Origin of the sequence: Novacetimonas maltaceti (genome assembly GCF_002906255.1) — a bacterium.
Classification (GTDB): Bacteria; Pseudomonadota; Alphaproteobacteria; order Acetobacterales; family Acetobacteraceae; genus Novacetimonas; species Novacetimonas maltaceti.
The window spans coordinates 1-96,931 of record NZ_POTC01000010.1 but is presented as its reverse complement, the minus strand read 5'-3'; the positions used below and the strand labels follow the sequence as shown (position 1 = coordinate 96,931).

Sequence of the window (96,931 nt, the reverse complement as noted above, 5' to 3'; positions counted from 1 at the left end):
CAACCGGGAAAGCCGCTCTTCAACATCAAAAAAACCAGGCTGCTTCATATCGCCATTCCCTCAATCAACGCAGAAGAAATAGAATCATACAGAAGACCTCAAAACCAGGGGGTTTTTAGAACCCTCCAGATGATGTTGAACGCCAGGTCCCCCGCCCCGAACGCCAGCAGTTCACGCGCGCCAAACGCGGGCGTTCGCGCCGTATCCACCATGGCAGGGGAAGGGGGAAGGATCTGCACCGCACTGTCTCTGCTTCAGCAAGGCCTCAGCATGGCATGCTTCCCCCCACCCGTCGATCCTTCCTCAGCCACGGGTTCCAAAGCACTGCGCGTCGGTGGGGAAGCGGCGGTTGCGCACGTCATCGGCATAGCGGGCGGCAGCGTCCTCCACCGTTGCCCCCACCTCGGCATAGCGGCGGACGAAACGGGGGGTGAAATCGCCGAATGCACCGATCAGGTCGTCAACCACCAGAACCTGCCCGTCGCAGGCCACCGATGCGCCGATGCCGATGGTCGGCACCGCAAGTTCCTGCGTGATGGCGCGCGCCACCGGTTCGACCGTGCCCTCGATCACGATGGCGAACGCCCCGGCATCGGCAATGGCGTGGGCGTCGGCCGTGACCTTCGCCGCCTGTGTCGCATCACGCCCCTGCGTGCGGAAACCGCCCGTCGCGTTGACCGCCTGCGGCATCAGGCCCACATGCCCGCACACCGGCACCCCGCGCTGCGTCAGGAAGCGCACCGTCTCGGCCATCTCCGCCCCGCCTTCAAGCTTGACGGCGGCGCATCCCGTCTCCGCCATGATGCGCGCGGCATTGCGGAAGGCCTGCGCCGGGGATTCCTGGTATGACCCGAACGGCATGTCCACCACCACCAGCGCCCGGCGCGACCCGCGCATGACCGCAGCACCATGGGCGATCATCATGTCCACCGTGACGCCAACCGTGCTGGGCAGGCCATAGACCACCATGCCGAGGGAATCCCCCACCAGCATGACATCCACATGCGCATCAAGCCGCTGCGCCATCGGCGCGGTATAGGCCGTCAGCCATACGCCCGGCACCTCGCCCTTGGCCACGTCACGGATGGTGCGGCGACGTGTCTGTGTGGTGGTACTCAATCAAGCCTCCTGCCAATGGGGCGCAGGCCCCGCAAGGAGGCCCGCGCCGCTGTGCAACCGGATATCGCAGCACGAACGCCATTGTAAATACACGGGCCCGACAGGGGCGTTCAGCCCCATGGGTAAAAATAAAACATGACAGGTTTCATGGTATCCCGGCACGTTACGGAAACAATAAAAAGCGCCATTGCACCCAGTTCTATGTTCCATTATGTTACACAGGCGGCATGGAAATAAAATTATTGGAAAATACCATAAATTCCCGGTTTTCTTCCATACAGTTTCGCCGGCAAAGGGACATTTACCCCATGAAACCCGATACCCCCGGCGCAACTACCGTCATGCACCGACCCTCATCGTGCAAACCCCCATATTCAAGGCAGCCTGTATTATGAAGACACCAGTATTTTTTGTATTGTGCGCCTGCATTTCAATGTCCCCCGCCCTTGCCCGCGCCGCCACATTCGGGGAAGAAAAAGCAGCGATCGCCGCCCAGATGCCAGAGGCGACAAATGTCACGCTGGCGAAAAACAGGGGGTGCCAGGTAAAGCTGCTGCAACCCCCGAAAGTCACGAACCTCAACTGCGATGAAACATTGTACACCCAGTTCGTGGACAATGAGACGGCCCTCATCTTCATGGATGATACAAGGAAATCCATGATAACGGTCGCACTGAGGCCCAAGCAGGACCTTGGGAGCACAAAGATGTTTTCCATCGATTCCGTTGTCGTCGATGGCAATGAGGATGCGGCGGAGACGAACGTGCACGGCTTCTGCGAGGTCTTTTTCCCCCAGGTCGACACGCAATGCATGATCTATCTCGACAATGCCATGATTACCGCCGCCAGCAACGGCAATGGCAGGCCCAACAGGTTCAAGTGACACGGGCATGGCCGGCAGGCCGGCGGGACCGCCCGAAAAACCGTCCCGGCCGTCCCTGATGTTACCGCCTGCGGGCCACCGTGCGAAAAGGGTGCCCAACCGTGCCGCCACCCCCTAGCATGGGGGCACCCCATGAACCGGACACAGGGCAATGACCATGACACTTCCCTGCACGCAGGCCGAACTGCGCGCCCTTGCCGCGCGCTTCGCCACCCGTGCCCCCGCACATGACCGCAGCGGGGAGATCGCGACCGAAAACCTTGCCGAGTTGCAGCAGGCCGGGCTGCTGGGGCTGAGCGTCCCGCGCGCCTTTGGCGGGCAGGCGGCCCCGCTGCGCGATATCGTCACCGTCGTTGCGACGCTGGCGCAGGGGGACCCGTCCACGGCGCTGATCGTGGGGATGCAGTACCTGCAGCATGCCGCCATCGCCGCGTCGGACACATGGCCCGAGGCGCTGCGCCGCAGGGTGGGCGAAAGCGCGGTGCGCGAGGGCGCGCTGCTCAATGCGCTGCGGGTGGAGCCGGACCTTGGCACGCCGTCACGCGGGGGGCGGCCGGCGACCCGCATCCGCCGTGATGCACAGGGATGGCGGCTGGACGGGACCAAGATCTATTCCACCGGGTCAACCGCCCTGCGCTGGGGGCTGGTCTGGGTCAGCACGGAGGAGGAGCCGTTCCGCACCGGGCAGGTGCTGGTGGACATGCGCGCGCCGGGCATCCATATCGAGAGGACATGGCACCAGATGGGCATGCGCGCGACCGGCAGCAACACGGTCGTCTTTGACAACGTGCGCCTGCCTGATGACGCGATCGCGGACCTGCGCGCGCCGGAGGACTGGCGTGAAAAGGACAGCTTTGTCGCCATCTGGCATGCCATCGTGATTGCGGCGCTGTATGACGCGGTGGCGCGTTCGGGGCGGGACTGGCTGGTGTCGTTCCTGCATGGGCGCGTGCCCTCCGGCCTGGGAAAGCCGCTGGCGACGCTGCCGCGCTTCGAGGTGCTGCTGGGCGAGATCGAGGCCCTGCTGCTGCCGAACACGGCGCTGCTGTCGCACGCGCTGGCGCGGGAGGAGGACGGGACGCTGACCCTTGCCGATGCGAACATGGTGAAATATGTCATGACGGAAAATGCGATCCGCGCCACCGAACGCGCCATCGCGGCAATCGGCAATCCGGCACTGTCGCAGGACAACCCGCTTGAACGCCATTACCGCGATGTCCTGTGCGGGCGCATCCATACCCCGCAATCCGACACCGCGCTGATGCTGTCGGGACGCACGGCGCTGGCGCGTGCGCACCACCCATGAAAGGACACGACATTGGGACTGGGACGGACCGATATCTGGCGCACGGGCCTCATTGATGCCCCCATGGCGCAGGTGCTGCGCGATGGCGTGGGCGCGCACCCGGTCACATGGATCGACAATCCCGGCCCGTTCCGCTTCATCGCCGACCCGTTCGGCGTCTGGCACGACGGGCGCCTGCATGTCTTTGCCGAGGCGTATGATTACCGGGTGAAAATCGGGCGCATCGACGTGTTCGTGTTCGACCGCGCCCTGAACATGCTTGAACACTGCCCCGTCCTGGTTGAGCCGTGGCACCTGTCCTATCCCGTGATCGTGCGTGATACCGACGGCACGCTCTATATGATGCCCGAATCCGGCCGGTCGGGGCGGCAGAACCTGTATCGCGCCACCGACTTCCCCTATCGCTGGGAACCGGTGCGCGAATTCGCATTTCCCGGCGCCGCCGTCGATGCCTCCCCCATTTTTTACGAGGGGCGGTGGTGGATGTTCTATGCCCCGTGGGGACACTCCGCGACCGACCGCATCAGCCTGCTGCATGTCGCATGGGCGGACCGACTGATGGGACCATGGCACCCGCATCCGGGCAATCCCGTGCGCCGCGACATCCGCAGCACGCGCCCCGGCGGCACGCCCATCGTGACCGGGGACGGCCTTGTGCTGCCGACGCAGGACTGCGCCCGGACCTATGGCGGGGCGATCACGCCGCTGCATGTCACCACCCTGACGCCGCAGCATTTCGAAGCGCGCACTGGCGAACCCCTGCATGCGCCCGCCGCCTTCGCCCCGTTCACGGACGGGATGCACACCCTGTCGGCCGCCGGCGACGTGACGCTGCTGGACGCCAAGCATACCGACCCGTCCATCGTCGGGCGCGCACTGGTGGAAGTTGACCGACTGGTCCTGCGCCGCCTGCGGCGGCAGGGAACGGCGTAACAAACGGATGAAGGTTTCCTGCCGCCGCCTTCTGGCCTGAAAAGGCGGCGTCTTTCAAGGCTTTCTGATAAAAAAGCGTCACCACAAGCCCCTGCAGGAGTGCCTGCCGCACGCGGGGGCGGAACTTTTCCAGACCCGAAGTAGAAAACACCAAGAACACGGGCTTTTCCTGAAAACCGGCATCATGCCAATGGTATAACCATTGCCCTGCCAACAAGAAGGCAACGGTCCCGGATCGTATATACTACGCCAGGGGGCCTCGGAACACTCCATTGCCGCCCACTCCGCCTGCCACGCATAGGCGAACGTGAGGCATGACATCACGAAAGATCGTGCTGCCCGCATGGATATCCGGCAGGCAGGCCCGGACCATCCATTGGCCACATGGATGCAGGAAAGTGCGACCTGTCCTATTTTTAACTTGATGTTAAGAATGGTTATCAATAAACCTGAACTGGCATCAGGCTTTACGCGGGCGCCCGCCCGACCGATGCTGGCCGCGACGCCATCCGTCGCGCACACATGACCCCGGTCCCCCCGCGGCAGGCGCACCTGCGCGCGGGACACCACCACCTGCCACATCCCCCACCATCGCGACCATGCGAAACCCGGCATATCGCCTCCACCCGGCTACCGACCCTCCCTGCCCACCGGATCAGACCCCACCAGACAGAACCTCTGGGCCAAGAAGGATCTTACGATGCGCGAAACCCACTGCACCCGGGCCATCTGGCACCTGACCCATTCCCGCCCGGAAGTCCTGGTTGACTATTTCAACCCGTGGACGCCGATGTCACGGCAGGTCAGCATGCTGACACACCGTTTCAGCGTGGTCTCGGCCCTGTGTGAACAGGTCGGCGTGGACGAGGGGCTGGTGACGTTGCGCAACGCTCTGGCCTTTCACCTGCTGCGCGCGGCGACTTGGTGGCGGATGGATTTTGCCGCCCCGCGTGTCGCGGGCATGCCCACCACGCGCTTCATGGCCCATATCCACGCCCATATCGACCGCGTGGCGGAGGATGAAAGCCTGTTCGACGTGCTGACGTGGCAGCACCACATGCGTCGTGGCGACCCATCGCACATCATGGTGCTGGGGACCGACCCGCTGTGCCGGGGGGGTACGTCCATCCTGTATGGCATCGACGGGCAGCGGCGCTTCCGCTTCGCCCTGCACGAAGGCCGCGCGGCAAAGGCCCTGGCATGGGATGCGACGGCGCATGGGGATTTCGTGTCCACCTGCCTTGACGCCCGCGCGCAGCACAGCATGGTCGAAACGGGGAACGAGGTGCTGGGTGAATGGGAGGATGCGCGCATCGAACATGCCCGCGCGGCGAAATACCACACCCTGCATTTCCGCCACGACACCACGCGCCCGGTGATCGACCGCTATATCGAGGTGCTGGGCGAGATGACGCGCTGCCGGTCGCGCTTTGGCCGCTTCGAATTCGGCAACATCCTGAACCACATCGCCTTCCTGCTGGTACGCACGGCCCATGAACGCCAGGTCTCCGTCGCGGCCGTCCTGCGCGAGGGCACGGCACAGCCGATCAACCTGCGCGTGGCCAACAGCATCAAGAAACGCGCCCGCGCCCATGTCGCCCACGGCGTGGACCCGCTGCTGCGCGATGGACTTGATACGATGCTGGATGGCGTGGTGTCGGGCTATTCCCTGTCCGGGCAGGTCTAGACCTTATCTTTCCGAACAAAAGTTTTTGGTGAAGCTTTTTCAAAAAGCTTCAGAAGACGTCGCCTTTTTAAAAAAGGCGACACCCAAAAACCTTTATACTTTTCATCAACTGCTTGCATTCAAACAGCCGCCTGACAAAAAAACGGCCCCTCCCGCCAACCGGAAGGGGCCGTCCATCATTCCCGCACCCCTCAGTGCGCCTGCTGCGGGGCGGTCTGTCCGGGGGCCTGCTGCACGGTGGCGGATGGGGCGATGACACGGTTCATCACCTCGAACGACACGGCATCGGTCACGGTGACATCGACGGTGTCGCCCACCTTCACGGTATTCAGGAAATCCTGCATCGCCTTTTCCTGCACGACCTCGGTGCGGGTGATCTGGTCCGCATCGTCAAAGGTGATCAGGTGCTGCGCCGGGTCAACCGCCAGCACATGGACGCGTTCGCGGCGGTTGGACACCAGCATGCCATGCGGGTGCAGCCCGGCATATCCCCTGGCCGAGGTAACGGTCGATTCCGGCGGCTGCGTACCGGGCGGGACGATGGAGACGGCCATCGTCTTGAAGAAACGGATATTGATCTTGTCACCGGCCTGCAGGTGCGGGACATTGCGGGCCTCCGGCGGGATGCGCACGGTCACGAGGTCGCCGGTATGGTCGCGCAGCAGCACCGTTCCCGCCTCATGATCCACGGTTTCCACCGTGGCGGAGGACACCTGGTTCCCCACGATGATCGACGGGTCGGCCCGCGCGTCGCGCGGGGCCGCAACCAGCGCCATCACGCCAAGCGACAGCGCCGCAAGGCCGGGAACAAAGGCAGACGGCATGTAACGCAGGGCCGCCGGGGTCTTGATTTTCATATAGGTCTTTTCCATCCGCAATTCAGGTTCTTGTAAATGCCTGCCTTTCCCACCGTGGCGGGCAAGGACTTGATCCAGTATCGTATCGTGCCGACATAAGGGTTAAGACAAACCATGTCGGACGCGGTTTTCTCCTCTCCTGCGTCAAAAACGCCACGCAGGGCGCGCGGTTCGGTGCGCAGGCCGCAGGCCAGCCCTGACGGGACGCGGGGGCTGCCTTTTCGCACGACATTTGTCGCCATGGTCCGTATATTCCTTCCCAACAGCAGGAGACCCGACCCGATGCCGCTTGCCAAAAGCAGACGCCCGGCCCATCGCCGCGTGACCACCGCGCGTCCGTCGCGGGTAAAGGGGGACATGCGCCGTCTGCTGGACATGCTGTGCGCGCTGCATGGTGCGATCCACCGTGGCGCGCGCGACGCGGGATCGCTGGTGCGCTGCGCGGTGCAGGCGCAGCCCGACCTCGCCCTGCCGGACAAGGCCCTGCCCGCCATGGTCCGCCGCGATGGCGACACGCCCCCCACCGCCGCCGAATGGAAACGCCTTGGCCATGCGCTGGAAGAGGCGCGCGGCACGCAGGGCGGCCAGGGCGGCTACCTTGACGCATGGCTGTCGGAACTGCGCCGCGCGACGGGGCTGGATGACGTGGCGACCGACATCCTCGGCCTTGCGATGTGCTACCGCCTCAATGGCCATTTCGAGCAGCTGTGGGATGACCTGTGCGAAAACCGCTCCCGCGGGCCATTCCTGTGCGAGGACATCTCGCTCCTGCACATGCTGCTCAACCGGCCGGAAACGGAAATCGCCACCGCGCTTGCCCCCGAAGGGCAGCTGCGCATGAGCGGGCTGATGAGCGTGGACGAGGATGGCGACATCACGCTGCTGCCGCGCCTGATGGCGCTGATGAACCGGCGCGCGCGCGTGGTGGGCGATATCCGCTCCCTCCTGCTCGGGCAGCCACGGGCGGCCACCCTGCCGTGGGAGGCCTTCGCCCATCTTGGCGATCAGGCCGAAATCGCGGCAAAGGTGCTGGCCGCCGCCGTGCGCGACCATGCGCCGGGCATCAACATCCTGCTGTATGGCCCGCCGGGCACGGGCAAGACCGAATTCGCCGCAACCCTTGCCGCCCATGTGGGGGCCACGCTCTACCCGGTGGGGGAGGCCGACAGCAGCGGCGACGAACCCTCCCGCCATGAACGGCTGGCGGACCTGCGCTGCAGCACCCGCCTTTTGCGCAACACATCGTCCGTCCTGCTGTTTGACGAGGCGGAGGACCTGTTCACCACCGGCCTGTTCGAGGCGCCGCAATCCTACAGCCGCGTCTTTTTCCACCGCCTGCTGGAACAGGGCGGCACCCCGGTGATCTGGACGGCCAACGACGTGGAGATGCTTGGCCCCGCCATCGCGCGGCGCATGGCCCTGTGCATCGAGATGCGACAGCCCGGCGTCGCGGTGCGCACCCGCCTGTGGCAGGACATGGCGCACGAGGAGCAGGTGCCCCTGACGCCCGAGGCCGCCGCCCTGCTGGCGCGCGCCATTCCCGCGCCGCCGGCGATCCTGCGCAATGCACTGCGTTCGACCCGGCTGGCGGATGGGGATTCGACCATGGTCTGCGCCATCGCCACCGGCATCACGCAGGCCGCGTCGGCAGGGCGCGTCGTCATGCCGCCACCCGGCGGCGACGGCCCGTATGACGCATCGCTGGTCAATGCCGACTGCGACCTTGCGGCACTGGCCGTGCGGCTGTCGCGGCCGGGGGCGCCGCGTGCGGTCTCGCTCCTGCTGTCGGGGCCGCCGGGGACGGGCAAAAGCGCCTATGCCCGGCATCTTGCGGACATGATGGAACTGCCGGTGCTGCAGAAACGCGCCTCCGACCTGCTGGACAAATATGTGGGCCAGAGCGAGCAGAAGATCGCCGCCGCCTTTGCCGAGGCACGCGATACCGGGTCCTTCCTGATTTTCGACGAGGTGGACAGCCTGCTGGGCGACCGCCGCTCGGCGGAGCGCAACTGGGAAGTCAGCCAGGTGAACGAAATGCTGACATGGATGGAAAGCCACCCGCTGCCATTCGTATGCACCACCAACCTCGCCTCACGCCTTGACCCCGCCAGCATGCGCCGCTTCCTGCTGCGCGCGCGCTTCGACTACCTCACGCCCCAGCAGGCGCGCCACGCGTTCGAACGCTTCTTCGAACTGCCCGCGCCCGACGGACTGGACCGGTTGCGCACGCTTACGCCGTCGGACTTCTCCCTCGTGGTGCGCAGGCAGGCGCTACTCGACACACCCGCCACGCCACAGGCGATGCTTGACCTGCTGGCGGCGGAAATAAAGGGACGCGAAGGCAGCCAGACAATCGGGTTTTCAATGTAGGCCACGGCATCGGCCATTCAGGGGCTTCGCCCCCGAACCCCCACCAAAGGGCATCGCCCTTTGGAAACCATGACCTCATCAACGGATCAGGGTGCAGGGAGCGTGCTTCCTGCCGGGGCCGGAACACGCCGCCCGGATGTCCCATGCGCCAACGGCGACCCGTCACTGGGGCGTATGGGCGGCGGCGTCTTCTTCCTCGGCGCATTCATTGGCATCGGGAGGAAGCAGGTGGGCGGGCGGATGATCGCGCAGGGCCTCGATTTCCGCGCGTGCGGCGTCGAGGTCACGGGCAAAGTCGGCCTCCCCCCGCATGGCGGTGTACAGGACCGCCCCGTTCATCCACCCTGCCGTGATATCGCTGTGCCAGTGCACGCCGCAGATCACGCGGCTTTCGCCATAGACCCGTGCGCGTCGCATGATCTGGGCCGTGCGCGTGGGCAGCAGGTCGGACAGCACCGCCCCCGTCATCCAGCCCAGCGTGGCATAGGTGGAGGGGTAGGACGGCGTGCGCGCCACTTCCCCCCGGTCCGCCACGCACAGCGGCAGTTCGATTTCGGAATAGGGACGCGGGCGGTTCCACTGCGCCTTTTCCTGCGCGACCACGGGTTCGACCCGCTCTTCCAGTCGGGTCAGCAGCGCCTCCAGTCGGGGCAGGTGGGTGGGCGACAGCGTGAAGCCCGCGGCACAGGAAAAGGCCGACAGCATGTGCCCCACGCCATGGCGGGCATCACGCTGCGCCAGTTTCCACCGCCCGCTGCCTTCCTGCACGCGCGTATCGGCAAAGATGCTGGCGTCGGAGGCATTGCTGGCGGTTTCGGCGGCCGGCGGCGGCGGCAGGAAAATCCGCCCGTCCGGCAATGCCGGCCCGGGCGGCGGCGGGGCCGCGCGGTGCGCATGGGCCGATGACACCCCCATGCCCCCCGCCAGCATGCAGGCCAACACCGTGGCGCGCAGGCCGCATGTTCCCCGGCGCCGTGACAAAAATCCCCTGTCCATGCTGTTCCATCATTCCTTCAGAATCGACGAACGGGCTTTATTTCATATTCCCAATAACAGGTCGCATGAAATCCGCCCTGCCGCACGCACACATGCGGCCATGTCATCCCGAACGGTTCAAAATGGGGAATTTATGTGCCATGATGGCCCGATACCTGCCAATGGACACGACATGAACCGCAAACCATCGCTGCTGCCGGGGAACATCAGCCCCCTTCGTATCGCACTGTGCGTCGGTGGCGCGATTCTGGTGGTGGTGCAGTTCGTACGCTCCGCCCACATGGACCCACTGGTCGCGATGCCGGGCGACGTGATGTTCCACATCGTCATGATGGCGCTGGGCGCGATCCTGTTCGTGCTGGGCATGTGGGGACCCTCGATGTAGTCCCCACCGAACGCTCAGCGGCGTTCGGAATCGGCCCCGCTGCCGTTATCGGTAATCCCGGCGCGTGACGGCGCATCGGAACCGGGATGCACTTCGCGCCCCGCGCGGGCAACCGCCGCGTCATCGCCAAATCCCCGGCCGGAGACGCGCCTGCGTGGGGCGGGATTTTCCATCAGCACGTTTTCCAGCGCTTCGGGATCGGTGCGCTCGGCCTCGTCAAACAGTTCGTCGGCGCGCGCCTGATCGCCCGCCTGCTCCGCGCGGATGCCGGCTTCGGCCAGGCGGCGGGCGGTTGCGTGCTTGTCCCCGCCCCTGTCGCCGGGACGGTCGGTATCATCGGTGAAACGCGGCATTGCGGCCTCCTGATCGGTCATGGCGGCCCGCGACGGGCGCGGTGCCATCCGCGCGCGCCCTGCATCGCTGGCCCTGCATCACAAACCACCGCCACGCCGCGCGGTTCAATGACGTGGGTCACTTTCGCACGCAACGCGCCTATGCGCTGATGGTGTCAAACAGCGGTACGCCACAGGCCCGTGACATCGTGCGGCAGTACTGCGCCACTTCCTCCGGCCAGGTCAGTCCCGCGACGATGGTCAGGCTGCGCAGGAAGGCGAACAGGTGGATGTCGTCGTCCGACAGTTCGCCATTGACCGCATGCGGCGCGCGCACCAGCGGGGCCAGCGCACGCAGGCGCTCATCAACCTGCGCGATCATCCCCGCGCTGTCGTCGAGCAGCGCGCCGAACGGGCCGACCATCTTTTCCTTGTTGCGGATGAAATAGGCCCGCGCCGCCGTGGTCGCGAATTCCTCCAGCGGGGCGGCGGCGTCACGCGGCAGGATCAGGCGGAAGGCGACGGCATTCGTGGCCTGTATCCACTCCCCCACCTGCGGATTGATCGGCCCCGTCAGGACACGGTGGCCGTCCATGGCGTCCACATGACCGACAATGTCCATGCTTTCACCCATGAACCGCCCGTCCTGTTCCAGGATCGGCAGCATCTTCGTCCCGATCATGCGCGTGGGCGTTGCCACATAGTCATTGAGCAGGGTCACGACATCCACCGCGATGCCCTTCAGTCCAAAGATCATCCGCGCCTTCACGCAGAAAGGACAGTGATCGTAGCTATAGAGTCGCATCCTAACCCTTCATATCCTGCCGGTCCGTGCCTGACCGGATCGGCGGCCCCTTGCCTAAGGCCGCCCGTGAAACTGCCCGGCAGGCCGTCCGGAAGGTCCGGGTGCAGCCTTTGGCCGGAAAGCGTCCGGAGAACGCCGCCTTTGTGGAAAAAACCGGCTTCCGGAAACTTTTATCAATATCCAGCAATATGTTACGATAACGCCGTTTGAACCCGACTGGTGGCGAAACACGACCTGCACTATGCAGGCGGCCTGCGCGGTACGCAATCACCCATCCCTATGGAAATCCCTCGTCCACCGGGCCGGTCCCTCCCGTGTGGCCGTGGCACGCGCCTTGACCGGAAGGTGGCCGGGGGTGTAATGTGGAAACGTTATAATATAACAATAAACGCGGACCGTCTCCCACCGCGCGGAATGACAAGACCATGGCCACAGACCCAGGGGCAAAGCCTGCCCTCCCTCCCACACACACGCTACGGACCTGGATGGCCAGGTCATGGGCATGGCGACTGGCGTGGATGGGCGTGCCCATCATGCTGCTGTGGATGGCCATCGCATGGGCGGCGCGCCTGCCATGACCCACGCCAGTTCCCCCGCCACGGCGGGCGCGATCACGCTGCATGACATTGCCGCGGGGTATGGGCGCGCGCCAGTCTGGCAACATGTCCGCGGCACGTTCGCGCCCGGCAGCCTGACGGCCATTGCCGGGGCCAACGGGGCGGGAAAATCGACGCTGGTGCGCGCGCTGCTGGGCGAGATCCCGCTGCGGGCGGGGCGCATCGATTATGGCGGGCAGCATCCGCGCGACTTCGGCTACCTGCCGCAGGCCCGCGACATCGACCGGACATTCCCGCTGTGCGTGGCGGACCTCGTGCTGTCGGGCGCATGGCGGGTGACGGGGGCGTTTGGCGCGGTCAGCACCAGCCTGCGCGAACGCGCGGCGCACTGCCTGCGCCATGTCCGCCTGTCGGGGATGGAGGAGCGCGGCATCGGCGACCTGTCGGCGGGACAGTTCCAGCGCCTTCTGTTCGCGCGACTGCTGATGCAGGACGCACGGGTCATCATCCTTGACGAACCCTTCACCGCGCTGGACGCGCCGACGACGCGCGACCTGCTGCACCTTGTCGATCACTGGCGCGACGAAGGGCGGACCGTGATCGCGGTCCTGCACGACCTGCGCCAGATCACGCGGCATTTCCCCAATGTCGTCCTGCTGGCGCAGGGCAACGCCCACTGGGGTCCGACGGATGCGGTCCTGACGCCCGCCCTGCTGGAGCGCGCCTATGGCGGCAACGCGGTCTTCGCCTGCCCCGTGGGCGATGGCGGCACACCCGATGCCGAAGCGACGGAGGAGATGGTGCCACGGAACGTCACATCGGGGGACCTGTGGGCATGACCCTGCATGACCTGTTCATCGCCCCGTTCGCGGATTTCGGGTTCATGCGGCGCGCGCTGGTCGCATCCCTCGCCCTCGGGCTTGGGGCCGGGCCGGTGGGCGTGCTGCTGCAACTGCGCCGCATGAGCCTGGTGGGCGACGCGATGAGCCATGCGATCCTGCCCGGCGCCGCCATCGGCTTCCTGCTGGCGGGTGGGCTGTCGATGACGGCGATGGGGCTGGGCGGGATTGTCGCGGGCCTGGGGGTCGCGCTGCTGTCCGGACTGGTCAGTCGCCATACCCGCCTGTCGGAGGACGCAAGCTTCGCAAGCTTCTACCTCACCTCCCTTGCGCTGGGCGTGCTGATCGTCTCGGCCCACGGGTCGAACATCGACCTGCTGCATGTGCTGTTCGGCACCATCCTGGCCATCGACACGCCGACGCTGTGCCTGATGGGCGGGGTGTCCACGGTGACGCTGTGCATGCTGGCCGTGGTGTGGCGGCCGCTGGTGATGGAATGTGTCGATCCGGGCTTCATGCGGCTGGTGGGCGGCGGTGGCGGCGCGTGCCACATGCTGTTCCTGTTCCTCGTGGTGCTCAACCTCGTCTCCGGGTTCGAGGCGCTGGGCACGCTGATGGCGGTGGGGATGATGATGCTGCCCGCCGCCAGCGCCCGGCTGTGGACACGCAGGCTGTGGGCGATGATGATGCTGTCCGCAGCCCTGGCCGCGCTGTCGGGGCTGGGCGGGCTGCTGGTGTCGTTTCACTGCCGCATGGCCTCGGGGCCGACCATCATCCTGACATGCAGCCTGTTTTATGGCGTCTCGCTCCTGCTGGCGCCCATGGGGCTGGCCTCGCGTCTTTTCACCCCGCGCCTGACACGCGACTGAAAAAGGCTTCCTGACATGAAATTCCGCTTTCTGCCGCTTGCCTGCGCCGCCCTTGTGGCAGGGCTGGCGCCGGTGCACGCAGCCATGGCCGGCACGGTCCATGCCGTCGCCAGTTTCACCGTGCTGGCCGATGTGGTGCGGCAGGTGGGTGGCACGCATGCCACCGTCACCTCGCTGGTGCCGCCCGACGGGGACCCGCACGAATTCGAACCCTCCCCCGCCGATGCGCGGAAACTCCAGCAGGCGGACGTGATCTTCCTCAGCGGCGAGGGGCTGGAGACATGGTTCGTCCGCCTTGCCCGCGCGGCGGGCTACCACGGGACGCCCGTCATCGTGTCCGATGGCGTTCCCCTGCACGCCATGGTGGAGGACGGGCACGACGTGACCGACCCGCATGTGTGGAACAGCGTGCCGAACGTGGAAATCTGGACGCGCAACATCTGCGATGCCCTGATCCGCGCCGACCCGGAGGATGCCGATGCCTTTCGCGCGAACGCGCAGGCCTACCTCGTGCGGTTGCGTGATCTGGACCATTACATCCGCGAACGTATCGCGACCGTCCCCGCCGAACGCCGCCGCGTGCTGACGGGGCATGACGCCTTTGGCTATTTCGGGCGTGAATATGGCGTAACCCTGATGGCGCCGCAGGGCCTGTCAACCGAGACCGAGGCCTCCGCCGCCGATGTCGCCGGCCTGATCCGCCAGATCCGCACGCTGGGCGTCAGCACCTATTTCATGGAAAATGCCGCCGACCCGCGACTGGTGAAACAGGTCGCCACCGCCACGGGCGCGCATCCGGGCGGCACGCTGTATGTGGAGGCCCTGTCGCCGCCCGGCGGCCCTGCGGCGGACTATATTTCCATGATCCGCCATGACGTGGACCTGATGGTCCCGGCCATGCAGCCGCCGCCCTGACGCCCTTCCGCTTCAGCCCGCGGCGGCGGCCCTGCGACGCACCTGGTCGCACAGGTCCCGCCGCTGCGCGATGTCGAGGTCCGTGATGCGCGCGCCCTTTGGATTCGCGGGCTGCAGGACCCCGGCCGTGCCATAGGCATATTCCATGTCGCCCCGATGGTCGTTGAAGACCGCGTTCGTCCGGGCGATCATGTGGTCAAGCAGCGGCGTCGTCTCCCCATGCGGGAGCAGGCCATTGCCGATGCAGAAATTGAGGTACCCCGCCAGCCGCGCCCCCGGCGCGCCCTCCACCGCCCCCTGTGCCACCGACTGCGGCGACGATGCGGGGGCGGCCGTGTTACGCGGCTGCGCCAGTGCGGGGCCAAAGGCAAGTGCAAACGTCACGACCATGGGCCACGCCAGCCCGGGCGGGGAATAACGCATCGCTTTTCACCCTTCTTGCGGGATGTAAACCATCCGGGACCGGAAGGACGGAACCTGCCGGATGCAGCCCTAAACGCCCATAGGGGCCGGAGTTCCACACAGGCCATATCAAAAGCGGTCCCATGAAAACGTCGCAGGAATAATCCGGAAGTTTTTGGTGAAGCTTTTTTCAAAAAGCTTCAGAAAGACGGCACCCGGAAACTTTTACAAGCCTGTCGGTTCGCCGACGCATCAGGTCAATGACGTGCTGAACATCTTCGTCTACTGCATGACGGGAAATGCCCGTATCCGTGGAAGGGCAAAGGAGGGATTGAGAACGGCGATCTTTTGCAGTTGAGCAAGACTGATTGCTCTTTGGCGTCCATGACCGGCCTTGTGACGGATCTGTGCCCAAACCGGTGCTCCTGAACCGTTATAAACCTCCGAGAATCCTTTATGACGGTCCAGATGCAGGACAAGGAGATGGTCGCAGGCATAACTGATGGCAACAGAACTGCCCTGTGTCAGCTTGATCTGGACGTGGAGGTCTGCGTCACCGATCGCGTCGTACTGCCTGAATGAAGCAGGCAGTAACGTCAGGCCAGAGTTCTCCATATCCACCCACGCCACGAAACGCTCCGGGGCCGGATTGGCAAACTTCCGATTAACCAACTGATATAACTATACTTTATCCGGAAATGGCGGACTCGAAATCCGCCTAACCCACGTCCCAGAGTGTTTCAGGACGTACCAAAAACATAAGGTTTTCTAAGGTTTTACTGGCGTGAGTGTCCCAGAGTGTCCCAGAGTGACCCACACAATCCCCGATTCTAAGAGGGGTAATAAGAGGGGTAAACTGGATTGAGCAGACTCGGACCCAATCAACTGACGGCCCTTCAGGTGTCACGTCACAGGGCTGGCAGCATATGCGACGGTGGCGGGCTATGGCTGGTGGCGTCTGGTGGATCGCGCTTGTGGGAGATGCGCTATACGTCGCCCGCCACCGGCAAGCGCAGGCAGATGGGCCTTGGCAGCTATCCCGGCCTTTCGTTGGCCGGTGCGCGTGACAGGGCTGTGGACCTCCGCCGCATGATTAAGGAGGGCACTGACCCCTTGGTGGAGCGGGCAAAGGAAAAAGCCGCTCGGAAGATGGAACAGGGCGGCACCTTTGCGGAGGTGGCGCAGGCATACATCACCGAACAGGCACCGGCATGGAAGGATCGCAAGGCCGCCGCCACATGGGCCGGATCGCTTGCCAACCATGTTTTCCCTGTCTTTGGGGACAAGCCTATCAAAGACGTTGATACCGATGCCGTGCTGTCTGCCCTCCGTCCAATCTGGACAGACAGGACAGAGACAGCCGGACGACTCAGGGGGCGTGTGGAGCGTATCCTTGATTATGCCCGTGTGCGTGGCTGGCGGGAGGGCGAGAACCCGGCCCGATGGAAAGGGCACCTGTCCGCATTGCTTCCAGCCCCATCCAAGGTGGCGAAGGTCCAGCATCACAAGGCTATCCCGTGGAAGGATATTGCATCGGTCATGGCGGCCCTGAGCATGTCTGACGGACTGGCGGCCAAGGCTGTCCGCTTTGCCTGCCTGACAGCGGCGCGGTCTGGTGAGGTCCGCTCCTGCCTGTGGCCTGAAATTGATATGACCACCCGTGTGTGGACGATACCGGCGGAGAGGATGAAGGCAGGGCGGTTGCACCGTGTTCCCCTGTCCATGCCCGCCACCGATATTCTGGACGGCCTGCGCCAGCCGACGAACGGGACCGGCTTTGCCTTCCCCGGATACAGGCCATCACGCCCCCTGACTGACGTGGCGCTGTCCAAGGCTTTGCATCTGGCAGCGGGCACGAAGGATGCAACCGTGCATGGTCTGCGATCCACGTTCCGGGACTGGGCAGCGGAAGCGACAGACTACCCGAATGAGGTTGTGGAGATGGCGCTTGCCCATGCGGTCGGCAACAAGGTTGAAGCCGCTTATCGAAGGGGAGACCTGTTTGAGAAGCGTCGTGCCCTGATGGATGAATGGGCTGCCTATTGCTGCGGGTCACACCGGAACCGCCCATGACGCGACAGGTCACACCCTCGATTGCCATTCGGGGTCTGTGTTTTTGGGTGTGACCGGTGTGACTGGTGTGACCAAGCAAAAGAATGGCGGAATACAGTCATTTTTCAGGGATGGATTTGGTCACACCTGCCTGTAATGGGTGTGTGACCGGTGTGACTGGCAGCGGATTGGGGTGCTGATAACAGCGGGCCTGAGCGCCGTTCCCCCTGTTTTGCGGGTAAAGGGTAAAACCCCCACACCCCGCCAACACGTCCCGTCGATGTGTTATCAAAACCCAACGCCTTTACCATGTCCCCCGGCGGCATGTTCAACTTGTACACCTTCCGCCCGTCCTGTAATGTTCAATTTGAACAGGGCGAGGGCAGGCAATGGCGCAATCCGGTATCAATCTTGAGCGTCTGGCGAAGGTCTGGGCACTGGCGGAGGGCGGTAAAGAAGGCGAGACAGACGCCGCCCGGACCCGCGCCGCCGCAATGATCGAGCCGTATGGCTATGTGCTGGATGACATTCCGGGCCTGCTGGCGGATGGCGGGTTCGGTGATGACCTGCCCCAGCCGGGACCGGGGGGTCTCAGGTTCTATGACATGGGCAACCCGGCTCATATGCGGGCGTGGCAGAGAGAGCGTGATGCCGAGCGACGGCGCTGGATGCGCGACAATGCAGACCGGATTGCGGAGGTGATCGCCCGCTATGGGTCAGAGGAAGCCGTGTTCGCACCCACGGCGGAAGAAAAGGCGCTGGATGCTGCCATTGAGCCATTCCGCGAGGTTCACCCAGGCGACCAGGCGGATACGTTTGACGGTTCGCACTTCAGCCCTTCCGAGCGTGTGGTGGCGGCGATGGGTCAATCTATCCCGTGGCCCGACACCATCCCGGCGGCTCTGGCTGAATATGAGGCGTGGGACAGGCTATGCGATGACCGCAACGTAGCGGACGGGAACAACCAGTATGACTACCTGAGCAAAGGTGCCGAGAAACGGCGGTGGCACCTGTGCGACATGGTGGAGAAGCTCATCCCGGCCCGTGACCTGTCCGACGTGATTGTGCGCCTGCGCTTTCAGTTGGACGGACAGGGGAGCCGCGATAGCCCCCAGGCCGTTCTTGATGACCTTGAGCGGCTACAGGCGGCGGGCTTTGGAGCATCGGAAACACGGGAGTCTCCCGGTTTATCACCCGCTGCCGATATTCCCGGCAATGCGGATTATAACATGGGAAATCCCCATGTTTGGGCCGGTCCAAATCTGGACACCCCCCCTCCGTTCAAATTGAACACGGCAGGACAGCGACGGGCGGAGGTGGAGCGGATACTTGCCACCCCGGAAGGCAGGCATATGCCATTGCGCGAGATTGCCGCCCGTGCGGGTGTTTCCCCTTCGACCGTGCTGAACATCAGGCGGCGTATGGCAGCATGACGGAGGTATGTTCAGATTGAACAGGGGTAGGGACCGCTTACTGTGCGGACCCTTTGGTTTATCTCTGCGGCCCAAACCGTACGCGAGTTACACAGGTGTGGCCGTTACAAATGGGACAGACCCTACGCGCGATGCGCGCGAGGCGACTGACGACGAATTTCGTCGGCACAAACCGCACAAATCGCACAGGTCCAACGCGCGATGCACGCGCGCGAGACACGGATGACACACACCCTACGCGCAATGCGCACGAGGGACGGCACGACACAATGTACACAGGGTCTACGCGCGATGCGCGCGAACGGGAATTAGCTGGATGGTCGGAGGTTTCCGCACCAAGTGCGCGCGCGTGCGCGAGGCCTGAATATCTGGTTTTGTCAGGTTTTCATGGCTTAAATATTATCCGTGCGCGCGCGTGCGCGATGCTGCCCCACCTACTTAGGGGGTGCAGCGTCTTTGTGGCCCAATAGCCGGTCCACGGCCTGCTGATCCTTCTGGATCATCGCCAGCAAGGTGCGGGCTGCTGGATCAGGCTTCCGGCGTCCCTGTTCCCAGTCCGCCACGGCAGAAGCGGTAAAGCCATACCGCCTGGCAAATGCGGCCTGCGACATTGGCCAATAACGCCTTTGTGGGTTTCGTGCGCCTCGCCTGATGCTGAACACGTCCACCACCTCCGGCGGCGTCCATTCGGATATGGGTTTTGTGGCTGTCATGCCGCATCATATTACGGGCTGAACTACCCCGGCAATGCCGGGATTAATAGAGCAGTACGCGCGCGCGCGCGAGGGAGCATTGATTGTCCCGTTTTGGATAATCAAGTCGGACGCAGTACGCGCGCGCGCGCGAGGGAGCATGTTATTTTTGGCTGTATTCCGCCATTCCTGTGCAAAGTTCCTGTTATCAAATGTTAACATTGAGACGCTGGAATCCGTCACTCGGGGAATACCCCGACTGGAGGCATTCGGCGGCGGCAATGATACACATGAGACAGGTCCACGCGCGCAATAGCGCAGCACGGCCATGACCCGCTGACTGCCTCTACTCCGCCGCGACATCAACCGGCGCAGGAACCAGAAGGTCAGCCGGTATTTTCCATGCAGCACGGATGGCGGTAATCATCGCCAGACTGAGTGAGCGTCGCCCCGTCATGATCTCGCTGGCGCGGGAGCGTGAGCCGATCACGCGCGCAAGGTCTGCCTGCGTCAATCCATTCTGATCCATGTGGAAGCGCAGCACGTCCAGGGGGGAAGGGTCAGGAATAGGATAGACCCGTTCTTCATACGCGCCGATCAGGGCAGCCAGCACCTCAAAACGGTCCGCTTCCGGCGTCCCGCGCACGGGTTCATGGTCAAAATACTGTTCAATTTCCTTGAGCGCCCATTCGTAATCCGCATCATCGCGGATCGGTCGGATATCCATCAGCATCATACTGTCTCCGGGTTGATCTTGTCATATTCGCGGTGCGTTCCGATGAACTTGACCAGGACGCGCTTATATTCATAGGAAACACGAACAATCAGGCGGTATTTGTTGCCGCCAATGTTGAAGATCACGCGGTTGTCAGCCACGAAATCAGCAGAGCGGGCCATTTCACGAATGTCTGCCGTCCCCACCCACTCCGCCTTGGAAACTACGCGGTGCCATGCCCGGAGCGGGGCCTCGGCCTGCGGGTGCTTTTCCCAGAAGGCGCGGAGCGTTTTGAGGGCAATGACTTGCATGTCATTATGTAACACGTTCCCGTTTTGGGATCAATGGATATATTCCATTTTCGGGAACATTCACGGATGCTGTTGGGTGGCTTCATTGCCGTCAACCCCACGTTCGGGCGCGTCTAAAGTAGACGAAAATAGACCGTGGCCGAGGGTCGAATGGGCCGCATATCATAGCAAGGTCGTACAGGTATCGGAGCATGACCCACTGACCGGCTTTGCAGCGAGTTGCACAATACGCGCGTGCGCGCGAGAGAGAATGTGACAGGCAGCGTTTGATTGTTTTTTCAAAGAAAATCAAATCGGCAGGCCATATTATTTTCGGCAGCTATATAGGAAATCAGCAGGTCGTTTTGATTTTTTTTCAAATGATTGTTTTTCAAACGATGGCTGTTTTCTGCCGGTTTTAGCGCGATTAAATCAAAACGGCTCCCCCGCAACCTGCTCCAATGCGTCTCAACAACTGAAAACCATTGAGTGCGGAGCGCGAATAAGCCCGGTGCCCTAGCTAGGGTCACACATCTTGCCGATCCGTTTTCTGTCCTATTCGGCCTCAAATGGCCCGACTTGGCCCGAAGGAAAGAAACAGCCTGTCCGGGCCGTTTAGGGCCATCTCGGGCCGAGTTGGAACAAATCAGGGAAGGCAAGATATGTTGCCCCATACGGGGCACCGGCCTGACTTGCATTCCATGCTCGACGTTGATGCGGGTGATCTGCTGGTGCGCCGCAATGTTTCGTGACCTATGGAGGGTTGACGGATATCTCTCTGATCGCAATGTATGGGGGGTCCGGTGAGGTGAGAACGGCTACCTCACGCACCTGCTAGCCGCAGGTAACTAACCTGGCACCTCTTATGCGGCAGAGAGGGCCAAGCCAAGAGATCGGGGATTGCGTCCCGCCCGGACAAGAAAAAAGACCGGTTCGCCGGTCTTTTTTTATGAGCGAACAGGAAGGCAGAGTCGGCCAGCGGCTCGTCTGGTGGTAATGGTCCGTTCTGGCACACGGTAGGCGGTCTTCACGCGATAAAGCCCGTCTCGGTCCCGTTCCAGCCCTACGGCAATCAGGACATATTCGCCTTCCTGCTGGCTTGATCGAAAGCGTATCACAAGTTCAAAATTGTCCGCATGTTTGGGGGCTTGCCCTATCAATCCGGGCGATTGGCCAACGCGCCGAAGGGCGGACATGCACATGGCATAGTCTTCTGGATGGTCCTTGGCGATATGCCAATGGGCCTGCCGACTGAGGTAAAGTTCCCCCGGTTCCAGGTCTGTCTTCAATGTGCGGTTAATAAGCTGAACGTCGAGAGGGCCTAATCGGAGCGCAACGCATTGAGCTTTGCTTGTGGGTGCCTCCACTTATTCGCTCTTCCTCAACCGCACCCCAGCCCCACCGCCATTCTCTGCAATGAACTCGACCCCGGCGTCTTCCAGGGCGGCACGGATGGCTTCGACCGTACGGGGATAAAGCGATTCCCCACGCTCAAGGCGGGTAATCGTGTTGGTGGAGACCTGAGCAAGCTCGGCCAATTCCCGCACGCCTAGGTTAAGACCCGCTCGGGCCATCTTGCATTGTTCTGGGGTCATATAAACTTCGCTACACTGTGTCGATCTTGGGTTGACCAAGGGGTAAAACTTGTGGACAGTGTAGCGACCTTGCGCTCTTTGGCAAGGCAGCCGGACGGGAAGGTGGAAGCTCCCGCGCCCGGCCTAACCACAACCGAAGGATGAATTCGGCAATGGCTAACCGTACTTATAGCACGCCCAGACCCACATGGGCATGTTCCCGGCTGGGTACAAGCGTACTCGGCTCCATTTTTCCCAAAGCTGGGAAAGCCCTCTTACTCACATCCGAGCATCTGGCAGCCGGGCTGATCTTCCCCGCGCTGCTCCTGCTCGCCCTGGCCGGGTTCGCCCAGCCGGAGGTTTTGCATCACACCAGTGCAAAAGTGCAGGCGATGGAGGCGGCCCGATGACCAGCCCCATCCGCAAGGCCACCATGGCCGCCCTTGGTGCTGATCGCCGCTGCTACAAAGAACCGGCCACGGCCAATGCGCAGGCCCAATCCGACCGTTTCCGGGCCGCCTACCGCAAGGTAATCCAGACCCCCGCCCGGTCCTTTGCCGACCTGCAGGACAAGGCCCGGCTGGTGATGCTGTTCGACCCGGACCCCAAGCAGATCGAGGGCAGCCTGGCACGCGACATTCTGGCGATGAAAGGGGGTGCGAAATGAGCAGATCCTTTGACAACGGCGAACTGATCGTAACCACGCACAATAACTGCGACGACCTGGACAGGCTCGTGCAGGCGCTTCGACTGATGGGCAGCCAGATGATGGACGCAGCCGACATCCCTGCACCTGAACCCACCAAAGAGGACGTTGGAGGGTGGGCAGATGGGCCGTATTGGGCCGCTCACACCTTGGAAAAAATTATCGCCAATCTGCGGAGGGCCGCAAAATGAGCAGTATCCCAAGTTTCCCAGCGATAGGGGAATATGCCCTCAACTGGCAGCAGAACACAGCCCAGCACTTGCGGAATACCCTTCACACGCTCGCGCATGACATGGACATGACCGATGAGGTCACCATGGAAATCAAGAGCCAGTGGATGGGCGTGGTGTTCTGGCTGGCTGACTTCACCGCGAAAATGGAGGCCACCGCACAGGAGGACGCCGAGGCGGTGAAAGCCGGAGGGTATGCAAAATGAAACGCATCCTGATCCACACAGCCCTGTGGTTTCTCATCCTGCTATCGGCCTGGACGATCCGGGCTGGCAACGCGCTGGGTATCCTGACGATGCGCCTGTGGGCGGAGATAAAGCCATGACGCCGGATGAAGCATACGCCACCCTGTTCGGGGTGCCGGACCCGATCCAGCGCGGGAAGCAATGGGCCGATGCTGTATGGGGCGTGGACGGTCTGCCCTTACAGGAGGCGCAAAGGCTGATGCGGGCGGAGGTCGAGGACATGCGGCACAGGCTGAAAGATGCCCCATGCGCCAGATATGAGCATGAGGGCATCCCCTTAGTGGATCGGCATGTGGACTACTTCACCGTCGCAGCCAAAGCGCGTCTGTATGACCTCTACATGGCCCATCAGCACTACAGGGGGCACGCATGAGCCGCCCCGCACGCACCTGGTCTGCCCGCGACCTGCGCCGGATTGAACACCTCCGCAAAGAGGGCCTGTCATGGCGCGAGGTAGGCGAGGCGATGGGCAGCAGTTCCGCGTCCTGCCACCGGGCATGGCGCGCGCATACAGCGCCGCCCAGCATCGCAACGCCCGACCGGCTGGCGGCCATACAGGCTGCCACCACGGAAATCAGTGTCATGGCCGGGATACTGGCCCGTATGGCGGAGGGGGACAAACAGACCGGCACTGAGCTGGCATGGCTAGCCGATGGGATCGGTCGATATGTCCACGCCATCGAGGACTGCATTTCATGAGAGACGATGTAGGGCTTAACCGTGGGGTGCCAGCGCCCCGAAGCCGGTTCCCCAAGGTCAATCCTGTTCCATGTTTGTCCGTGGTTGTCCCCTCCTGTCCGCAACTGTCACCTTAGGTGACACATCAGGATGCCCCTTAGAGGTCCACAGAAGCCCGTGGAGGGGTGTTTATGAGACAAACGGTGTGGGACCAGCCCCACGACGGTCATTGTGCCGTGTGGAGACATAGGAGACTTCCTACGGCATTTCGTATTGGAACCGCTTCGTTTGGGGTGTATAGAGAATCAGTGGCGCGTGACTCGCTTCTTCGGGAGCGTGTCGCCAAAAGAAAAGCCGCCCGGTGTTGGCGCACCGAAAGCGGCTTCTCGTTGGTAGTGTCATTGCTATCAGGACGGCGGAAAACCGCCAATCCGGCTAGAAAACACAGGTTCCGTTGGTGATGGTTCCTAAACATTCTTTAGGCGGACTCCGGTTTGGTTGACAAGGGAAAATCTGTGCATCTTTGCACAGGCCCTTGTGCTTCCCGACGCCCTGATAGCACCCTGAAACCCTTGGTTTACGGTGCTTTATGACCGAAGAAAACGACGACCTGATCCCTTTTGCCGATGCGATTGCGGAACTGAACAGCCAGCGTGCGACTCGGGGCGCTGGCGATAGCTTCCATGCGATGACGACCGCGTATTCCTACGCGGCAAGCGGGATGATCCCCACAATCAAGCGGGGCCGCTTCCGCTTCGTGCGCCGGTCTGACCTGCCCGTCATTGCCGCCCGCCTGCCTGTTGGCCGTACTGGCTGCACAACCTCCCACGCTATGGCCTGAGGGGGTGCGCATGATCGCTGGCGGCAATGAGAAGGCACCTCCGCATTATGTATCGGTGGTTGAGTGGGTGGCGCGGACGGGCATGTCCCGCACGGAAACATATCGCAAGCTGAATGACGGCAAGCTGATCGCAAAGAAGCTGGGACGTCGGACGGTGATTGATTTCCGGGCGGGACTGGCATGGCTCGCGTCCCTTCCCAGCGCAACATTCATCCCAAAAAGCAACGGCCCCCGTCATTAACTGAGGGAGCCGCGCCGGTGATGTATGGTGTCCTGAGGTCAGAGCCACCATACATCACCAAGGCGGAATTTCCCAAGTAAAATGACGGGCGGCACCTTAATAAGGTGGCAAGCCTGACATGGCAGAAACACATGCACACCCGGACTCCGTACACACGAATCCGGGGGATAAAATAGACTTCCAGGCAGTCAACAGCGCAGCCCTTGGCGTGCTGACGGCTCTACTCCTGCGCTGGCTGCCAGACGGCAGGCGTGAGGGGCACGAATGGGTATCACGCAACCCGCGCCGGGGGGACCGTAACCCCGGTTCGTTCAAAGTGAACATGAACACGGGCCGATGGTCTGATTTCGCTACGGGCGACCGGGGCGGTGATCCCGTATCCCTTGCGGCCTATCTGTTCGGGCTGTCCCAGATCGAGGCGGCACGGCAGTTATCCCTTATGCTTGGCGTGGGGGTGCAGCCATGACCGGCATTACCTCCGAAGCGAGCAGCCTTCCCGCAATGGCGTGCCTGTCTGGTGCGGCTCCGCTTGCGCCCCTGACAGATGAGGAAAAGGCGAAAGCCCAGACCATTGGCGGCCCGTCTGGCGAACAGTGGGAGCCGATCACACCCGCCCCCTGTGAACCTGAATTGCCGCGTGGCGCATCGTCCCTATGGGTTTACCGGGATGCGGAGGGCCGCCCCCTGTGTGCCCGGTTCCGCAAGGAACGCGAGGACGGTGGTAAGGATATTCTTCCCCTGTCCTATGGCCGCCGTGTGTGGACGGACAGTAAGGGCAACCGTCATGACGGCACCGGCTGGCACTGGAAGCAGGGACGCAAGCCGTTGCCGCTTTATGGACTGGATAAGTTGGCGGCCTCCACTGACGTGCCCGTGCTGCTGGTGGAAGGCGAAAAGACCGCGGACGCGGCGGGCCGCCTGTTCCCTGATTATGTGGTCATGACCTCCCAGGGTGGCAGCAAGGCGGCAGCAAATAATGACTGGTCACCTCTGGCGGGACGTAGCGTGACCATCTGGCCGGATAATGACGACGCTGGCAGCGGGTATGCCGATGCGGTCATTGCCGCCCTTGAGGATGCCGGGGCTGCGGTGGTGCGTACGGTGGCGGTGCCAGACAACCTGCCTCCCGGCTGGGATTTGGCCGATGACGTGCCGGATGACCTGACAGGCGGAGGGGAAACCTCCGATGTGGATTTCCTGCGCCCTTATCTGGATCAGGCCACGCCAGCCGTCGCAAACGTCAGGATGCCGCACGGTTACAGCATGGAGCGCGGGGGGCTGTATTTCACCGAGGAACAGGGTGGCGACCTGCCCCCGAAGAAGTTTTGGATATGCATCCCCTTCAACGTGATTGCCGAAACGCGGGACGTGGATGGCAACGGATGGGGCGTCCTGATTAGCTGGCTGGACCCGGACGGAAGGCCTCACCAATGGGCATTACCAAGGCGCATGGTGCATGGGGACGGCAAGGACATTGCCGGTGAACTTGAGGATGCGGGTTTCGGGTGCGCCGTCTCTGGGACGCGATTCCTTCGCCAGTTCTTTTCCTCCGTCCATACCGTGCGCCGCCTGCGCTGTGTCGATAAGTCGGGGTGGTATCATGACAATGGCAACGCCACCTTTGTCCTGCCCAATGGGGTGACGGTTGGCGCGGGGCGGCGTGATGTGGTGTTCCAGACAACCCGCATGGCACGGGGCGCGGAATACGGGACAGGCGGGACGTTGGCGGACTGGCAGCGCGATATTGCCGCCTATGCCGTGGGCAACAGCCGCCTTGCCTTTTCCCTGTCTGTCGCCTTCTGCGGCCCGCTGCTGGACCTGATGGGCGAACAGTCCGGTGGGTTCCACATCGTGGGCAAGAGCCAGTCCGGCAAGTCCACGTCCCTGTTCGCGGCGGGTTCGGTATGGGGCAAGGGCGACCGTGACGGACAGGTGCGGTCATGGCGCGGCACGTCCAACGGGACGGAGGGTATCGCGTCCGAGACCTCCGACACCCTGCTTGTCCTTGATGAGATGGGGCAGGCTAACAGCCGCGAAGTCGGTGAAATCACCTATATGCTGGCGAACAACAGCGGCAAGCAGCGTGCCGGGCGCAATGGCGAAGCCCGTGCCCGCAAGAGCTGGCGCGTGCTGTTCCTGTCCACCGGCGAAATCACGCTGGCGACCAAGATGGGGGAGGCCGGACAGCGCCCGATGGCGGGGCAGGAGGTCCGGCTTGTGAACGTGCAGGCCGATGCCGGTGCCGGGATGGGCCTGTTTGAAAACCTGCATGACATGGCCTCACCGGGCGACCTTGCCGATCATATCCGCCGTGCGGCCCGGACAAGCTACGGCACCGCAAGCCGTGCCTGGTTGCAGGCCCTTGTGCTGGATCGCAATGAGGATGAGGCTGCCCTTACCGATACCATCAAGCAGATCGTGGCACGATTTGAGGAACAGGCGTTGCCTGATGCTGCCCCTGTCGATGGGCAGGTGCGTTCCGTGGTGCGACGGTTTGGACTGGTGGCTGCTGCGGGTGAAATGGCAACCGCGTATGGCGTTCTGCCGTGGCAGCGCGGGGAGGCTACGCGGGCGGCTCTGGTATGCTTCCGTTCATGGCTTGATGAGCGTGGCGGCACCCAAGCAGCGGAGGACAGGACCGCAATCGAACAGGTCCGTCTTTTCATTGAGGAACACGGAGAGAGCCGTTTCACCCTGCTGGGTGGTCCCGATGGCGACGGCGATGATAGCCGCTCCCGCACGAGAGACCGTGCCGGATACCGCCGCAAGGTGACGACAGAAGGCGGTGCGGAGAAATGGGAATACCTGATCTTCCCCGCCGTGTGGCGTGAGGTCGTGTGTAAGGGGCTGGATGCAAAGCGGGCCGCGCAAAGCCTGATCGCCGCCGGGTATCTTAATTCTGGCAGGGGCGGCAAGGCATCATCATTCCTCAAAGACCCCGAACACGGCAAGTCCGTGCGCGTCTACACAATCACTGACGACATTATGGGTGGGGACAAATGATGGCCCATCCGGTCCCGGTCACACCGGTCACACCGCGTGTTTTTGCAGGTGTGACCGAAAGTGACCCTGAAAAACGGCGGAAAACAGCCAATCTGGACGCTGGTCACACCGGTCACACCGGTCACACCGCATTTTACAGACCCCGAACCGGGTTGGCGCTGTTTTCACCTGATAGCAGGCGGTCTGAGGTGCTGCCCGCCGCAGATAACAGCGCGGGGTATCTGTTGAGAACAACGGGCCTGAACAGGACGCACATTCACATCGGAGGTGGGCATCATGGTTAGTGCCGCCCTTGCCGGACTGATGGAGTGGGCAAAGTCGGATTGCGCCCCAGCGATCCCGGACCCCTCCGCCCTGCTGGCGCATCTGGATGATCTTGGGTGTCGTGTCGTGCTGGTGGATGGGCAACCGGCCATAAGGGGCAATACCGCCGCCATCACCCCCGACCTTATCAGGATGATGAAGCACAGCCGGGACGCCATCATCCAGATGCTGGAAGCAGCCGGACCATCCACAGCGCAGCCCCAACCGGATGAAAACCGTTCGGGCATCCGGCTCGACCCAAAGACCGGCAAGCTGCACCTGTTCGGCTCACCAGACCCGCAATGGCTGAAAGGTCAGGGATGGAAATGGGATCAGAACCGCCGCCGTTATATGGCTTCCTATCCACATGACCGGGAGGACGCCACGCCTAAGTACATGATCGGCGGCGGCCCGCGCCTGCCTGATGACTACCCCGAAATTATCTATGCCCCTGACAACAATGAGGACGCCTGACATGAGCAATCCCAAATATGCAACGGCCCGCGCTGTGCCGACCGTGATGGCTGATCCCACAACACTCGACCCGAAGGCCGTGCGGTGTTTGTGGACGCGGCCTGTCCCGGCAGGGATGGGGGATGCAACCTATCTGCCATCTGTGGTGTTCGTGGACGGCACGGAATGCCCGCTTGCCTGTGCGATGGACGGGCTGGCGGCTCGCCAGTTCTGCCAGAAGATTGCCGCTGTCCATGACTGGCCCGTGAAGGATGGCCGCGCACTGGATGAAAGCCGGGAAGTCGCACAGGCCCGCATCATGGCGTCACTGGATGATAACGACCGCAAGACCGTTGATGGCGTGGGTATGGTGAACATGCCTGGCACAGGCAGGATCGCGGCCATGTTCGCGCATGATGCCGGACTGCCCTACGGATTCGCTATGGAGGCCGTAACGCGACGGCTTACGGCGTTGTTTCGCCAGATGGTCATACCGGGGCAGGACACGGACGAGCACAGGCAGGCGGCAATGGATGCAGCCACAGACAAGATGGCTGAACTCTACCGGGGCGAGAAGCCGCAACCGGGCCTGTCTGAACTGGGTACGCACGGCGCTGGCGTGGTGATTGCCGATTACTGCCATGACCGGAACCGGACAGACGATGACTACCAGCGTGCCTTGACGGCAACCCTTGAGGCATTGGGTGATTTGTGGACGGAGCGCGGCATCGGGGAAGTGGAGCGCAACCGCATGACCGATGAGGTGATGGATACCAGCCTGCGCCGCTGGTTTGCCCTTACAGGAAGGGTTGTGGCGGGGTGACGGCAGGCGGGCCGATAACAGGACGACCCACAAAGGAATATGGATCAGACAGACAGGCAGGGGGCTTCCAGAAATGGAGGCCCTTTTTTTATGTGTGTGGGTAACACCCGTACACCGACCTTCTTACTTTGTAGGTCAACCTTTTTCATTACGATATCAAAACAAACATACACCCCATCCTGCCTGCCAAAGCCATCCAAGCGGCAGTTTTAAGAGGGGTATTAAGGGGGGTAAGCCAAAAGGCGACCCCTGAAAAACGGCTATATTCTGCGATTTTCTGAAAATGAATGGCGGACTCGAAAGGATTCGAACCTTCGACCTTCGCCTTCGGAGGGCGACGCTCTATCCAGCTGAGCTACGAGTCCACTGCCGCCCTGCATACCCTGTCGGGGCCGCGAACGCCAGCCCTGAAATGGTGCAATTTCACTTCCGCACCAGCCCGTCCATCTGCGCGGGCAGGAAGAAGGGCGGCTGCGCGTGGCCTGCCTGCGCGTCGTTCCATGTGCTGGCCGCGATGTCGCCGCCCGATGGCAGGAAATCGTCGGGCCGTTCGACCCATGACACGATGTCGCGCATGACCTTGTCCCCCTGCCGCCCGCGCAGCAGCAGGTGATAGCCCGCCGGGATGAAATCGCGCCGCGCGCCCGGCGGCAGGCGCGCCCATGCCCGCGTCATCGCCGCAAGCGGCACCAGCTGGTCCCGCCCGCCATAGATTGCCAGCACCGGGCCACGCATGCGCCCCACGTCATGGGCCGCGCGGTGCATCAGCATCGCAAGCCCCGCAAGCGCGGTCGTGCGCGTCGTGCGCAGCGTCAGCGGGTCGTAATACAGCCGCGCCAGCGCCAGCATGTCGTCGGACGCCGTGACATGCACCGGCAGTTCGCGTCCCGTCAGCCGCCATTGCGGCGCAAGGGTGGCCATCGCCCACAACGTCGCGTCCGTCCCCGCGCCAAGGTCCCACACCGCGGGCGCCAGCAGGATATAGCCCGCGATGGGCGGCCCGTCCGCCGGCACAGTCGCATGCGTACCAGCGGGTGCGCCCGCCTGCGCCGACATGCACACCGCAACCGCGCCGCCCATGCTTTCGCCCATCACATAAAGCGGCAGGCCGGGATTTTCATGCGCGATGGCTGCGGCCTCCGCCCGGGCGGCGGCAACCATCGCGTCCGTTCCCGCCCATCCGCCCCGGTCCGGCATCGCGCCGAATCCCGGCTGGTCCGGGGCATAGAGCGTGATCCCCTGCCGCGCGAGGACCGGGCCGGGACGTTCCCACGCATCGCGGCTGTCGTTGAAGCCATGCAGCGCAAGGACCACCGCGCGTGGCGTCCCCGTCGCACGCCATACGCGCATCGGCACCCGCCCCGTGCCGGGCACGTCCATCACCCGGTCGGGCGGCACGAGGCGGCCAAGATCCGCATGGCGCGCCGGCGGGACGGGTGTGGGGACATCATGCGTCGCGCATCCGGCCAGAAGGAAAAGGAACGCCGGATAAAGCAGGCGTGACAGGCGAAGGTTTGAAAGCACGGCAATCCTGCGTATCATCGTCATCGACGCCACGGGTCTGCCGGGGCATCGCACTCCATGTCCGGACAACAAGCCCGAGGTTCATCGAAATGCAAGACCTGACCAAACACCAGCCCAACCCGACGCCCCATCCCGTCCTGGGCCTGGTCGAGACGATCGTGGTCGATTCGCGCGTCCTGTCGTGCGATGGCGGCCTTGGCGCGCTGGGCCATCCGCGCGTGTTCCTGCGCATCGCGGACCACCAGACCTTCTGCCCCTACTGCTCGCGCCTGTTCGTGCTCAACCCCGGGGCAACCAGCGGCGATACGCACTGAAAACCCCTGATCCGATGCACACTGACGCGCAGGTCCGCCTGATCCTTGTGGATGGTTCCGGTTTCATTTTCCGCGCCTTCCACGCCTTGCCCCCCATGACCAGCCCGGACGGAACGCCCGTCAATGCGGTATTCGGATTCACCAACATGCTCGCACGGCTGCTGCGTGAGCATGCGGGAACACATCTGGCGGTCATCTTCGATGCGGGACGCCACACGTTCCGCAACGACCTGTATGACCAGTACAAGGCCCATCGCCCCGAACCGCCGGAGGACCTGCGCCCGCAGTTCGCGCTGGTGCGCGACGCCACCGCCGCCTTCAGCGTGCCCGCGATCGAGGAGGCGGGATGGGAAGCCGACGACCTGATCGCGGCCTATGCGCGCAAGGCGACGGATGCGGGGGGCACGTGCACCATCATCTCCTCCGACAAGGACCTGATGCAGCTTGTGCGCCCCGGCGTGCAGATGATGGACCCGATCAAGCAGAAACCCATTGGCGAGGCCGAGGTCCGCGCCAAGTTCGGCGTCGCCCCCGCGCAGGTCATCGACGTGCAGGCCTTGATCGGCGATCCGGTGGACAACGTGCCCGGCGTGCCGGGAATCGGGCCGAAGACGGCAGCAACGCTGATGGAGGAGTACGGCTCGCTCGACGCCATCCTTGACGCGGCGGCGGGGATGAAGGCGTCAAAGCGGCGCGACAACCTGATCGCGCATGCGGACATGGCCCGCCTGTCACGCCAGCTTGTCACCCTGCGCGAGGACGCGCCCTGCCCCGTCCCGCTGTCGGATCTGGCCTGCTGCGACGTGGACCAGGCGCGACTCGGCCCCTGGCTGGAGGAGATGGGCTTCCGCTCCCTGATGCAGCGCATCGGCCTGCCCGCCACCGGGACCGCGGCGAAAAGGCGCGCGCCCACCGCCCCGGCCCCTGCGGCGGTTTCGGGCGAACCCGTGACCGCCCCCCTCGCAGCACCCGATGCGCCCTATGGCGAGTATGAAACCGTCACCGACGCCGACACGCTGCGCGCATGGGTGGCGGAGGCGCAGGCCGCGGGCGTGTGCGCGGTGGATACGGAAACCGATGGCCTCGACCCGCTGCGCGCGGGGCTGGTGGGGATCTCGCTGGCCACGCGGCCGGGGCGTGCGTGCTACATCCCGCTGGCGCATGAGGGCGACCTGATGGACAGCGCATCGATCACGCAGATGGATGTCGCCGTCGTGCTGGAGTGCCTGTCGGGCCTGCTGGTGGACCCCTCGGTGCTCAAGGTGTTCCAGAACGCCAAGTTCGACCTGGAGGTGCTGGTCCGCGCGGGCGCCCCGCAGCCCACGCCCATCGACGACACGATGCTGATTTCCTATGCCCAGTTCGCGGGCAAGCATACGCAGGGCATGGACGAACTGTCGCGGCTGTACCTTGACCACACGCCCATCCCCTATGACGAGGTGACGGGCACCGGGCGCAACCGCATCCCCTTCGCCCGTGTCGATATCGCGCGCGCCACCACCTACGCCGCCGAGGACGCGGACGTGACGCTGCGCCTGTGGCAGGTGCTGCGCCCGCTGCTGCGCCCCAACAAGGCGCTGGCGCTGTATGAGGAGCTGGAACGCCCGCTGGTGGAGATACTGGCGGACATGGAGCGGGTGGGCATCGCGGTCGATGCCAACGACCTGCGCGCCATGTCGGTCGAATTCGCAGGCCGCATGGCCACGATTGAGGCGCGCATCCACACCCTTGCCGGGCGGGAGTTCAATGTCGGCTCCCCCAAGCAGCTGGGCGAGATCCTGTTTGACGAGATGGGACTTGCCGGCGGCAAGCGCATGAAGTCCGGCGCGTGGGGGACGGATTCGTCCGTGCTGCAGGACCTTGCGGACAAGGGGCACGACCTGCCGGCCGAAGTGCTGGCATGGCGGCAGCTGGCCAAGCTCAAGAGCACCTATGCCGATGCGCTGGTCAACCAGGTCGATCCCGAAACCGGGCGGGTGCATACCTCCTTCCAGATGGCGGTGACGACGACGGGACGGCTGTCGTCAAACGATCCCAACCTGCAGAACATCCCCGTACGCACCGAAGAAGGCGGGCGCATCCGCCGCGCCTTCATCGCGCCTGCGGGCCATGTGCTGCTGTCGGCGGATTATTCGCAGATCGAACTGCGGCTGCTGGCGCACGTGGCGGACATCCCCGCCCTGAAGGAAGCCTTTGCGCTGGGGCAGGACATCCATGCCCGCACCGCGTCCGAAGTGTTCAACATCCCCATCGAGGGGATGGACCCGCTGACGCGCCGCCGGGCGAAGGCGATCAATTTCGGCATCATCTATGGCATCAGCGCCTTCGGCCTCGGGCGGCAGCTTGGCATCCCGCCGGGGGAGGCACGGGGTTATATCGACGCCTATTTCGCGCGCTATCCCGGCATCCGCGACTACATGGAGCGCACGCGCGACGAGGCCCGCGCCAACGGGTACGTGGTCACGCCGTTCGGGCGGCGCTGCTGGGTGCCCGAAATCAACGGGCGCAACGCCGCACGGCGCAATTATGCCGAACGCCAGGCCATCAACGCCCCGCTGCAGGGGGGGGCGGCCGACATCATAAAACGCGCGATGGTGCGGATTCCTCACGAAATGCGTGAGGCAGGGCTTGACGGACGCATGCTGCTTCAGGTCCATGACGAACTTCTGTTCGAGGTGCGGCACGAAGAGGCGGACCGTCTCGCCGCCCTTGTAAAGCAGGTCATGGAATCCGCAGCGACCCTTTCCGTGCCGCTGGTGGTGGAGACCGGGACCGGAACGAATTGGGCGGACGCACACTGATGCTGAGTAAACGCGACAGGTTTATCCTTATCGTCACGGTGGTGATTTTGACGGTTTCAACGCTGGTGGGATATGTGGGCTACCGCATCTTCGACCGGATGGCCCCGCCGCTGACCACCTATGGCAACGAGGTCGGCGGCTCCTTCCGCCTGGTCAACGGGGCGGACGGGTCGGTGCTCGACAGTGATTTCCGCGGGCGCTGGATGCTGGTCTATTTCGGCTCCACCCACTGTCCCGACACGGTGTGTGGCGCAACGATGGCGGCCATGGCGAAGGCGATGGACATCCTTGGCCCGGCAAAGGCACGCCATGTCGCGCCGATCTTCATCTCGCTCGACCCCATGCGCGACACGTCCGACGTGCTGCGCACCTATACGCTGCGCTTTGGCCCGCGCCTGTTCAGCATGACCGGATCGCCCAAGATGATCGAGGCCGTGGCCCGTGAATACCATGCCCCCTATGTGCGCCAGCCGCTCGAAGGTGGGGACTACATGATGGAACCGGCGTCGCAGATCGTCATCATGTCCCCCACCGAGCGGTATTCCGGCACGATCCCCACGACCGCCACGGGGCAGGAGATCGCCGACCGGATCGAGCAGTTGATGGCGGACCAGAAGTGAGGCCACTCCGACTGGGCCTCGCCCTGGCCGTCGCCGGCATGGCCTGCCTGCACGGCGCGGGGGTGGCGCGGGCGGCGGACCACCGGGGCGGGACGCTGCGGCTGACGGCGCGGGCCTCCGCCGGGACGCTGGACCCGCAGATCGACTATGACACCATGTACATGCAGCTGTTCAACATCGTCTATGACGGGCTGCTGAACTTCCGCAAGGCACAGGGACCGGCAGGCAGCGAACTGGTCCCCGACCTTGCCGAATCCCTGCCCGATACCCCTGACGGGGGACGGACATGGATCTTCACCCTGCGGCGCGGCGTGCGCTTTTCCGACGGGCGGGAGGTCGGGCTGGATGACGTGGTGGCGTCGCTGCGGCGGATCTTCATCGTCGGCAGCCCGACCGCAGGCTCGTTCTATGGCGGGATCATCGGCGCGGATGACTGCATGCGCGATCCCGCGCACTGCACCCTGGCCGATGGGGTGCAGACCGACCCCGCGACCCGGCGCATCACCATCCGCCTGAAGGAACCGGACGCGGAATTCCCGCAGAAGATCGCCTTCCCCCATGCCTCCATCCTGCCGGCCGACACGCCGCTGCATGACGTGGGCAACAGCCCGATCCCCGGCACGGGGCCATACCATATCGTCGCCTACGACCCGCAGCAGCACATGCAACTGGCGCGCAACCCGTATTTCCATGCGTGGAACAACGATGCGCAGCCCGATGGCTATGTCGATGCCATTTCCTATGATTTCGGCCTGTCGGACGAAGACGCGGTCACGGCGGTCGAAAACGGGCAGTATGACTGGGCCTTTGGCAACAAGCCACTGGACCGTCTGGGCGAACTGGGTGCGCGCTATACCGCGCAGGTGCATGTGCAGCCACTCTACGGGCTGTATTTCATGCCGATGAACGTCAACCTGCCGCCGTTCAACAACATCAAGGCGCGACAGGCGGTCAATTACGCGCTCGACCGCCGGGCGATGACGATCCTGGTCGGTGGCGGTGCGCTTGGCGCGCCATTATGTTCGATGGTGCCGCCCGGCCTGCTGCCCAATGACGGGCAATGTGCCTATACCCGCGATGCCTCCCCCGACCATCCCGCGCCCGCATGGCGGGGGCCTGACCTGGAACGCGCGCGACAGCTGGTGCGTGAAAGCGGCACGGCGGGACAGGACGTGACACTGGTCGTCCCCGCCAACGCGGTGGACATGAGCATGGGGACCTATGTGCGCGGCATGCTGCAGGCCATCGGCTATAACGCGCATGTCCGCAACGTGTCGAAGACCATCCATTCGACCTATATCGAAAATACCGACAACCATGTGCAGATCAGCCTGCGCGAATGGTATGCGGACTATCCCTCGCCTTCCAACTTCCTCGATACCCTGTTCGGGTGCGAGAACTTCCATCCCCATTCCGACAGTTCGATCAACATCTCCGGCTTCTGCAACGCGCAGGTGCAGCAGGTGATGGACCGCGCCCGCGCAACCGTCGATCCCGACGCGGCGCGCGCGCTGTGGATACAGGCCAACGACCTGATTACCCGCGACTCCCCCGCTGTTCCGGTCATCCACATGAACTATGTGGACCTGGTGTCGAAGCGTCTGGGGAATTATTTCTATACCACCCTGTACCACATGATCTTTTCACAGGTGTGGGTGCAGTAGCGCCAGGGTTGGGGCCGTCTTTTTTCAGAAAGGCGGCGTTCCTTGAAGCTTTTTGAAAAAAGCTTCACCAAAAACTTTTGATTATTTTCAGATTTTTTGAAAAGTCCTGAAATTTTCAAAAGTCTTTTTGCTTCTTTTTCTTCAGGAAAAGAAGACCTTCCGCCCCGGATACGGGCGCATCCGCAAAGGATGCGCCCGCATGGAAGTCCAGGGTCAGAGCATCGACTTGGCGCGTGCCTCGACCTTCGCGCAGGCGGCGCGACGGATGTCGGTCGACGCATCTTCCAGCGAGATCGGCGCCTTGCCGCCGACCTTCAGCAGGCCGGTGGACCCATCGGCATACGACATGTTGCCCTTGCTGTTGGACGGGACGTCATTGGTCTTCTTGTTCAGGGCCGCAAGGACGGGCCATGCTTCCGAAGCGGTCAGGTAGTTGGACTGGATGCAGTAGTTGAGGATACCGCCAAGGTCAGCAGGCTTGGCCGAGGACACGGCGGACATCACCGTCTTTTCCGACAGCGAGCCCATCTTGATCTGTTCCACCTGGTTGGCGACGCCCGCGCCCGTCGGCGGGTTGATTTCGGCATGCGCCAGCACGGGGGCGGCGGACAGCAGGGTTACAACGGCACCGGCGGAAAGGACGCGACCGAGACACGAGATCATTTTGTTCACCTTTGTTCAATTATTGCGCGACCAGACGCAACGGCATGCGTGACTGGCGTGTGTCAGTACGTGTCATGTTACCATGGGATGCCCGCCCCGGCCCCCTGCACTGCATATGCCAGACATTCGTCTTTTGGATATATAACAGCAATGCCATGGACGCAGGCCACCGTCCGCCACGGAACGGATGTGCAAAACCATTCCTGCGTCACGGATTTTCCCGAACCATGCCCCGCGCGCGCCCACAGGGCACGGCCGCCCCGTGGCGACAGGCGGGGGGCGAACTCAAGATTATGTTACTGAATATGCACGACAACGCCCCATGCCGAGCGTCGGGGCCGGCCTATGCCTCGCCCGCCTCACGCGTGCGGATCCACTTTTCCAGCTCATCCGCAGGCAGCGGCTTGGCGAACAGGTAGCCCTGCATCACGTCGCATTTCAGGTCCTCGAGCAGTTGGCGCTGCTGCACGGTCTCCACCCCTTCGGTCACGACGGTCATGCCCAGGCGGTTGCCAATGCCGATGACGGCGGTGGTCACGGCCTGCGCGTTGGTGTCATGCTCGAAATCGTTGATGAAGCTGCGGTCGATCTTGATTTCCGTCAGCGGCAGGCGCGTCAGGCGCGACAGGGAGGAATAGCCCGTGCCGAAATCGTCCATCGACAGGCCCACCCCGATATTGCGGATGGCCTGCAGCACGTCATGCGTGGTCTTGCCACTTTCCATCATGACGTTTTCCGTGATCTCCACCGTCAGGCGGTCCGGCGTCAGGTCATAGGTCCGCAGCAGCCCCGCGATATATTCGGGAACGCTGTGGTCACCGAAATGCGCGGCGGACAGGTTGACCGCAACGGTGGGCACATGGATGCCCTCGCGGTCCCACTGGGCCATCTGCCGGCAGGCTTCCTGCAGGGACCACCGGCCGATGGCGGCGATCTGGCCGGTTTCCTCCGCCACCGCGATGAAGCGCGAGGGGAAGATGTTGCCAAGGTGGGGATGATGCCACCGCGCCAGGGCCTCCACGCCGTACAGTTCGCCGGTCATCGTATCGATCTGGGGCTGGTAGTACAGGTGCAAAAGCCCCTTGGACACGGTTTCATGCAGCGCGCTGCCCAGCAGCAGGCGGTCCTGCGCCAGACGGTTCTTGCTCGAATCCGCGAATTTGTAGGTGCCGCGTCCCTCGTTCTTCGCCTGCTGGAGGGCCACGTCGGCATGGCCCAGCAGGGATTCGCCATCGGGACCGTCATCGGGGAAGCACGCGATGCCGATGGAAACCGACAGCGTGATGGCGCTGTCATCGACCTCGATCGGTTCGGCAATCATGCGGATGATGCGCGTCGCCTGGTCCATCGCCAGCGCGCGGGGACAGTTGGGCACCACGACGATGAACTCGTCCCCGCTGCTGCGGCTGATGATGAAGCGCCCGGCCGACAGTTTCTGCAGGCGTACCGCCACCTCACGCAGGAAGTTGTCGGCATGGATATGGCCAAGCGCGTTGTTGATGTCGCGGAAACTGTCGATATTGATGACCATGACCGTAAAGACGGCATCCTGCCGGTCCGATGTCATCGTCTCGATATAGCGGTTGAGCGACGACCGGTTGAGCAGTCCCGTCAGCGTATCGCGTTCCGACAGTTCGGAGATGCGCTGGCGTGCCGCATCCCGCCCGAGCGCGAGCGTGCAGAACGGGGTTGCGGCCTTCATGACATCCACCGCCCAGTCCCTGACGCTGCTGTCGCGCAGGTAGATCGCAAGGATGCCCGCCGGCGTGCCGTCATGGGTGGTGATGGGGGCGGCGACGCAACTGTCGAACCCGAACGAACGCGCCAGCACCGCGTGGCGCGTCCACGCCAGGTCGGCGGCGACGGCGGGATTGTCCTTCATCGCCGCCACCGCCGCCGCATCGGGCACGCAGGTGGCCAGCGCGTTGCGCATGCGCCGTGGCAGGGTGGTGGTGGAGGTCACGTCCATGCGCCCGTCGCGCCCGCCCGGATGCAGCAGCACCACGCAGCAGTCGGACACCGTGTTTTCGATGCGCTGGCACAGGAACTGCCCGCTTTGGTCAAGGGGCAGCTTCTCGGTCGTCAGGCTGCGCAGCAGGTCATTGCGCAGTTGCAGGATGCTTTCGGCATGACGTTCCTGCGTCACGTCGGTCATGATGCCCATGTAGAAGATGCCCGGCAGGCCCGGACGCACCACCTGCGACAGCGACAGCCGCCCGCGCCGCACTTCGCCACTGGCATTGACGAATTCCACATCGCGGGTGGTGCCGACATTGTGGTGGCTGCCCGCCTCCCGGTGGCGGGCGATGAAACCGTCATGGTCCGCGCGATAGGCCACCGGGACAAGGCAGCGCACGTTCTGTCCCATCACCTCGTCCCGCGGGAGACCCCACAGTCTCTGTGCCGCGTCATTGTAGAAAACGATGTCGTTACGGTCGTTGATCAGGACCACCGCCTCGGGGACATGCTGGAGCGCGAGGTCGGAAAACTGCAGGTCCGGAGAATGCGTATAGGTTGTCATGTCATCGTTTTTCTTCTGCAATCCGCTGCCGCGCGGGAATCCGGGCCAGAAACGGCCATGACCGCCCTGCTTCGCGACATTGCCGACACTTGGGGACAGCGATACGTGCACGTGCGCCGCACAGGGTCATTCAACCGGTTCTCCCTAACCGTTTATCCCCTTGGCGGGGTTCATACAAGAATGCAACGCCACTGCCGCGGTGGCGGCATGATGGAGATTGAGTCCCGCAGCGCTTCGTGACACACACGCAGGCAGGATGGTGCACTCACGCCCGTCCGGCCGTGCGGACCCTGGAACATGCAGCATTTACGCCTCGTGCTCAAAGACGTCTGGTACCTGACCCGTCCCTATTTCATGTCCGAGGAGCGCGGGCGCGCGTGGGCGCTCCTGCTTGGTGTGCTGGCGCTGACGTTCTCTCTGGTGGGAATCGACCTGGTGCAGTCGTTCGCGCGCAACGTCTATTACACCGCCCTGCAGCAGCGCGACGTAAAGACCTTCCTGCGCGGCCTGTTCTGGTATGTGCGCGGCGAAAGCGGCGGCATCATCCCCGGCTTCTTCCCCGTCGCGGCCCCCGCGCTGGTGATGGGGGTGTACCTGCCGTACCTGCAGCAGATGCTCCAGCTGCGCTGGCGGCGGTGGCTGACGCGGCGGATGACGGCGCAATGGCTGGAAAACCGGACCTATTACCGCATCGCGCTGGTCACGTCGGGACTTGACGCCGGGGCCGACAACCCCGACCAGCGCATACAGGAGGACATCAACAGCTTCGTCAGCGACACGCTGACGCAGTTCACCAGCCTCGTCACCAATGTCGTGACCCTGTTCAGCTATGCCGGGCTCCTGTGGGCGCTGTCGGGACCGCTTGTGGTGCTGGGGATCACCATACCGGGCTATTTCTTCTGGGCGGCGCTGCTGTATTCGATCTTTGCCACATGGGTCACGCACCTTGTCGGGCACCGGCTTGCGGGGTTGCAGTTCCTGCAGCAGCGCGCCGAGGCCGACCTGCGTTACGGATTGGTACATGTGCGCGACAATGCCGAGGGAATCGCCCTGTACCGTGGCGAGGCGGAGGAGAAAACCGGGCTGGAGCACGCATTTTCCGCCGTCTATGACAACTTCCTCGCCATCATGCGCCGCACGCGGATGCTGGGGCTGCTGACAACGGGGCTGGAGGTCGTGTCGGGCAATTTCGCGCTGCTTGTCGGCTCCATCCGCTATTTCGCCAACAAGATGACGTTCGGCACGCTGATGCAGATGGTCATGGCATTTTCGCGCGTGCAGGGGGCCATGGGATGGTTTTCGACCTCCTACGCCTCGCTGGCCACATGGCATGCCGAGGTCGCGCGACTGGCGACGTTCCAGCGCGTCATGGACCGCGCCCGCGCGATGGAGGGGGAATGCCGCGTCATTCCCGCCGCCGCCGGGGCGGACATGGTCCTGCGTGACCTGACGGTCCTGCGCCCCGATGGCACGGTCATGCTGGAACATGTGTCGATGACACTGCGCCATGGGGGCATGACCGTCATTTCCGCGCCGTCGGGGACGGGGAAATCGACCCTGTTCCGGGTCATGGCCGGGATCTGGCCGTTCGTGCGCGGGGAAATCGAACGCCCCGACACCCCGATGATGTTCGTGCCGCAGCGCCCCTACCTGCCGGTGGGCAGCCTGCGCCGGGCCGTATGCTATCCCATGGCCACCACGCAGGTGCAGGACACGCAGGTGCGCGCGGCACTGGCGGCGGTCGGGCTGGGGCGGCTGGCGCCCCTGCTGGACGAGGAGGCGCCATGGGGGCAGACGCTTTCACCGGGGGAGCAGCAGCGCCTTGCGTTCGCGCGCATCCTTGTGGCGCGCCCGGCGTGGGTTTTCCTCGATGAATCGACCTCCAGCCTTGATGCCACGGCGGAGGGCATGCTGTATGACCTGCTGCGGCAGGAGTGTCCGGGCATCACCATCGTCTCGATCACGCACCGCGCCTCCCTGCTGGCGGCGCATGACACGTGCATCACGCTCCAGTCTCCATAAATCAGGAATTTTTGGTAAAGCTTTTTGCAAAAAGCTTCAAAGGAACGCCGCCTTTTTGGAAAAAGGCGGCACCCAAAAACTTTTATCCGTTTATCAGCGCCATGCCTGAAACCACTTTTCAGGTACAGCTTTCCGGGAAAGTGTACTTTGAGGTACATCAATACCCGTCACGTCCCGTTCCCGGTGATGCAGCCCTCGTCCGGGATGGCCCGCGCCCTGCGGCCACCACGCAGCAGGTCTTCGGCGCTGACCAGCACGATTCCCCCCAGGATCATCGCCGCGCCACAGATGAAGGCGGTATCCAGCCGTTCACCCAGCACCGTCACGCCGAACACCGTCCCGAACACCGGCGCCATGAAGGAAATCACCCCAAGGCGGGAGGCAAGATAGACCCGCAGCAGGGCGAACCACGCCAGATAGCTGGCGAAGGAGACGACCACGCTCTGGTACAGCAGTCCCGTCACCAGCATGGGCGTCCATGTGACCCGGACCTCGCCCATCATCACCGCCGCGCCGCCGGCCAGCACGAATCCGCCCAGCAGTTGGTACAGCAGCGTCACTGACGCCGGCGCGCGCGACAGGGCGGACACCCGCACGACCGTCGTGGTCGCGCCACTGGCCGCGCCCGCCGCAACCCCCAGCAGGTCACCCAGCCACGCCATGCTGCCCGCAGGCGCCGGCCCACGCCCGGCAAAGGACGCCACCACCCCGGCAAAGGCCAGCCCGATGCCGCACCATTGCAGCGGGGCAAGCCGTTCTTCCGGCAGGCACAGCCCAAGGCCGAACGCCGCGAAGATCGGCGCGGTATAGAGGAAGATCGCGATATGCGACGCCGTGGTCAGGCGCAGCCCCTCCCCCACCAGCACGAACTCCGTCCCGAACAGCAGCCCCGCCAGGACACCACCGCGCAGCGTCCACCGCGCCAGCGCCCCATGGTCGCGCCGGTACAGCACCACCAGCGCGACCAGTACCGCCGAGATGCCCGAACGCACCCCCACCTGCAGCAGCGGCGCCATCGATGCCGCCGCCAGTTTGATGATGACCTGCTGCGTGCCCCAGATCGCGCACATCATGACCATGATGGCCGTGGCCTGCGCGTCAACGGGTCTGCGTTCGTTGCCCATGGCGTACCTTACAGTTCGTAACCATAAGGAAATAACTTGAGAATGCCGGGGAATGTGCTCTTTTTTGGGAAAGGATGTGCAATTTTCGCTCATGAAACCGAAGGAACGCGCAATGTCCACTCACAGGCTGGACCCGCATGACCTGGCCATCGTGCGCCTGCTGCAGGAGGACGCAGGCCGGCCGCAGCGCGAAATCGCGCGGCGGGTCAACCTGTCGCCCCCCGCCGTGCAGCGCCGGATCGCACGCATGCAGAAGGAGGGCATCATCCGCCGCACGGTCGCCATCGTGGACCAGGCCGCCGTGGGCTTTCCCATCACCGTGCTGGTGAATGTCACGCTGACGGATGACCGTTCGGCCACGGTGTCGGCCATCAAGGCCTTCTTCCGCGATGCCCCGGAGGTGCAGCAATGTTACTGCGTCACCGGGACGGCGGGGTTCATCCTGATCCTGCTGGTCCCGTCGATGGAGGATTATGAACAGCGGACCGCGCGCCTGCTGGCGGACAACGAACTTGTGCGTTCCTATCACACCATGGTCGTGCTGGACCGTGTGAAGACCGGGACCGGCGTGCCGCTGTAGCCGTACCCGTCACGCGGGATTTGCATGGGACCCAGGCATGCGGGCCGTCTGGACTGCCGCCGCCACGCGCCATCCCCATGTGCTGGAGGACAGGGGCCATGACACCATCGTGCGGGTGGGACAGGCGGACCGGTTCTGGTCCGATTTCTACCACCATGCGCTGACGGCGCGGTGGAGCAGGTTCCTGTACTGGTCCATCGCGTTCTATGTCGGGATCAACGTGGTCTTCGCGCTGGCCTACATGGCGGTGGGGTCGCAGGTTTCGGGCGCGCGGGGCGGCGATTTCCTCGATTATTTCTTCTTCAGCGTCCAGACCCTCTCGACCGTGGGATATGGCGTCATGGCCCCGGTCGGCCGCACGGCGAACCTGCTGGCGACGACAGAGGTCCTGGGCGGCATGATGATCAACGCCGTGGCGACGGGCCTTGTCTTCGCGCGGTTTTCGCGCCCGCGCGCGCGCATCATGTTCAGCAAGCGCGCCGTCATCATCAACGACAACACGACACCGCACCTTGACGTGCGTGTCGCCAACTGCCGCCGCAGCCCGATCCTGAGCGCGGACATCGAATTCTCGCTTGCCCGCCTGATCCCGCAACCCGACGGCCATGTCACGCGGGAGTTCGATTCCCTGCCCCTGCGGCAGTCGCACATCCCGGTCCTGCGCTTTGCGTGCCTGCCGGTGCATGTGATTGACGCAGCCAGCCCCCTGCATGGCGTCACACTGGAGATGCTGCGCGCGGAGGAGGCGGAGATCATCGTCACGATCACCGGCACGGACGAGGCCTCCGGACAGTCGGTGTTCGCCCGCACGGCCTACGGGTTCGACCGGATGCTGTATGACCACCATTTCGTGGACATCATCAACACCAACCCCGATGGCAGCATCACGGTCGATTACACGCGCTTCGACGACCTTGAAAAATGCGCCTGATCCCCGCCATGCGCCTGTTACGCGCCTGACAGCCCTTTCCACGCCGCAAGCGCCCGCGCGCGGCCCCCCTGCAGGTCCACGATGGGCGCGGGATAGGCCACGCGCCCGCGGATCGCGGGGTCACAGGTCCATGGGGCATGGACGCATGACGTGGGCAGTCGGGCAAGTTCGGGCACCCATCTGCGCACATAGGCCCCGTCGGGATCGAACTTCTGCGCCTGCAGCACGGGGTTGAACACGCGGAAATAGGGGGCGGCATCCACCCCGCACCCCGCAACCCACTGCCAGTTGGCGACATTGCTTGCGATATCCGCATCCACCAGCGTGTCGCGGAACCATGCCTCCCCCACGCGCCAGTCCATCAGCAGGTGTTTCGTCAGGAACGACGCCACGATCATCCGCACCCGGTTGTGCATCCAGCCGGTCTGCCACAACTGCCGCATGCCCGCATCGACGATGGGATAGCCCGTGCGCCCCTGCTGCCACGCCCGCAGGTCACGCGCGTCATCGCGCCACGGCATCGCATCGAATTCGGTGCGGAAATTGGCTGAGACCAGTTCGGGCTGCGCATAAAGCAGGGACACCGCAAAATCCCGCCACCCCAGTTCCGACAGGAATTTCTCCAGGTCCTTTTCACCCGCGCCCTGCCCGGCGGTCCCGCGCACGGCCATGACGGCTTCGTGCCAGACCTGCCGGGGGGAGACATGGCCAAACCGCAGGTCCGGCGACAGGCGCGATGTCGCGGGCAGGTCCGGCCGGTCGCGCGCATCGGCATATCCCGCAAGCCCGCCCACGACAAAATCACGCAGGCGTTCGCGTGCCGCTTCCTCTCCCGGGCGCCATGCCGCGCGCAGCCCCCCGGCCCAGTCGGGGGCCACGGGACGCAGGCCAAGCGCGTCGATCCCCACGCAAGGCTCCGCCCATGCGGCGGGACGCGCCGCCGGGGGGACATGTGCGGGCGCGGGCAGCGGCGGCAGGGGATCGCCCATGGCGCGTGCGGCGCGCCACCACGCGGTATAGACCCGGAACGCATCGCCCGTGCGGGTGCGTACCGTCCATGGTTCATGCAGCACGCCGGCCGCAAAGCTGTGGGCGGCCACGCCCGCTTCCTTCACGGCGGCCTTTATGGCGGTGTCGGTTTCACGGCCAGCGGGATCATAGCGGCGGTTCCACACGATTTCCGCCGCCCCTGCCTGCGCCACAAGCCGGGGCACCAGCGTGGCGGCATCGCCGCATGCCACATGCAGTCCCGCCCCCACCCGCGCAAGGTCCGCATGCAGCGCGCGCAGGCCCCCGTCGAGCCACCACCGCACCGCCCCGCCCAGCGCACGGGCGAAGGCCTGTTGCGGGTCATGCACGAACAGGCACAGCACCGGCCGCCCCGATGCCACCGCATGCGACAGGGCCGGGTTGTCCGCCAGTCGCAGGTCGTCACGAAACCAGACGATGACCGGGGCCGGCGTTGGGGATGGCTCGGCGGAAGAAGGGGGCGGGGATGATCGGGGCATGTCCATTCCGGCAGTGATGGCAGGGCCTGCCGGTGTGCTATACCCTTGCGAACCGTTGCAAGTGAAACCTGCCCACCTTTCTGGATGACCGGCGCACCTTCGATGTTCTTCCTGTTCAAGACGATCCTGTCGGGGCTGATCATTGCCCTCGTCTCCACCATTGCGCGGCGTTATCCCGCCCTTGGCGCGCTGGTCGCCTCCCTGCCGCTGATCTCGGTGTTCGGGATGCTGTGGCTGTGGGCGGAGACAAGGGACCCGGTCCGCATGGAAACCCATGTGGAGGCGACATTCTGGTATGTCATCCCGTCACTGCCGATGTTCCTGCTGATCCCGTACCTGATGCGCCATGGGGTTGGCTTCTATCCCGCGCTGCTCATGGGATGCGTGCTGACCGCCGTGCTCTATATGGGGGTGACATGGTGTGCGGCGCGCATGGGCGTAAACCTGTAGACCGGATCGCGGACGTTTGCGGGTGGCGTCTTTTTTCAGGCATCCGGCGCGTCCTCCCGAAGCCTCCTGAAAAACGCTTCACCGGAAACTTCCGCAAATTCCATCAGGTATTTTCGCGGGCAGCCCCTGCCCCGTCAGGGCGACGCGGGCGGGGAGGCATGCTCCGGCGCCGTGGCCTGCACATCCTGCCTGGCGGGGGCCGCCGGGGGCGTGCTGTCGGGTTCCTCAAACATGGCGCGACAGCCGGGAGAAAGCTGGTCGAGCTTGCTTTCAAGACATTCCTCCATCAACTGCTCGTTGGGAATGTCCATGAAACACAGCCGGAAGACATCCTTCTTGCACGCTGATGCCTGGTCCTCCCGCGCGGCGGCGTGGGCGGGCAGGGCCTGCGTCATGCCCCAGAACATCGTGACGAGTGCGCACGCCATGATGCGCAGGTCGTGATGTCCGGTTTCATGATGACGCAGCATGTCTTGATCCTCCTTGAAAAAACAACGGGCCGTGGCAGACGGACCTGAAAATGGGGCATGCGCGATGGGGGGCCTGTGCACGACAGGCGGCGCGATACGGCGCATCATATGGGCCGGACCGCCATCCGGGGCGCGACGGGGCCTGTGTCCAACGCGGAACGTGTCAAAAAGTTTCCTGATTATTACGTAGAAATCCACAAGATACCATCATTTATCTGTGATGATACGGATGGCCGCCTGCCTGCGTTGGCAATTCACACCGCAACAAACACCGAAAGGAACGGCACCATGGCCAACGAAACCACCACGCAGCTGGGACATGCGGCAGGCAAGGTTGCGGACGTCCTGACGGGCGCACGGACGGACAAGTCCGGCCTGATGAGCGCGATGATCGAATATATGGGCGAACGCAACAGCACCGGGCGCCGCACCCTGCATGAACGCGCCCGCAACGCGGGGCTGGAGCCGACGGTCCGGCAGTGGGAGGCCGCCCCCTCCCCCACGCCGACGCAGGCGGATGTCGTGACAGAACTGCTGCCCGCCGACGTGATCGACCGTTTCTCCCGCCAGACGGGACTGTCACACGCGGCGACCGTCGCGGGGCTGGCGGACCTGCTGCCCCACATGTCGCGGCTGGATGGCTGACGCCACGGGCGGAAATGGGGGCAGGTGGGATGCAGCCAGCCCCCTTGCGCGGCGGGGTCATTGACGCGACCGTATGCGTCACACGACAGACCGACGCATACGGGAGAGACGCATGACCACCACCGACACCCAACACGACAAGAGGGCCATCATCGTAACAGGCGGCAGCCGTGGCATCGGCCATGCGATCTGCCGCCTGCTGGCGGCCCATGGCTATCCCGTGGCGATCAATTACAGCCACACCGCCGCCCCGGCGGAGGAACTGGCGGACAGCATCCGCGCACAGGGCGGCCATGCGGTGGCGATTGCCGCGAACGTGGCCGACCCGGCGCAGATCACCACCCTGTTCGACCGCGCGACGCGCGAACTCGGCCCGCTGGGCGGACTGGTCAACAATGCGGGCGTCACGGGGACGAAGGTCCGCGTGGATGAACAGACGGCTGAGACGCTCGACGCCCTGTTCGACATCAACGTGCGCGGCAGCATGCTGGCGGCGGCCGAGGCCGTGCGCCGCCTGTCCACGCGCCATGGCGGGCAGGGCGGCAGCATCGTCAACCTGTCGTCGGTCGCGGCGCGCCTGGGCGGATTGCCGGGGCTGGTGCCCTATGCCGCGACCAAGGCCGCGATCGAGACCTTCACCCGCGGGCTGGCCAACGAGGTCGCGCGCGAGGGCGTGCGCGTCAACGCCGTCGCCCCCGGCCTGACGGCAACCGACATGGTCCCCCCGGAAACCGAGGCCCTGGTGGACAAGGTCGTGCCGATGGGGCGCACCGGCCACCCCGACGAAATCGCACAGGCGGTGCTGTTCCTGATATCCCCCGCGTCTTCGTACATGACCGGCAGCATCATGACAGTTTCGGGCGGACGCTGATACACTGCCGCCCATTGCAGCCATCCCAAGGAGATAGCAGCGCATGTATATTGCCATGAACCGCTTCCGCATTCCCCCCGAAAACGAGGACGCCTTTCGCGAACGCTGGCTGGGGCGCGAAGTCCACCTGCATACCGTGCCCGGCTTCATCAGCTTCCAGTTGCTGGCCGGCCCGCGTCACGATGACCATATCCTGTATGCCTCCCACACGGTCTGGCAGTCGCGCGTCGCGTTTGAAAACTGGACCCGGTCGGACGAATTCCGTGCCGCCCATGCCAGCGCGGGCACGAAAAAGCCGCTGATGATCGGCCCGCCCGTGTTCGAGGGATTCGACGTGGTGCAGAACATCATCGCGCGCATGCCCGACAGCGAGGGCTGAGACCACCGGCCCCACCTGTCACGTTTGCGCGCGGTGCGGGGAATGTCACGTTTCCATGCCCGCGCGCATCACCTATGATCGGTGTGCGCGGGGCCACGGGTTCCGCCGGCCCTTCCCCGGATTACAGGAACCCATCGCCATGTCCCCAGCCGCCCTGTCACGCCGCAGCCTCCTCCTTGGCGGGGTGACGGCGGCGGGACTGATGGGGACACGCGCACGGGCCGCCGCGCCCGCGCCGCTGGCGCAACCGCCCAGCGTCGTCAGCAACCCGCCGCGACAGTGGGGCCCGCAGGCCCCGGCCCCCTACCTGCCGGACCCGGACATCATTGCGCTCGACCCGTCATTTTCCAACCTTGTCTACGGCAATGCCAACATCCGTCTGGCATGGCGTGGCGGCGACTGGCTGGAAGGCCCGGCATGGAGCACGCAGGGGCGTTTCCTGCTGCTGAGCGACACGATCCGCGCACAGCAGTACCGCTACCTTTGGGAGACGGGGACGGTTTCGGTCTTTCGCGCCAGTTCCTACAACAGCAACGGCAACACGTTCGATGCCGAAGGCCGCCTGATCAGTTGCGAACACGGCATGCGCCGGGTCGTGCGCTGGGAACATGACGGGTCGTGCAGCGTGCTGGCGGACCGGTACCAGGGCGCGCCGCTCAATTCCCCCAACGACGTGGTGGTCCATCCCGATGGCGGCATCTGGTTCACCGATCCCGGATATGGCGACACCATCGTCGAAGGTCATCCCGACGCGCCGGGGGGACGTGCCAACCGCATGGGCCGCGAACGCTGGACCGAGGACGGGGAGGTCGTGGCCCAGTTCGCGGGCCATGCGCGGCAGGACGACCATGTCTTTCGCATCGACCCGCATACCGGCGAACTGCGCGCCGTCCTGACACAGCAGCAGCTTGCGGGGCCGAACGGGCTGTGCTTCTCCCCTGATGGCACCATCCTTTACGTGATTTCCAGTGGCGCGGGACCGGGACAGGACGGCCCCGGCGGGGACCAGCGCATCCATGCCTATGACCTGAAGGACGGGGACGTGCGCAATGGCCGCGTGTTCGCTGACATGATGCTTGACGGGCACCAGTTGGGGCCGGATGGCATGCGCGCGGATATCTTCGGCAACCTGTGGTGCGGCGCGGGCGGCCCGCTCGGCCTGTGCGGCGTCGTGGTCTACAGCCCCGCCGGGCGCATGATCGGGCGGCTGCGGCTGCCACGCGGGGTGTCGAACCTGACCTTTGGCGGGCCAAAGCGCGACACCCTGTTCATGTGCGCCGCCGATGCGCTGTTCACGCTGGTGGTCAATACACAGGGCGCGGGCCTGTCCTGACCCCCGATCCGTTAAAAGTCGTGGTTTCCAAAGGGTAATACCCTTTGGTGGGGGTTCGGGGGCAAAGCCCCCGAGGCCATCGTCGTTTGACCCATCCGGGCGCTGCCCGGACCCGGCAGGGATCTCGATCCCTGCATCCTGATTCGTTAAAAGTCCTGGTTTCCAAAGGGCAATGCCCTTTGGTGGGGGTGTGGGGGCAAAGCCCCCTGCCCTTCCTTACCCTACGCCCCGCCAACCCCATGCCCGACCATCGCCATCGGGTTGACCAGGCGATCGAACGTCGCCCCATCCACCAGCCCCGACGCCAGCGCAGCTTCGCGCAGGGTGATGTCCTGTTCCATCGCCCGGTGCGCGATGGCGGAGGCGTTGTCGTAGCCGATTTCGGGACTCAGCGCGGTCACCAGCATGACCGACCCTTCGACATACTGCCGGATGCGCTTGAGGTTCAGGCGTGTCCCCTCCACCGAGAAGACGCGGAAATTGTGGCACCCGTCAGCAAGGATGCGGATCGCGTGGATCACATTGGCCACGATCACCGGACGCATCACGTTCAGGTCAAGCTGCCCCTGGCTGCCGGCGAAGGCAACGGTGGCGTCATTGCCCATGACCTGCGTGCAGATCATCACCATCGCCTCGCACTGGGTCGGGTTGACCTTGCCGGGCATGATGGAGGAACCGGGTTCGTTTTCGGGCAGGTGCAGTTCCCCCAGCCCACAGCGCGGGCCGGAGCCAAGCCAGCGCATGTCGTTGGCGATCTTCATCAGCGCCACGGCAACCCCGCGCAGCGCGGCGGAAACACGCACCATCGCGTCCAGCCCGCCAAGGGCCGCGAACTTGTTGGGCGCGGTGACGAACGCCCGCCCCGTCAGGGCCGCGATCTGCTGCGCGATCGCACGGCTGAAACCCGGCGGCGCGTTCAGGCCCGTGCCCACCGCCGTCCCGCCGGCCGCCAGTTGCAGCACGCCGCCACGCGCGGCCTTGACCGCATCCAGCGCATCCTCCAACTGGCACGCCCAGCCGGACCATTCCTGTCCCACCGTCAGCGGCACCGCATCCTGCAGGTGTGTGCGCCCGATCTTGACCACGTCATGCCATTCCTCCGCCTTGGCGCGCAGGGCGGCAATCAGTTCCTCCACGCGCGGCATCAACCGGTCGTCAAGTTCCAGCAGGGTCGCGACATGCATGGCGGTGGGAAAGGAATCGTTGCTCGACTGTCCCATGTTCACGTCATCATTGGGATGGACCGGGGTCTTGGACCCCAGCACGCCCCCCAGAAGCTGGATCGCGCGGTTGGCGATCACCTCGTTGACGTTCATGTTGGTCTGCGTGCCCGATCCCGTCTGCCAGACGAACAGGGGGAATTCGGAATCCAGCGCGCCGCCTGCCACTTCGTCGGCGGCACGGCAGATGGCGTCGGCCTTCCATCGGGGCAGGCGGCCATCGGCGGCGTTCACCAGGGCGGCCGCCTTCTTTACGATGCCATAGGCATGGCAGACCTCGATCGGCATGTGGTCGCGGCCGATGGAGAAATGCACAAGGCTGCGCTGCGTCTGCGCACCCCAGTAATGGTCGGCGGGAACGTCGATGTCGCCCATCGAATCACGTTCGCGACGCAGGCCGGTGGCCTTGATGCCGATGGGACAGTCGATCAGTTTCGGCGGCTGGGTCATGGGGCGTTCCTTCCTGTGGTTTTCAGGAAATATGGGAACGCACGCCGCCCGATACGCCCCCACGCACCATCACAAGCCGGTGCGTGGGGAAAAACGGCGGATCAGAAATCCGCTTCCAGCGTGAAGTGATAGGCCCGCGGCATGCCGGCATACGCGGCGCTGGTGCCTGCGGCGGTGACCGACGTGCCTTCGGCCGTGCCGTTATAGACCGACGACCAGTACCGTTCGTTGGCAACATTGGTCACGCCGAAACGCGCCATCCACGGATGCTTGCCCGCACGGAACGGATAGCGCACGCCCATGTCCAGCGTCACATACGACCCGGCAAAGGTGGAGTTGTAGACATCCGCCGCGCGGCGGCCCGTGTAATGGACGTTGGCATTGACCGCGAGTCCATTGAGCGCAAAGCCCTGCGCAAAGGGAACACGGTAGTCCAGCAGCACGTTGGCCTGCAGCGGGGCGACGCCCACCGCCTGCTTGTTGGAGGTCGCGGCCTTCCCGGTGTTGAGCACCTGCGCATCGATCCATGTCATGCCGCCGATGACCGACAGGCGCGGCGTGATGTGGCCCATCGCCTGGAATTCGACACCATAGTTACGCTGCGTGCCGTAATTGCCATAGATGTCGGTCTTGGGATCGATGAAGGAATAGCTGCGCGTCGCGCGGAAACCCGCGATGTTGAACTGCATGGCGCGGTACATGTACTTGTACCCGACCTCGAATTCCTCGCTACGGACGGGCGCGGTATATTCGTTGTCATTCAGCGCACCGGCCGAGACGGAGGACCCCGCCTGCAGCGAACGGCCATAGGTGAAGTAGGCCGTCTGGTTGTCGGTGGGCTTGTACACCAGGCTTGCCATCGGGCTGAACGCCGCATCGACATCAGGCGCATGCTTGGTCGCGCCCTTGGACAGATGCGTGGTCGTGACGGTATAGCCATCGATGATCGATGTCGTCGGCTTGCCCGCGATCGTGCCGGTGGATTCCTGATCCAGCCAGCTCCACGCCAGCGTGCCGCTTGCCGACCAGTGGCGGTTGAAATGCACCGTGTCGCCCAGGATCATCGACTGGTAACGCACATACTGCGATTCATACTTGCCGTGGTAATAGGGCTGCGGGACGTTGCGCCCCACCGGGTTGTAGAGCGAGGCGGACTTGATGTCCGTATAGCTCTGCCCGCTCAGCGGGTTGTAGCCGCCTTCCATGTAGCCGTTGGTGCCGATCACGAGGTCATGCGTGACGAAGCCGGTATGCACGCGCCCGTTGATGTAGGCCATGTTACTGCCGACCTTGAAGTCATTGACCGTGGTGGCCGCCGACATGGCCTGCTTGTAATCGCCCTTGTTGTCGATCAGGGTATCTGCAGCCTCGAACACCTGACGGCCGGAATCCTGGTACAGCCCGCCGATGACGAAGCTCCAGTTATCGTTGATCCGGTGCTTCAGCTTGGCCAGGAACACGTTGTTTTCGGAATTGAAGCCCGCATTGTCCTGCCCCATGTGCGGCTTGCCCAGATCCGGGGCCGTGGGCAGGCGGTAGCCACCGAGGTTGATGCCCGCGGGCATGCCACGTTCATCGAACGTGTAGTGGCTGGCGTCGAGTTCGAGCACCGTGTTGTGGTCGATATGGATGTCGAAATCCGCACTGACGAGGTTGCGGCGCACCCAGCTGTCCTGCACGTACGACGTGCCGTCGCCATGCAGCAGGTTGATGCGGTAGCCCAGCCAGCCATGCTTGCCGACACGGCCGGAGGAATCGACATTTTCCATCAGCGTGCCGATGGAATCCACGCCCACCGCAAGGCGGTTGATCCGCTCATCCGTCGGGCGCTTCAGCCCGTATTCGAACGTGCCCGCCGGGTTCTGCGGCCCGTACAACGCACCCGCCAGCCCGTTGAGGACCTGCACGTTGTCGAACTGCTCCGCCGCATACGGGGTGACGGTAAAGGCGTTCAGCCCGTCAATGCGGCTGTTGGAGATGACGTCCGCCTCGAACCCGCGCGACTGCGGGCGGCTGGTGCCGGGGTCGGCGCGGGTTTCCAGCTGGACCGAGGGCATGTACTGCATCAGGTCATTGACGTTACGCGCCTGCTGGTTGACGATCACGTCGTGCGGGACGGTCATGATCGACATCGGCGTGTCAAGCGTGCGCCGCGTGCCCAGCGGGCCGAGGTTGGCCGTCTTCTTGTTGTAATCCGCGGCGGCGCCCGACGCCATGCGGCGATGGCCGATGACGGTCATGTCCTCCGCATTGGCGGAACCGACGGCGGTGGAGGCCACGGCCTCCTGCCCCGGTGCGGCCTGCGAAGCCCCCCCCGGTGCGGACGACGCTGCTGCGACAGTGCCCTGCGTGGTGGTGGCCTGGCCCGTCGTGGACGGCCCCTTGGACGCGGGCTGCGCAACGGTGGCGGCAACGCCCGACAGGCCCATGGGCGTCAGGCCCAGACCTGCCGACACAACATAAATCGCCGTCCTCTTGACCGTGCGCATGCAGCTACCTTCTGAAAGAATTGTGATGAAAGATATCCCGGCGTATATAATCGTGATTACGGCATGTCTATATTCGTTTGAATATGCACGGCATTTTTTTACGAACCTTCCCGGCCGCCACCGCCTGCCATGAAAATAAATTTCATAGCTGCACCAAACGTTTCTTTCTATTGTTCGGGATTACATAGGCACGGTGGCGCGGGCATTACCTGTTGCAGTAAAGACACATAATTTTATGGAATGTATATCGCCCGTGACTTTCACGATGACTATATTTGTCCGTATATAGACAATATAGGGCGATTCCTGCACGAAATAGCACGCACGGTAACATGCACATGACATCAGCATGCGCGAGGCCACCATGACGACACGCATGGCGTTACTGTCATTACATTGCGAATGAAAATTATTTACATACCCGCCCGGCCACCACGATGCCCGATCGCCACGACACGCGACGCAACCCCGCCACGGGGCGTGGCGTTGGAGGCGTGCATGTCATGCCGTGTGACGCACGAAGACACGAAATCACCAGCGCCGAACTTCCCGCCCCCCGGGCTTGCTGCGCCGGGGCGGGACCATCGGGGGAACCGCAATGGCCGTGCCGCGCCTCCTGCTCTGCCTGCCCTGCCTCCTCGCGATGGCCTGCTGCATGGGGCCGGACCCGCGCCTCGCCACGCGCCGTGACGGGCCATCCGCATCACCCCTGACCGCATCTGGCGCGCAATCCACGCAACGCGGCGGCACCGCAGGCGGCGGGTATGACCGCGGGCTGCCGCAGTAAGTGCGCCCTGCTGGCCCCGCCCCCGGCGCAAGGGGGGACAGACCTGCGCTGGCATGGGGGCTCCCATTCTGAAAAATGTCACGGAACCTTGAGGGAATACAGTAGTGTTACAACATCGCACCCAGTGGGTGCCCTGTATGCTGGTCCCATGACCAAAGCTGACGAGGAAACATAAATGTCCGACCTGATTGTCATCGGTTTCGACGCGATCGACGAAGCCACTGCCGCCCTGACGGAATGCAAGGCGCTGGAAAAGGAATACCTGCTCGACCTGGAGGACGCGGTCGTCGTCGTGCGTGACGCGGCAGGCAAGATCCACCTGCAGCAGAGCGTGAACCTGGAGAAGGTCGGCGCGTCCTATGGCCTGTTCTCCGGCGGGTTCTGGGGCGCGCTGGTGGGCCTGCTGTTCCTCAACCCGCTGGCCGGGTTCGTCGCGGGCAGCGTCGTGGGCGCTGGCGCGGGCGCGCTGGCTGGCTCCATGAGCGATTACGGCATTGATGACAAGTTCATCAAGTCGCTGGGGGCGACGATCCCCGTCAACACCTCCGCCCTGTTCATCCTGGTGCGCAAGTCGCAGCCCGAGAAGGTCCTGGCGGACCTGAAGCAGTTCAAGGGCCATGCCCGCGTGCTGCAGACCTCGCTGTCGCCCGCCGATGAGGAAAAGCTGCGCGCGGCCCTTGGCGAAGTCGCGGCGAAGGCCACGCCGGCAGCCTGATCCCTGCCTTTGTCACATATTGAATAAGAGTTTTCGGGTGCCGCCTTTTTTAAAAGGGCGGCATTCTTTTTACCGTTTCCGCGCATCTGGCATGGTGTGCATGCCATTCAGGGGCTTTGCCCCCGCCCTCACCAAAGGGCATTGCCCTTTGGGAGCCATGACGACGGGCGCACGGATCGTTGATGAGCGGACCGGCCACGGGATGATAGGATGTCTTCCCATCACCGCCCGAGGATGCCGCATGCGCCTGTTCCGTTCCCGCCCCGCCGGCCGTTGCCACCTGCCCGCGCTGCTGGGCCTCGCACTATGCCTGGGCGGTGGCGTGGCGCAGGCCGCTGCCGCCACCCCGACACGCACCGAATCCCCCGCGCTGAAGGTCGCCTATACCTCCCGGCGGGTGATGAACGCCGTGGCCGTGTCCGATGACGGGCGGGTGTTCGTGTCCTTCCCCTACTGGGGCGGGGGCGACACGCCGGGGCCGACGGTGGCCGAACTGGCCCCCGATGGCACGGCCCGCCCCTATCCTGACGCGAAATGGAACAGTTGGGATACGACGCATGACAACGACCACGCATTCGTGCGCGTCAACGCAATCCGCTTCGGCCCGGACGGGAAGCTGTGGGTCGTGGATTCAGGGGAGGCCAATGTCGGCGGCGCGCCCAATCCCCCCACGGGGGCGAAGGCAAAGCTGGTGGTCATCGACATCGCCACCGGGCAGGTCACCCGCACCATCAGCCTGGCCGACGCCAGCACGCCCCATACCTATATCGACGACCTGCGCTTCCACGGCTCCACCCTGTTCCTGACGGATGCGGGCGATCCGGGGCTGGTGGTGGTGGACATGAAGACCGGGCGACAGCGGCGGGTGCTGGAGCATGCGCGCTCCACCACCGACGAACGCCCGATGTACGCCGAAGGGCAACTGCTGGTCAGCAACGGCAGGCCCGCGCGCGTCCACACCGACCAGCTGGAGGTCTCCCCCGACGGGACGAAGCTGTATTTCCAGCCCAGTTCCGGCCCGATGTGGGTTGTCCCCACTGCAGCACTGGAGGATGCGACCCTGTCGCCCGCCGCGCTGGAGCAACAGGTGCGCCTGTTCCACGACACCCCCACCACCGGCGGGACGGCCATTGACGGGGATGGCAACCTGTATGTTTCGGATACCAACCTGTTGCGGATCCTGCGCATCACGCCGGAAGGCAGGGCCACGACACTGGTGGCGGACAGGCGGCTGGTCTGGGCCGATGCCATGTGGATCGCCCATGATGGCGCGTTATGGATTCCCGCCGTGCAGCTGAACCGCACGGCCACGTTCGAACGCGACGGCAGATCGCACCTCAACCTGCCGGTTGCGATCTATCGCATGGACCTGCATCTCAGGCCCGTGCGATAGGGCGCGCCGCAGGACAAGGGATGAAAGTATCTGGGGGCGTCTTTTTTCAAGAATGGGATGCCCTTCGAAGCTTCTGAAAAAGCTTCACCGGAAACTTCCGTTCTTTACCGGATGGCGCGGATTATCCCGGCACCATGACGGAGACGCCATGCACGCCCTTGGCAAAGCCGGAAGTTCCGGCCTCCCCGCCAGACAGGCGGGCAATGTCCGACAGGGAATAGTCGTTCAGCGCCTCCATGAAGGCGGCATGCGCCATGTCGAACATCTGCGCAAAGGCACCCGGTTGCCGGGCGGCGGGGCGCGCGGCCTCGATACAGCGGACGATATCACCGACACGCACCCGCGCGGGGTCCTTGCGCAGGCGCAGCAGCCCGTCCCCGGCACAGCGTTCGATCAGGCCGCAGCGATCCAGGTCATGCAGGACACCCGCCGCTTCCTGCTCCGACAGGCCACACCGGCCCGAGATGTCCTGAGCATAGGCCGGCGCGCTGGAATGTCGCGTCATGCAGATAAGGAATTTCACTGCATGGTCTATATGTAGGGAAAGCTGCATCTAGTTTTGCATCTCGCACGCAATGACGGGTCCTGCGACGCAACGGCGCCAGTTTCACTTTTATATAAAATCTGCAAACAGACAACACATTAGACCAGTCTCTTATAACCCTGACGGCCTGTCCGCGCGCCTGCCTGCCACTCCATGGAACGGGACTTTACGGCGATAACGGGGCAGGATTGAGGCAGATGCACGCACCTGCGTGCCAGCGTGCATTTTGCTTCGCCAGATTTGTAATATTCGCGTGACGAACGCCCCGGACCGCGTCATATCGGTGAAAATGCGGCCCTTCCTTTCGCGCCTCCCGTGGCGCCTCCCTGCACGCCCCTTCACCACCGCGCTGCCGGGGGCGTGGCTGTACGCGCCACGCCTGACGGCGGCGGGTTTTTCGCTGCGGACCACCATCGCGGCCCTGCTGGCGCTGGCCATCGCATTCGGCATGGAACTGGGTGAACCGCAATGGGCGCCCATGACCGTATGGATCGTGGCGCAGGGCACGCGCGGCGAGAGCATTTCCAAGGCACACTGGCGCATTGTCGGCACGCTGGCGGGCATTGCCTCGGCCATCGTGCTGATCGCGGCCTTCCCGCAGTCGCCGTGGCTGTTCTTTCCCGCGCTGTCGCTGTGGGTCGGGCTGTGCACGGCGCTGGGCACGCTGGTGCATAATTTCCGCAGCTACGCCTTCGTGCTGACGGCCTATACCTGCGCCATCGTGGCACTGAGCGCGACGGCCATCGCGGACCAGGTCTTCACCCTTGCCATGGCGCGCGGCAGCTACATCCTGCTGGGGGTGATCTGTGAAATGGTGGTGGGCATGGTGTGCCTGCCCAACGTGGCGGCCCAGGCGCGTGAGGCCGTGACGACGCAGTTGCGCCAGATCATCACGCAGGCGGCCATGGCGGTGCGCGACATCCTGGCCGGGCGCCCCCCGCCAGAGGGCGACCTGCATGGCATCTTTTCGCGCGCGCTGCTGCTCAATGACCGGATCGAATTCAGCGCGATCGAGGTCGGGCGTGAAAAGCACGCCGTCGCCTTTGCCCGCGCGACGCTGGGGCTGGTCACGCGCATGACCTCGCGGGGCCTGGGCATGCGCAGCAGGCTGCTGGCGATCCCCGGCCATTCCGCCATGGCGGGCGCGGTCATTGACGATACCATCGCGCTGCTGGGGCTTCTGCCCGACGCGCTGGGGGATGCGCGCGCACTTGCACGGATGCGCGCGGACATGGCGCACCTGACCCGGCGGTGCGCGGATGGCATCGCATGGACCGCGCGCCCCATGACCGACAGCGCGGCGATCGAGGCCGCAACCGGCGACCGGATCGTGCTGCAGGGGATGGAACTGCTGCTGCACGAGATTTCCCACCTCCTCGCCTGCTTTGCCGATGACCCGCGCAAGGCGCTGACGCCGGGGCGTTTCAGCCTGCCGCGCCCCGACAACTGGCATGCCGCATGGCATAACGGCCTGCGTTCGGGCGTCGCGGTCCTGACGGCGGCATTGATATGGGAGACGACGGCATGGGCGCAGGGCGCGCTGTTCGTCACCTTCGTCTGTGTCGTGTGTGCGCGCTTCGCCTCCTTCAGCAACACGGTGCTGGCCAGTGCGGCGTTCTTCTATGGCGCGGTGTGGGCTGCGATGGCCGCCGTGGTCCCGGTCTTCGTGGTGATGCCGCTGACCTCGGCCTATCCCATGCTGTGCTTCAGCATCGCGATCCCGATGTTCATCGGCGGACTGGCCACGCGCAACCCGTCGACGGCGGCGATGGCCGCGTCGTTCAGCAATTTCTTTCCCTACCTGCTCGGCCTCGACAACCACAGCCGCATCGACGAACTGCAATGGTTCAACACCACGTTCGCGCTGCTCAGCGGCCTTGGCTTCGGGGTTCTGGTCTTCCGCTACGTGCTGCCGTTCAACCTGCGGCGGTTCTGCGCGCTGTTCCGTGCCCGCACGCTGGGCAACCTGCACCGCATCGGGCGCACGCCCGCGCGGATGGAGGAGGATGTCTGGATCGGCGGCATCATACAGGGCATGGAAAACCTGATCGCGCATATGGGGCACAGGGGCGACCGCCTGACGGATGCGTGGCTGCACGGGGCATTTTCGGTCATGACCATTGGCCGCAACCTGCTGTACCTGCGCGATTTCCGTGGCGATCCGCGCATCCCCGCAAAGGCGCGCGCGGACCTGTCGGCCCTGTTCGACGCCCTGTCGCACGCGGCCACGGGGCCTGCCGCGCTGGCGCATCAGGTCCGCGCCACGTTCGAACGCCTCCATGGCATGGAACGGACCTCCGGCGATACGGGCACGCGCATCGCACTGAGTGCCGCGCTGGGCGGGCTGATCATCGTCGCCACCGAACTGGGCCGGGGGAATGTCTTTTTCACGCCCGGCGCGGCCTGCCCCGACCCGCGCGCGCGGGCCTGAGCACGGCGGGAACATGATGGCGGCCCTTGGTAAAACGCATGGCGCGGTGATATGACCGCAGCACGGATATCGCCTGATCCGGACGAAAACGGGCCATGCCACCCCATCATGACGGAAGACGGACTTTTCATGAACGCGCCCCTCCCCTGCCTGAGCATCGAGCCCGTGACCGCCCCGCTGAAGGGGCGCGTGGTCCTGCCGGGGTCGAAATCCGTGACCAACCGTGTCCTGCTGCTGGCGGGGCTGGCGCGTGGCACGTCGCGGCTGACCGGCGCGCTGAAAAGCGACGACACCCTGTACATGGCGCAGGCCCTGCGGCAGATGGACGTGGAGGTGGAGCAGCCCGATGCCACCAGCTTCGTCGTGCATTCATCCGGCACGCTGCATGCGCCGGATGGCCCGCTGTTCCTGGGCAATGCGGGCACGGCGGTGCGGTTCCTGACGGCGGCAAGCGCGCTGGTGCGCGGCACGGTGGTCGTGGGGGGGGACGCCAACATGGCGCGCCGCCCCATCGCCCCGCTGGTGCACGCGCTGCGCACGCTTGGCATCGACGCCAGCGCGCCAAGCGGCTGCCCCCCCGTCACCATCCATGGCACCGGCGGGCTGTCGGGTGGGGCGGTGGAAATCGACGCCAGCCTGTCGAGCCAGTATGTCTCCGCCCTGCTGATGATGGCGGCATGCAGCAGCAAACCCGTGCGCATCAGCCTGTCCGGCCCGCATATCGGGGCGCAGGGCTATATCGGGCTGACCATCGCGGCGATGCGTGCCTTTGGCGCCAGCGTCACGGCGGGCGATGACGCGTCATGGACCGTCGCGCCGGGCGGGTATAGCGCGACCGATTTCCGCATCGAACCCGATGCCTCCGCCGCGACGTACCTGTGGGCGGCCGAGGCCCTGTCGGGCGGCGCGATCGACATCGGCTTTCCCATCGACGATTTCACGCAGCCCGATGCCGCCGCGTGGCGCGTGATCCAGTCCTTCCCCCATATGCCTGCCGTGATCGACGGGTCGCAGATGCAGGACGCGATCCCGACGCTGGCGGTCATGGCGATGTTCAACGCAACACCTGTGCGCTTTGTCGGGATCGAGAACCTGCGCGTCAAGGAATGCGACCGCACGCATGCGCTGGCAACCCAGATGCAGCGCATCAATCCCGCCTACGCACGCGAAGAAGGCGACGACCTGCTGGTGTTCCCCAGCCCCGACCCCGCGCAGACCGCGAAAGAAGTGGCAATCGAGACCTATGACGACCACCGCATCGCCATGTCCTTCGCCCTTGCGGCGCTGAAGATCCCGGAGATTTCGATCCTCAATCCCGGCTGCGTGGGCAAGACGTTCCCGGCTTACTGGGATACGCTGCGGGCGCTGGGCGTGAAGATCCAGCCCTGCGGGTAACACGGAGGCTCAGGGCGCTGCCCTGAAACCCGGCAAAGGGTATTACCCTTTGCAAACCATGACTTTTAATGAATCAGGGTGCAGGGATCGCGATCCCTGCCGGGTCCGGGCAGAGCCCGGGTGGGGCAAACGCCGACTTCCTCAGGGGCGTTGTCCCCGAACCCCCACCAAAGGGCATTGCCCTTTGGAAACCATTACTTTTCCTGCCGGATGATCGCCTCTGCCGCCGCCACGGCGGTATGGAGTTGCGCGTGGATGTTGGCGGGTTCGACCACGGGGGTGATGCGGTGGCGGTCCATGTCGGCGCGCAGGTAGGGACTGACCCGCCCGAAGATCACGGTCACGCCGCGCGCGCGCAGGGCGGTAAACAGGTCGCGCAGGTCGCTGGCGGCGGAAAAGTCAATGTCCGTAATGGCGCTGGCATCCACCACAAGGCAGGACAGCGGCGCGGACGCCCCTTCCGCCATCACGCGCACATCCGCGACGAACCGGGCGGAATTGGCATAGAACAGGTCCGCGCAGAACCGGTAGACCACCAGTCCCGGCGATGTCCGCACGCCGCCCGCGACCCCGCGCGGTTCCAGCAGGCCGGAATGCGGGTCATGGCACAGGATCATGGTGTGGGGTTCGTAACTGTGGCGCACATGGCGAAACAGCGACAGCGCGATGGCAAGGAAGATCCCCTGTTCCACCCCGATGCCGACCACCGCCGCCGCCGTCACCAGCGCCAGCCCGCATTCGCCGGGGCTTTCACGCCGGATGGCGCGGATCGCGCGCAGGTCGATCATCCCCACCGCCACGGTAAAGACGATGGAGGCCAGCACACAGCGCGGCAGGTAGCGCAGCGGCCCCGTCAGGAATACCAGCACCACCGCCGTCACGGCGGCGAACGTCAGTTGCGCCAGTTGCGTGCGCGCACCGGTCCGCGCGGCCATCGCGGTCTGGGTCGGGCTGCCATTGACGGTAAAGGTCCCGCTCAGCCCCGCCACCGCATTGGCCGCGCACAGGCCAAGGATGTCCGCATTGTCATCCACCGGGTCATGGAACCGCAGGGCGAATGCGCGCGATGTCGCGGCACTCTGCGCAATGATGACGAACACGCACGACGTGGCGACCGGCAGCAGGGCCAGCATGTCGTTCCATGATACATCGGGAAAATGCAGGCGCGGCAGGCCGCTTTCGATCGGGCCGAGCGTCTCTATCCCATGCCGCGACAGGTCGAACGCCATGCTGGCGATGATCGACCCCACCACCGTCACCAGCGCAAGTGGCGCGCGCGGCGCCAGCCTGTCGCCCACCATGATCAGCCCCACGACACAGGCCGACAGCACCATGGTCGGCCCGCTGGCATGTGGCAGGTGCGCCAGCGTCTGCACCAGTTGCAAAAGCGGGTTGTGCGCGGTGGTCACGATGCCCAGCATGTCGCGCACCATCGCCAGCGCGACCTGGATCCCCACCCCCGCCATGAACCCCACCAGCACGGTGCGCGACAGGAAATCGGCCAGGAAGCCAAGGCGGAACAGGCGCGCAACCAGCAGGAATCCCGCGCTGAGCAGTGCGACCATGCTGACCAGCGCCATGTAATGCGGACTGCCCGGCGGGGCCATGCGGCCCAGCGCGCTGGAAAAGATGGCGGCGGTGGCGGAATCGGCCGCGACCACCAGATGCCGCGACGCGCCGAAACAGGCGAACGCCACCAGTGGCAGCAGCACCGTATACAGCCCCGTCACCGCGGGCATGGCGGCAATGCGGGTATAGCCCAGCACCTGCGGGATGTTCATCGACGCCAGCGATATCCCCGCGATGACGTCACGCATGCGCGCGCGCCATCCCCCCGGCACGGATGCGCGCGGGCCGTGTGCGGCACCTGTTTTCATGACCATGATACCAATATCGCCCATAATCCAGCCACCCGGGCGGCAAAGCCGGGCCGGGTCGCGCCACGTCATCGTGGCAAAGACCGCCGACCATATCGTAAAATACACGCAACACGCCACCGTGCCGTACCAACCGTTCCGCGTTGCCGCACGACAGGCGGCGATGCGTCGCGCATGCCCGCCATGATGGATAAACATACATATTCGCACGGGATATATCAGGTATTCATTTTTGAAACGTGCGCATGAAAACGAACAACTTCATGACTTTCCTGAACATCAAAAATAACACTTCATGTTATTTCACAAATCAGAAAAAGTTCAGTCATGCGAAATATCTTCTTATGATTTATTCAAGTATTGTTTTTCACTCTATATTTATCCATGAATCGATAATCCGCCGACAAGGCTATAGTTTTTCACAAGGCCGGTATGCGGTATGGGTATATTGCGCGGATTAAACCATGGCGTTGATATATAACATATAGATATATTCAATCTGGACAGCACGAGGCCGCTGACTATCCTGCCTCATAACAGGATTATCATAAAAAAACGTTCGTTCCCCCATCATTGCCATAGATTTTGTTATGTCCATCAGCCATCCAAAACTGCTCATCATCCAGCCCTCCCATTACCGTTCCAAGACGGACCGGACGATTTTCAAGACCCGACGACGCCAGATGGTTCCCCTCGCGCTGCCGTACCTTGCGGCGCTGACGCCACGGGAATGGTCGGTCACCCTGCTTGACGAGCAGCTTGAGGACATCGATTTCGATGCGCCCGTCGATGTGGTGGCGCTGACGGCGTGGACGCTGCATTCGCCGCGCGCCTATGACATCGCCACCGAATTCCGCCGCCGGGGCGTGACCGTCATCATGGGGGGGCCGCACGTCTTCTTCTATGCCGACGAGGCCGCGGAATATTGCGATGCCGTCGGCGTGGGCGAGGCGGAGCCGATCTGGACCACGATGCTGGAGGATGCGGCGGCCGGGCGGCTGAAGAAAATCTATCGTGCGACGCCGCTCAAGGAACTCGATAACCTGCCGCCGCCACGCTATGACCTGCTGGACCTGAAGAAATTCGGCCCGTTCAGGACGTTTGCGGTACAGTCCTCGCGCGGGTGCCCGTTCGTGTGCGATTTCTGCTCCGAACGCTTCTACCTTGGCGGGCGCTACCGCTGGCGGCCGGTCAACCAGATGGTTGACGAGATCCGGCGCATCAAGAACAAGGGGTCGCACTTCTTCTTCGGTGAAAGCAATTTCGGCGGCAAGAAAAGCCGGGCGATGGAACTGATGGAAGGGCTGGTCCCGCTGAAGATCCGCTGGTCCACGCTGTGGTCGTCCAATCTGTGCCTCGATACCGATTTCCTCGACCTTGCGCAGAAAAGTGGCGTCATGCACGTCAATATCGGCATTGAAAGCATCGATGCCGAGACACTGGCCGACATGAAGAAGGGCTGGAACAAGACCACCCGCTATGGCGAGATGTTCGACAACATGCGCCGCCGCGACATCAGCTACTCCCTCAACTTCATCTTCGGTTATGATGACGAGGACCCCGATGTCTATGACAACACCCTGCGTTTCCTTGAGGAACACAAGGTCCCGGCGGCCTATTTCAACATCCTGACCCCGACCAAGGGCACCGCCCTGTTTGACAAGATGCTCAAGGCCGGGCGCATCATCGACCCCGAGGACATCGACCGCTGGCCGGGGCAGGTCTGCCATATCTGGCCGCGCGACTGCACGCCCGGACAGATGGAACAGCGCATCCAGCGGATGTACAAATCCTTCTATGGCATGCGCTCGATCTTCCACCGCCTGCCCTTCCCGAAATCGCGGTCCGACATGGCGTCGTGGATCCTGAACATGTCCGAACGCCGGATGGCATTTTCGTCGACTGGCAATAACGATTTCGATATCTACTGAGGTTTCGAAAAAACAGGAGCTTCCAAATGCCGCCTTTTTTCAAAAAAGGCGGCATTATTTTTGAATGACCGGACGTATCTGGGGTTTTTTCAAAAAACGCTCCTCCCTTTCCCACACATGCCCGCCACTTTCACGCTTTCGTGCGATCGTGTTGCGGGGTCGCGCGCCTTTCCGTCACGCGATATGCTGCGGCCGAACTTTCACCATCACCATCTGGCACAAAGGGCATTGCCATGTTTTCCTGCACCGGATACGCGGCCACCGCCGCGGATGCGCGCCTTGGCCCCATCACGCTTGAACGTCGCGACCCCGGCCCCGATGACGTGAAGATCGACATCCTGTATTGCGGCGTCTGTCATTCCGACCTGCACCAGGCGCGTGATGAATGGCACAACACCATCTTCCCCTGCGTTCCCGGCCATGAAATCGTGGGGCGCGTGGCGCAGGTGGGCACGTCGGTCACGCGCTTTCACACCGGCGACCTGGTGGGCGTTGGCTGCATGGTCGATTCCTGCCGCGAATGCAAAAGTTGCCGTGACGGGTACGAGCAATATTGCGAACAGGGCTTCGTCGCCACCTATAACGGGGAGGACAGGCAGGGACGCGGCATCACCTTTGGCGGATATTCGCGCGCCATCGTCGTGGACCAGTCCTTCGTGCTGAAGGTGCCCGAAACGCTCGACCCTGCTGCCGTGGCCCCCCTGCTGTGCGCGGGGATCACCACCTATTCCCCGCTGCGCCACTGGAAAGTGGGGCCGGGGCAGCGGGTCGGCATTGTCGGACTGGGCGGGCTTGGCCATATGGGCGTGAAGTTCGCCCGTGCCTTCGGTGCGGAAGTGGTCCTGTTCACCACCTCCGCCAGCAAGGTCGCCGACGGCCTGCGCCTTGGCGCGCATGAGGTCGTGCTGTCGAAGGATGCCGACGCCATGGCGCGCGAACATGGACGGTTCGATTTCATCCTTGACGCGGTCGCCGCCAACCATGACATCAATGCCTATCTGGAACTGCTCAAGCGCGACGGGACGCTGGTGCAGGTCGGCGCGCCGGAAACGCCACTGCCGGTTTCGGTGTTCAGCCTGCTGATGAAGCGCCGCAGTTTCAGCGGGTCGCTGATCGGGGGCATTCCCGAGACGCAGGAGATGCTGGATTTCTGTGGGAAGCACGATATCACCGCCGATATCGAGATGATCCGCATGGACCAGATCGAGGACGCCTATGCCCGCATGCTGAAATCCGATGTGAAATACCGCTTTGTCATCGACATGGCGACCATGCCGGCCACGGCCTGAGCCTGTCTGGCAATATCGGAAAACATGAAGAAGTTTCCGGGTGCCGCCTTTTGATCTGAAAAGGCGGCACCTTTTGAAGCTTTTTTAAAAAAGCTTCACCAAAAACTTCTGTTATTTTCTTATTTTTTGCAAACGTGTATCGGGGGCCTCCGAACGAGGCCGCCATCACGGTCCGATAAAAAAACATCCCGCGCCGAACCTTTGGCCGCCCCGCATGTTGGATAGGGGCACGCCAATTCCGGAACGAGCGTCACGCGGCCATCCCGGTCGCGTTGATGTCACGTAGATGGACGCTCGCTCCCCTCTGCAAGGGAGTCCTCCATGGCTTACAAGACCGTCAATCCCTACACCAACGAACTGGTCGCAACCTTTCCCGACCTGCGCAAGGACGAACTGGAACAGGCCGTCGCACAGGCACAGGCGACCTATGCCAGATGGTCGCGCACCGATTTCCCCGAACGGCGCGCCATCGTGAAAAAGGCGGCACGGCTGCTACGCGAAAACAGCGACCATTATGCCAGGCTCCTGACGCTGGAAATGGGCAAGCTACTGCGCGAAAGCCGGCAGGAAGTCACGCTGTCGGCGGATATCCTCGACTACTATGCTGACAAGGCCGAGGAATTCCTTGCCCCGCAGCCTGTCCCGGACGAGGCGGGACGTGGCGACCGCGCCATGGTCATCAGCCAGCCGATGGGCGTCATCCTGGCGATCGAGCCGTGGAACTTCCCCTATTACCAGCTTGCGCGCGTGGTGGGGCCGCAGTTCATGGCGGGCAATGTGGTGATGGTCAAGCATGCCTCCAACGTGCCGCAGTCGGCCGCCGCCTTTGCAAGGCTGTTTGACGATGCCGGCGCGCCAGAGGGGCTGTACACCAACCTGTATGCCACCCACGCGCAGCTTGAGACCCTGATTGACGATCCCCGCATCATCGGCGTCGCCCTGACCGGCAGCGAAGGCGCGGGCGCGCGCATCGCCGCGCGGGCGGGGCAGAACCTGAAGAAGACGACGATGGAACTTGGCGGCAGCGACGCCTTCATCGTGCTGTCGGACGCGGACATGGAACAGGCGGTCAAATGGGCCGTGTGGGGCCGGATGAACAATGGCGGCCAGTGCTGCGTGGCGTCCAAGCGCATGATCGTCATGGATGATATCGCCGATGAATTCCTCCGCCGCTTTACCGAGGCCCTGGGGCGGCTGGAGCCGGGCGACCCGATGGACGAGGCCACGGGCCTGCCGCCCATGTCATCGCAGGGTGCAGCGGACCAGTTGAACGAACAGGTCCGCATGGCGGTGAAACATGGCGCCAAGGCGATCCGTGTCGGCCCTGCCCCGCCACAGCGCGGCGCGTTCGTGCAGACGACGGTCCTGACGGATATCACACCGGAAAACCCTGTCTATCATCAGGAACTGTTCGGTCCCGTGGCCATGTTCTTTCGCGTGCGCGACGAGGAGGAAGCGATCCGGATCGCCAATGACAGCCCGTTCGGCCTGGGCGGATCGGTCTTCACCCGCGATACCGACCATGGGACGGACGTCGCGCGGCGGATCGAAACCGGCATGGTGTTTGTCAACCACCCCACCTGGACCCGCGCCGACCTGCCGTTCGGGGGGATCAAGCGTTCGGGATACGGGCGCGAACTTTCGTCGCTGGGGATTCAGGAATTCGTCAACAAGAAACTGATCGACGTCGTGCCGATCGACGCCGCCGCCTGATCTTCAGGATGTCACGGGACCACGGGCCTGCGGAACCTGCCGCGTTCCGTGGGCCCGGTCATGCCTTCATGTTCTTTTTTGAAAAAAGAGCCAGAAAACCTCTGGTCATTAAAAGTTTTTGGTGAAGCTTTTTTCAAAAAGCTTCGAAAGACACGACATCCGTAAAAAAACGGCCAATCCGAAACCTTCCGTAATAGGACCACCCACCTTGTCTCCGGCACGGGCAATGCCCAATATGGCTGCTGTCCCCTTTTGGGAAAGAAGCACCCATGGCACGCTGGTCCTATCCCCGCCCACCTTCCAGCGAGATCACGCCCCACGCGGCCTGGCTGTCGCGGCGCCACTTCATGGCTGCTGCGTCGGCGAGTGCTCTGGCAGCCCCGTTCGGCCATACCGGCCCGGCCATGGCGCAAGCCCTGCATACGCGGCCCGGCCCGTATCAGGCGGCCGAGACGCCAACGCCGCTGGAAGATGTGACGCATTACAACAATTTCTATGAATTCGGCATGGGAAAGGGCGATCCGTCCGCCTATGCCAGCGCATTCCAGCCACGGCCATGGACCCTCTCCGTCGAGGGGCTGGTGGAACGTCCGCGCGTGTGGGACATCGACCGCCTGATGGCCGAAATGCCGCTGGAGGAGCGGCTGTATCGCATGCGCTGCGTGGAGGCATGGTCGATGGTCATCCCGTGGGATGGCTTCGCACTGGCGTCGCTGCTGAAGCAGGCACAGCCGCTGGGCAGCGCGCGCTATGTCGCGTTTGAATCCGTGGTGCGCCCCGCGCAGATGCCGGGGCAGCGCACCGTCCTTGACGCCCTGCCCTGGCCCTATGTGGAGGGGCTGCGCCTTGATGAGGCGATGCACCCGCTGGCCTTCCTTGCGGTCGGGCTTTACGGGCGGACGCTGCCGAACCAGAACGGCGCGCCGGTGCGTCTGGTGGTGCCATGGAAATACGGGTTCAAGGGGATCAAGTCGATCACGCGCATCCGCCTGATGGAGCAGATGCCCCCCACGACATGGAACCGCATGGACCCTTCGGAATACGGGTTCTTCGCCAACGTCAACCCGGATGTGGACCACCCCCGATGGAGCCAGGCGACGGAACGCGTGATCGGCGCGGGCGGCTTTTTCGGTGGGGGACGCAGGAAGACGCAGATGTTCAACGGATATGGCGAACAGGTCGCGGGCCTGTATGGGCAGATGAACCTGCGGACCCATTTCTGACATGCCCTACCTGAGCGGCACGCCGCGCAACCGGACCGTCATGCCGTGGCGGTTCGAGACATGGGCCCTCACGCTGATCGGCCTTGGTCCGGCGGCGCTGTATTTCTGGTATGGCGCGCATGACCGGTTGGGGGCCGACCCGGTCAACGTCTTTGAACGCTGGCTGGGGCTGTGGGCGGTGCGCTTCCTGCTGGTGACGCTGTGCATCACCCCCCTGCGGGAGGTCAGCGGATACAGCCTGCTGCGCTATCGCCGGACGTTCGGGCTGCTGGCCTTCTGGTATGCCTGCATGCATGTGGCGGTCTATGTCGCGCTCGACCAGCAGTTCGACATGGCGGTCCTGTGGCGCGATGTCACGCACCGGCCTTTCCTGATGATCGGGGCCTGTGCGTTTACGCTGCTGGTCCCGCTGGCGGTGACATCGAATACATGGTCGATACGCCGGCTGGGGCGCCGGTGGCAGGTGCTGCATCGCCTGGTCCATGTCGTGGCGATCCTTGCGGCCGTGCATTTCCTGATGGCGTTCAAGACCTACACCCCCACCAGTGTCGGCTATGCCACGGCGCTGTGCCTGCTGGTGCTGTGGCGGTACCGGCACAAGCCAGGGCGACATCCGCAGGACGCCCCCGCAAAACATTGAAAGTCTTCTGGCGAAGATTTCTGGAAAATGGCGACACCAGTCCCGCATCATGTCCCCCGGGATGCGTCCGGGTCAGGGCCGGTCGCAGTGGACCTCAATGCCGCATCGTCTATTCCCCGCCATGACGGAAGAATCCGGTCAATAATATTGACGCATAACCAGTCGTGTTATTACCAATAAAATTCGTTATACATGCGATATATATTCAGAATCCGTCATAAAACAATAATTTTTATTATGTGGATTCTTTTCGAAACGCCGGAACTGCCGCCATGACACATCGTTGAGTCGTCCACAGCGGCCCTGACGGGATTGCTTTCCCATCCATGCTTTCGCACCCGATGGGAAAAAACAAGGATTCCAAAGCGCCGCTGCGATCTCTGGAGGAGATGACCATGACATATCGTACAGTCAACAGCCTCAATATCGGCGCCATCGCACATGCCCCGGCGGACAGCCACGGCGGGGGTGGGGCGGCGAACAATCCCGGCAATTTCGCCAACGATCCCAAGCGCGCGGCCGAAGCCGGCCACAAGGGCGGGCAGCACAGCTCCGGCAACTTTGCCAACGACCCGGAACGTGCCGCCGAAGCCGGGCACAAGGGGGGCCAGCACAGTTCGGGCAACTTCGCCAACGATCCCAAACGTGCGGCCGAAGCCGGGCACAAGGGCGGGCAGCACAGTTCCGGCAACTTTGCCAAGGACCCGGAACGCGCCGCCGAAGCCGGCAGGAAAGGCGGCCTGCACAGTCACGACAAGTCGTGACGGCAGGACCAAAGGACGGGACCCTCAACGGGTCCCGTTTTTTTATGACCCGCTCATCCCATTACAGGTCCCGGGCCGCAGCCTTGCGTTTCAGTTCGTCATTTTTCGCGAACATGTCCAGCAGTTCGCCCGCCGCACGGGCATAGGCACGTGCATCGTCCCAGGCCTGCCGTGGACGCAGGATGCCCGACGGCACGCCCTGCACCTCCGTCGGGATCAGGAGGCCGAAATACCCGTCTTCCTCGAACCCTGCCGCATCAAGCTCCCCGCCCAGCGCGGCATTGAGCAGCCGGCGCGTATGGGCCAGCGACATACGCTGTCCCGTGCTACATGGGCCACCAGTCCAGCCCGTATTGACCAGCCAGCACGCCACACCATGCTCCTCGATCAGGGATCTGAGCATCGCGCCATACACTTCGGGCGGGCGCGGCAGGAACGGTGCGCCAAAACAGGTGCTGAAGGTGGCCTGCGGTGTCGCGCCCAGCCCCTTTTCCGTGCCCGCGACCTTGGCGGTATAGCCGGTCATGAAGTGATACATCGCCTGCTGTGGCGTCAGGCGCGACAGGGGCGGCAGCACGCCGAACGCATCGGCGGTCAGCATCACGACATGGCGCGCAATGCCACCACATCCGTCGGGCTGGATATGGTCGATGAATTCGATCGGATAGCATGAACGCGTATTTTCCGTCCGCGACCCGTCATCGAAATCAATGACGCCATCTTGCGACGCTACATTTTCCAGGATCGCGCCAAAGCACGTGGATGCCCGCCAGATCGCCGGTTCCCTGTCACGGTCAAGCCCGATGGCCTTGGCATAGCATCCGCCTTCGAAGTTGAAGATGCCATGCGCGCTCCACCCATGTTCGTCATCACCAATCAGGCGACGCGACGGGTCGGACGACAGGGTCGTCTTGCCCGTGCCCGACAGGCCGAAAAACACCGCGACATCGCCGCCTTCACCGATGTTGGCGCTGCAATGCATCGGCAGCACGCCGTGCTGCGGCAACAGCCAGTTCATCAGGGTAAAGACGGCTTTCTTGATTTCCCCCGCATAACGGGTCCCGACGATCACGATAGATTTCTGCTCCAGCGAAAGCACGATCGCGGTGCCGCCATGTGTCCCGTCCTGCGCCGGGACAGCCTGCAGGCCGGGCGCATGGATGATCGTATAATGCGGGGCAAACCCTTCATGCTCCTGCGGCGTGGGGCGGATGAACATGTTGCGCGCGAACAGGGCATGCCAGGCGCTGTCGGTCACCAGGCGCACGGCAATGCGGTATTGCGGGTCCGCCCCGGCAAACACATCCTGCACATAGACCACGCCACCGCGCAGGTGATCCTCCGCCCGGGCACGCAGGTTCTGGAAATGGGCGGGCGCCATGGGCTGGTTGACCTCACCCCACCAGATGTCCGACGTGCTGGCGGGTTCATCGACAATGAACTTGTCGCGCACCGAACGCCCGGTATGCTCCGCCGTATCGACCATCAGCGCGCCACCATCCGACAGGTGCGCGCCCCCCTGCAGCAGGGCATGTTCCACCAGTTCCCCGGCCGACAGGTTGTGAAACACATGGCGTGCCCCGGCCAGCGGGTCCATAAAGGCGCCGTCATGGGGGGATGTGCTGTGCATGGTGATGGAACCGCTCATCAGGTTCGCTCCCGTTTTTCTTTTTGTTTGACAGCGTGGGAAGTTTTCGGGTTCTGGATTCTTTCAGAAACCAGCGTTCTTCGAAGCTTTTTGAAAAAAGCTTCACCAAAAACTTTTGTTTTCATTCATCAGCCATTTTACAGCGGGAATGCAAACTGCACCCAGAACCGCTCCCCGCCCACCGTATTGTGGGACACGACATTATGCTGCCACTTCAGCGCCACGCCCATGCCGCGCCGGATGCTATAGACAAACTGTGGCCCGATGGTGAAGTTGCGCATGCGGTATCCATTTTCGTACGGCACGCCATACTGCATGTCATCGCTGAACTGGTTGGCGAAATTGCCCTGGATCCCGACCTGCAGCTTGGGAAGCCTGCGAAAAGGGCGATACCCGATGCCATAGTCCAGATCGAACAGCGCACCGTCATGGTAATGGGTGGCGGGATTGATGGTTGAAAACTGTCCCGTGAATTCCACGGACACTTCCCATCGCCCCGGCATCCATGTCACCGCGCCCTCGGGCATGAAGGTCACCTTGTTCGGGCTGACATTGGCCAGGGCACGACGGTTGAAGGTCGAACCGGGAAACCAGAAATCCTGCCCCACCATCAGGTGCACATTCCCATGCGACCATGTCAGGTAAAGCGCCTGCAGGTCGAACGAGGACATGTTCATCGCAAAATCGCTGCTGTCCCCCACACGCACGCTCTTGCGCTGCAGGACGGGGGAGACACCGGTTTCAAGGTGCAGGCCGTGGTAATCCACGTCCCATCCATGGACAAGGCGCGGGGCATAGGCAAACAGGTTGGCGCGGAACGGCACGGTGGACCTGCCCTTCGCATTGTTCAGCGACGGCATCGGCACATCGACGATATAGTTGAACAGTTCCGTCTCGTTCGGGCCGGGCAGGATGGCGGGCATCACGGTGTTGACCCCGGTGGGATAGACACTGCCCCCGCCTTCGGTGGCATACGCACGCCCCGCCGCCAGCACCCCCATACATCCCAGCGCAAGCGCCAGCCCGTGTCCCGCCATTGCGGACGCCATCCGCGCCTGCCTGCGCGCACGCGCATTGCTGAAGGACAGCAGGAGGCCCAGCGCAATCCCCAGATAGGCCGCAAAGACCACACGCCATGCAGGCGGCAGCAGGAACGTGATGGTATGCGCGGGCACCCAGAAACATACCAGCGTCAGCATGACGATACGCGCCCATGGCGAAAAGCTGGGATGCTGCAGGGCACGCCATGGGGACTGCCACCCGTCGTCAATGATGCGGTCCGTCACGAAATGTGCCGTCATCATGAAAAACCCATACCCGGACAGGAGATTGATCCACACACTTGCACACAGCGCACGCCACACGGCCGGCGCCCCCGGCCCGAGCAGGTGGCCCACGCCCGCGTCAATCACCTGAAAGGCGAAGGCGATCCAGACCCCAAGGCATCCCCAGATCAGCGCACGCACCAACACGGCGCGCACGATCCAGCGGCCTGCGACGATCCGCCCCCTCAGGCATTCCCCGAATGTCGCAAGACAGGCGAATTTCAGGAATGCCAGGATATATGGATGCGCCATGACCCATGGATGCTCACGGGCATGTTCACCCAGGCCGATAAACACGATGCTTGCGATCATGAAATAAAAAGCCGCCAGACCATCATATATGGCGTATCGCGCCGTGCGCGGTGGCGGGACAACAGCATACCCGTTTGTCGCCATGTCACCTTCACTCCATTTTCTTCTTGTTATTCTGGAGAATTTTTCAGACTGACTTTATCAATGTTTCATTTCCATGCTTTGTCCCGCGCCACCGTTGCGGCACGGGTGGGGCAGCATGGGCATGGTGTCGCCTTTTCTTCAGGAAGGCGGAATTATCCGAAACATGCCGGGGAAAGATTCGATATTTTCACGTGGTTTTACAGGATGAATCCTGTTCAGTAGACAGATCCCCGTGCCACAGGGGGCAGCGCGTCCTTGCGGAACTCCCGCAGGTGCCGCGACGTGGCCGCCACCAGCAGGCCCACATCGCTGCCGATGGCAACAAAACTGGCCCCAAGTTCGACATAACGCCGCGCAAGCGCCGGGTCCGACGTCAGGACCCCGGCGGGACGGCCACAGGCACGGATGCGCACGATGGCCATTTCCACTTCCTCCTGCACCGCAGGCGCGCCGGGCTGCCCCAGATATCCCATGTCGGCGGCGAGGTCGGCCGGGCCGACAAAGACCCCGTCCACCCCCTCCACCGCGCAGATCTCCTCGATCGCGGCAAGGCCCGCGCGGCTTTCCACCTGCAGAAGCAGGCAGACCTGCGCGTTCGCGGTGGGAAGGTAGTCGGGAATGCGGTTGAACGCCGAAGCCCGCGCCAGAGCGGCGCCGATCCCCCGGATGCCCTGCGGGGGATAACGCACCGCGCGCACCATTTCGCGGGCCTGATCCGCACTTTCGATCATGGGCACCAGAAGCGTCTGCGCGCCAAGGTCGAGGACCTGCTTGATCATCCATGCCGCCCCCGTCGGGGGGCGTACCACCGGATGCCCATTCCCATGCAGGACCTGAAGCTGCGCCATCAGGGTCGGGATGTCATTGGGGGCATGCTCCCCATCCAGCAGGAGCCAGTCATACCCGGCACCTGCGCAGATTTCGGCGGTATAGGGATTGGCCAGCGCCAGCCATAGCCCGATCTGGCATTCCCCATTCCGGATGGCGGCCTTGAACCTGTTGACAGGGGCAGGCATTTTCCGTCTCTCCCTATTCAAAATAACAGCCCAGCGTGCCGTGGTGGCCGTAATCGGCCATGATCGTGTCCCCATGTCGCGCCTCGATGGGGCGGATGAAGGACCCGGCCAGGACGACATGCCCGGCATCGATCCCCTGCCCATAGGCCGCAAGGCGACGGACCAGCCAGACGATCCCGCGTACCGGATGGTTCAGGACACCCGCGCCAAGGCCGGTTTCCTCCACCACGGCATTGCGTGACACAATCGCCCCCATCCACCGCATGTCCACATCCCCCGGCCTGATGGCCTGCCCGCCCAGCACGATCCCGGCATTGGCCGCGTTATCGGCAATCGTGTCGATAACCGTCCGGGCCTGCCCGGTTTCACGGTCCACACGCACGATACGGGTATCAAGGATCTCCAGCGCGGGAACCACATAGGCCGTTGCATCAAGCACGTCGCATATGCCGACATCCGCGCCCCGCAGCGGGGATTTCATGACAAAGGCAATTTCCGCCTCGATCCGGGGCTGGATGAACCGCCCCGCCGGGACATGTGCCCCATCCTCGAACATCATGTCGTCAAGCAGGACGCCGGAATCCGGGGTTTCGATATTCAGCGCCGACTGCATCGCCCGTGACGTCAGTCCGATCTTCCAGCCGATGATCCGCCTGCCCGCTGCAACCTTGCGCGCCACCCATCCCGCCTGGATGGCATAGGCATCGTCAAGGTCCGCATCGGGATACCGGCCCGAAATCAGGCCGGTCTGCACGCCCGTGCGCTCCGCCGCGTCAAGCAGCGCGATCTGCGCCTCACGCTGTGCTGTCGTCAGCATGGGCTTTCCCCTTCGTCGATCACGCCGTTACGCAGGACGCCAAGCCCATCGGCCCGTACCTCCACCACGTCGCCGGGTTTGAGCCAGATGGGCGGGTCATGGCGTGCCCCCGCCCCGGTTGGCGTGCCGGTCACGATCATGTCGCCAGGCGACAGCGTGGTAAAGGTGGAGATATAGGCGATAAGATATGCAAACGGAAAGATCATCCGCCCCGTGCGGTCATGCTGGCGCACCGCACCGTTCACGCTGGTTTCCAACGTGATATCGGACAGCTGCGCCGGATCGGAAAACGGCACCAGATACGGGCCGATCGCGCCAGAGCCATCGAAATTCTTGCCCTGCGTCACATTGAATTTCGCATGCCGCACCCAGTCGCGGATCGTCCCCTCGTTACACAGCGACAGGCCCGCCACATGCTCCAGCGCATGTTCGGCGGGAATGCGCCGGCCGCCCCGGCCGATCACCACGACAATCTCCCCCTCGTAATCAAGCTGCACGGACTCCGGCGGGCGGCGCAGCGGTTCGTCATGGCCCACGAAGCTGCGCGCAAGCCGGATGAACAGCGAAGGATAGGGCGGGGCCTCCTGCCCGTCCTTATATTCCGCGTTCCGGTCGGGATAGTTCACGCCCACGCAGATGATCTTTTCCGCATCGGGAATGGGAATTTCATAATGAATGGCGGTATGCACCAGGTCCGCCATCCATCCCTGCGCCTCGCGCGCAAGTTCATCGAGCGCACCTGCTGCCACAACGGCGCGCAGCGTGGGCCAGCGATCGCCATAATGGCGCGACAGGTCCACGATCCCGTCCTCACGCACAAGGCCGTATCCGGGGCGGCCCTGATTTGAAAAACTGATGAATTTCGGCAACATTTCACGCGATCCTGCTCTGTCGTGAACGGTCCTTTCGATGGAGTGCGGCGTCAGGGCGCTATGATCGGCTGGGCCTTCAGCAACGGCTCTGTCACATGTGCCCCGGCGAATATGCTGCCATGTTCGAACCATGACCGCGGCGCGGGCGCGCCCCACAATGTCTGGCGCTGCGGATCCTTCAGGTCCCATCTGATGGGTTCAAGGTCGGGATCCACAGTCTGGTAATCAGAGCAGTAGATTTCGATCCGGTGCCCGTCAGGGTCGAGGATATACAGGAAAAACGCATTCGAAATCCCATGGCGGCCCGGCCCGCGTTCAATATTGGCCAGGTATCCGGTGGTGGACATCAGGTCCAGCAGGTCGATGATGTTCAGAGGCGTCGGCACCCAGAATGCGGTATGATGCAGTCGCGGCCCCCGCCCATTGGTGAATGCAATGTCATGCACGCCGCCCTTGCGGTGCATCCATGCCGCCCACAGACGCCCGCTTTCATCATCCTCGGTATATTCGGTGACGCGAAAACCGATCCGGTTGTAAAATTCGACAGACGCATCGACATCCGTTGAAAAACAGTTGAAATGGTCGATACGCAGCGGCCTGACCCCGTGATAGAGCGCATATTTCTGGTGGATCGGGGGCAGGCGTTCCATCTGGAAATAGAATTCCAGCGGCATGCCCGACGGATCGCGCGTGCGCAGGGTCCGCCCCTGATGGGGACGTTCCACCCATTCAACCGGCAATCCCTGTTCACACAGCCAGTCCCATGCCTTGTCGAGGTCTTCTTCGGAATAAAGTTTCAGCGCCAGCATGGAAACTTCGGCCTTTGGCCCCTGGCGCAGGATCATGCAATGATGCCCGCGTTCCTCCATCGCACGCAGGTAGATGCGCTCCGCATCCTCCGTCACGACCTGAAGGCCAAGCGTGTCGGCATAGAAGGCGCGGCTGCGCGCAAGGTCGGTCACGATGAATTCCACGTGGCTCAGGCGCACGATGTTGAAGGGTGGATAGAGGTTCGGCATGGGAATCGGCATTGTTCTTCTCCGTTATTGCTGCCAGCAGGCCCGTTGCAGGAATTATGAAAAAAACGAAAAGACGTTTTTGGGTATCTACTTTTTTAAAAAGTTATGTTCTTTGAAGCTTTTTGAAAAAAGCTTCACCAAAAACTTTTATTCTTTTTGTAAATTTCCCTCATCCCAGTTTCGGGATGGGATGCGCGGTGGTGGCAAACGCGATATTCTTGGTTTCCATGTAGAAATCAAAGGACCAGTCGCCCCCGTCGCGGCCGATTCCGGAGTTCTTGATACCCCCGAAAGGCGCGGGAAGGTGACGGACATTTTCCGAATTTATCCAGATCATGCCAGCATCCAGCGCATCGCCAACACGAAAGGCACGCGTGACATCGGATGTCCACACATAGCCCGACAGCCCATACTGCACACCATTGGCAAGGGACAGGGCCTCGGCCTCGTCACGGAAGGCGATGGCGGTCAGGACCGGACCGAAAATCTCCTCCTGCGCGATACGCATGTCATTACGCGCATGGGTAAACAGCGTCGGCGCGACATAGCACCCGCCACCCGGCCCATCCACACGCGTCCCACCCACGGCAAGCGATGCGCCCTCGCTCCGTCCGATTTCGAAATACTCCAGAACCTTCCGCTCATGTTCGGGATGGATCAACGGGCCGACGACCGTTTCCGGGTCCAGCGGATGCCCGACCTTTATGGCACGCGCCTTCTGCGCGACAAGGTCGGTGAACCGGTCATGGATGCTCTCCTCCACCAGGAGCCGTGACGAGGAGGTGCAACGCTCCCCATTGAGGGAGTAGATCATGAACGCCACCGCCTGCGCCGCACGGTCGAGGTCCGCATCGGCAAAGACGATGACAGGGTTTTTTCCACCAAGTTCAAAATGCACACGCTTGAGGCTGTCGGCCCCCTGCTTCATGATCAGCGATCCGGTGCGGCTTTCGCCCACAAAGGCAATGGCCCTGATGTCGGGATGCTGCGTCAGCGCCCGGCCCGCATCCTCGCCAAAGCCGTTGACCACGTTCCACACCCCTTTCGGCAGGCCCGCCCCTTCGGCGATGCGCACCAGCAGGCTTGCGGTCAGGGGGGAGAATTCCGCCGGTTTGTGCACCACCGTGCAACCGGCGGCCAGCGCAGGCGCAATCTTCCATGTGGAAAGCATGAAGGGCGTGTTCCATGGCGTAATCACACCCACCGGACCAATCGGTACGCGGGTGGTCATGTTGACCTGTCCCGGCCCACGCAGGCTCAACCCGTCGCGCGCGGCCGGTGCCCGGTCGGCAAAGAACCTGAAATTCTCCGCCCCGCGCAGGGCCGCCTTGGACATGAAACGCAATGCCTGCCCGGTATCGACACATTCCAGCAGGGCGATTTCCTCCGCATGCGCCACGATGGCGTCGGCAATGCGGTGCAGCAGCCTGCGCCGCGCCTCCCCGCCATAGGCCGCCCATTCCGCCATGGCGTCGCGTGCGGCACGCGCGGCAAGGTCCACGTCGCGCGCATCGCCATGCGCAACCTGCGCGAGGGGTTTGAGGTCGATGGGGGAAATCGTCTCGAACGTCATGTTGCCGATGGCGGGGCGGTCTTCCCCCCCGATATGGTTGGGCACGCCATGTTCGCGAAACCGCGCGAGGTAGTGGCCAACCTTGTCGATATTGTCCTGCAGTACGGACATCACGATACTCCATTGCTTGCGCATGACGGGATTGCCCCATCATGACGGATGCATATTTTTCCTGGTTCCGGCTGGCCCTATGCCACAGGCATGCCCGTGCCACGCAGGCGCGCATGCATGGCATTGTCCTTCCAGCTCAGCCGGGGGTCGATCTCGCGCACCTCCAGCGACAGCGCGAAATACGGCCGCGCAAGCAGATGGGCCAACCCGTTACGCGCCACGGCAAAGATCATGTCGCCCACATGTTTTTTCTCTTCCGCGCTACGGCCCGCGCCAATGCGGAAGCTCATGTCCACGAACGCATTTTCAGGATCAAGGTCCGCAATCGCCCACGCATCGGCCCGCAATGCCCGCACGCGCGGCGCGCCTGCCTCGAACAGGCCGCTCGACAGGATCGCGCGGTGCATGTCGATACACAGGCCCTGCATGTCGATCCGGTTTTCGATATTTCCTGAATATTCCATCGTAAGGTGGGGCATGCTTCCTCCTTTTGGGGTGCGTGCTTCTATTTAACCTGTTAAGTATCATACCGGGGACAGCGTCCGTACGTTCTTCACATCTGTGGCATTTCAAGGAAGGATTCAAAATGGCAACGACTGGACATGACATGCGGCTCCTGCCCGGTTCCACGCTGCGCTCCCTGCCCATCGCCCTGCTGCGCGCACGCGAAAGCATCATGTCGCGCTTCCGCCCGGTGCTGGCCGCCCATGGCCTGACGGAACAGCAATGGCGTGTCATCCGCATCCTTGATGAACATGGCGCGCTCGACGCCTCGCACCTTGCCCGACTCGCCTTCATCCTGTCGCCCAGCCTGACGCGCATCCTCGCCTTCCTTGAACGCGAAGGACTGATCCACCGCACCACTGACCCGCATGACCGCCGCCGCACCCTGCTGGGCCTGACGCCACGGGGCACGGCGAAGATCCACGCCGTGGCCCCCGACAGCGCACGCATCTATCGCCTGATCGAAGAACGCTTCGGCCATGACCGGACGGAAGCCCTGCTTGACCTGCTCAACCAACTGGCGGAACAGGCCGACTGACCCTGCGCGCTATCCCCCGAAACTGCCGATCCGGGTGGGGACGTGGACGTAGTCGCGGTCGAAATACAGCAGCGCATTCCCATCGGGACGGACACGGATGCCCACGACCTCGCCGATCAGGATATGGTGCGTCCCCACACGGCGACTGTCGGCCAGCACACAGTCAAAGGACACCATGGCGTCATGCAGCGCCTGGTTGCCAGAGGGCATGTCCTCCCACCGCGCATGGGCATAGCGTGCCTCCATGTCGCTGGTGCGGCCCGCGAAATGCCCGGCAAGGTCACGATGGTCGTGGCTGAGCACATTGACGCAGAAACGCCCGTTCCTGAGGAACAGGTCACATTGCGCGGACATGCTGTTCATGCAGACCAGCAGCATGGGCGGTTCATCCGTGACGGAACACATCGCGGTGGCCGTAAACCCGCCCCGCCCCGCCGGCCCGCGCGTGGTGATGACATTCACCGGCGCGCAGACCCGGGCCATGGCATTGCGGAATTCGGTTTTGGAGACGGAAGGTTCTTTTGCAGACGGGGTATCCATGACACACCTCATGCACAGCCGATGGGCGGCAGCCACGTGTCGCCGGTCCAGCCTTTTTCGTCATAATCGCCCATGCAGCAATCCACCAGCGCCTCCATGTCGCGCAGGATGCCGTTGCGTTCGGCCCCCTTGAGGATCTGCAGGCGGACTTCCTCCGGCGCGCCGGCGTAGTTGAGTTCATACAGCGCATGCCGCCCGCCGAATTCCGTGCCGGTTGCATCCCACAGCAGCTTCATCAGCTTGATGCGCTCCACATGGCCGATGTCGTTCGACCCACGGACATATTGCGACAGGTATCTGTCAATCTCCGGGTTATCGAAATCCCTGGCCGAGGATGGCAGGTAGATCAGACCCGACGCCACCGTGCGGCGGATCAGGTCGATCACGCGGGGATAGGCCTCCGACATGAAGGCGCGATAGGACAGCGCGGCCTCCAGGTTGGGCAGGACCGCACCATTCACCCATTCGACGGGATTGCGCGCCATGGCGTTGGAAAAAGCCCAGAACATATGGCGAAATGCAATGACTTCGCCCAATGCCGCCTGGTTGCCACGAAACGCATCCCCCCCCGTGCAGCGCAGCGCCTTGGCCAGTGCGCCCGCAAGGAAGTCGAGCTTCACCGCGAAACGCGTGCAGCCCTGGAAACAGTAGCCATGCATGAAGCCCGATGCCGGGTGGAAGGACATGATCTTCTTCGCATCGCGCAGGACGAGCACGTCCTCCCACGGCACAAACACGTTGTCGAGCACAAGGATCGCGTCATTTTCGTCAAAGCGCGACGAAAGCGGGTAATCGAACGGCTGCCCCACGCGGTTGGCCGTTTCCTCGTACGAAACACGGCAGATCATCTTGATGCCCGGCGCGTTCATGGGAACGATGAACATGACCGACATGGACGGGTCGCTGGTCACCGCCGCCGACCCTTGGGCAAGGAAGTTGCAATGCGTCAGCGCGGATGACGTCGCCACCACCTTCGCCCCGGAGACGTAGATGCCCGCGTCCGTTTCCTTCGTGATATGCACAAAGACATCCTTGATGTCCTGCGCTTCCTTGTGGCGGTCGATCGGCGGGTTCACGATGGCGTGATTCATGAACAGGACACGTTCCTGCGCGCGCCTGTGCCACGCCAGCGCATTGTCACGGAATGGCCCGTACCAGTCGGCATTGGCGCCAAGCGTATTCATCAGCGCCGCCTTGTAATCGGCCGTGCGCCCCATCCAGCCATAGGACATGCGCGCCCATTCGGCGATGGCGCCCTGCTGCGCCACAAGGTCATCGACGCTGTGGGCGACACGGAAATATTTGTGGGTGAACCCACCTGATCCCGTATCCGTTGGGGAGGTCAGGACTTCCTTTTTCGCCGGGTCATGCAATGCATCATACAGTCGCGCCAGTGAACGGACCGAATTGCGCATCGCCGGGTGCGTGGTCACGTCCGTCACGCGTTCGCCATTGATGAAGACGCTGCGCCCGTCACGCAGGGATTCAAGATACTCCGCCCCGGTAAAGGGCAGGACCGGCGCCTGTGCGGTGCGGGACGCGGGGATGGCGGTACTGGTGGTGGCCGCCTTGGCGGAAATGGGGGTCGTCATTCTTTTCCTCCCGTTTTTCCGCAATTCTTATGTTGACACGCCCGCATGTGCCATGGACGGAACAGGAAAAAAAATGGACTTTTCCAAAAATGAAAACACCTGATCCCATACCAAGCTTTTTTGTTTACGGACTTCCCGACAGGCTGGTCGATATCGGGTTCGTCCATGTCGAGACCGTGATGGCGCGCCGCAACATGCACAACGGGAATGTCGCACCGCACAAGCACCAGCAGATGGGACAGTTGACATTCTGGACCACGGGCGGCGGCACCTATTACATGGAGGACCGCGCCCTGCGCTTTGCCGCCCCCGCGATCACGTTCATGCCCAGCCATGTCGTCCACGGCTTCAATGTCTGCACGCAGTCGGACGCGATCGTGCTGTCGATTGCCGATGGGGCACTGAGCGCCATTTCCACACTGATCCACCGCCCGCTGGATACGCCCCTGATGGTGGAAGGCACTGCCGCCCGACCGGAGTGGCAGCGGCTTGGCGCGCTGATGGAAATCATGCAGCAATGCTATAACGATGCGCCAACTGCCGCCAGTCCCGCCATTTCCGGCCTGGCCGCGACGCTGCTGGAACGGGCATGGCGGCTGGCCGATGATACGCAACGTGCGCCGCAGGACGCGCGCACGGTCCTTGCACGGCGGCTGCGCACGACGATCAACCGCCATTTCCGCGAGGAATGGTCCATTGAACGCTATGCCACCGAACTTGGCAGCACACCCTACCTGCTGGGCCGTGCGGCGCGGCAGGCATTCGGCCTGTCGGTCATGCACATGGTCCATGAGCGCCGCCTGCTTGAAAGCAAGCGGCTGCTGCTGTTTACCGTCAGGTCCATCGAGGATATCGCAATCGAGGTCGGGACACAGGACCCGGCCTATTTCTCCCGCTTTTTCCGCCGCTATACCGGGGTGTCGCCCGGCCGGTGGCGCAAAAGCCAGATCGAACACATGCGCGGCCATGGCGATGGCGCGCCCTATCAGGAACCGGGCCGCATCGCGCCTGATGCACAGGAGCGCATGACGATTCAGGAAACATCATGAATAAAAGTTTTTGATGAAGCTTTTTTCAAAAAGCTTCAAAGAACACCGCCTTTTTAAAAAAGTCGGCACCCAAAAACTTTTATTATTTATCAACCTGTTTTCTTGAAATACTCTCCGCCCTCACCTCACTCGGGGTCCGGCCATAGCGCATGCGGAAACTGCGTGAAAAATGTGCGGCGGACGAAAATCCGTGCAGGCTGGCGATCCTTTCGAGCGTCATATGCGCGAATTCCGGATGGCGCAGCGCATGATGGCAACACTCCAGACGGCAACGCAGGATATGGCGTTCCGGTGTTTCGCCACGCCGGGCAAAGGCGCGGTACAGGCCCCGGCGCGAACAGCCAAGGGCCGCGACGATCCGCCCCACGTCCAGCGCGGGATCCGACAAGTGCCGGAGAATGAACGCCTCCGCCCGATGCAGGACGGACCCGTGCGATACCACCTGCTGCCCGCCGGTTACGGACAGGTCGGGCAACGTCCCGATCAGGTTTCCCATCGCATCGCGCAATGCGTCCAGTCGCACGGCACGCGCCCCCTCCGCCCTGCTGTCACACGCCATACGCTGCATGCGCGCGACACGTCGCATCATGTCCATGACCAGCGCGGCCAGCGCATCATCATCCCCCAGCACGCGCGGCCGGTCGCATGCGGCGCGCAGGCAGGACGGCAGCAGGTCGATCGGGGCCTGGAAGATCATGCTGCCGCACCGCGCGGCCGAGGTGAAGACGAAAGGACGTTCCGGCCGGTAAAGCAGCAGGTGGCGGGGATCAAGCGTCGCACGGAACCCGTCCTGCGTGAAATGATCGGTCCCATGGTCCATCAGGATCATCTTCAGCACATCACCCTGTCCCGCGCCACGGATGGTGCGCGCAACGTCGGACAGGCAGACGAAACGGCATCCATCGGCCTGCACGGCGCTGATTTCATGCCATCCCCCGGCCCCGGCGGCCACATGGCGGCCGACTGCGGGAAACAATGTCGCGAAACGCCCCGCGAATACCGCCTGCGCGCCCAATGCCTGCACCGCGCCTGTCACTCCATCATGCGGGGAAACCTTCGATTTGCACAATATGACGCATGGGACGGGACTCTTTGTCATCAAACAATCGTCAGGGCGCCATCAATGCGCGACGCTGATGGCACGCTGGGTCAAGGACGCCCTTATGGTGCAATGCAAAAAATTGCCGGGAATATATGGAATGTGCGCATTTTCGCGACATATGCCCCGACCGCCATGCCTTCATGATTGACATCGGCGCGCGCGCACATGTGCGATACCGCGCGGATACACAAGAACGGACATGAAAAACACATGTCACACCAGCAACATCACAGGATCCGGCCATGACCCAGCCTGCCGCCCCCACCCTCCTGCCATCAGTCAGCACGTTCCTGGCCCGCAGGCATGCGATCTTCATAGATGGCCGTCCCATCTCCTCCGGAGAGGAGGGACGGATGGAGGTGCATGACCCCGCCACCGGCCAGGTGATCGCGACGGTGGCCGATGCCTCGGCACGGGATGTGGACCATGCGGTCAAGCGCGCCCATGCGGCCTTTGTCGACGGGCGCTGGCGCGGGCTGCCACCGGTTACGCGCGAACGCGTCCTGCTGCGCCTTGCCGAACTGGTGGATTCCCATGCCGAGGAGCTCGCCCAGCTGGAAACGCTGGAACAGGGCAAGTCCATCATGCTGTCACGCGCGGCGGAAGTGGGCGGGGGCGCGGCGTGGCTGCGCTATGCCGCCGGGCTGGCCACCAAGCTGACGGGCCGCACGCTTGACGTCTCCATCCCCATGCCGCCCGGCGCGTCGTGGAGCGCCTTTACCCGGCGCGAACCCGTCGGCGTTGTGGCGGGAATCGTGCCGTGGAATTTCCCGCTGATGATCGCGATCTGGAAGATCGCACCCGCACTGGCGGCGGGCTGTTCGATCGTGGTGAAACCGGCGGAAACGACGCCGCTGACGCTGCTGCGCCTGGCGGAACTGGCGATCGACGCGGGTGTGCCGCCGGGTGTGTTCAACGTCGTGACGGGATCGGGCCGCGTGGCGGGGGACGCCCTGATCCGCCACCCGCTGGTGGCGAAGATCAGCTTCACCGGCTCCATCCCCACGGGGCAGCATGTCGCGCGGGTGGCGGCCGACCGGCTGACACGCGTGACGCTGGAACTGGGCGGCAAGAACCCGGCCATCGTCCTGCGCGACGCGGACGTGGCGGATACGGTCGCGGGCCTGATGGGGGCGGCCTTCCTCAACCAGGGGCAGGTCTGCGCCGCCTGCGCGCGCATCTACGCCGAAGGTCCGGTCTTCGACCGGCTTGCCGCCGGCCTGCACGACGCACTTGGCAGCCTGAGCGTCGGTCCCGGCATGGAGCCTGCGTCACAGGTCACGCCCCTTGCCTCCGCCACGCATCGCGACCGGGTGGAGGGATACCTGCACGACGCGATCGGCCGGGGGGCGAATGTCCTTCAGGGTCCGGGCGTGCCGCAAGAAGGATATTACGTCCGCCCCACAATCATCATGGACCCCGCGCCCGGCCTGCGCCTGACGCGCGAGGAAGTGTTCGGCCCCGTCGTCTCCCTGACCCGCGTCCGGGATGCAGAGGAGGCACTGGCGGCCGCCAATGACACCGAAATGGGACTGGCGGCCAGTGTCTGGACCCGCGACCTGAAGGCGGCGATGGCGCTGCCGCAGCGGTTGCGCGCGGGCACGGTCTGGGTCAACAGCCATGTCGGCATCGACCCGAACATGCCCTTTGGCGGGATGAAGATGTCGGGCATGGGCCGCGATTTCGGCGTGGACTGGCTGCATGCCTATACCGAGGAAAAATCCATCTGCATCCGCCACTGAACCGCGCGACACCCCACACGTCATCACCACCGCCGCGAACGCACGGCACCAGAACAACCAGAAGCCGTGGTCCCACACGGCCAGGAACGTCCCATGACGCTGCGCATCCCTTCCCCGGCCCTCCGCCTGATGGCACTGCTGTGCCTGCTGGGGGCGCTGCCTGCATCCGCCCTGCGCGCGGACACGCCCCCCGCCATGCAGGCGGAACCGCCCGGCGACTGGCCCGCCCATGGGCGCACATCCTCCGAACAGCGCTACAGCCCCCTGTCGCACGTCGACCGGCAGACGGTAGGGCGGCTGAAGCTGGCATGGTATCTGGACCTTGATTCCAACCGGGGGCAGGAAGGCACGCCCCTTGTCGTCAACGGCATCATGTACGCCACCACGAACTGGAGCAGGGTCAAGGCGCTTGATGCCGCAACGGGGCGGGTGCTGTGGGAATATGACCCGCGCACGCCGGGTGACATCGCCCTGCGTGGATGCTGCGATACGGTCAACCGGGGCGCTGCGTACTGGGAGGGGAAGGTCTATGTCGGGACATTCGATGGCCGCCTGATCGCGCTCGATGCGCGCGACGGGCGGCCCGTATGGACAACCAGCACCATCCCCGCCGATGCCACGCTGGGCGATATCCGTTCCTACACCGTCGATGGCGCGCCACGCATCGCCCATGGCGTGGTCGTCATCGGCAATGGCGGGGCCGAATTCGGCGCGCGCGGCTTTGTCTCCGGCTTCGATGCGCGCACGGGGGCGCTGAAATGGCGGTTCTATACCGTGCCCGCGCCCGCCAACCGGCCCGACCATGCCGCGTCCGACGGTGCGCTGTCACGCATTGCATGGCCGACATGGCAGCCCGATGGTGGCTGGACCCGTTCGGGCGGCGGCGGGACGGTATGGGATGCCATCGTCTATGACCCGGTGACGGACCTGCTCTATATCGGGGTGGGGAACGGATCGCCATGGAACTACCGCTTCCGCTCCGGCGGGGTGGGCGACAACCTGTTCCTTGGCAGCATCGTGGCCCTGCGCCCGCAAACGGGAGAATATGTCTGGCATTTCCAGGAAACGCCACAGGACCAGTGGGACTTTACCGCCAGCCAGCACATCATGACGCTCGACCTGCCGGTGGGCGGGCGGATGCGCCATGTGATCGTCCATGCCCCCAAGAACGGTTTTTTCTATGTCCTGGATGCCCGCAGCGGCGAATTCCTGTCGGGCACGCCTTATGTTTTCCAGAACTGGGCCGATGGGCTGGACCCGGTGAGCGGACGCCCGCGCATCCGGCCGGAGGCGATGTGGTCCCTGACCGACAGGCCATGGGTGGGCATCCCCGGCGCACTGGGCGCGCATAACTGGCAGCCCATGGCCTACAGTCCGCGCACGGGCCTGGTCTATATCCCGGCACAGCAGATCCCGGCGCTGTACAAGACCCCGGCCCGGGTCACGCTGCATCCCGTGGGCCTGAACCTTGGGGCGGAAATGGCGGCAGGCAGCGCGCCCGACGATCCCGCCGCCCGTGCGGAAGCGGCAAAGGCCCTGCAGGGCTGGCTGCTGGCATGGGACCCCGTGGCGCAGAAAGCCCGCTTTCGCGTCGATCACCGGGGGCCGTGGAATGGCGGCCTGCTTGCCACCGGGGGCGACCTTGTGTTCCAGGGACTGGCGAACGGGGAATTCCATGCCTATGACGCGACGGACGGGCGCGACCTGTTCCGCTTCAACGCACAAAGCGGCATCATCGCCCCGCCCGTGACCTATATGGCGGGCGGGCGGCAGTTCATCGCGGTGGAGGTCGGATGGGGCGGGATCTACCCGCTGCTGGTGGGGGGCATGGCGCGCACGGGGGGATGGACCGTCAACCATTCACGCATCCTCGCCTTCGCGCTCGACGGCGAGGCCTCGCTGCCACCATCGGGGCAGAAAGGGTTCCTGCCGGTCGCGCCCCCTGTCGATTATGACGCGCAGCAGGCAGAGGCCGGGTATGTCCATTACCAGGATTTCTGCATCGCCTGCCATGGCGACAATGCGGAATCGGGTGGCGTGCTGCCGGACCTGCGCTGGTCCGGGGCGATCCGCACGGCAGAGGGATTTCGCAATGTCGTCCTGCACGGGGCATTGACGGCCTATGGCATGGGCAGTTTCGCAAGTGTGCTGGATGACGGGCAGGCCGAGCAGATCCGGCAGTTCCTGATAAAACGCGCCAACGACACCTATGCCCATGAAATACATATCCGCGACAATGCCGCAGGCGTGCCGGAAGGGGGAGACAGGGATTAAAAGTTTCCAGATACCGCCATTGTCTCCAAAAAGGCGCTGTTCCCTGAAGATTTTTGGAAAAAGCCTCACCAGAAACGTCTGGATGTCTGCCGTCGGCGCGTGGGCGCCGGTTTATTTTCGGTTTCGAAACATCCTGCCCGCATCAGCGATGATTCATAAAATGTTCATCCCGTACGGTCCCACAAAACCGTCACGATGGGTGGGCGCGGCACGTCTGCATGTGTATAGACGGCGCATGCAGCATGTGACCCCGACCCTCCGCCCCGCCCCGTTCGCGCTTTCCCGGCAGGAAGCCGCGCTGGTTGGCGTGACCATGATCTGGGGGACGACGTTCCTGATCGTCCACCTTGCGATGCAGTCATGCGGCCCGCTGTTTTTCGTCGCGGTCCGTTTCCTTGCCGCCGGGGGGGCAAGCCTGCTTGTGTTCCACAAAGCCATGCGTGCGCTGACCCTGCGCGAACTTGGCGCGGGCATTGCCATCGGCATCAGCATCTTCATGGGCTACAGCCTGCAGACCTATGGCCTGCAGACCATCACCAGCAGCCAGTCCGCCTTCATCACCGCGATGTACGTGCCCATGGTGCCGCTGCTGCAATGGGTCGTGCTGCGCCGCATGCCGCACCTGATGAACTGGATCGGCATCAGCCTCGCCTTTGCCGGGTTGCTGCTCCTGGCGGGACCGGACGCGGGGGCCGGGACATTCAGCAGGGGGGAGGCCGCGACCCTGCTGGGAACGGTCGCGATCGCAAGCGAGATCATCCTGATCAGCCGTTTCGCCACACAGGTGGACAGCAGGCGCGTCACGGTGGTGCAGTTGCTGGCGGCCGGGGTGCTGGCGTTCGCCACGATGCCGCTGGGCGGGGAGGCGCTGCCGCATTTCTCATGGATATGGCTGGTCTGTGGCGGGGGACTGGGCATTGCCAGCGCCCTGATCCAGTTGACGATGAACTGGGCGCAGAAGGCGATTTCCCCCACGCGCGCCACGGTCATTTACGCGGGGGAGCCAGTCTGGGCCGGGATCCTCGGGCGTATCGCGGGTGAACGGCTGCCGCCGCTTGCGCTGCTGGGCGCGGTGTTCATCATTGCCGGGGTGGTCGTGGGGGAATGGCGGCCGCGTGGGCGCAGGGTCGTGAATGACGGGGAAGGGTAGACGTTCTTTTTTGCAAAAAAGAACCAAAAAACTCTTATCTGTTTCAGGAATCATGCAAAACGATCAGGAAATTTCCAAAAGTTTTTGGTGAAGCTTTTTCCAAAAAGCTTCAGGCCCCCACATCCGCCAACATGACATAGGCCGCCTCGCACGCCGTCACCTCCACGCTGGTGCACCCGTCAATCGCCGCCGCATCCCCCGCATCCAGCACCTGCCCGTCAACCATCACGCTCCCCGACACCACCAGCAGATACAGCGCACGTCCCGGCACGGTGGCATAGGCCGCGCCTTCCCCGGCGCGCAGCGTGGCGTCGAGCAGCCGTGAACTCGCCCTAATGGTCAGCGGCGCGCCATCGGTGATGTCGGCCTCCTCCTCCGGGTCGTCCTCTGGGAAGCCGGAAGCGAGGATACGGAACCCGCCATCTTCCTGCGCGGGGCAGGCCTCGCGCACTTCCGCCTCCGGGCTGCCGCCTTCATTATCGGGCAGGAACCAGAACTGGATGAAATCACCCCCCTGCGCGCCCGCGCGCCATGCCAGGCCGCCGACCCCATCCCCGGTGCCCAGCGCCTGCAGGCTGCCCGGCGGCAGGGTGGCGGGCGTGAAGCCGGGGCCGGTGAAATGCAATGCCTGTGCGCCCGTCCATGTCAGGATTTCGGTATTTTCCTCCGCCCCCAGCGCAAAGGTTGCGCCCGCCCCCATGGTCGCGACATTGACGACACGCAGCCGCCCCCAATGCACCCGTCCCGCGTCCGCGCAGGTGCGGAACGCGAAGTGACAGCGCAACGTCACCCCGGCATCAGTAAGGCACCCGAAGGTCGCCGCCCTGCGTATCCCGATCATCGTCCCTTCCCTCCCCTGTCGGCCTGTGACGCATGGGCATGTTTTGCCGGTGGCAGGGGATAGGTCGTCTCCCACCCGCCGCCCAGCGCACGATAGAGCCGCGCGACCGAGGTGGAGACCCGCGTCGTCGCCTGCACCAGTTCGCTCTGCGTCGCCAGCAGCGCGTTCTGCATCGTCAGCACGTTGAGGAAGTCCGAAGCCCCCTGCACATACTGCGCCTGCGCCGTATCGACCGCGATCTGGTTTTCCGCCACAGCTTCGGCCAGACGGTCGCGCTGCCCCTGGGCTGCGGCAAAATCGGCCATTGCATCGTCGATTTCCTGCCACGCCTTCAGGATGGTCCGTTGCAGCATGACGGCGGCCTCCTTCTGCTGCGCCTTGCGCAGGCGCAACTGCCCGGTCAGGCGCCCGCCCTCGAAAATCGGGAAGGTCGCGGTGGGGCCGAATCCATACTGCCGCGACGCCCACGACCCCAGCCCGCTGAACTGCAGCGCCTGCACGTCAAGGCTGCCCGACAGGGTGACGCGGGGGAAGAAGTCCGCCACGGCCACGCCGATATTGGCGGTGGCGGCATGCAGCCGTTCCTCGGCCATGCGGATATCGGGCCTGCGATCGGCAAGCTGCGACGGCAGGCCCACGGGCACCGAATCGGGCACCGGCGGGATGGCGGCGGGCTTGCCCAGCATCGCCGTCAGCGCGCCGGGTTCGCGCGCGACAAGGAAGCTGAGCGCGTTCACCAGATGGACTTCCTGACTTTTCAACACTGGCAGGCGTGATTCGAACGTGTGCAGCTGCCCTGTGGAATCCGCCACGTCCAGCCGCGTCGCCGCCCCCTGGGTATAGCGCTGGGTCGTCAGGTCCACGCTGTGCTTCGCGATGTCGATATTATGTTCGACAATGTCGATCTGCGCCTGCACGCCGCGCAGGTCGATGTAATCCTGAGCCGTTTCCGCCATCAGCGACACCAGAACGTCGCGGCGCATGTCCTCGGTCGCGTGCATGGCGGCGGTCGCGGCCTCCACCTGCCGGCGGACATGGCCCCAGAAATCCACCTCCCACGAGGCATTCATGCCATATTGCGGCAGGTTGAACGACGGGTTGCCCACGCTGCCGGGAAAGGCGGTGGGGCCGAACCCCTGCGTCCCGCTGGCGACACTGCCCGCGTTCTGCTGCTCCATCGTGCCAAGCAGGCCAAGCACGCCGTTCGTGCTGGCGCGTTCGCGGGCATAGGACGCATTGGCCTCCGCATGGGGGAACTGCGCCGCGCTGGCGATCCGGCGCTCGGCCATGCTCTGCGCAAAGCGGTAGGCGGCGGCGCGCAGGTCGAGGTTGGCGCGCACGACCTCCGCCTCCAGCGCGCTCAGGGTGGGGTCGTGGAAGATCGACCACCACTGCGCATCCATGCCGGTCTGTACCACCGTGCTGTCCGCGGGCGCCATGCTCTGGTGCCAGTCATGCGGGGCGATGTTGCGCGACTTATGGTAATTCGGCCCGACCGCGCAGCCTGCCAGCGCCAGCAGGACCACGCCGCCCGACAGGCGCGCGCACATCGTGCGGAAGGGGGTCATGGGGTTTACTGCCATATGTACCGCTCGTCATGCGCATGGGCCCCATCGGGGATGGAGGCGGTGTTGATCCGCGCCTCCACCGACATGCCGACACGCACCTTCGCCGCGAGGGGCTGTCCGGGGTCAAAGACCAGTTTGACGGGAATACGCTGCACCACCTTGGTGAAGTTGCCGGTGGCATTGTCGGGCTGGATCGGGGCGAAGGCGACGCCCGTGGCGGGGGCAAGGCTGTCGACATGGGCCTTCAGCGGATGCCCGGGGAAGGTATCGACCCAGATGACCGCCGCCTGCCCCGTCTGCACATGCGTCAGTTGGGTTTCCTGGAAATTGGCCAGCACATAGGCCGCCTGCGTCGGCACCACCGCCAGCAGCCCCGTGCCGGGATGGACATACGCCCCCACGCGCACGCCACGTTCGCCCACCACGCCCTCCACCGGGGCGGGGATGGTGCAGTAGGACAGGTTCAGCGTGGCCTGATGTTCCTCGCCCCTTGCACGCAGCAGGTTGCCCTGCGCGCGCTGCAACTGCGCCTGCAGGACGGACACCTGCTCCACCGCCGCATCCACGGCCGCCTGGTCGCGCGCGACCGTGGCCTCCGCCTCGCTCTGCCGCGCATCGGACGACTGGCGCTGCTCCACCGTGCCGGCGCCGCCCACCGACAGGTTGCGGTACCGCGCCGCGTTCTGCCGCGCGAACACCAGCGCCGCCTGGTCCGCCTTTACTGCGGCGCGCGCGCCCGCGATGACCGCCTGCTGGCGTGCGAGTTCGGCGGTCAGGTTCGCGACCTCCCCTTCCGACGCCGCGACATTGCCCCGCGCGACCTCCAGCGCCGCGCGGTAATCGTCATCCTCGATATGGGCCAGTTCCTCGCCGGGGCGGACATGTTCGTTGTCCTGCGCCACCACGCGGTCGATACGGCCCGACACCTTGGGCGCCACGGTCGTGAAATCGGCGGTGACATAGGCATCGTTGGTGTATTCATCAACGCCGTTGCCGTTGACGAGGCGCGCGCCCACATACGCGCCACACGCCAGCACAATGGCCGTCGCACCGGAAATGAGGAGGGGTTTCCTGTAGATCATGACCTGTTCCTGTCGTGCCTAGCCAGCACGCTGAGAAGGGGATGGGGCGCGGGGGGGATAGACGCGATGCGGCAGGAGCAGGTTCATCACCGCATAGCCAAGGCACGCCCAGACCAGCAGGAAATAGATGTCCACCAGCGCCAGCACGAGCGCCTGCTCATGCACGTAGGTGTGGAAGACCTGCAGCGTGTTGGCCGCCACGTGGCCTGCATCGGGCGAGGTTGCCGAAAGCTGCCCTGCAATCGCGTTCCCCTGCCCCGCCAGCGCGGTGGCATGGGTGCCGTGATGGTCGAGCAGCATGGTGGAGTGGTACTGTTCGCGCCGCCGCGACAGCGCGGAGAACAGGGCGAAGGCCACCGCGTTCGCCAGCCCCTTGAGCATGTTGACCATGCCGGAAATGAACGGCCCGTCCGCAGGCCCCAGCGCCATCGTCGCAAGCATCAGCGTGGGGATGACGGTCATCGGCTGCCCAAAGACCTGCAGGATCTGGATGGGATAGAAATTGTCGCGCACCCAGTCCACCGTCAGCCACGTGCCCAGCCAGCTTGCCAGTGCAAGGCACAGCATCCCCGCCGAAAGGATATAGCGGCAGTCCACCTTGCGGCTGTTGCAGATCGCGGCGATCAGCGGCAGCATGAGCAGTTGCGGCAGGGCCACGACCAGAGAGATCGGCGCGGCCTGCACCGGGCGATAGCCGCGCACCGCCTCCAGATAGGTCACCGGCACATCCGTCATCAGCGCGCAGATCGCCAGTATCCCGATCAGCGACAGGAGCGATGCCTGGATATTGCGGCTTTTCCAGTACTGAATCTTGAAATAGGGGCTGGGATGGAATGCCTCGTTCACCACGAAGACGACAAAGGCCGCCCCGCCCCAGAAGGTCAGGTTGGTAATCACCGGGGAGCGGAACCAGTCCAGACGGTCGCCCTGGTACAGCACGGTCACCAGCGCGCAGATCGCGGGAAGGCCCACCAGCAGGCCGAACCAGTTGAACTTCTCGAACCGCTCCAGATGCATGGGATCGCGCGGCAGGCCATAGGCCATCATCGCAACCGCCACCGCCGCCATGGGCACGATTTCCCAGTACAGCCACCGCCAGCCCACGTCCTCGAACCAGAAGGCCTCCAGCGGAACGCCAAGGTTGGGGCCGAAGGTCGCACTCATGGCGTATCCGGCAATGCCGAACACCCGGATCTGTGGCGGCAGGTATTTCAGCATGACCGTCATCAGCACCGGCGGCAGACACCCGCCCGTCAGGCCCTGCGCCGCGCGCAGGATGCACAGCGACGTCACGTCGGGCATGAACGGCGCGGGAATGGACAGAAGCGCCATCGTCGCGGTCATGAAAATCGAAAAGCGGTAGATGGAGAAGGACATGTAGAACCACGGCGTGAACGCCATCGCCGCGATGTTGAAGGCCTCGTAGATGGAGATCACCCACGTGCCTTCATCGTGGCCGATATGCATCGCGCCGCGGATGTCCGACAGGCCGATTTCGGTTACATGTTCATTGAACCCCGCGACATGCACCGCCAGCAGCATGCCAAGGCAGCCAATGACCGTGCGCAGGCCAAAGGGCGGGATGTACGACGGCAGGGGCGGCGGCGCATGCACGACCGGCGCGCCACCCGGCAGTTCCCCGGGCGATCCCGCGGCTATGGTGGATGACATGGAGACCTCGCATTGATCGCGGGGTCAATCTATGGGGGTCGTTTCGATAAATAAATTGCAATTGCCTCACTCGTTGAGTGCGTCTGGCGCACTCAACGCGGGATGCTTGTTCTTCATTTCCACGCACAGTTCACGCACCTTGCGGCGCAGCCAGCGATGCAGCGCGTCCTTGTCATTGCGCGGGTGCCACGCCTGCAGTCCCGTCAGCGGGGCGGTGGGAAACGGCAGTTCGAACGCACGCAGCCCGATTTCGCGATGGGGCAGGGTCTCGATCACGATGTCGGGCATCAGCATGATCAGGTCATAGCCGCGCAATGTCTCGATCATCGTGAAAAATGTCGGCACGATCAGGACAATCCGGCGCGCAAGCCCCCGCGCCGCCAGCATTTCGTCAATCGCGCCGCTATAGCGGTCCTGTCGTGAGATGCTGATCTGGTCGAACTGCACGAAGCGTTCCAGCGTCACGGGCTGTCGGAAGATGGGATGCGCCTTGCGCGCGAAACCGCGAAAGCCGGTGGTAAACAGGCTCTGGGTGCGGATTTCGGGCTTGAACGGCAGGGGCGCGCCGATGAACAGATCGGCATGGCGTTCACGCAGGCTGAGGCTGACATCATCATGACGGTCATGGGAAATGAAGCGCAGGGTGGCGCCGGGACATTCGCTGCGCAGCCGTTCCAGCAGGGCGGCCCCCAGCGCGCCAAGGAACAGGTCGTCGGCCTGTATGGTAAAGACCGGGCTGATGCGTGACAGGTCGAGGTGCGCATCATTGCGAAACAGCCCCGTCGCCTGCGCCACGACGGCATGGACCTGCTGCTGCAGTTCCAGCGCGCGTGGCGTCGGCGTCATGCGGCGCCCGGCCTGCACGAAGATCGGGTCATCGAACGCCGCGCGGATCCGTGACAGGGTGCGGCTCATGGCGGGGGGACTGAGGTTCATGCGGCGCGCGGCGGCGGCCACGCTGCCTTCCTCAAGCAGCACGTCGAGCGCCACGAGCAGGTTCAGGTCACGATGGTGCATGCAATCCCTTCCGCAAAACCGCAGGCCACCCGCGTCATGGCGGGCATGACGCATCCTGCATGCCCGCACGATGCCGCCGCGCGTTGAGCAGGGTCAAGACCAGCACCACCAGTGCGCCGCCCCCCACCGTAAGCATCAGCGCGGGCGCCAACCCCGTGCCAAGGAAGGAGGCAATGCCCGTCTGCAGCAGCGCGTTGCTTGCCGCAATCAGGTTCCCGCACTGATAGGCAAGGCCGGGGAACGTCGCGCGCACCGAAGGCGGCGAAAGTTCACTGAGATAGGCGGGCACGACCCCCCATGCGCCCTGGATGCAGAACTGTATGCACACCGCCCCCACCGTCAGCCACGCCGCAGATTGCGGCAGCGTCCACAGCGCCAGCAGCGGCAGCGTCAGCACGGCGGCAAGGGCGATGCTGTACTGCCGGCCGATCCGTTGCGACAGGATGCCAAAGAACATCCCGCCGACAATGGCGGCGATATTGTACAGCACGACAATCAGCGTGATGGTGGGATGGGGCAGTTTGCGTTCAAGCCCGAGGAAGACCTTGGGATACAGGTCCTGTGACCCGTGGCTCATGAAATTGAAGGCCGCCATCAGCGTCACGGCGAACACGCACAGCGCGAGATTGCCCCGGATGACAGGCCACAGGCCCGCCCCCTGCGCTGCCC

91 protein-coding genes and 1 tRNA gene are annotated in these 96,931 nt (G+C 63.8%); 52 read left to right on the top strand and 40 right to left on the bottom strand.

Annotated features, from left to right (window positions below; all coding sequences use genetic code 11):
• Window positions 1–98: 98 nt before the first annotated feature.
• Both KMAL_RS17195 and panB read right to left on the bottom strand, forming a co-directional pair.
• A complete protein-coding gene (locus KMAL_RS17195; protein ID WP_180999746.1) occupies window positions 99–239 on the bottom strand; it encodes a hypothetical protein in 141 nt (46 codons plus the stop codon).
• A gap of 64 nt (window positions 240–303) precedes the next feature.
• On the bottom strand, window positions 304–1,119 hold the full coding sequence (panB, locus tag KMAL_RS05860; protein WP_110094802.1) for a 3-methyl-2-oxobutanoate hydroxymethyltransferase: 816 nt from the start codon (window positions 1,117–1,119) through the stop codon (window positions 304–306).
• 211 nt (window positions 1,120–1,330) lie between these two features.
• Here panB and KMAL_RS05855 point away from each other — a divergent pair, with 211 nt between their 5' ends.
• From KMAL_RS05855 to KMAL_RS05840, 4 genes are all read left to right on the top strand, one after another.
• A complete protein-coding gene (locus KMAL_RS05855) occupies window positions 1,331–2,002 on the top strand; it encodes a hypothetical protein (protein ID WP_146044163.1) in 672 nt (223 codons plus the stop codon).
• Between the two features lie 151 nt (window positions 2,003–2,153).
• Window positions 2,154–3,308, top strand: coding sequence for an acyl-CoA dehydrogenase family protein (locus tag KMAL_RS05850; RefSeq protein ID WP_110094800.1), 1,155 nt, complete (start codon window positions 2,154–2,156; stop codon window positions 3,306–3,308).
• 12 nt (window positions 3,309–3,320) lie between these two features.
• Window positions 3,321–4,241 carry a glucosamine inositolphosphorylceramide transferase family protein gene (locus KMAL_RS05845; protein WP_110094799.1) on the top strand — a complete coding sequence of 307 codons (921 nt, stop codon included), beginning with the start codon at window positions 3,321–3,323 and terminating at the stop codon, window positions 4,239–4,241.
• 700 nt (window positions 4,242–4,941) lie between these two features.
• On the top strand, window positions 4,942–5,928 hold the full coding sequence (locus tag KMAL_RS05840; protein WP_110094798.1) for a hypothetical protein: 987 nt from the start codon (window positions 4,942–4,944) through the stop codon (window positions 5,926–5,928).
• 191 nt (window positions 5,929–6,119) lie between these two features.
• On the opposite strand, the gene KMAL_RS05835 is transcribed toward KMAL_RS05840, so the two are convergent.
• On the bottom strand, window positions 6,120–6,785 hold the full coding sequence (locus KMAL_RS05835; RefSeq protein ID WP_110094821.1) for a preprotein translocase subunit YajC: 666 nt from the start codon (window positions 6,783–6,785) through the stop codon (window positions 6,120–6,122).
• A 114-nt stretch (window positions 6,786–6,899) separates the two neighbouring features.
• Here KMAL_RS05835 and KMAL_RS05830 point away from each other — a divergent pair, with 114 nt between their 5' ends.
• Window positions 6,900–9,155: an AAA family ATPase gene (locus tag KMAL_RS05830; protein WP_239019968.1), complete on the top strand. Its 2,256-nt coding sequence runs from the start codon at window positions 6,900–6,902 to the stop codon at window positions 9,153–9,155.
• A gap of 162 nt (window positions 9,156–9,317) precedes the next feature.
• Here the strand turns inward: KMAL_RS05830 and KMAL_RS05825 are convergent, their stop codons facing one another.
• On the bottom strand, window positions 9,318–10,151 hold the full coding sequence (locus KMAL_RS05825; protein WP_110094797.1) for an acid phosphatase: 834 nt from the start codon (window positions 10,149–10,151) through the stop codon (window positions 9,318–9,320).
• Window positions 10,152–10,323: 172 nt separating this feature from the next.
• On the opposite strand from KMAL_RS05825, the gene KMAL_RS05820 reads away from it, so the two are divergent.
• On the top strand, window positions 10,324–10,536 hold the full coding sequence (locus KMAL_RS05820) for a hypothetical protein (RefSeq protein WP_040512651.1): 213 nt from the start codon (window positions 10,324–10,326) through the stop codon (window positions 10,534–10,536).
• Between the two features lie 14 nt (window positions 10,537–10,550).
• On the opposite strand, the gene KMAL_RS05815 is transcribed toward KMAL_RS05820, so the two are convergent.
• Window positions 10,551–10,937, bottom strand: a complete 387-nt coding sequence (locus KMAL_RS05815) for a hypothetical protein (protein WP_239019967.1) — start codon at window positions 10,935–10,937, stop codon at window positions 10,551–10,553.
• A 91-nt stretch (window positions 10,938–11,028) separates the two neighbouring features.
• Window positions 11,029–11,673, bottom strand: a complete 645-nt coding sequence (grxB, locus tag KMAL_RS05810; protein WP_110094796.1) for a glutaredoxin 2 — start codon at window positions 11,671–11,673, stop codon at window positions 11,029–11,031.
• A 556-nt stretch (window positions 11,674–12,229) separates the two neighbouring features.
• On the opposite strand from grxB, the gene KMAL_RS05805 reads away from it, so the two are divergent.
• The 3 genes from KMAL_RS05805 to KMAL_RS05795 are packed head-to-tail and all read left to right on the top strand — an operon-like array spanning window position 12,230 to window position 14,853.
• Window positions 12,230–13,069: a metal ABC transporter ATP-binding protein gene (locus KMAL_RS05805; RefSeq protein ID WP_239019966.1), complete on the top strand. Its 840-nt coding sequence runs from the start codon at window positions 12,230–12,232 to the stop codon at window positions 13,067–13,069.
• Window positions 13,066–13,938, top strand: coding sequence for a metal ABC transporter permease (locus KMAL_RS05800; RefSeq protein WP_110094818.1), 873 nt, complete (start codon window positions 13,066–13,068; stop codon window positions 13,936–13,938). Before KMAL_RS05805 ends, KMAL_RS05800 begins: the two co-directional genes overlap by 4 nt.
• A gap of 15 nt (window positions 13,939–13,953) precedes the next feature.
• Complete coding sequence (locus tag KMAL_RS05795) at window positions 13,954–14,853, top strand: metal ABC transporter solute-binding protein, Zn/Mn family (RefSeq protein WP_110094794.1); 900 nt, start codon at window positions 13,954–13,956, stop codon at window positions 14,851–14,853.
• A 12-nt stretch (window positions 14,854–14,865) separates the two neighbouring features.
• Here the strand turns inward: KMAL_RS05795 and KMAL_RS05790 are convergent, their stop codons facing one another.
• Window positions 14,866–15,276, bottom strand: a complete 411-nt coding sequence (locus KMAL_RS05790) for a hypothetical protein (RefSeq protein WP_239019965.1) — start codon at window positions 15,274–15,276, stop codon at window positions 14,866–14,868.
• Between the two features lie 261 nt (window positions 15,277–15,537).
• Window positions 15,538–15,885 (bottom strand): DUF6998 domain-containing protein, encoded by a 348-nt coding sequence (locus KMAL_RS16880; protein ID WP_146044162.1) that lies wholly within the window; start codon window positions 15,883–15,885, stop codon window positions 15,538–15,540.
• A gap of 231 nt (window positions 15,886–16,116) precedes the next feature.
• Here KMAL_RS16880 and KMAL_RS05785 point away from each other — a divergent pair, with 231 nt between their 5' ends.
• Window positions 16,117–17,328, top strand: a complete 1,212-nt coding sequence (locus KMAL_RS05785) for a tyrosine-type recombinase/integrase (RefSeq protein ID WP_110094793.1) — start codon at window positions 16,117–16,119, stop codon at window positions 17,326–17,328.
• A 368-nt stretch (window positions 17,329–17,696) separates the two neighbouring features.
• The gene (locus tag KMAL_RS05780; protein WP_110094792.1) at window positions 17,697–18,740 is read left to right on the top strand and encodes a hypothetical protein; all 1,044 of its coding nucleotides are present in this window, start codon (window positions 17,697–17,699) and stop codon (window positions 18,738–18,740) included.
• Between the two features lie 1,038 nt (window positions 18,741–19,778).
• Here the strand turns inward: KMAL_RS05780 and KMAL_RS05775 are convergent.
• The 4 genes from KMAL_RS05775 to KMAL_RS05765 all read right to left on the bottom strand — a co-directional run bounded on the left by KMAL_RS05775 (window position 19,779) and on the right by KMAL_RS05765 (window position 22,011).
• Window positions 19,779–20,159: a helix-turn-helix domain-containing protein gene (locus tag KMAL_RS05775; RefSeq protein ID WP_110094816.1), complete on the bottom strand. Its 381-nt coding sequence runs from the start codon at window positions 20,157–20,159 to the stop codon at window positions 19,779–19,781.
• Window positions 20,160–20,164: 5 nt separating this feature from the next.
• On the bottom strand, window positions 20,165–20,458 hold the full coding sequence (locus KMAL_RS05770; protein ID WP_110094791.1) for a type II toxin-antitoxin system HigB family toxin: 294 nt from the start codon (window positions 20,456–20,458) through the stop codon (window positions 20,165–20,167).
• Window positions 20,459–20,736: 278 nt separating this feature from the next.
• Window positions 20,737–20,967 (bottom strand): hypothetical protein, encoded by a 231-nt coding sequence (locus KMAL_RS16870; RefSeq protein WP_146044160.1) that lies wholly within the window; start codon window positions 20,965–20,967, stop codon window positions 20,737–20,739.
• A gap of 837 nt (window positions 20,968–21,804) precedes the next feature.
• Window positions 21,805–22,011 (bottom strand): transcriptional regulator, encoded by a 207-nt coding sequence (locus KMAL_RS05765; RefSeq protein ID WP_110094815.1) that lies wholly within the window; start codon window positions 22,009–22,011, stop codon window positions 21,805–21,807.
• 406 nt (window positions 22,012–22,417) lie between these two features.
• On the opposite strand from KMAL_RS05765, the gene KMAL_RS05755 reads away from it, so the two are divergent.
• The 12 genes from KMAL_RS05755 (at window position 22,418) to KMAL_RS05705 (ending at window position 29,534) form a co-directional block, all read left to right on the top strand.
• A complete protein-coding gene (locus KMAL_RS05755) occupies window positions 22,418–22,678 on the top strand; it encodes a hypothetical protein (protein ID WP_110094789.1) in 261 nt (86 codons plus the stop codon).
• Window positions 22,675–22,908 (top strand): hypothetical protein, encoded by a 234-nt coding sequence (locus tag KMAL_RS05750; protein WP_110094788.1) that lies wholly within the window; start codon window positions 22,675–22,677, stop codon window positions 22,906–22,908. Before KMAL_RS05755 ends, KMAL_RS05750 begins: the two co-directional genes overlap by 4 nt.
• Complete coding sequence (locus KMAL_RS05745) at window positions 22,905–23,153, top strand: hypothetical protein (RefSeq protein WP_110094787.1); 249 nt, start codon at window positions 22,905–22,907, stop codon at window positions 23,151–23,153. The genes KMAL_RS05750 and KMAL_RS05745 overlap by 4 nt, the downstream gene beginning before the upstream one ends.
• Entirely contained in the window at window positions 23,150–23,272 is a 123-nt protein-coding gene (locus KMAL_RS17775) for a hypothetical protein (protein ID WP_275399311.1), read from the top strand. The genes KMAL_RS05745 and KMAL_RS17775 overlap by 4 nt, the downstream gene beginning before the upstream one ends.
• On the top strand, window positions 23,269–23,565 hold the full coding sequence (locus KMAL_RS05740) for a hypothetical protein (RefSeq protein ID WP_110094786.1): 297 nt from the start codon (window positions 23,269–23,271) through the stop codon (window positions 23,563–23,565). The genes KMAL_RS17775 and KMAL_RS05740 overlap by 4 nt, the downstream gene beginning before the upstream one ends.
• Window positions 23,562–23,891 carry a hypothetical protein gene (locus KMAL_RS05735; protein WP_110094785.1) on the top strand — a complete coding sequence of 110 codons (330 nt, stop codon included), beginning with the start codon at window positions 23,562–23,564 and terminating at the stop codon, window positions 23,889–23,891. Before KMAL_RS05740 ends, KMAL_RS05735 begins: the two co-directional genes overlap by 4 nt.
• Window positions 23,892–24,459: 568 nt before the next feature.
• Entirely contained in the window at window positions 24,460–24,711 is a 252-nt protein-coding gene (locus KMAL_RS05730; protein ID WP_110094784.1) for a hypothetical protein, read from the top strand.
• A 10-nt stretch (window positions 24,712–24,721) separates the two neighbouring features.
• Window positions 24,722–24,952: a hypothetical protein gene (locus KMAL_RS05725; protein WP_239019964.1), complete on the top strand. Its 231-nt coding sequence runs from the start codon at window positions 24,722–24,724 to the stop codon at window positions 24,950–24,952.
• 118 nt (window positions 24,953–25,070) lie between these two features.
• The gene (locus tag KMAL_RS05720; RefSeq protein WP_110094783.1) at window positions 25,071–25,418 is read left to right on the top strand and encodes a hypothetical protein; all 348 of its coding nucleotides are present in this window, start codon (window positions 25,071–25,073) and stop codon (window positions 25,416–25,418) included.
• Window positions 25,415–27,955 carry a DUF927 domain-containing protein gene (locus tag KMAL_RS05715; protein WP_110094782.1) on the top strand — a complete coding sequence of 847 codons (2,541 nt, stop codon included), beginning with the start codon at window positions 25,415–25,417 and terminating at the stop codon, window positions 27,953–27,955. The genes KMAL_RS05720 and KMAL_RS05715 overlap by 4 nt, the downstream gene beginning before the upstream one ends.
• Window positions 27,956–28,231: 276 nt before the next feature.
• Window positions 28,232–28,732 carry a hypothetical protein gene (locus tag KMAL_RS05710; RefSeq protein WP_239019963.1) on the top strand — a complete coding sequence of 167 codons (501 nt, stop codon included), beginning with the start codon at window positions 28,232–28,234 and terminating at the stop codon, window positions 28,730–28,732.
• 1 nt (window position 28,733) lies between these two features.
• Window positions 28,734–29,534, top strand: a complete 801-nt coding sequence (locus tag KMAL_RS05705; RefSeq protein WP_239019962.1) for a hypothetical protein — start codon at window positions 28,734–28,736, stop codon at window positions 29,532–29,534.
• 288 nt (window positions 29,535–29,822) lie between these two features.
• Here the strand turns inward: KMAL_RS05705 and KMAL_RS05700 are convergent.
• Together KMAL_RS05700 and KMAL_RS05695 are read right to left on the bottom strand one after the other, a co-directional pair.
• Window positions 29,823–29,899 (bottom strand) — tRNA-Arg (locus KMAL_RS05700).
• A 58-nt stretch (window positions 29,900–29,957) separates the two neighbouring features.
• Window positions 29,958–31,076: an alpha/beta hydrolase gene (locus KMAL_RS05695; protein WP_110094814.1), complete on the bottom strand. Its 1,119-nt coding sequence runs from the start codon at window positions 31,074–31,076 to the stop codon at window positions 29,958–29,960.
• 71 nt (window positions 31,077–31,147) lie between these two features.
• Here KMAL_RS05695 and KMAL_RS05690 point away from each other — a divergent pair, with 71 nt between their 5' ends.
• The 4 genes from KMAL_RS05690 to KMAL_RS05675 are packed head-to-tail and all read left to right on the top strand — an operon-like array spanning window position 31,148 to window position 36,457.
• Window positions 31,148–31,372 carry a zinc-finger domain-containing protein gene (locus KMAL_RS05690; RefSeq protein ID WP_110094779.1) on the top strand — a complete coding sequence of 75 codons (225 nt, stop codon included), beginning with the start codon at window positions 31,148–31,150 and terminating at the stop codon, window positions 31,370–31,372.
• A 14-nt stretch (window positions 31,373–31,386) separates the two neighbouring features.
• On the top strand, window positions 31,387–34,173 hold the full coding sequence (gene polA, locus KMAL_RS05685; protein WP_110094778.1) for a DNA polymerase I: 2,787 nt from the start codon (window positions 31,387–31,389) through the stop codon (window positions 34,171–34,173).
• Entirely contained in the window at window positions 34,173–34,793 is a 621-nt protein-coding gene (locus KMAL_RS05680; protein ID WP_180999744.1) for an SCO family protein, read from the top strand. The genes polA and KMAL_RS05680 overlap by 1 nt, the downstream gene beginning before the upstream one ends.
• A complete protein-coding gene (locus KMAL_RS05675; RefSeq protein WP_456306374.1) occupies window positions 34,790–36,457 on the top strand; it encodes an ABC transporter substrate-binding protein in 1,668 nt (555 codons plus the stop codon). Before KMAL_RS05680 ends, KMAL_RS05675 begins: the two co-directional genes overlap by 4 nt.
• A gap of 213 nt (window positions 36,458–36,670) precedes the next feature.
• Here the strand turns inward: KMAL_RS05675 and KMAL_RS05670 are convergent, their stop codons facing one another.
• Window positions 36,671–37,120 (bottom strand): DUF2501 domain-containing protein, encoded by a 450-nt coding sequence (locus KMAL_RS05670; RefSeq protein ID WP_110094777.1) that lies wholly within the window; start codon window positions 37,118–37,120, stop codon window positions 36,671–36,673.
• Between the two features lie 343 nt (window positions 37,121–37,463).
• Entirely contained in the window at window positions 37,464–39,641 is a 2,178-nt protein-coding gene (locus KMAL_RS05665; RefSeq protein ID WP_239019961.1) for an EAL domain-containing protein, read from the bottom strand.
• Window positions 39,642–39,938: 297 nt separating this feature from the next.
• Between KMAL_RS05665 and KMAL_RS05660 the strand changes: the two genes are divergently transcribed.
• A complete protein-coding gene (locus tag KMAL_RS05660; RefSeq protein WP_110094775.1) occupies window positions 39,939–41,663 on the top strand; it encodes an ABC transporter ATP-binding protein/permease in 1,725 nt (574 codons plus the stop codon).
• Between the two features lie 167 nt (window positions 41,664–41,830).
• Here the strand turns inward: KMAL_RS05660 and KMAL_RS05655 are convergent, their stop codons facing one another.
• Window positions 41,831–42,787: a DMT family transporter gene (locus KMAL_RS05655; RefSeq protein WP_110094774.1), complete on the bottom strand. Its 957-nt coding sequence runs from the start codon at window positions 42,785–42,787 to the stop codon at window positions 41,831–41,833.
• Window positions 42,788–42,899: 112 nt separating this feature from the next.
• Here KMAL_RS05655 and KMAL_RS05650 point away from each other — a divergent pair, with 112 nt between their 5' ends.
• Complete coding sequence (locus KMAL_RS05650) at window positions 42,900–43,367, top strand: Lrp/AsnC family transcriptional regulator (protein ID WP_110094811.1); 468 nt, start codon at window positions 42,900–42,902, stop codon at window positions 43,365–43,367.
• A gap of 37 nt (window positions 43,368–43,404) precedes the next feature.
• Complete coding sequence (locus KMAL_RS05645) at window positions 43,405–44,298, top strand: ion channel (RefSeq protein ID WP_110094773.1); 894 nt, start codon at window positions 43,405–43,407, stop codon at window positions 44,296–44,298.
• 17 nt (window positions 44,299–44,315) lie between these two features.
• Here KMAL_RS05645 and KMAL_RS05640 read toward each other — a convergent pair whose 3' ends face one another.
• Window positions 44,316–45,806 carry a cryptochrome/photolyase family protein gene (locus tag KMAL_RS05640; protein WP_110094810.1) on the bottom strand — a complete coding sequence of 497 codons (1,491 nt, stop codon included), beginning with the start codon at window positions 45,804–45,806 and terminating at the stop codon, window positions 44,316–44,318.
• Between the two features lie 102 nt (window positions 45,807–45,908).
• On the opposite strand from KMAL_RS05640, the gene KMAL_RS05635 reads away from it, so the two are divergent.
• On the top strand, window positions 45,909–46,256 hold the full coding sequence (locus tag KMAL_RS05635; protein WP_110094772.1) for a DUF3147 family protein: 348 nt from the start codon (window positions 45,909–45,911) through the stop codon (window positions 46,254–46,256).
• A gap of 134 nt (window positions 46,257–46,390) precedes the next feature.
• Here KMAL_RS05635 and KMAL_RS17535 read toward each other — a convergent pair whose 3' ends face one another.
• Window positions 46,391–46,726, bottom strand: a complete 336-nt coding sequence (locus tag KMAL_RS17535; protein ID WP_239019960.1) for a hypothetical protein — start codon at window positions 46,724–46,726, stop codon at window positions 46,391–46,393.
• Window positions 46,727–47,014: 288 nt separating this feature from the next.
• On the opposite strand from KMAL_RS17535, the gene KMAL_RS05625 reads away from it, so the two are divergent.
• From KMAL_RS05625 to KMAL_RS05610, 4 genes are all read left to right on the top strand, one after another.
• Window positions 47,015–47,371 carry a YidB family protein gene (locus tag KMAL_RS05625; RefSeq protein ID WP_110094809.1) on the top strand — a complete coding sequence of 119 codons (357 nt, stop codon included), beginning with the start codon at window positions 47,015–47,017 and terminating at the stop codon, window positions 47,369–47,371.
• A gap of 112 nt (window positions 47,372–47,483) precedes the next feature.
• Window positions 47,484–48,242 (top strand): SDR family NAD(P)-dependent oxidoreductase, encoded by a 759-nt coding sequence (locus KMAL_RS05620; RefSeq protein WP_110094771.1) that lies wholly within the window; start codon window positions 47,484–47,486, stop codon window positions 48,240–48,242.
• A 43-nt stretch (window positions 48,243–48,285) separates the two neighbouring features.
• Entirely contained in the window at window positions 48,286–48,621 is a 336-nt protein-coding gene (locus KMAL_RS05615; RefSeq protein WP_110094770.1) for an antibiotic biosynthesis monooxygenase family protein, read from the top strand.
• Between the two features lie 139 nt (window positions 48,622–48,760).
• Complete coding sequence (locus KMAL_RS05610) at window positions 48,761–49,954, top strand: SMP-30/gluconolactonase/LRE family protein (RefSeq protein ID WP_110094808.1); 1,194 nt, start codon at window positions 48,761–48,763, stop codon at window positions 49,952–49,954.
• Window positions 49,955–50,175: 221 nt separating this feature from the next.
• Here KMAL_RS05610 and fumC read toward each other — a convergent pair whose 3' ends face one another.
• Both fumC and KMAL_RS05600 read right to left on the bottom strand, forming a co-directional pair.
• The gene (gene fumC / locus KMAL_RS05605) at window positions 50,176–51,624 is read right to left on the bottom strand and encodes a class II fumarate hydratase (RefSeq protein ID WP_110094769.1); all 1,449 of its coding nucleotides are present in this window, start codon (window positions 51,622–51,624) and stop codon (window positions 50,176–50,178) included.
• A gap of 101 nt (window positions 51,625–51,725) precedes the next feature.
• On the bottom strand, window positions 51,726–54,053 hold the full coding sequence (locus KMAL_RS05600) for a TonB-dependent siderophore receptor (protein WP_408887898.1): 2,328 nt from the start codon (window positions 54,051–54,053) through the stop codon (window positions 51,726–51,728).
• A gap of 658 nt (window positions 54,054–54,711) precedes the next feature.
• Between KMAL_RS05600 and KMAL_RS05595 the strand changes: the two genes are divergently transcribed.
• The 3 genes from KMAL_RS05595 to KMAL_RS05585 all read left to right on the top strand — a co-directional run bounded on the left by KMAL_RS05595 (window position 54,712) and on the right by KMAL_RS05585 (window position 57,008).
• Window positions 54,712–54,900 carry a hypothetical protein gene (locus tag KMAL_RS05595; protein WP_110094767.1) on the top strand — a complete coding sequence of 63 codons (189 nt, stop codon included), beginning with the start codon at window positions 54,712–54,714 and terminating at the stop codon, window positions 54,898–54,900.
• A gap of 175 nt (window positions 54,901–55,075) precedes the next feature.
• The gene (locus KMAL_RS05590) at window positions 55,076–55,615 is read left to right on the top strand and encodes a DUF1269 domain-containing protein (protein WP_110094766.1); all 540 of its coding nucleotides are present in this window, start codon (window positions 55,076–55,078) and stop codon (window positions 55,613–55,615) included.
• A gap of 241 nt (window positions 55,616–55,856) precedes the next feature.
• Entirely contained in the window at window positions 55,857–57,008 is a 1,152-nt protein-coding gene (locus KMAL_RS05585; RefSeq protein ID WP_110094765.1) for an SMP-30/gluconolactonase/LRE family protein, read from the top strand.
• A gap of 121 nt (window positions 57,009–57,129) precedes the next feature.
• Here KMAL_RS05585 and KMAL_RS05580 read toward each other — a convergent pair whose 3' ends face one another.
• Window positions 57,130–57,561, bottom strand: a complete 432-nt coding sequence (locus tag KMAL_RS05580; protein ID WP_110094764.1) for an Rrf2 family transcriptional regulator — start codon at window positions 57,559–57,561, stop codon at window positions 57,130–57,132.
• Between the two features lie 280 nt (window positions 57,562–57,841).
• Between KMAL_RS05580 and KMAL_RS05575 the strand changes: the two genes are divergently transcribed.
• Window positions 57,842–59,983, top strand: coding sequence for an FUSC family protein (locus KMAL_RS05575; protein ID WP_239019971.1), 2,142 nt, complete (start codon window positions 57,842–57,844; stop codon window positions 59,981–59,983).
• Between the two features lie 129 nt (window positions 59,984–60,112).
• Window positions 60,113–61,378: a 3-phosphoshikimate 1-carboxyvinyltransferase gene (locus KMAL_RS05570; protein ID WP_167400098.1), complete on the top strand. Its 1,266-nt coding sequence runs from the start codon at window positions 60,113–60,115 to the stop codon at window positions 61,376–61,378.
• A gap of 194 nt (window positions 61,379–61,572) precedes the next feature.
• On the opposite strand, the gene KMAL_RS05565 is transcribed toward KMAL_RS05570, so the two are convergent.
• Window positions 61,573–63,261, bottom strand: a complete 1,689-nt coding sequence (locus KMAL_RS05565; protein ID WP_408887897.1) for a SulP family inorganic anion transporter — start codon at window positions 63,259–63,261, stop codon at window positions 61,573–61,575.
• A gap of 584 nt (window positions 63,262–63,845) precedes the next feature.
• On the opposite strand from KMAL_RS05565, the gene KMAL_RS05560 reads away from it, so the two are divergent.
• From KMAL_RS05560 to KMAL_RS05535, 6 genes are all read left to right on the top strand, one after another.
• Entirely contained in the window at window positions 63,846–65,186 is a 1,341-nt protein-coding gene (locus KMAL_RS05560; protein ID WP_110094762.1) for a B12-binding domain-containing radical SAM protein, read from the top strand.
• A 233-nt stretch (window positions 65,187–65,419) separates the two neighbouring features.
• Window positions 65,420–66,475, top strand: a complete 1,056-nt coding sequence (locus KMAL_RS05555) for an NAD(P)-dependent alcohol dehydrogenase (RefSeq protein ID WP_110094761.1) — start codon at window positions 65,420–65,422, stop codon at window positions 66,473–66,475.
• Between the two features lie 321 nt (window positions 66,476–66,796).
• Entirely contained in the window at window positions 66,797–68,188 is a 1,392-nt protein-coding gene (locus tag KMAL_RS05550) for an NAD-dependent succinate-semialdehyde dehydrogenase (protein WP_110094760.1), read from the top strand.
• Window positions 68,189–68,457: 269 nt separating this feature from the next.
• A complete protein-coding gene (gene msrP, locus KMAL_RS05545) occupies window positions 68,458–69,411 on the top strand; it encodes a protein-methionine-sulfoxide reductase catalytic subunit MsrP (protein ID WP_110094759.1) in 954 nt (317 codons plus the stop codon).
• A gap of 1 nt (window position 69,412) precedes the next feature.
• Window positions 69,413–70,051 (top strand): protein-methionine-sulfoxide reductase heme-binding subunit MsrQ, encoded by a 639-nt coding sequence (gene msrQ, locus KMAL_RS05540; protein ID WP_110094758.1) that lies wholly within the window; start codon window positions 69,413–69,415, stop codon window positions 70,049–70,051.
• 395 nt (window positions 70,052–70,446) lie between these two features.
• Window positions 70,447–70,815, top strand: coding sequence for a con-10 family general stress protein (locus KMAL_RS05535; protein WP_408887896.1), 369 nt, complete (start codon window positions 70,447–70,449; stop codon window positions 70,813–70,815).
• 61 nt (window positions 70,816–70,876) lie between these two features.
• Here the strand turns inward: KMAL_RS05535 and pckA are convergent, their stop codons facing one another.
• Window positions 70,877–72,463, bottom strand: coding sequence for a phosphoenolpyruvate carboxykinase (ATP) (pckA, locus tag KMAL_RS05530; RefSeq protein ID WP_110094757.1), 1,587 nt, complete (start codon window positions 72,461–72,463; stop codon window positions 70,877–70,879).
• Window positions 72,464–72,600: 137 nt separating this feature from the next.
• Window positions 72,601–74,040, bottom strand: coding sequence for a SphA family protein (locus KMAL_RS05525; RefSeq protein ID WP_167400097.1), 1,440 nt, complete (start codon window positions 74,038–74,040; stop codon window positions 72,601–72,603).
• Between KMAL_RS05525 and KMAL_RS17190 the strand changes: the two genes are divergently transcribed.
• A complete protein-coding gene (locus tag KMAL_RS17190) occupies window positions 74,032–74,406 on the top strand; it encodes a hypothetical protein (RefSeq protein ID WP_167400096.1) in 375 nt (124 codons plus the stop codon). The genes KMAL_RS05525 and KMAL_RS17190 overlap by 9 nt on opposite strands.
• Here the strand turns inward: KMAL_RS17190 and hpaI are convergent.
• The 6 genes from hpaI to KMAL_RS05495 all read right to left on the bottom strand — a co-directional run bounded on the left by hpaI (window position 74,400) and on the right by KMAL_RS05495 (window position 80,071).
• Window positions 74,400–75,200, bottom strand: a complete 801-nt coding sequence (gene hpaI / locus KMAL_RS05520; protein WP_110094755.1) for a 4-hydroxy-2-oxoheptanedioate aldolase — start codon at window positions 75,198–75,200, stop codon at window positions 74,400–74,402. The genes KMAL_RS17190 and hpaI overlap by 7 nt on opposite strands.
• 13 nt (window positions 75,201–75,213) lie before the next feature.
• Complete coding sequence (hpaH, locus tag KMAL_RS05515) at window positions 75,214–76,017, bottom strand: 2-oxo-hept-4-ene-1,7-dioate hydratase (protein ID WP_110094754.1); 804 nt, start codon at window positions 76,015–76,017, stop codon at window positions 75,214–75,216.
• On the bottom strand, window positions 76,011–76,889 hold the full coding sequence (locus KMAL_RS05510) for a fumarylacetoacetate hydrolase family protein (RefSeq protein WP_110094753.1): 879 nt from the start codon (window positions 76,887–76,889) through the stop codon (window positions 76,011–76,013). Before KMAL_RS05510 ends, hpaH begins: the two co-directional genes overlap by 7 nt.
• A 50-nt stretch (window positions 76,890–76,939) precedes the next feature.
• The gene (gene hpaD / locus KMAL_RS05505; protein WP_110094752.1) at window positions 76,940–77,920 is read right to left on the bottom strand and encodes a 3,4-dihydroxyphenylacetate 2,3-dioxygenase; all 981 of its coding nucleotides are present in this window, start codon (window positions 77,918–77,920) and stop codon (window positions 76,940–76,942) included.
• 157 nt (window positions 77,921–78,077) lie between these two features.
• Window positions 78,078–79,592, bottom strand: a complete 1,515-nt coding sequence (gene hpaE, locus KMAL_RS05500; RefSeq protein ID WP_110094804.1) for a 5-carboxymethyl-2-hydroxymuconate semialdehyde dehydrogenase — start codon at window positions 79,590–79,592, stop codon at window positions 78,078–78,080.
• 77 nt (window positions 79,593–79,669) lie between these two features.
• Window positions 79,670–80,071 carry a 5-carboxymethyl-2-hydroxymuconate Delta-isomerase gene (locus KMAL_RS05495; protein WP_110094751.1) on the bottom strand — a complete coding sequence of 134 codons (402 nt, stop codon included), beginning with the start codon at window positions 80,069–80,071 and terminating at the stop codon, window positions 79,670–79,672.
• 107 nt (window positions 80,072–80,178) lie between these two features.
• Here KMAL_RS05495 and hpaR point away from each other — a divergent pair, with 107 nt between their 5' ends.
• Complete coding sequence (gene hpaR, locus KMAL_RS05490) at window positions 80,179–80,634, top strand: homoprotocatechuate degradation operon regulator HpaR (protein ID WP_110094750.1); 456 nt, start codon at window positions 80,179–80,181, stop codon at window positions 80,632–80,634.
• Window positions 80,635–80,643: 9 nt separating this feature from the next.
• Here the strand turns inward: hpaR and KMAL_RS05485 are convergent, their stop codons facing one another.
• Together KMAL_RS05485 and KMAL_RS05480 are read right to left on the bottom strand one after the other, a co-directional pair.
• Complete coding sequence (locus KMAL_RS05485; RefSeq protein WP_110094749.1) at window positions 80,644–81,174, bottom strand: flavin reductase; 531 nt, start codon at window positions 81,172–81,174, stop codon at window positions 80,644–80,646.
• An 8-nt stretch (window positions 81,175–81,182) separates the two neighbouring features.
• Window positions 81,183–82,766, bottom strand: a complete 1,584-nt coding sequence (locus KMAL_RS05480; protein WP_110094748.1) for a 4-hydroxyphenylacetate 3-hydroxylase family protein — start codon at window positions 82,764–82,766, stop codon at window positions 81,183–81,185.
• Window positions 82,767–82,855: 89 nt separating this feature from the next.
• Between KMAL_RS05480 and KMAL_RS05475 the strand changes: the two genes are divergently transcribed.
• On the top strand, window positions 82,856–83,815 hold the full coding sequence (locus tag KMAL_RS05475) for a helix-turn-helix domain-containing protein (RefSeq protein ID WP_110094747.1): 960 nt from the start codon (window positions 82,856–82,858) through the stop codon (window positions 83,813–83,815).
• Window positions 83,816–83,897: 82 nt separating this feature from the next.
• Here the strand turns inward: KMAL_RS05475 and KMAL_RS05470 are convergent, their stop codons facing one another.
• Window positions 83,898–84,851, bottom strand: coding sequence for a helix-turn-helix domain-containing protein (locus KMAL_RS05470; protein ID WP_167400095.1), 954 nt, complete (start codon window positions 84,849–84,851; stop codon window positions 83,898–83,900).
• A 308-nt stretch (window positions 84,852–85,159) separates the two neighbouring features.
• Between KMAL_RS05470 and KMAL_RS05465 the strand changes: the two genes are divergently transcribed.
• The 3 genes from KMAL_RS05465 to KMAL_RS05455 all read left to right on the top strand — a co-directional run bounded on the left by KMAL_RS05465 (window position 85,160) and on the right by KMAL_RS05455 (window position 90,083).
• Window positions 85,160–86,659, top strand: a complete 1,500-nt coding sequence (locus KMAL_RS05465) for an aldehyde dehydrogenase family protein (protein ID WP_110094745.1) — start codon at window positions 85,160–85,162, stop codon at window positions 86,657–86,659.
• Between the two features lie 93 nt (window positions 86,660–86,752).
• Window positions 86,753–88,933, top strand: a complete 2,181-nt coding sequence (locus tag KMAL_RS05460) for a PQQ-dependent dehydrogenase, methanol/ethanol family (RefSeq protein WP_110094744.1) — start codon at window positions 86,753–86,755, stop codon at window positions 88,931–88,933.
• Window positions 88,934–89,168: 235 nt separating this feature from the next.
• The gene (locus tag KMAL_RS05455; RefSeq protein WP_110094743.1) at window positions 89,169–90,083 is read left to right on the top strand and encodes a DMT family transporter; all 915 of its coding nucleotides are present in this window, start codon (window positions 89,169–89,171) and stop codon (window positions 90,081–90,083) included.
• 109 nt (window positions 90,084–90,192) lie between these two features.
• Here the strand turns inward: KMAL_RS05455 and KMAL_RS05450 are convergent, their stop codons facing one another.
• From KMAL_RS05450 to KMAL_RS05425, 6 genes are all read right to left on the bottom strand, one after another.
• Complete coding sequence (locus KMAL_RS05450) at window positions 90,193–90,924, bottom strand: pirin family protein (RefSeq protein WP_110094742.1); 732 nt, start codon at window positions 90,922–90,924, stop codon at window positions 90,193–90,195.
• Window positions 90,921–92,474 (bottom strand): efflux transporter outer membrane subunit, encoded by a 1,554-nt coding sequence (locus KMAL_RS05445; protein WP_110094803.1) that lies wholly within the window; start codon window positions 92,472–92,474, stop codon window positions 90,921–90,923. Before KMAL_RS05445 ends, KMAL_RS05450 begins: the two co-directional genes overlap by 4 nt.
• 23 nt (window positions 92,475–92,497) lie before the next feature.
• Window positions 92,498–93,574, bottom strand: coding sequence for an HlyD family secretion protein (locus tag KMAL_RS05440; protein WP_110094741.1), 1,077 nt, complete (start codon window positions 93,572–93,574; stop codon window positions 92,498–92,500).
• An 18-nt stretch (window positions 93,575–93,592) separates the two neighbouring features.
• Window positions 93,593–95,245 (bottom strand): MFS transporter, encoded by a 1,653-nt coding sequence (locus KMAL_RS05435; protein WP_110094740.1) that lies wholly within the window; start codon window positions 95,243–95,245, stop codon window positions 93,593–93,595.
• Between the two features lie 66 nt (window positions 95,246–95,311).
• Entirely contained in the window at window positions 95,312–96,262 is a 951-nt protein-coding gene (locus tag KMAL_RS05430; RefSeq protein WP_110094739.1) for a LysR family transcriptional regulator, read from the bottom strand.
• Window positions 96,263–96,296: 34 nt separating this feature from the next.
• Window positions 96,297–96,931: MFS transporter (locus tag KMAL_RS05425; RefSeq protein ID WP_146044158.1), on the bottom strand; the 635-nt coding region annotated here is incomplete at its 5' end.

Excerpts from the sequence above, each read along its gene's own strand:
- KMAL_RS05480 (WP_110094748.1), bottom strand. The coding sequence starts at position 82,766 with ATGACGACCCCCATTTCCGCCAAGGCGGCCACCACCAGTACCGCCATC.
- grxB (WP_110094796.1), bottom strand. The coding sequence starts at position 11,673 with ATGCGACTCTATAGCTACGATCACTGTCCTTTCTGCGTGAAGGCGCGG.
- KMAL_RS17190 (WP_167400096.1), top strand. The coding sequence starts at position 74,032 with ATGCGCCATGACCCATGGATGCTCACGGGCATGTTCACCCAGGCCGAT.
- KMAL_RS05455 (WP_110094743.1), top strand. The coding sequence starts at position 89,169 with ATGCAGCATGTGACCCCGACCCTCCGCCCCGCCCCGTTCGCGCTTTCC.
- KMAL_RS05475 (WP_110094747.1), top strand. The coding sequence starts at position 82,856 with ATGAAAACACCTGATCCCATACCAAGCTTTTTTGTTTACGGACTTCCC.
- hpaI (WP_110094755.1), bottom strand. The coding sequence starts at position 75,200 with ATGCCTGCCCCTGTCAACAGGTTCAAGGCCGCCATCCGGAATGGGGAA.
- KMAL_RS05655 (WP_110094774.1), bottom strand. The coding sequence starts at position 42,787 with ATGGGCAACGAACGCAGACCCGTTGACGCGCAGGCCACGGCCATCATG.
- KMAL_RS05715 (WP_110094782.1), top strand. The coding sequence starts at position 25,415 with ATGACCGGCATTACCTCCGAAGCGAGCAGCCTTCCCGCAATGGCGTGC.
- hpaR (WP_110094750.1), top strand. The coding sequence starts at position 80,179 with ATGGCAACGACTGGACATGACATGCGGCTCCTGCCCGGTTCCACGCTG.
- KMAL_RS05695 (WP_110094814.1), bottom strand. The coding sequence starts at position 31,076 with ATGATACGCAGGATTGCCGTGCTTTCAAACCTTCGCCTGTCACGCCTG.
- KMAL_RS05800 (WP_110094818.1), top strand. The coding sequence starts at position 13,066 with ATGACCCTGCATGACCTGTTCATCGCCCCGTTCGCGGATTTCGGGTTC.
- KMAL_RS05825 (WP_110094797.1), bottom strand. The coding sequence starts at position 10,151 with ATGGACAGGGGATTTTTGTCACGGCGCCGGGGAACATGCGGCCTGCGC.
- KMAL_RS05670 (WP_110094777.1), bottom strand. The coding sequence starts at position 37,120 with ATGATCTCGTGTCTCGGTCGCGTCCTTTCCGCCGGTGCCGTTGTAACC.
- KMAL_RS05755 (WP_110094789.1), top strand. The coding sequence starts at position 22,418 with ATGACCAGCCCCATCCGCAAGGCCACCATGGCCGCCCTTGGTGCTGAT.
- KMAL_RS05640 (WP_110094810.1), bottom strand. The coding sequence starts at position 45,806 with ATGCCCCGATCATCCCCGCCCCCTTCTTCCGCCGAGCCATCCCCAACG.
- KMAL_RS05610 (WP_110094808.1), top strand. The coding sequence starts at position 48,761 with ATGTCCCCAGCCGCCCTGTCACGCCGCAGCCTCCTCCTTGGCGGGGTG.
- KMAL_RS05840 (WP_110094798.1), top strand. The coding sequence starts at position 4,942 with ATGCGCGAAACCCACTGCACCCGGGCCATCTGGCACCTGACCCATTCC.
- KMAL_RS05745 (WP_110094787.1), top strand. The coding sequence starts at position 22,905 with ATGAGCAGTATCCCAAGTTTCCCAGCGATAGGGGAATATGCCCTCAAC.
- KMAL_RS05740 (WP_110094786.1), top strand. The coding sequence starts at position 23,269 with ATGACGCCGGATGAAGCATACGCCACCCTGTTCGGGGTGCCGGACCCG.
- KMAL_RS05750 (WP_110094788.1), top strand. The coding sequence starts at position 22,675 with ATGAGCAGATCCTTTGACAACGGCGAACTGATCGTAACCACGCACAAT.
- KMAL_RS17775 (WP_275399311.1), top strand. The coding sequence starts at position 23,150 with ATGAAACGCATCCTGATCCACACAGCCCTGTGGTTTCTCATCCTGCTA.
- KMAL_RS05855 (WP_146044163.1), top strand. The coding sequence starts at position 1,331 with ATGTTACACAGGCGGCATGGAAATAAAATTATTGGAAAATACCATAAA.
- KMAL_RS05550 (WP_110094760.1), top strand. The coding sequence starts at position 66,797 with ATGGCTTACAAGACCGTCAATCCCTACACCAACGAACTGGTCGCAACC.
- KMAL_RS05615 (WP_110094770.1), top strand. The coding sequence starts at position 48,286 with ATGTATATTGCCATGAACCGCTTCCGCATTCCCCCCGAAAACGAGGAC.
- KMAL_RS05690 (WP_110094779.1), top strand. The coding sequence starts at position 31,148 with ATGCAAGACCTGACCAAACACCAGCCCAACCCGACGCCCCATCCCGTC.
- KMAL_RS05595 (WP_110094767.1), top strand. The coding sequence starts at position 54,712 with ATGGCCGTGCCGCGCCTCCTGCTCTGCCTGCCCTGCCTCCTCGCGATG.
- KMAL_RS05440 (WP_110094741.1), bottom strand. The coding sequence starts at position 93,574 with ATGATCTACAGGAAACCCCTCCTCATTTCCGGTGCGACGGCCATTGTG.
- KMAL_RS05635 (WP_110094772.1), top strand. The coding sequence starts at position 45,909 with ATGTTCTTCCTGTTCAAGACGATCCTGTCGGGGCTGATCATTGCCCTC.
- hpaE (WP_110094804.1), bottom strand. The coding sequence starts at position 79,592 with ATGTCCGTACTGCAGGACAATATCGACAAGGTTGGCCACTACCTCGCG.
- KMAL_RS05835 (WP_110094821.1), bottom strand. The coding sequence starts at position 6,785 with ATGAAAATCAAGACCCCGGCGGCCCTGCGTTACATGCCGTCTGCCTTT.
- fumC (WP_110094769.1), bottom strand. The coding sequence starts at position 51,624 with ATGACCCAGCCGCCGAAACTGATCGACTGTCCCATCGGCATCAAGGCC.
- KMAL_RS17535 (WP_239019960.1), bottom strand. The coding sequence starts at position 46,726 with ATGCTGCGTCATCATGAAACCGGACATCACGACCTGCGCATCATGGCG.
- KMAL_RS05450 (WP_110094742.1), bottom strand. The coding sequence starts at position 90,924 with ATGATCGGGATACGCAGGGCGGCGACCTTCGGGTGCCTTACTGATGCC.
- KMAL_RS05725 (WP_239019964.1), top strand. The coding sequence starts at position 24,722 with ATGATCGCTGGCGGCAATGAGAAGGCACCTCCGCATTATGTATCGGTG.
- KMAL_RS05805 (WP_239019966.1), top strand. The coding sequence starts at position 12,230 with ATGGGCGGCGCGCCTGCCATGACCCACGCCAGTTCCCCCGCCACGGCG.
- msrP (WP_110094759.1), top strand. The coding sequence starts at position 68,458 with ATGGCACGCTGGTCCTATCCCCGCCCACCTTCCAGCGAGATCACGCCC.
- KMAL_RS05620 (WP_110094771.1), top strand. The coding sequence starts at position 47,484 with ATGACCACCACCGACACCCAACACGACAAGAGGGCCATCATCGTAACA.
- msrQ (WP_110094758.1), top strand. The coding sequence starts at position 69,413 with ATGCCCTACCTGAGCGGCACGCCGCGCAACCGGACCGTCATGCCGTGG.
- hpaD (WP_110094752.1), bottom strand. The coding sequence starts at position 77,920 with ATGCCGATTCCCATGCCGAACCTCTATCCACCCTTCAACATCGTGCGC.
- KMAL_RS05775 (WP_110094816.1), bottom strand. The coding sequence starts at position 20,159 with ATGGATATCCGACCGATCCGCGATGATGCGGATTACGAATGGGCGCTC.
- polA (WP_110094778.1), top strand. The coding sequence starts at position 31,387 with ATGCACACTGACGCGCAGGTCCGCCTGATCCTTGTGGATGGTTCCGGT.
- KMAL_RS05575 (WP_239019971.1), top strand. The coding sequence starts at position 57,842 with ATGCGGCCCTTCCTTTCGCGCCTCCCGTGGCGCCTCCCTGCACGCCCC.
- KMAL_RS05770 (WP_110094791.1), bottom strand. The coding sequence starts at position 20,458 with ATGCAAGTCATTGCCCTCAAAACGCTCCGCGCCTTCTGGGAAAAGCAC.
- hpaH (WP_110094754.1), bottom strand. The coding sequence starts at position 76,017 with ATGCTGACGACAGCACAGCGTGAGGCGCAGATCGCGCTGCTTGACGCG.
- KMAL_RS05790 (WP_239019965.1), bottom strand. The coding sequence starts at position 15,276 with ATGCGTTATTCCCCGCCCGGGCTGGCGTGGCCCATGGTCGTGACGTTT.
- KMAL_RS05850 (WP_110094800.1), top strand. The coding sequence starts at position 2,154 with ATGACCATGACACTTCCCTGCACGCAGGCCGAACTGCGCGCCCTTGCC.
- KMAL_RS05820 (WP_040512651.1), top strand. The coding sequence starts at position 10,324 with ATGAACCGCAAACCATCGCTGCTGCCGGGGAACATCAGCCCCCTTCGT.
- KMAL_RS05570 (WP_167400098.1), top strand. The coding sequence starts at position 60,113 with ATGAACGCGCCCCTCCCCTGCCTGAGCATCGAGCCCGTGACCGCCCCG.
- KMAL_RS05795 (WP_110094794.1), top strand. The coding sequence starts at position 13,954 with ATGAAATTCCGCTTTCTGCCGCTTGCCTGCGCCGCCCTTGTGGCAGGG.
- KMAL_RS05650 (WP_110094811.1), top strand. The coding sequence starts at position 42,900 with ATGTCCACTCACAGGCTGGACCCGCATGACCTGGCCATCGTGCGCCTG.
- KMAL_RS05485 (WP_110094749.1), bottom strand. The coding sequence starts at position 81,174 with ATGGATACCCCGTCTGCAAAAGAACCTTCCGTCTCCAAAACCGAATTC.
- KMAL_RS05660 (WP_110094775.1), top strand. The coding sequence starts at position 39,939 with ATGCAGCATTTACGCCTCGTGCTCAAAGACGTCTGGTACCTGACCCGT.
- KMAL_RS05590 (WP_110094766.1), top strand. The coding sequence starts at position 55,076 with ATGTCCGACCTGATTGTCATCGGTTTCGACGCGATCGACGAAGCCACT.
- KMAL_RS05560 (WP_110094762.1), top strand. The coding sequence starts at position 63,846 with ATGTCCATCAGCCATCCAAAACTGCTCATCATCCAGCCCTCCCATTAC.
- KMAL_RS05555 (WP_110094761.1), top strand. The coding sequence starts at position 65,420 with ATGTTTTCCTGCACCGGATACGCGGCCACCGCCGCGGATGCGCGCCTT.
- KMAL_RS05565 (WP_408887897.1), bottom strand. The coding sequence starts at position 63,261 with ATGGTCATGAAAACAGGTGCCGCACACGGCCCGCGCGCATCCGTGCCG.
- KMAL_RS05830 (WP_239019968.1), top strand. The coding sequence starts at position 6,900 with ATGTCGGACGCGGTTTTCTCCTCTCCTGCGTCAAAAACGCCACGCAGG.
- KMAL_RS05720 (WP_110094783.1), top strand. The coding sequence starts at position 25,071 with ATGGCAGAAACACATGCACACCCGGACTCCGTACACACGAATCCGGGG.
- KMAL_RS05445 (WP_110094803.1), bottom strand. The coding sequence starts at position 92,474 with ATGTGCGCGCGCCTGTCGGGCGGCGTGGTCCTGCTGGCGCTGGCAGGC.
- KMAL_RS05680 (WP_180999744.1), top strand. The coding sequence starts at position 34,173 with ATGCTGAGTAAACGCGACAGGTTTATCCTTATCGTCACGGTGGTGATT.
- KMAL_RS05665 (WP_239019961.1), bottom strand. The coding sequence starts at position 39,641 with ATGACAACCTATACGCATTCTCCGGACCTGCAGTTTTCCGACCTCGCG.
- pckA (WP_110094757.1), bottom strand. The coding sequence starts at position 72,463 with ATGAGCGGTTCCATCACCATGCACAGCACATCCCCCCATGACGGCGCC.
- KMAL_RS05780 (WP_110094792.1), top strand. The coding sequence starts at position 17,697 with ATGGCGCAATCCGGTATCAATCTTGAGCGTCTGGCGAAGGTCTGGGCA.
- KMAL_RS05585 (WP_110094765.1), top strand. The coding sequence starts at position 55,857 with ATGCGCCTGTTCCGTTCCCGCCCCGCCGGCCGTTGCCACCTGCCCGCG.
- KMAL_RS05460 (WP_110094744.1), top strand. The coding sequence starts at position 86,753 with ATGACGCTGCGCATCCCTTCCCCGGCCCTCCGCCTGATGGCACTGCTG.
- KMAL_RS05600 (WP_408887898.1), bottom strand. The coding sequence starts at position 54,053 with ATGGGCCTGTCGGGCGTTGCCGCCACCGTTGCGCAGCCCGCGTCCAAG.
- KMAL_RS05510 (WP_110094753.1), bottom strand. The coding sequence starts at position 76,889 with ATGTTGCCGAAATTCATCAGTTTTTCAAATCAGGGCCGCCCCGGATAC.
- KMAL_RS05465 (WP_110094745.1), top strand. The coding sequence starts at position 85,160 with ATGACCCAGCCTGCCGCCCCCACCCTCCTGCCATCAGTCAGCACGTTC.
- KMAL_RS05735 (WP_110094785.1), top strand. The coding sequence starts at position 23,562 with ATGAGCCGCCCCGCACGCACCTGGTCTGCCCGCGACCTGCGCCGGATT.
- KMAL_RS05495 (WP_110094751.1), bottom strand. The coding sequence starts at position 80,071 with ATGCCCCACCTTACGATGGAATATTCAGGAAATATCGAAAACCGGATC.
- KMAL_RS05430 (WP_110094739.1), bottom strand. The coding sequence starts at position 96,262 with ATGCACCATCGTGACCTGAACCTGCTCGTGGCGCTCGACGTGCTGCTT.
- KMAL_RS05435 (WP_110094740.1), bottom strand. The coding sequence starts at position 95,245 with ATGTCATCCACCATAGCCGCGGGATCGCCCGGGGAACTGCCGGGTGGC.
- KMAL_RS05625 (WP_110094809.1), top strand. The coding sequence starts at position 47,015 with ATGGCCAACGAAACCACCACGCAGCTGGGACATGCGGCAGGCAAGGTT.
- KMAL_RS05730 (WP_110094784.1), top strand. The coding sequence starts at position 24,460 with ATGACCGAAGAAAACGACGACCTGATCCCTTTTGCCGATGCGATTGCG.
- KMAL_RS05765 (WP_110094815.1), bottom strand. The coding sequence starts at position 22,011 with ATGGCCCGAGCGGGTCTTAACCTAGGCGTGCGGGAATTGGCCGAGCTT.
- KMAL_RS05525 (WP_167400097.1), bottom strand. The coding sequence starts at position 74,040 with ATGGCGCATCCATATATCCTGGCATTCCTGAAATTCGCCTGTCTTGCG.
- KMAL_RS05580 (WP_110094764.1), bottom strand. The coding sequence starts at position 57,561 with ATGCAGCTTTCCCTACATATAGACCATGCAGTGAAATTCCTTATCTGC.
- KMAL_RS05705 (WP_239019962.1), top strand. The coding sequence starts at position 28,734 with ATGAGCAATCCCAAATATGCAACGGCCCGCGCTGTGCCGACCGTGATG.
- KMAL_RS05815 (WP_239019967.1), bottom strand. The coding sequence starts at position 10,937 with ATGGCACCGCGCCCGTCGCGGGCCGCCATGACCGATCAGGAGGCCGCA.
- KMAL_RS05645 (WP_110094773.1), top strand. The coding sequence starts at position 43,405 with ATGCGGGCCGTCTGGACTGCCGCCGCCACGCGCCATCCCCATGTGCTG.
- KMAL_RS05535 (WP_408887896.1), top strand. The coding sequence starts at position 70,447 with ATGACATATCGTACAGTCAACAGCCTCAATATCGGCGCCATCGCACAT.
- KMAL_RS05710 (WP_239019963.1), top strand. The coding sequence starts at position 28,232 with ATGGTTAGTGCCGCCCTTGCCGGACTGATGGAGTGGGCAAAGTCGGAT.